The sequence below is a fragment of the Rhodopirellula europaea 6C genome (assembly GCF_000338295.1).
GTDB lineage: Bacteria > Planctomycetota > Planctomycetia > Pirellulales > Pirellulaceae > Rhodopirellula > Rhodopirellula europaea.
Map to the genome: position 1 here is coordinate 1 of NZ_ANMO01000246.1, position 113,301 is coordinate 113,301.

The window sequence follows — 113,301 nt, forward strand, 5'->3', positions numbered from 1 at the left end:
CACGCCAGAATCGTTCAGCGCACTCAGCGTTGTTTCAAAGGTTTGCGATGTCGCGTCGACACCGCTGTCGTTGAAGATGCCACCCCCAATCGGTGCGGAGTTGCCGCTCACAGAAGTCCCGTCGACTGTCAGACTGCCAGAAACGCTGTTCCAAAGTCCACCGCCTTCATTCGCGGCGACGTTGTTCGAAACCGTCCCGCCAGTGATCGTGACTACTCCGTCGCCTGAAATATGCAACGCACCACCATTACCAGGTGCTGCGGATCCACCAGGCCCGGCAACATTTTGGTCCATCGTTACGTCGGTCAACGTCGTCGTGGATGCCGCCGTCACTTCAATGGCACCACCAGCACGGTTGGCAGTGTTGTCAGAGATGTTCGTGTTACCACTGATGGTGAGCGTTCCTCCATCATTGAGAATCCCACCACCGCTGCCGCTGGCACCATCGGCAACGTTGAATCCGATGACTGCGTCGATCACGTTCAGTGTGCCGCCGTCATTGAACAGACCGCCGCCACCATTGCTGGCGTCATCGCCACTGGCGACGTTCGATGAAATCGCCCCGCCGTTGATTGTCATCGTGCCGGTCGAAGAGTTCCACAACCCTCCGCCTTCGCTGGCCGCCGTGTTGCTACCGAAAATGGCCAGGTTCGATGTGACATCGGCTGCTCCGGTCGAGTGCAAACCGCCACCGTTGATTCCGGCGAAGTTGTTCGAAACATCGGTTCCAAAGTTTAATGTCACCGTGCCATCGATGACTTCGATGCCACCGCCAGCACGATTGGCTGTGTTGCCTTCGGATGGAATCGCACCGCCGATCTGGCTCAAATTGACTGTCACCGCACCATCGGTGCTGAAGATTCCACCACCGCTGCCTAAAACACCATCAGCCGCATTGCCACTGATTGTTGAATTGCTGACCGTCAGCGTTCCGCCGTTGTTGAAGATCGCTCCGCCACCGTCATCGGCCGCGTCACCTGAGGCCGCGTTGCCGGTCAAGATGGTTCCATCGACCGTCATCGTTCCGGTGTTGTTCCAAAGACCGCCACCTTCTCGCGCCGCCAAGTTATCTCGAACCGTTCCGCCTGAGATGTCTGCGTTGCCATCACCAGAGATATGCAGCGCACCACCGTTGCCCGGCGCGGCAGATCCATCCGGTCCGGCTACGTTGAGTTCCATCAAGACATCGGTCAGCGTTGTGCTGCTGCCCGCGGTGGCTTCAATCCCGCCACCAGCACGGTTTGCTGTGTTGTCACTGATCTCGCCGCCGGAAACAGTCAATGTTCCCAGGTTCAGGATGCCACCGCCGCTGCCGGACACACCGTTTGCAATGTTGCCCGTGATTGTCGAATCGGTGATCGTCACGTTCCCGCCAACAACGGCCAAAGCACCGCCACCCATGTCCACGTCATCGCCAGTCGCAGTATTTCCTGTCAACGTGACGTCAGTTAGAGAGAGAGACTGGCCCGATCCGACGTAAATTGCACCACCCGATTCCGCCACGCCATCTTGTAGCGTCAAACCGGAAACGTCGACGCTCACCACATCACCGCCGGACGCATTGATCGCAAAAATTCGAGACGCGTTGTCGCCACTGATGATTTGGCCGGATGAATCACCCAAGGAAATTCGTAGCGATTCGGTGATCTCCAGTTCGCTGCCTAACAGAATCATGCTCAGGCCATCGGCGAAGCTAATGCTGTCGATTGCGGTGGCCGCCGGTTCGCCTGCCACAGTGTCTGAATTGACGGCCGTATTGCTGTTCGAAGCTTGGATCGCCTCGCGCAGACTGATCATGCCATCTTCGGCAACCACGTCCAAAGCAGTGTCAACAACGTAGGCCGCCAGAACACGACGTTCCTCGAGACGCTCGCCGATCAATCGATTCAGAGTTGCACGGCGTGATTTCGTTCGGCGCCCGGTTCTTTTTCGAAACTTCCCAAAGTCTTTGTGTTCGTGGGAATCGTTGGGGTGATCAACTGGTTGATTATCGAGCAAGCGGGCAGAGCGAAATCCGAACATACTGGTCTCCGGTGAGTCAAAAAATGGGGAAGATGGGGCGACGTCTGGCCACCCAAATCGCGCAATCCCCCGCGTTTGACCGAGTGAGACGCACTAAAAAAGCGACGGCCACCCGAGTTAGGGATGACCATCGCTGTACAAAGCAACAGATATGCCGATTATGCGATTGGGATCGGTTGTGACTCTGGGGCGTCCAGTCGGCTGCGAACCCCCGCTTCGAAATCTGGATGCACCTTGCCGAATTGAGCCAGCATTCTCTCGCGAATGTTTTCAGGGCTGTCGGCCATTGAGTTGGAGATCGCGGTGCACAATCGCTCGCGGGCTCCCTCGTCCAGCACCTTGTTCCAAAACATCTGAGGCTGACCGTAGTAGTCTTTGTCATCGCAGGCAAATTCGTCGTAACGATCGCCGTCACCGTGCACGGGCATCGGCGGTTCCATCGTTCGCCCAGTCTCTTTCGGCCCGTTCATTTTATTGGGCTCGTAATCGACGGTGCCCCCGCCGTTCCCATCCACTCGCATCGTTCCATCGCGGTGATAAGTCGCATACGGGCAACGCGGTTGATTGACGGGGATTTGGTGATAGTTCACACCCAATCGATACCGGTGAGCATCGGGATAGGAAAGCACTCGATTCTGCAACATGCGATCGGGTGAGATCCCAATGCCTTCGACCAGGTTGCCAGGTTCAAACGCGGCTTGCTCGACATCCTGAAAGTAATTGGATGGATTGCGATTGAGTTCGAACACGCCGACTTCGATCAACGGATAGTCATCGTGCGGCCATACCTTTGTCAGATCGAATGGGTGCCATTCGTAGTCAGCCGCATCGGACTCAGGCATGACCTGAATGTGCATTCGCCATCGGGGGTAGTCGCCTTTCTCAATCGCCTCAAACAAATCTCGCGTGGAGTAATCCGGTGCTTCGCCCGCCATCTTGATCGCTTCATCGGCGCTGAAGTTCTCTGAACCCTGTTCGGTTTTCAGATGAAACTTCACCCAGTGCCGGACACCGTCTTTGTTGTACATGCTGAACGTGTGGCTTCCGTAGCCGTTCATGAAGCGAGCACTCTTTGGCGTTCCCCGGTCGCTGTAAAGGAACATGACTTGGTGCAAGGCTTCGGGCACTTCGCCCCAAAAATCCCAACGACGCCAGTGAGGCTGCAAGTGATTCTGAGGCTCTCGCTTCTGAGTCCGAATGAAGTCGCTGAACTTGAGCGGATCACGAATGAAGAAGATGGGCGTGTTGTTGCCGACCAAATCCCAAACGCCTTGGTCGGTGTAGAACTTCAGCGAAAATCCGCGTGGGTCACGAGCCGTGTCGGCCGAGCCACTTTCTCCGCCGACCGTTGAAAATCGTGCGAATGTTTCCGTCTTCTTGCCGACTTCGGAAAACAGATCCGCCATGCAGTATTTGGTGATGTCGTTCGTCACGGTGAAGGTTCCGAAGGCACCGTAACCCTTCGCATGCACCACGCGTTCAGGAATTCGCTCCCGATTGAAGTGCGCCATCTTCTCGACCAGGTGAACGTCCTGCATCAAGACGGGACCACGCGGCCCAGCGGTTTGCGAATGTTGGTTGTCATCGACCGCCCGGCCGAATTGCTGAGTTTGAAACGGGCACTTGGATTCTTCGGACATAGAACTTCTTTGCTAGAAGAGGAATAGAAACGAGTTTGGATTGATACGATTGCAAAAAAGAATCTGACCAGCGATGCGAAGGGGTCACTCAGGTTGCGCGGCCTTTCCAACAGTGCCGTTCAACATGGCGTTCATGGAAGACGTGGCCTCCAACTTCTCCATCACCATCACGACCGCAATCAGGATCGGGACGGCCAAGAACACGCCCAGCATTCCCCACATCCATCCCCAAATTACGATGGAAATGAACACCAGCACGGAAGACAATTTCATCGATTTGCCCAACAAAGTCGGTGTGATGAACTGTCCTTCTAAAGTTGTCAGCGTCGCATAGGTTCCTGCGACTACGAAGGCGAATGATGCATGCTCAAAGCTGACCAACGCGACGAAAAACACCATCGCGATTCCGACCATCGCGCCCACGATGGGGATGAAGTTCAAAAACATGGCCGCGACTCCCCACAACAATGGCGAAGGCATTCCCAACAACCACATCGCAGTCCCAATGCAAGCACCCAGGCAAGCGTTGATGCAAGTAACCCAGGCCAGATAGCTACTCAAGGCATCTTGCACACCTTCCAACACCTCGATGAACCGTCGCTTGGATGAGAACGACGGCAATGAACTCACAACGGTAACTATTAGTGAGTCACCAGCCGCCATCAAGAAAAACAAAAGCGCCGCAGCGATGGAAACAAACGAAACCGCGTTTCCTGTTCCGGCAATCAAAGGCGACGAGGTTGTCCACGCGGGTTGTTTGATCTCAACGGGAACCGGCTTCTCGTCTGATGTAATGTTTTCCTCGTCAGCCGTGTCTGAGATGTCTTCGGTCGCTTGATTGACGGTCTCCAAATGGTCAAAGATGAAGCCCAGCTTTTCCTTGACTTCAGGCATGGATCCCGGCACCTGTTGCAACATGTCTTGCGCTGGCCCCGACAGCACATAACCGATCGTTCCAAAGACAGTCGCAATGGCCAGCATGATTGCGGTGGCAGCAAACCCAGACGGGATTCCGATCCGGCCCATCGCCCGAACCACAGGCCGCAAAGTCAGGTAGGCGAACCCGGCGACCAAGATTGGCATGAACAAATTGCGACCGATGTACAACGCATACAACGTCAGAAACCCGGCGCACAACCAAATGCCAAACGAGGCCCATCGAACGTTTTTCGACAACTGCTCAACAGCCACCAATTCATCCGACTTGTCACGCCGTCTTTCGGGACGCGCCCCAGTCAAAATGGTATGGAATTGGTGGATGTGCGACATCAATTGGCACTCTGCGAACGAGGCTCACCGACGTCAAAAAACGCCTCCACGCGGATGAGCGACGACAACTGCATGGTACCACCCAAGAAACATGTGGGGAACATCGACGCTTGCTCACTTTGATCCGCGCCCAAAACAGATTTGTATTCCTCACGCTTTCGCAAACCACGTGCCGATTCAGTCGTTACGAAACTCGCGTCGTTTCTCTGGTCTCGAACACCCGTTCCACCGCGGTCAAACTGGCTGGCAATCGAGCAATGAAGCTGAAGTCGCATGCTTCCGCAAAACAACTTCAACACGGCGATTGGCTAGCCAGCGATCGCAAGCCGACCGGACTGTTCATTCATCGATCAGATCGAGACAAACTGATGGCACCGGGTGCGAGTCCACGATGAGGTTCTTGGCCAACGGAAGTTGGTGCGAACGGCTTTCGAGGAAATGCATGAAGTAGCCGGCCGTGTTCGGGAACGCGATCAATTCTCCGCGTTGAACACCGTTTGGGAACTGCATCTTCCGAAGCGAAATCAATTCCGATTCCGTGCAATAGGCACCGACCAGGTAACCCGACATCGGTTTCCGCTCGTACGGGCGGTCAGTGGGCCTTTGTTTGGGAACCAAAATCGGATCCACCAGGAAATCATCACTGGAGGTCCGGCATTGCGTTCGGTTCATCGACAATCCGATCAACCAATCGCCCTCCGCATTCTGTTTGCGGAATTCAACGCGAGCGACGGTCAGACCGCAGCCGTCCAAGATGCTCCGGCCTGGTTCGCAACGTAACTGAACGTTGAGTTCCGCCAAGCGATCCGCGATCGATTTGCCATCCACCACCGAGTCCAAAACGCCAGCCAACCAATGGCTGCGAACCGGACGCTGGAAGAAGGGATACATGCTCGGCTTCCCGACCACGCGTCCGCCTTCAACCGAGAATCCCAACCCGTGGCCTCGATAGGTCAGTGTGTCTCTTTCGCCCAACAGTGCCCGACGATGTTCCTGCCAAAAAGTGTTCGATTGGCGAGGCTCGTCGAGGTAGCTCATTGGGAAACCGCCGCCCATGTCGATGAAATTCACGGGTTGGCCGACGGCCCTCAGACGCTGCGTCCAATCCATCGCCACGGAAAGAGCTGATACACGTTGCCCGGCGTCATAGCCGTCCAGGTGAAAATGGATGCCATGAACCATCACCGGCAACGACGTCAAACGCTGAGGGAGATCTCGGTCGCGATCCACATCGAAACCAAACCGAGTCGGAAGCTTCGTGCCCTCGTGCCGAAAACCGCCCAACCGCAACGCGATTCGGGCCATCCGGCCGAGCTCATTCGCTCGGTCAACAACAACCTGCAGTTCATCGTCGTTGTCCACGGCGATGCAGACTTGTTGTTGCAAACACAGATCGATCAACGATTCACTTTTGATTGCCGCCGTGCAGATCAAATCTTTCGCCGGAACGCACTGTCGCAAACACTGGCGCAGCTCATTCTCGCTGGCGGTGTCGACTCCGAAGTTTGACTCGATCGCCTCATCGACAAACCCCAAGCACTTGTTCGCCTTCCGAGCGAAGAACACTCGGAAATCGAGACCACGCTGGCGAGCGACCGCGTTCAATTCCTCGACGTTGCGACGCATCGTTCGCGGTCGCACGAGATTCAGTGGCGAACCATAGGTCTCCACCCAATTGAACAAGTCCTCGGAACGCAGACAACGTTTCATCCACGACTCGATGCGGGCATCCAGAGGCAGCACGCCTCTGCAACCGCTTCGCAGCGAACCCGTCTGATTCGCTCGCCCCTCGCCCAAGAAACTCTCATGCATTGGACCAGCCGAAGAGCGTTCAAAGATGGCGTCGAGTACCTTATCCATGCATTTCCACCGCGATCGTACCGGCCCAGTTCTGAATTTGCGAATGCAACGTACGTGAAAGAGTGTCGTTGCCAACAACCCAACCCTCGGTCGCACGACCAAACACGGCGAGTCCCTTGCGTCCACCCAGCACATCGCCTGAGTCGCTCACGCGGATCGCTTGAGTCAGTGGGTCCACCTCGACATCGCCACGCAGAATGAGTTGCGATAGCGGTCCTGTTTCATCGGCCTGGCTCGGAGAGGCAATCACAGCGTTCACGACCACCGCTCCTTCCGGTGCATCCGTTTGGTCACTCAGTTGTACCACGCCATCCCGCATCAGACGCAGCAATTTGGCGACGCTTTCTGCGGGCGGGCCAAACGCGATGCGTTCCATTTCCATCGCAACCTGTTGAAACGCCTTGTACTGACCTGCGGCCAAACCGCCAAAGCTGACCAGTTCAACGACCAGTGGGTACAAACGTCGCCAAGCGTCACCCAACGCAAATGGGATATCAATCGGTCGAACTCCTGTCGCAACACCGTAAGACTGCAACATCGCACGACGTGCTGCTGCCTCGTCCATTTTGTATCGCGACCAACCACGAAACCATTCTTCAACGTCGCGCGAAGTTGTGTCTGTGCCGGATTGTGACAAAGACGCCGCTGCCGCCTCGCAGATCACACACCAAATGTCTTTGTGGAACTTCAGCATGCCATGGTTAGGCTCGCACGCTCGCAGTGCCTCGCGGTACGGTTCCCAAAACACATCGGTGATTGGCTCCACCTTCGCGGTGGGTTTGGCCAGCATGGGCCGACCCGATCGGCAGTGAACCGTGATTTGCTTGGGCTCGTTTCCACTGCGGACATAATCGGGAAGAGCATCACCGCTCTCGAAACGGCCATCGCGTCCTTCCGTCAGCATCATGATGGCATCGATCGCGGTCAGCCCAAACCCGCGAACCCAAACGTCACTTCCGGCCGGAATGCGATCGGTCGAAAGATTGGTTTCCACCGGGAACACAAAGGCTTCGTCGTCCGATGAAGACACTCTGTCCGAGGCACGCAACCCTTCATGTCCGGTCGTCAAAACAACACGATCAAACGTGGTTTCGTCTTTGCCATCCCACAGCAACCATTCGCCGCTGGATGTTTGGTTGGCGACATATCGGATGGATTCCACTCGACCGCGAATGACCTGCAGCTTCGTCCAACGACGCAATCGTTTGCAGACCGATTCAAAGCAGTCGTGCAAGTATTCACCGACGACCGCACGCGGCACAAATTGGTCCGACGCGGCGTATTCGGGATAGTTCTGGTCCAGCCATCCGATCAACGAACCTGATCGTGGCGTCGGTTGATTGGAATCGACCTTCCAAAAATCAATGTGCTGCGTCGCGAAGTTCATCCGCAGCATCCGAGGTTGCTTCGGATCATAGATGCATCCCGCACCGGGAAACGGCGAGGGTTCAAAGACCGTGATCTCCATTCGCGACAATTCTTCGGTCGACAATTTTTGCGACAGTGCGTCGAGGCACTGCAAACCACGAGGCCCGCAACCGACGATGGCCAAACGCAAGGGCGTCTTGGATGGATTGTCATTGGTCACCAAATAATCGGCAACGCTACCGCCTGAAATCGCAACGCTCATGCGTTCACTCCTTCACACAAATCAAACGAGAAAGAACCGACCAGATAGTTGAGTTCCTCGCTGGTACATCCCAGCGAATCCGAAACCCACTCGTCGTTGAAAACTGTTTCGAGATATCGCGTGCCCGAATCGTGCAGCACCGCGACGCAGCGTTTGCCTGCGAATTGTTCTTGCATCTTTCCGACGCTCATCAGAACGCCACCCGCCGATCCTCCGATCAACATGGCTTCTCGCTGAGCCGCCCGGCGGCATCCGACGACACATTCCAGATCAGTCACGCGAACGAGATGATCGAATGATTGTCCCGCCGCCAACCGCGGTTCCTTCCCAGCTCCCAAGCCGGGGATCTTGCGAGGCCCGGATGACCCGCCGAACAAAACACTGCCAACGGAATCGACCGCCACGACCTGGACGTCGCGTCCTCTCGACTTCAGATAGTCGCGGCAACCTTGTGCGGTCCCCGTGCTACTGGTGGCCACGAACAAGACATCAAACTCGCCATCAAGTGTCTCATCGATCTCTCGGATGGTGCCTTCGAAGTGCGATCGAGGGTTGTCTGTGTTGGCGTACTGATTGGGCCAAAAACTGTTCGGTGTCGTCTCGATCAGCTCGCAAACTTTCGCGATGCGTGCGGCCAAGAAATCGCCGTTCAGTGGCTGAGAGACAAGCTCGATCGTGCCACCGAGAGCCTCGATGATCGCAAGGTTTTGCTTCTGGGCACGAGGATCAACGACGCAGATGAATTTCAATCCGTGGTACCGGCACGCTTGAGCCAACCCGATGCCCATGTTTCCTGATGTCGACTCGACGATCGTGGTGTCGGGGCCGATTTCGCCACGACTCAGTGCCTCGGAAAGCATCTTGGCGGCGGGACGATCCTTTGCACTTCCGCCCGGATTTGCCGCCTCCCATTTCACGATCAACTCAATATCAGGTCGGTCCAAAAATCGGTTGAGTCGAACCAAGGGTGTGCCGCCGATTGCATCGAGGACACCATTGCTAACTCGCGAAGAAGGTTGGTTCATGGATGGTTGGCTCAGGAGCAGTAATTTGATTTGCTCCGTCTAACGCAATCACTGTGCCAATGAGGTTGCCTCGATTGAGGGAATGCGACGCCGCGATGATCAGAGACAGTCTCGTTCGGTCGGTGATCGCGAGACAGCTGACTCGATCAACACGAAAACCGCGGGTTTGCCGTGAGTCAAAAGCCCACGATCAATTGATAATTCATTCACTCCATTCGAATGCCGTCGCCATGCCAAAGGACTCGCAGGTCTTCTTTCGACCACTGCTCCAGCCCAACCGATGGATCTCCGACAAGCATCCGTTGCCCGTCGCTTGTCAGTCCCAATGCGACCACACTGTGCCCCATGCCTGGAATCCATCCCCACTGATCGACATAGCGTCGGTCGTCGACTCCGTACGGCAACTTCACCGCCATCAACACTGGCCAATCATCGCGATTCCACATCTCATCCAACGTTTCGTTCAGCACATTGACCGAACGACCTTGTTCGTCCGCGACCAATTTGATGCCACGATACAAACCAAGCGTTGGTGTACCACTCGAGTCCGTTAAACACATGGGAATCAATTCGGATTCAGAAATGTCGATGCCTTCCGCACGTAGCAACGTCGCTTCCGCGGCGGGACTGCATGTCGCCCATGACGTTTGCATTGCGACACCGTTCTTCCACTCATCCCCACCTTCGGGCGCCGGACGGATGGCAATGGAAAGCAGCGGCCAAAGAATCGCGGCAGCAGACACCATCGCCAACAAAGCGGACAGAATTCCGCGACGCCAGGCGGGTGTCTTGGGGAGACGCAAGGCCCAACCCGCCGCAAGTGCCGCGAAGATGGACGCAAAGTTGGTGTAGACGATCGCCGCAGAGTTGGACACGTATTTCGCCCAAAAGAGCTGACCAGACGCGTAGAACAGAAAGTAAATCATCGCCAAAACCGATAGCGACAGACATAGCATCACGCGCTGGCCTTTGTCCGAATACCCGATCGCATACACAAACCAGCCCGCCGCTATCGATAAACCTGCCATTACCAACATCGCGATCATCAAATCAGTCGCTATCAACTGCTCTTCCTTCGGCTGAAGTCGTTCAAAACTGTGATCGGCGGCCTGCGAAACAAATCGCGGGGACGAGACACGCCAATCATCGTTGCGGCATCAACGCAAGTCTCACGCCGTAATGGGTTGAACCGTCCCACAAGCAGCTTCCCACCGACCGCAAACCGGTCAGCTCGCTCGGTAAACGTCCCATCGAGCGTGCAACAACCGCGAACCTGAACATTCTTGATCGTATCGGCGATCGAAGAAACCAAGTGGCATAGGCTTCCAGCCTGTGATCCGCGCAATCACAGGCCGGAAGCCTATGCCACCAATTCAACGCGTTTTGCTACTCCGATGGAAACCCCGAAAACTCATTGTGTTTCTATCAAGGCGTCAGCGCGGCACGCGATCTGCTTCCATTGTCCTTCGAAATTCAAAATCGCACAAAAAATGAGGACAAGAATATGAGTGACCAAACACTGAACAAGAAGCGTATCGCCTTTCTCGCAACGGACGGCTTCGAGCAAGTCGAATTGACCAAGCCATGGGACGCGATCAAATCCGCTGGCGCAGAAGTCGTCTTGGTTTCGCCGAAGGATGGAAAGATCCAAGGCATGAACCATGATGTAAATGCCGACCAGTTCACGGTCGACCAAAACGTCAGCAATGTTTCCGCGGAAGACTTCGACGGATTGGTGTTGCCAGGCGGTGTCGCCAACCCCGATTCACTTCGCACCTGCGAAACATCGGTCAGCTTCATTCGCGACTTTTTCAAGCAACACAAACCCGTTGCGGCCATTTGCCACGGACCGTGGACGTTGATCGAGGCGGACCTTGTCCGTGGGCGCCGAGTCACTTCTTGGCCAAGCCTGAAGACTGACTTGAAGAACGCGGGCGCTGAATGGGTCGACGAGGAATGCGTGTGCGACGAAGGCCTGGTGACAAGTCGCAACCCCGATGACTTGCCAGCCTTCTGCGACAAAGCGATCGAAGAATTCGCTGAAGGCAAGCACGCCGCCCAAACGGTCTGATCCGTTCATCGCTTCAACAGGCCAGTTCAATTGAGCTGGCCTGTTTCTTTTCAGGTCCGTCCCCACGATACTCGGAAACTCACCATGGCCTACGCACAACCACTCTCCATCAATGAAGCTCCCGACGAATCCAAACCGATTCTCGAAGCAATCGAAAAGAAGTTTGGTCAGTCGATGAACATCTTCAGCACGTTGGCTCACCAGCCTGACGTGTTGGGCGGCATGACTCAGATCAACGATGGCCTCGAGAATGATCTGCCAGCGAAGTATCGTGAACTCGCTTACTATAAAGCGTCCCAGTTGAATTCGTGCGACTACTGCTCGCACTACCATCGCCAAGCCGCAAAAAAGGCAGGATTGTCTGATGAACAACTCGATTCAATGAACGTCAGCAGCGGCGACTTGTTCGACGAAAAAGAACGAGCCGTTCTGAAATATGCCGAACAACTGACGGCCAAGGCCAACGTTGATTCCTCTGTGGTGAAGGAACTCAAGTTGTTCCTCAATGAAAAGCAACTCGTCACGCTCGCTGCAGCGGTCGCTCTCGCGAATTTCACGAATCGCATCAACCACGGATTGGACATTGAACTGCCATGAGCAGCGAACAATTCGACTTGGTGGTCCTGGGAACGGGGCCATCCGGCGGTACGGTCGCGACCAAAATCGCAAAATTAGGCAAGCGAGTCGCGTTGGTCGATTCTCGAACCTTCGGTGGCGTCTGCGCACTTCGTGGATGCAACCCTAAAAAGGTCTATGTCAACGCGGGGCAGTTGGTTGACCAAGTCCGACGGAGCGAAGGGAAACTGGTTTCAGATGCGTCGGTCAACATAGACTGGAAACAACTTCACGCTTTCAAAACCGAGTTCACGCAGCCTGTCGCTAACAAGTCGGAACAATCCTTTCAAGACAAGAGGATCAAGACGTTCCACGGTGTCGCTCGTTTCATTTCACCCGATACGATCGACGTCGTCGGAACGGAACTGACCGCTGACCGATTCTTGATCGCCACTGGTGGACGCCCTCGAGAACTCTCGTTCGATGGTGCAGAGCATGTCACTCGCAGCGATGAATTCCTTGAATTGGAATCCATGCCCAAACACGTCGTCTTCGTCGGCGGTGGATACATCTCCATGGAATTCGCGGGCGTGGTTGCCCGTGCGGGGTGCCGAGTGACCGTGATCGAACAGAACGATCAAGTGCTATCTGGATTCGACCCCGACCTCGTCAATCAATTGACCGATTCGCTCCGTGATCACGGAATTCAATTCCAGATGAATGCCGAGATCACTGGAATCGAAAAGTCTTCGGACGGTTGCTTGCACGTTCATCTCGCGAATGAAGATGCACCGATCAAGTGTGGTTTGGTGGTTCACGGTGCGGGTCGAGTCCCGAACATCGACGAACTAACCCTTTCGCGAGGCGAGATTGAGCACAGTGAGAAAGGAATCGCAGTCAACGAGTTCATGCAGAACCCAACCAACCCGCGAGTCTTCGCGACGGGCGACTGCGCCGACACCGGAATGCCTCGGTTGACCCCTGTTGCAAACGAAGACGCACGCACCGCGACGAAGAATCTGTTTTCGGACAACTTGGAGCAGACACCCGACTACGGGTATGTCCCCAAGGTCGCGTTCACCATCCCATGCATCGCTTCGGTCGGTTTGTCCGAAGAAGCTGCTCGCCAGAGCAACGACAACGTGAAGGTTCTCAGCGACGACACTTCGTCGTGGGGAAGCGTTCGCAAAACTGGATCGACGGTAGCCGGCTACAAAATTCTCGTCGATTCGGAAACCGATGAGATTCTTGGTGCCCACTTGCTCGGCCCTTCCGCGGAGGAAACCATCAACCTGTTTGCTCTCGCGATGAAGTTCAACCTGACGGCAACGAACATGAAGTCGACCCTGTTCGCCTTTCCGACCTTCGCGTCGGACGTGCGCTCCATGCTGTAGTCTTCGGCGGGCAATCCGAACCTGAAGTTCTGCTCCAGGGGCGTCGCCCGCTGGCTATATTGAAACAGGCCGTTGGCCATCCTACGAAAAAACGCAGATTCAAAACTCACGCGTCGAGTTGTGAACTTGCTCACATTAACAAGCCGCTAGGCGTTGGATCGGCTTGAAATCATAGACCACTGCCATCAGCGGTCAGAACGACTTTGCCTCGTTCCACGCCGTTCTCGACATGCTGGTGTGCTCGGCTCAATTGAGAAAAGGGATATATCGCGTCAATCGTGATTTGCAGTTGCCCCTTCTCTCGCATTTCAATCAGCGTCCGCAAATCGTCCGCATTGGGCTTTGCCAGCATCACTGTTCCCGATTTGGACATCGGCCAAGTCACCAGGGTCATCAACATGCCTTTCGCGTCGGGCTCCGTCGAGACATAGCGGCCGCCGTCGTTGAGCACCTTCTTAACATCCCAGAATCCAGACTTCCCTGCCGCATCAAAAATGAGATCCCAACGCTCTTCCGATTCGGTGAAGTCGGTCTTTTCGTAGTCATAAAAGTGGTCGGCACCCAATGACCGACAATATTCCTCGTTGTCGCCGCTGGCGACAGCATCCACATGGCAATTGAAAGCCTTGGCAATCTGAACAGCGAACATTCCAACTCCGCCGCTCGCTCCGTTGATCAAAACGCGTTTTCCCTCTGCGATGTTTCCGTGATCACGGAGTGATTGCAGGGCGGTTGTTCCGGCCAAGGGAATTGCTGCCGCCTCGTTGAAACTCAAGGAGTCGGGGATCGCTGCCGTCACGTCCACGGCAGCCACCGCGAAGTCGGCACTCGCGCCCCCTCGCATCGTGTCAAGAAACGCGATCACTCGGTCGCCCACCTTGAAGGGGCTATCGGCGGCACAATCCGCGATCATTCCAGACACGTCGTAGCCAGGAACGCGAGGAAATCCACCCGGCAGCAACCCTTTCATCTCGCCACTCCGAATTCGGTAGTCGATCGGATTAACGCTTGATGCCTGAACATCGATCATTACCTGCCCAGGAAGTCGGTCAGGCAAAGGAACGACCCCCGAATGCAAGACGTTCGCGTCGCCATAGTCGTCGTAAACAACCGCATTCATCGTGTCACGTTTGTTCTGGGTCGCTGACGCACTCATAGCAGCCTCTTTCTTCGGTGTTTTAGTGTATTGCCAATCTCGCGATTCGCGAGGTTTCAAAGCATTCGACGTCAACTCAAAGCAATTGATGTTCCAGACTCGCGAAGACCTGCCCCCAGCATAAAACAGCGGTGGTGAAATCGACTTGGACGCTTGGACCACCCTAACGAGCGAGTCACGCTCGAACGATTCGGAACATTGTTTGCATCCAGCAACCGCTGCATCGGCAATGTGATGCCTAGCCAAACCAGAATCCAACCGAAAACAGTGAAAAATGGAGATCCAGAATGTCCACCGCTACCGAAGAACGCGTTCAGTTGGTCGATCCGAGACAAGCGTATGCGAGGCCGCCATTTGAAGATCAAGAGGCGATGAAGATGCCGGGCAGCACCGAAAAAATGAATCCACGGCCTGATCACGGCGAGGAAAGCTACGAAGGCTCAGGCAAACTCAAGGGTCTGACAGCATTGATTACCGGCGCAGACAGCGGAATCGGCCGAGCGATTGCAATTTGTTACGCGCGAGAAGGTGCGAACATCGCGATCAATTATCTCTCCGAAGACGCGGACGCGAAACAAACGGCAGAAGTCGCTAAGCAAGCTGGCGTCGACGTGTCCGTGATTCGCGGCGATCTTCGCGAGGAATCGTTTTGCAATGACTTAGTCGAAAAGACTCGCCAAGAACACGGGGCAATCGACATTCTCGTAAACAACGCGGCTTATCAAGAGACAGCCGATGATGTCGACGAATTTTCGACTGATCTATTCGATCGCATTTTCAAAACCAACGTCTACGCTCCGTTCTGGCTCTCTCGTGCCGTAATGAAACATCTGCCACCGGGTGGAAGCATTATCAACACGGTATCAATCCAAGGCTATGATCCCTCGCCGTACTTGCTGCCATACGCGTCTACGAAATCAGCGATGTTGGGCATGACCAAGGGCTTGGCAAAATTGGCGATGGATCACGGAGTACGGGTCAACGCGGTGGCGCCCGGTCCCGTTTGGACTCCCTTGATTCCAGGATCGATGCCTGAGGATAAGTTTAAAGAGTTCGGAGCGAACAACCTATTCGGTCGTCCTGCCCAACCAATCGAATTGGCACCGCTCTACGTCTGGTTAGCCAGCCCCGATGCGAGCTACGTGACCGGTGAAGTCTTCGGATGCACCGGCGGTCGCACACCCGTCTGATCGCGTCAGCATGTAGTCACTCGGAGAAAAACGCCGAAAACAGATGTTCCATGGCAGGTTCACCCCATTGGCGAACCTGCCTTTTCTCTACTTCGAAGGATCATGGCCCCAATTCTTGAGGCTGTAGGACCAGTCCGTTCCAGAAACATCGCCGTCGGGTTCTTGTGCCACATGCCGCTTGATGTAGCCACAAACCTTTTGCATGTGATCCACTTGTTCGTCAGAAAGATCCGATTTGTTAGTGCGTTTGATCTCGATGATCTTGCGAGCCGACTGCCGACCGACGGATTCATCATCGCCTTCTTTGGTTTGACCAACTGATTTGGACTCGTCCGTTTCCAACCAATCCTCAATCTCCTTGGGCTGCATGTTCACGAGGTCATAGAACTCTTCGTAAATCTCTTCTTGCTTCTCCGATAGGCTGGTCGCCATGATCAAACCTTCCATTGCTGACTGTGTGGTGAAAGAACAATACGTCTTCCTCGCTGCAACCGAATGAAATCAGCGATGGGCCAGTTCATTTCTCCGGACGTTCGTCAGGCGTTTGCAGGGAAGCGTAAAAGGTTGCCAGATCAGACCGTTCCTGTTCGGACAACTTGTCTGCAATGGGATGCATCAAGCGTGCCGTTTGAGCCCCACCTCGGACTCGCTTCTGGAATAGTTCCAATTGTCGCTGCAGATACCACTTTGACTGCCCCGCCAAATTGGGATATTCATCGCGTCGGTTCTCCGCATCCGGTCCGTGACACTTTTGACAAGAAGGAATTTTTCGTCCGCGATCACCATTCATCGCAAGCTCACGGCCTCGTTCAATCGTAGCGTGATCCGCTACCTCTGCTTCAAGACTGGCAGGCAGATTGGTCGAAACCGTTTCGTGATAGTGTTTGGACAGAGCATCAATTTCTTGATCGGTCAGAGCATGACACACCGGCATCATCACACCACTGTTCCGTTCGGACGATCGGAACGCAAGCAACGACAGCCGGAGATAGCCTTCCGCTTGACCGGTCAGATGCGGAACTTGTTTGCCCGCACGGCTGACTCCGTCCACGCCATGACAATCAACGCAAGCTTGAAGGACAGGCAACTTCGCAAGTGCAGCCAAGTCGTTTTCTGATCGCTCCGCATCAAAGGCTTCGCGATTCTCTTCCAAAGCTTGTCGCAGGTACGCGACCACGGGCCAGATCTCATCACTTCGCGTTGGAACGGGCCAAGCGGGCATGCCAGCGAACTTGATTCCGTGCTGGATGATGTAGTGCAACTCCCTCGGTTCCTTCTCAAGCAGCGATCGGTCCAGCCTCGGTGGAGTCGGTGTCATCCCCTTGGCAACGGGCGGCTGTTCTTGCCCCGGCAAACCGTGACAGAAACGGCAGTTCGTTTTATAGATCTCGGCTCCCAATCTCGCGTCCATCAGGCCACTGTCTTCTGGTGGCTGAGTTCCACGAGAGTGAAAACTCACCGACCGGTCGCTTGCGAAGTTGAGAAACCAACGTGTGATCTGCCAGTGACCACTGCTGGCCTTGACCGGTACCACTCCGCTCACCAAGACAACGGTGCCGAGCATCCCAAAAACGCAACACGCGATCAAGGCTCGCTTCCAAGTCAACAACATGAGCCCGCACCATTGATTTGCGTTGAAAGATGAAATCCAGAATCACTCATGAGGTGCACTCCCGAAATGTCGCTGGAACGATGCAGGAGCAAGTCGCGACGAAAGCTTCTCGCCATCGCCGACCAAATCCTTCGTGAGCCAGAGGCCGCCGGCCAAGAATGCGATCCCGCCAACCACCAGCATCACCGCTCCGCCAAGGTGTTGGTCCGTGATTGGTTCCAGCCACACCGAATGATGGTGTGAATAGAGCAATCTCGGCGAAAGCGTCAGCAAGGCACCAAGCAACGTCATGTGCATGGAAGTCAGCAACAACCCAATCACCCCCGCACCGCTGCGAGATGGCGAACGCGGTGCCGAGCCTCCAAACGCCGAGATCCACACCCACACTCCAGCCGCCAGAAACATGGATTGCTCGATAACAAATCCCAACAAAGAGTGACGAGCAAAGTGATGCAGCCCCGGCGCGTGCCACGCCCATACGATCAACAGCTCACCCACCGAAGCTGGAATTGGCGAAAACAAACTCGGCACCTTCCGAACAGGATCCAATCGCGTCCCGGAGGCGGCGATCGCGAGCAACGGAGACGCAACGGCAACCACCGCCATGTGCAACATCATGTGAGCGGCAAAGGAGACTTGTGCGAGTTCAGGCAACGGCCCCAACCACGCAAGTCCGAGCACCAACCAGCCGAGATTCCACATCCAAAGTTTCATCAGTCGCAACTCCCCACCAAGACGAACACCAAAACGGTGAACAAAGTCGCCACGACGCTCAGTGATGACAGCAAGAACGCGGTGAAGCCAAAGAAGTGCGTTCGATCCGTGGGATCGTCAAAGTCATACGGCACGGGTGGATCGCCGCGTCGAAAGTTGCGATAGCTCGAGTAGCCAACCCAGATGATCACTGGCAAGGCGATCGCCGTGTAAATCCCGACGGATATCTGAAGAGGGCGAAGGTTTCCCTCCCCAATTTTTTCGCACCAGACCGCAGCGGTGATGTAGCACGCCAAGAAATGAATTGCCCACACCGATGGAGAGATCGCGATCCACCACAAACGCTTCTTCATCGGGCGGCGTTGCCCGTGTTCATGCAGTGGTACCGGTTGCTGATTCACGCTCTCACTCATCAGGCCACCCAAGGAAAGAGTGCCAGCACCGATCCCGTGATCGCGACGGTCAGCAAGAGAAAGTGCCACCCCAAGGTGACGTTGACGATGTCCGCATCATGCATTGCGTCCATCTTTCCAAACAAACGCCGGGCGATGCAGTAAACCAACATCGTGGCACCAAGAGCCAAGTGCACCACCGTCCACAACACCAACACGCCCGTTGTTGAGCTGTACACGTGCACGGTCGGATCCAGGCCGTTGGAATACGGGCCCCAAACAAGTGCCGCCCCCGAGGCGACGGTCGCTGCGACCGCCAATAGACTCGATGAGTAAAAGCCGACCGAATGATTGCCGCGATTCAGACGACGAGCCATCACGACCGCGCACCACGCGACGACGGCCAGCCCCACGGACACCAAGGGCCAAATCGTTCCGGCACCAACAACCGGTTCGCCGTTCCATTGTTCCGGCAGAAAGTCTTCGTGCACGGTCCAGTAGAAGAAGTAGCCAAACACCAGCGAAATGAACGCTGTCATGTCGCCCAGCATCGTGATGAACATCGCCCACCAACCCACCGCCGCAGGCCCTGAAACATACAATGGCAACGATTGGTCCAATCCAACCGGCTTGGTTTCCTTTTCAGGAATCTCCGCGGTCCCGGTCCACAACCACGTCACGATGGTCGCGAACGAGAGCGCGCTGCAACAACCGGCCGGGATCCACCAGTGATAAGTTGAAAAGATGAAGACTCCACCGGTGAACACCGCCGCCCAAAACGGCAAGAACGATGGTCCCGGAACACGCAAGCACTGCATCAACTCCGCATCCACCGCACTGGTCACCAACGTCTCTCGTCGTCCTTCCTCTGCATCGGGCAGGTAGAAGTTCCCAGCATCGATGTCGGCCCGCAGGTTCTCTTGCTCCCAAAGCGGGTATCGCGAATTGATGATCGGAATCGAGCGAATCCCCCAGGGCTGGTCCGGGACCTCGCCGCTCCACTCCAGCGTCCCCGCATTCCAAACGTTTCGCGGTACCAAGGGCTGCTTGCCTTTGGGGCGAAACACATCCCAGAGCAGAACCAGGAAACCGGCTCCCAAACCAAACGCACCAATCGACGAAATCAGGTTGGGCCATTCGAATCCCATTCCGCCTGGGAACGTGTAGACGCGGCGAGGCATCCCCATCAATCCCGCGATGTGCATCGGAAAGAAAGCCACATTGAATCCGATCAACATCAACCAAAACGTGATGTTGCCCAGCCGTTCTGAAAGTTGCTTGCCGGTTACAAACGGGTAGTAGTAATAGAACCCGGCGACGATCGGAAAGATCGTGCCACCGATCAACACGTAATGAAGATGTCCGACGATGAAGTATGTGTCGTGGGCTTGGTAATCAAACGGAGCGATCGCGACCATCACACCGGTCAGCCCGCCAATGATGAAAGTCGCCAACCCCGCCAGGATGAACTTCAGACAGACATTGCGCTGAACACGTCCAACCAACAGCGTCGCGATGAAGCAGAAAATCTGCACGCCGGTCGGAATCGCCACGGCCTCGGACGCAGCGGAGAAAATCCCGATCGAGATCCCCGGCAATCCGGTCGTGAACATGTGATGCACCCACAACCCGAAACTCAGGAACCCCGTCCCCACCGCGGCCAACACGATCCACCCGTAGCCAGCCATCGGCGTGCGAGCGAACGTGGGCACCATCATCGCAACCAATGCGATGGAAGGCAGAAAAACGATGTAAACCTCGGGGTGCCCAAAGATCCAAAACAAGTGCTGCCACAGCATGGGATCCCCACCCCGCTCGACATCGAAGAACGGCCAATCCATGGCCCGCTCCAGTTCCATCAGCAAATCGCCAGCGATCAATGGCGGGAACGCGAACAGGATCATCACCGCCACCACCAGGATGTACCAAGCGTAAAGCGGGATCAGATTCAAACGCATGCCAGGCGGACGGCACTTCAACACGCCGACGATCAATTCAACCGCCGCAGCAATCGATGCGATCTCGATGAAAGAAAGCCCCAACAACCAGATGTCAGGCCCGATGCCGTCTTGGTACTCCGTCGTCATTGGCGGATACATGAACCAACCACCGCGAGGTCCGACACCAAATAACAGCGAACCGCACACGAACACGCCGCCGATCAGAAAGCACCAATAGCCGTACGCCGACAACCTCGGAAACGGCAGGTCTCGCGCGCCCAGCATCTCGGGGAGCAACATGATCGAGATGGCTTCTAAGATTGGCACCGCAAACAAAAACATCATCACGCTGCCGTGCATGGTGAAGATTTGGTTGTACTGGTCGGGCGTGAGCCAATCGTTGTCTGGCAAGGCCAACTGAACTCGCATGATCAGCGCCAGCACACCGCCAAACAGGAAGAACGCAAACGCGGTGAGCGTGTACCACAGTCCGACTTCGCTGTTGTTGACTGCCGACCAATACCGCCATCCCTTGGGCGTTTCCCAGGCCTTCAACAATCGATCCGCTCTTGGGTCTTTCACTTCAATTCCCCCAAGTAACGAACCAAAGCTCGCAATTCATCTTCAGCAAGCGTCTCAAAAGCTGGCATCTCCACGCCTGACTTGACTCGATGAGTCTCCGCGATCCACCGAGTCAAGTTGTCCGCGTTGTTTGGCAGCACGGACGCACCAATGCTTCGGCGACTTCCGAAGTGAGTCAGGTCTGGCCCGACAACGCCATCGGCCGAAGTGCCGCGAATTGAGTGGCAGGCACCACAACCGGAGCCTGCGAAAATTTTCCGACCGGCCTCCGCTTCATCAGATATCGCCACCGCTAGTGATGCCTGTTGCCGGAGCCACTCGTCGTAGTCCTCACGCGACTCAACGATCACATCAAAAGCCATCTGAGTGTGAGCCTCGCCGCAATATTCGGCGCACACGCCGCGATAGACGCCGACTCGAGTCGGATGCAGCTTCAACCGATTTTCGCGACCGGGCATCATGTCGACCTTGCCGCCGAGCGAAGGAACCCAAAACGCATGAATCACGTCCTCGCTCTTGAGTTTGAATTCCACCGGTTCGTTCACAGGCAGATGAATTTCGTTGGCCGTTTCCACGCGATTCCCGTCAGGCATTCGGTAGTGAATTCGCCACCACCATCGCACTCCCGCGACCTCGATGACTTGGCTGCCCTCCGGTGCCGGGCGCTGAAGGTCCGGCAACATTGCCAATCCATACGTCAGCAACGCTGTCAAAACGATTGTCGGAAAGACCGCCCCGCCGCCGATCACCAACATTCGCGTTCTCTTCTGATCATGTTGACCGGGAACCACGATCGCGTAGACCGCCAACCCAACGACAATCAGCCAGATCAAACATCCGCCAATGAGCATCACCCAAAACAATCCCGCAATCGATTCGGCGCCGACACCGGCGTGATCAAGAGCGGACTGGGATGGAACGAAGTTCATACACGTGGTCGGTTAATGCTCAGTGGGATCGCAATTCGTCCGTTTGCCAACGTCAATCTTTCAGAGTGGACGATTAGCGGACTGCGGTCGTCAGCAGCAATCGGCATGCCGCGAGGACTTTCTCGACACGCCCGAGCAAATGAGGCGGCGATCGCGAGCCAGCGTCAGGCACACATTTTGCTTGACCATCGCCGCATGCTAGACAGCCTCGATATCACTCAACTGCAAACGATCGCCACCGCTGGCGGCCTGGGTGCACTCCTAGGAATCGAACGTGAGTTCGCTCGCAAGCCCGCGGGCGTCCGGACACACATCTTCGTGTGTGCTGGGGCGTCGATGATGATGCTGCTGGCCCAGGAAGCGGTGAACCACTTCCAAGCCTTGGAACCCGATTCGATGCTTAGTGCAGACCCCATCCGGGTGCTTCAGGCAATCGTGGTTGGCATCAGCTTTTTGGGTGCTGGCACGATTGTGCACCAGAAAGGAGAACAGGTTGAAGGTCTAACCACCGCGGCGAGCATCTTCTTGACCGCGGGAATTGGCGTCGCGACGGCTGTCGAGCGAACCGCTCTGGCAACCAGCGTCGCTATCGCAGCGGTTTTTGTACTTCTCGTGGTTGGTTGCGTTGAAAACCGTATCGCGTGGTGGGTGAGTCGACGCAAAAAGCCAAACCCGCCCATCAATCACCCCGACGATCCACACGATCGGTGCACACCAGACGTTTGAATAAGTTCTAGCGAAGATCACCGTGAGTGAGCAACGGAACGATCGCTTCTCTCACGATGCTGCTGAACCAGGCGGTAAACCCATATCGCAAGCATCACTGCAATGACACCCGAGCTCACCCAACTGAGTGGACCTGCCAAGTCACCGTAGTTTTTACCCAACCACAATCCGATCACGGCCAAGAGTGCTGTCCAAGCGATAGTCCCGATCGCAGTGTAAGCAGAGAATTTTGCCGCTGGCATGTTCGCGAAACCTGCCGGGACACTGATGAGTGTTCGAAGCCCAGGGATCAGACGACACAAAAGCACGGCCGCCGCACCCCAACGTTCGAACCAGCGATCAACTTGGTCGATGTCGTTCCGGGAAATGGTCAGCCAAGCACCATGTTTGTCCACCCACGTCGCGAGCCGCTCCTTTCCGATCCGGCGAGCTACCCAGTACCACGCATAGGCACCGACAAATGAGCCAGTGCTGCCCGCGATGACAACCGCGATAAAAGAGGATTGCCCTTGGCTGACTGAGTAACCAGCCCACGGCATCACCAATTCGGACGGAATAGGAGGAAACACGTTCTCCAGTAACATCAGCATTCCAACGCCGAATGCACCGAACTGTTCCAAAATACTTTCGATCCACTGATCCATGATTGAACAAGACCTAACGAGTGCGGGTCAAGTCAAAGACAAATTCTTCGACCATCCGAAAACCGCTCGTGCAACCAACGACTGGTCGCAATCATCTTCAGAGTGACACTCAACCGAGTGACGGAGATGGGTTTCGGAAGAAAATACACGCCGACATATCGTCGGGCTTTCCGGGCGATGGCTTTGCTTCCCAAGGTGCTCGTCACAATGACGGGCAACGTTGCAATTCGCTGGTCTTTCGACCGCCGCATCGCGTCGACCAAATCGAAACCGCTCCAATTGGGCATTTCGATATCAGTGATCACCGCGTTGACGCTCTGCTTGGACAGCAACTCGAACGCTTCACAACCATCCGCCGCCTGAACGCTCTCAACTTCCAGATTGCGAAGGACTCGCGAGATGATCGTTCGCATGACTGCGACATCATCCACGACAAGAACATTCTTCATACCGATCGTTGGCAGCGGCAATTCATGTGCGACCTGCACGTTCAGCTCAACCATCGTCAGAGTCCTTCTTGCGATGGTTGATCAAAAGAGCCGAGCAATCGTACTCCAGCACGCCACCGGTCAACTTGATCGGCGGTGACAACTGCTCTGCAAGCTCACTGGCCTTCAATCCCAATGTGCCGAAGTTGGCAGTTTCAATCGTTGATGCACACGCGCCATAGGCAACGTGTTCGATGCCGGCCAATCCAATCGCGGCTAGGCACATTGGGCACGGTTCACCAGTCGAAACAAGCCACAAACCGGAAAGATCTGGTCCACCTAGCTTCTTCGCTGCCTTTCCGATGGCCACCACTTCGGCGTGCGCAGTCGGATCGCAGGTCGATACCACTTGATTGTGAGCAACTGAAATTTGCTTCCCGCTTTCGGTGAAGACACCTGCGCCAAAAGGATGTTCACCCATGGCCACACCTTCAATCGTCTTCGTCACGACGGACTTCATCCACTGGCGAAGCGTTTCGCTGTTAACTGCCATGGATGAGGACATAGATCTGAACCGATGAAGGAATGAATTGACAAAATTAGATACATCGCAAGTACCGTGCCGCAACCTTCACCAAGTGCCGCACAGCCCGCGATTCACTTGATTTCTGAACAGCACTGGACCGGAGGTGACGACCGGCGCGGTTTTGGGTCGATCATCAGCACTGAGCGACCAGATATCGCAGATTTGGAGGCCTGAGCAACGATCTATGCTCAGCCTGAAACTCGATTGAGAGCATTGCTTGGTCTGCAATCGACCGTTTCGCGTCAAATCAACCCAATGCGTCTCAGGCTGCTGGATCGCTCAACTTCGGCATGCAACCCGGACCAGTTGGGGCTTTGCCATGGTCTGAGGTAGTCAAACCCAAGCCGACGCGCACAGGGTTCAACAAGCCGCCAAACCGTTACTTCCGAGGGTCGTTCGCGGGCAACTTCTCGTGCCTCGTCGGAGTGATTCCTCCCGGATGCTCAACATAGATTTTCTCGCCGCAGTTGGGACACGCGGGAACGCGGTCGTCCACCGGCTTGCCGCATCCGGGACAAGGAGTGTGGTTGAGAGGGGCGGTGTCTTGTTTGGGTTCGTTCATCGTGGTGTTCCGTTTGAAAGCGGTGGGATCAGGACAGCAGGTTTCGAGTAGAAATCAAAACAATGCCGGCGTTTGCGCCTCGAAAGGCAGTGTTTGCTTGAGAAGTCTTCCGTCAAAAGTCACCCGCAATCGGCGAGCCAATCATAACGGCGAGGGTTTTGGCCCGCCGTTTGCTTCAGGGCTTCATCACAACGCAGCAACACGTTCAGCGAAGCTTGATTCGCCCAACCAAACCTCACTCAAATTGACAGGACTTCCCGTGAGCCAAAAGTTTCAAATCAACCAATACGTTCAGTGGAACTACGGCGGTGGAACGGCCAAGGGACAGATCAAAGAGTCCTACAAAGAAAGGGTGACCAAAACCATCAAAGGCAACGACGTGACGCGGAACGCCAGCGATGACGAACCGGCTTACTACATCGAGCAAGAAGACGGTGATCACGTGCTGAAGAGCGAAAGCGAACTGCAGGACGCGTAAGGCGATTCGCTTCTGATGTGAGTTCGACAACCAAAAGCAAATTTCCGCTTCCAACAATTTCAAACAAACCCATGAATCGCAAAGCAATCATCACCGGCGGAAGCACAGGCATCGGCCGCGCAACCGCGGTCGCCCTCGCTCGATCCGGACACGATGTCGCAATCACCTACGCACATGGTGAAGACGACGCCAAACGCACCGCTGAAATGGTTCAAGCCGAAGGACGTGTGTGCGTGGTCAAACAGTTGGATCTGTCCAACCCTGACACTGCGAATCCAGTCGTCGATGAGATGGTTGACGAACTGGGCGGCCTCGATGTGTTTGTCAACAACGCTGGGATGATGGTCAATCAAACGATGCCTGATCTCGACGTCGAAACCGCTCAGCGAATATTCAACGTCAACACGATTGGTGCAACGCTTGCGATCCAGCGAGCCGTGCATCACATGTTGCCGGGCGGTTTGGAAGGCGACGCCAAATCAACTCCGGGTCGAATCATTGTCGTGACCAGTGTTCACGAAGCGATCGCCAGTCCGGTCGACACGCTCTACACGATGACCAAACACGCTTTGGGTGGTTTGGTGAAGTGTTTGGCGTTGGATCTGACTCCGCTGAACATCACGGTCAATTCCGTCGCCCCCGGCGAAATTGCCACTCCGATGAACGACATGGATCCCGATGACGCCGAGAGCTCACCACGGGAGGCGATTCCGGTCCGCCGGGTTGGTCACCCCGATGAAGTCGCGGCCGTCATCAATTTTCTTGCCGGCGAGCAAGCGGGATTTGTCACCGGGGCACGCTGGCCGATTGACGGTGGCTTTGAAGCCGCCGCACCACTCGCCGCCAGTGCTTTTCGAGAAGACTACTTGGCTCAGTAGCCCCACCATTCGAGCCCTTTCACTATCAACGGCAGTCACTGCCATCACAAACACCAACGAGTTCAAACGATGTCGACTACAACCCAAACTCAATTCAAACGCGATATTCTTCAAGACGAAACCACCGCGGAAGTCACTGCTTTGTTGCAAGACAACCTGACCAACCTGATCGATCTGGCTTTGCTGATGAAGCAAGCCCACTGGAACGTCGTGGGTCCTAATTTTCGAAGCATTCACTTGCAACTCGACGAGATCATTGATTCCGTTCGAGCGGGAAGCGATGAAGTCGCCGAACGGATCGTTACACTCGGCATTCCAGCTGACGGCCGCGTTTCCACGGTCGCTGCCGACAGCAATGTGGCAGGCTACCCTGACGGATTCGTGAAAGTCTCCGAAACAATTTCGCGAGTCGCGGACGCTTTGAAACAAGTCATCGAGTCGCTGCGTTCGGCGATTGAGAAACTCGGCGATCTCGACGCGATCAGCGAAGACATGCTGATCGCAATCTCGGGTGAACTCGAGAAGCATCTGTGGATGCTTCAGGCCCAAGAAGTCTGATCCCCGCGACGGACGCCATTGCCGGCAATTCGTCGGCCGTCCGCTGATCGCATGAATTGCGGACGCAACTACGAAGGACTTTTCCTCCACTCACACAAAGAGCTCACACATGTTGATTCCAATCATTGGCTGGATCATTTTCGGTTTGATCGTCGGCGCCCTCGCCCGGCTAATTTATCCCGGACGGCAAAACCTCGGCATCGTCAAAACAATCTTGCTCGGTGTTGTCGGTTCATTCGTCGGCGGCTTCCTCGCCTTCCTGTTGTTTGGCGGATCGGCCATGCAAGCGTCCGGATGGATCGGTTCCATCATCGGTGCCGTTGCGGTGCTCGCAATCGCGACTCGCTGGAATAGCAGTTCACAGCAATCGATCACCCATTGATTGGCTGACGAGCGACTGTCACACAAATTGGCGAGAGGTTTTTCCTCTCGCCTTTTTTCGTGTTGGCTGATTTTCGTTCGCATTGGCCTCCGATTTGCGACTCTTTGCAATCGTTTCCGAAATACTTCAACCGAAAGAAGCACGATGAATACTCACGAAAAGCTAATCGACCTGATCCAAGACTTTGATACCGCGATGCTGATCACGAAAGCAGATGACGGTGGTATGGACGCTCGCCCCATGGCGATCGCGGAAGCAACGGACGACGGCCAATTGTGGTTCGTTACCAATCGGAACTCTGGCAAGATCGCTGAGCTGATGTTGGACCGTGATGTCGCGGTAACGATGCAAGGTTCAAACAAATTTGTGACGCTGTCCGGCAAATGCCGAGTCACCGACGATCGGGCCAAGCTGGACGAACTGTGGAAGGAAGCCTGGAAGGTTTGGTTCCCAGAAGGCAAAAACGATCCCAACATCACATTGCTTCGCGTTGAGCCCGAACGCGGGGAATATTGGGACAACAGCGGCTTCACTGGCATCAACTATCTGCTGCGTGCAGGCAAGGCTTATGTTCAGGGCGAACGAGCCGAAACCGACAAAAACATCAACGCTACCGTTTCGCTTTGAAGCTAGCTTCAAACAATCACAACGAGAGTTCAGTCCAAAGAGCACGATGATGATTCATCGCGCTCTTTTTGTATAACACGTGTCCTCCAGATTCAGGAAGCGAAGCCAAACACAAACGCACCATAAAGATTCTTCCCACGGCACAGCCCCCAATGCTCCTTTCGAATACAGAGGTTGTGCAATTTCCTGTTGCCGCTTTTCGGCAGATTTGCACACGGTTTACCTCTCCCGAAACGAAGCTTGGCGGAGGTCGAGCGAAGCCGTTCAGGCGTACGCGAGGGAGGGGGCCGCGCATGGGAAACAACACGCACTCGCCTCCTCCGTAGTTCTCGCCGAACGCTCGCAATCCTCCAGCTGCTGCTGGTCGATTGAACCGACAATGAGGTTTCAACCCATGTAGGATGGGCACTCCTGCCCGTCCAAGTTTTGGATGTCTGTAGGATGGGCACTCTTGCCCGTCGAAGTTGCGGACGTCGGCCAAGAGCGGCCAACCGACAGCAAAATCGACTCGCCCTTTGCCAAAGCGCGAGGTTCGCGGGACGTCACGAGCACAGCACTTTAAAACTGCACGACCTCTACATAGACCAGTACCAGCATGAGCAGTGAATCCTTCTCCGATCGTTCGGTCCCATCCGACGAACACACGACCCGCCGTGGATTCATGAAGGGCACCGTTGCCGTGGGAGCGGCGGCGATGACGGAACCTCTGATTGCGGCACCGAGTCCCCAAGAAAAACCGATTCCCATCATTGATTGCCACATTCATCTCTTTGACGGATCGCGTCCACAGGGTGCACCCTACGTTGGCCCCGGAGGCGATTCTCCCACCACCGCCCTGCCGGCTGACTATCGCAAGCTTGCCGTTCCACTAGGAATCACCGGTGCAATCAAGGTCGAAGCCAGTCCGTGGGTGGAAGACAACCTGTGGGCACTGCAAGTCATGCAGCCCGACGACATGATGCTGGGACTGGTTGGGAATCTGCGGCCAGAGAAACCGGACTTTGGTGAACTTCTCGCTCGACATGCGAAGAACCCTCTGTTTCGAGGCATCCGCTACGGAACCCTGTGGGGCTACGACTTGACGAAGGTGATCGAGGACGACGTGTTCATGAAAGGGATGCGTTTGATGGTGGATCTCGATCTGTCGTTGGATGTTGCCAACCCATCCGTGCGATTGCTGGAAGCCGTCGTGAAGCTGAACGAACGTCTGCCAGACTTGCGCATCGTCATCGATCACCTGCCACGATTAGAACCAACCGCCGCCAACCAAGCGGCTTACGACAACGTGTTGAATGACCTGCATCATCGAACAAATGTGTTTGTCAAACTCTCGGGCTTGATTCATCGCATCTCAGGCAAGATCGTGAAAGATCTGGAGGTGCATCGTCCAGGCCTGGATCGACTGATCGAGGTGTTTGGAGACGACCGAATCCTCTTTGGCAGCGATTGGCCCAACAGCGACCGAGCGGCTCCTTTGGAAGAAGTCGTGGGCATCGCGAAAGAATACTTCGCTGACAAACCACGTGAGCTCCAGGAAAAGTACTTCTGGAAAAACGCCCTCGCAGCCTACAAGTGGAAGCCGCGAAAAGACCTTCGAAAAGGCGTCGTTGAATAACATGCTGGGGCGACTGCCGCCGCCTTCCCCGTTCTCTTTCCATCTTCCCTTTCAAACATTTTGCATGAAGACAACTGCCTGCCTGTTGCTGGCCCTTCTGACCATGTCGAATATCGCGTACAGCGATTGGGATCTCCATGTCGCCGCCGATGCAACTGCTGGTGGTGACGGAAGTAAGGCCCGCCCCTTTCGATTCCTGACCGAAGCCCGCGACGCGATCCGCAAACTCCGGATTGATCGACCAAGTGAATCCGCTCGTGTTCTCGTGGGAAATGGTCGTTATGAAATCGCGCAGCCGTTGACGTTTGAAGTCGGCGATGGAAATGTGACTTACGAAGCCGCACCGGGGACAACCCCGGTGATCTCAGGAGGTCGTCTGATATCGGCTCAGTGGTCCGAGGGCGAAGGAGGCACTTGGACGACGCAGCTTCCGCCGGAATGGCGTTTTGAACAGATGTGGGTCAACGGGCAACGGGCTGTCAGAGCACGCGAACCGGACAATTTTTTTCACTACATGGTTGGATGCCGAGAACAACCGATCGACGGCGGCAGGCGTGCTCGGCAAACAATCTCAGTACGTCCAGAAGACATTGCCAGCCTGGAAGGACTCACTCCGGAAGAGATTCGAGAAGTACAAATCCTGGCGTTTCACAAATGGGATACCACCCGCCGATTCCTGGACAGCGCCGATGCGAAGAACGGCCAGTTGGTCATCTCAGGGAGGAAGATGAAAAGTTGGAACCCGCTGACACGCAACACGGGTTACGTCCTTGAAAATTTTGCCGCGGCACTCGACGAACCGGGGGAGTTCTTCCTGGCACCGGGAGGAAAACTCAGCTACCAACCTCGTGCGGGTGAATCGATGGAGGATGCTGAGTTCATCGTTCCCGTCTGCAAAGAGCTGGTAGTGATCCAGGGCGACGCGGCGAACGATCAGTTCGTTGAAGGCCTGGAATTTCGCGGCATCGCGTTCCGACATTGCGGCATGCTCACGCCGCGGTCCGGCTTTGATCCATCCCAAGCGGCCTCTCCGATTGAGGCCGCGGTGCAAATCGACGGGACGAAAAACGTCGTGTTCGATCATTGCGAGATTGGTCACACCGGTGGGTATGGCATTTGGTTCCGCAAGGGCTGCACGGGAGGCCTCCTGAGGCAGTGCTTCGTGCACGACTTGGGCGCAGGTGGAGTGCGTGTTGGTGAAACAAGAATTGCATCGAACGAATCTGAATGGACTCACGACATCGTTGTCGACAACAACATCATCTACGATGCTGGGCATCTCTTTCCATGTGCGGTCGGCGTTTGGATTGGCAACAGTGCTGACAACGAAGTCACGCACAACGAAATTTCGAACATGTACTACACCGGCATCTCGGTCGGTTGGCGTTGGGGATACGATCGAAGTCTGGCATCGGGAAATCGAATCGAAAACAACCACATCCACCACCTCGGCAAAGGCTGGCTCAGTGACATGGGCGGCATCTACACGCTGGGGCCGTCGCAGGGCACTGTGCTGCGAGGCAATCGGATCCATGACATTGAGTCTTGGGGATACGGCGGGTGGGGGCTGTACAACGACGAAGGCAGCACCGGCATTTTGTTGGAAAACAACCTCGTCTATCGCACCAAATCCGGCGGGTATCACCAGCACTACGGCCGCGAGAATGTGATTCGCAACAACATCTTTGCGTTCGGTCGCGAATACCAGATCCGGCGAAGTCGAGTTGAAAAGCATCTTTCCTTCACCTACGAACGGAACATCGTTCTGTGGGATTCCGAGAAATTGTTTCATGGCAACTGGGGCGACGGTGGCGTTGAAATTGGTGGCAACCTGTATTGGCGAATGGGCAAGCCGGTTGAGCTTGGAAAGGCCGATACAAGCGACAGTTCAATCGTTGCGGATCCGCTGTTCGTCGATCCGTTGAACGATGATTTCCGTTTTGCAGACCCATCGGTCGCGAAAACGATTGGCTTTCAGCCATTCGATGCATCGCAAGCGGGCGTCTATGGTGACGAAGCATGGAAAGAACACGCCAAGTCGCTTTCGTTGCCGGAAATGCGTCAGGCACCTCCCCCTCCGCCGCTCACCTTTCGCGAAGACTTTGAATACGGCGATCGCCCGGTTGGCTCATCCGTTTCGGTCACGCCGGAACTCGGCGGAATCCAGGTGATCGAGTCACCGGTAGCAAGAAGCGGGACCAAGGTCTTGCAGTTCACCGACACGCCCGGTCAGAAGCACCGTTACTATCCGATGCTGACTCTCAGCCCGAAGCACAGTGAAGGCACGACGAGTTGCCAGTTCGCGATCCGACTGGGAAAGAACGCCGTTTTCCAGCATGAGTGGCGAAATTCCAGCCACCCTTACCAAAGCGGCCCCAGCCTGTGGTTCGAAAACAGCAAGCTACGTTCTTCGAATCGCATTCTGACAGAACTCCCAATCAACGAGTGGATCCTGATCGATGTCACGGCAAAGCTGGGTAAAAATGCGGGCCAATGGAGCGTCTCAGTGACGATCCCCAACCAACTGAAGAAAACGTTTGATCAGCTACCGCTCGTCAGCGATGAGTGGGAACAACTCGACTGGCTGGGATTTGTGAGTCAGGCGGACACTGATGCGGTGGTTCTGCTCGATGATCTTCAATTGACTCATTCAGAGTGAGCGGTGTGCCAGACGCGCGTTAGCATGCGATGCGTCTACCTGTCATCACTTTGCCCGATGTCGCAGAAACGTGCGTCACTTCCGCAAAGTCTCTTTTGCAGCGTCTTTCAAACGTCGGAAGCTACGACATCCTCGACGACTTCAACGCGTGCATGATCGTAAATGGGACAGAAGTCTGTCGGCGGATGAAGTCACGACGGATTGATGGGGCTGTAGCGGATGAGGCATGGGGCAAAAGGGATTCAGGCAAATTTTGAACACAACCATGTTGAGACTCTGAGACAAGCCTTGGAAAGGTGTCATGATTTCTTGAATTTTCGTCGTCATTCTTTTAACAACACTGGCTCGCCTTGCCCACGCTGCCATGACTCGTATCAACACCAACGTTTCGTCGTTGGTCGCCCAGAACCGCCTGGCGTCCAGCAACAATGACTTGCAGCAGTCGCTCACGCGTCTGTCAACGGGATTGCGAATCAACAAGGGTTCGGATGACCCGGCGGGTGTTTTGGCCAGCGGAAGTTTGCGGGCGGAAATCACTGGGCTGACCAAAGCGATCAGCAATACGACACGTGCCAGTCAGATCATCAGTACCGCCGACGCCGCGCTCGGCCAAGTCGGAAACTTGCTCAACGACATCCGCGGCTTGGTCGTGGAAGCGGCCAATACCGGCGGCCTGTCAAATGCTGAAATTGCAGCCAACCAATTGCAGATTGACTCGTCACTTGAGGCAATCAATCGAATCTCACAAACGACCACCTTTCAAGGTCGAAAGTTGCTCGACGGTTCGCAAGACTATGTCAGCACGCTTTCGACCACGCCCGGGATTGCCGACTACGCGATTGACCAAGCGAATCTCGGCACGGCGGGCAGCGTGGACGTGGAAGTCAACGTTGCGGCCGCTGCGACAAAAGCGGGCATTTCCATCAATGGGGACGCCTTTGACCCACCACTAGATGGTGATGCGGTTGCAACGAGCAAACTCGAAACCAACACGTACTATCACGCGGTGCTGAACGACAGTGGTATCCGTATCACTGGCGATTTCGACTCGGTTCAATTCATCGACGACGGTAACTTCAACAGCCTTCCGGCAGCATCGATCAATGATGGCGTTTTGACGCTTCGTTACGACTCGTATGATCAGCCGCACAGCATCGCTTTCAGTGCGTCAGCGATCAACAGTCTGCCCGGCATCGAGGCCAATTGGGAGGGAGGGCCGTTCGAGAATACACAGCAAACAGGAGTCGTCCGGCCGGTTCACGCTGGGATCGAAGTTGCGCGCAGTGACGGCGGCAACATCGCGATTGCATACACCGACTCGGATCAAGCCGCGACCACGGCGTCCTACGATGAACAGACCAACACCGTTAACATCGCTTTGGGTACCGACGAGACATCCAAAGGGTTCGTCGACATTGCTCAACTGGTCAACGACCTCCCGGCACTTTCCGATGGCACCGAACTGACCGCGACGGTGATCGACAGCGACGGAGAAGAAACAACCGGACCATCACAACGCCTGAACCTGACCGCGGATGATTTCAATCCAAATACCACCAATTTTGAGCCCAAGCTAAACGGAGATCTCATCTTCGAACTTAGAGGAAGCATGGGCAGCGAAACCTTCCAGTTCTCCGACGGTGCGACCGCTCTTCAAATTGCTGCCGCGGTCAACTTAGTGAGTGATTCAACCGGAGTGGTTGCCAGTACTGAAAACGGGCTGAACTTCACGAGCCAAAATTACGGCAGCGACGAGTCCGTCGAAATCGAGGTGATTGGCGAAGGTGAGGCAGGCACGTTCAAAAGTAGTCTGAGTGAAACCCGTGGTCTCGGAAGTGACGTCGAAGCAACCGTCAACGGTGTGACAGCAGGCGGAAGCGGAAACAAACTGTCGATCAACACATCCACCTTGGACCTTTCAATCACCGTTGAAGACGGCAGCAGCTCCAATTTCAGCTTCAGCGTCACCGGCGGAGGAGCAACGTTTCAGCTTGGACCGGATGCCACTAGTGCGCAACGCGCGTCGCTTGGCATCGGCAGCGTTTCAACAGGAAAGCTCGGCGGAGCAGCAGGGCGACTGTATGAACTTGGTAGCGGGCAATCCAAATCGCTGACCAACGATGTTCACGGTGCGGCCAAGGTCATCGACGAGGTCATGGAGAAAGTCTCGAACATGCGTGGGCGATTGGGATCGTTCCAAACCACAACCCTGCAAAGTAGCCTTGTCTCGCTGAGTGAAACGAAAGCGAACCTTCAAGAAGCAGTTTCATCTATAAGCGATGCCGACTTTGCTCAGGAATCCGCGAATCTGACGCGTGCGCAGATTCTTGTGCAATCCGGCACCAACGTTCTTTCGCTCGCCAATCAAAACCCACGAAACGTACTCTCGTTGCTGGGGTGATGGCTTCAACAACATCGTTTCGCCAAATCTCCATCCAATCAGCTTTCCAACCAATCCTCGACGTAAATCTGTTTGACCCACAGCATGCTGACCGCGAACATTGGCGTCGCGAAAACGATTCCCCAGAAACCAAAGACGAGTCCACCGATGATCTGGGCCAAAATGACCATTGCCGGTGGTAGCTCGACCTGATGCTGCTGAACCATCGGCGTGATGAGATAGCTTTCAATGGTTTGGATCACCAGGTACAGAACCAGAACGCTGACAAACGCTGTCGACCCTTCCTGTGACGCCAACAGTAACGCGGGCACAACGGCGGCGATGCCTCCGATGTTTGGAATGAACGTTACCAGCCCCGCAAACACGCCCAATTCCATCGGCATGGGAACACCGATTACAGCGAGACCGATCCCAAACACAATTCCCACCAATGCCATCGCAATCAAGCGACCGATCATCCAACGCCACAACGTTTTCGAAGATTCCGAGAGCAATTCGGATGTCTTCTCTCGCCAAGCGGTTGGAAGCAGTCGAATCGCCCCCACCCGGTACTTTTCAGGACTGATCGCGAAGTAGATTGAAAGAATGAGTAGGATCAAAAAATCCGCCACCCCACCAAACGCGGACGCGAAAAAGTTTTTTGCCAGCCCAAAGGACTTGGCTGAGGAAGGCAACATTGAACTGAGCTTCGCATCGTCTTTCAAATGATCTTCAACAAGCGGTTGTTGTTTAAATGATTTAAACGCTTCCTGAACCGAGCTTTCGATGCGATCATTGAATTGAGCCGCCTTTTGAGCAGCTGAGCTCGCAAACGAATAGATCGTCAGACTAGAAAGCACAGCGATTGTAGAGACCACCAAGCCAGCTCGGAAATTTCGCGAGAGGTCCCACGGAACCCATCGTCCCATAAGATCAGCCAGTTGGTTTAGAACAACTGCAATGAGCACCGACCCAAAGATCAGTGGCAACAAATTGCGCGCGACGTAAAGCAGCCCAGCACTTGCAACGACCAGCAGAACAATGCCGCTGGCTAGAAGCACGCGTTTTGCAAAAGCGGTGTGATCCATCAGGATTCGCTTTCTTCAGTTCGAGTGGAGCGGTTTTCATCTGAACGATCGGATTGACTGGCCGACGCCGGCGATTGGAAGCCAAGGTGTTCAGGGTTTTTGAATGTCAGCGTTCGATACGGGAACGGGATCTCGATCCCAGCGGCGTCCAAATCACGCTTGATCGCTGCGACAACTTCATCGCGGCTTCGGCGAATATCCAGCGGTTTCGATCCCGCCCACCAAGCGACCTCGAAGTTAACGCTAGAGTTGGCGAACTCCTTCGCAAAGACTTCGACGGTTCGCTTGCCTTGCACCGTCTCACACGACTGAACTGCGTGCTTGATCACATCGCGAGATTGATCGACGTCTTCGTCATAAGCAATCCCACATATGATGCGAACTCGACGTTGCGGTTGACTAGTCAATACATCGACGTTGTTTTTGAACAGCGAAGCGTTGGGGACAACCGCTAACTCACCATCCAGCTTTCGAATCAAAGTGTTGCGGATCGTGATCTGCTTGACTTCGCCGGTCAGATCTCCGCACGTAATGAAGTCGCCGCGGTCGAACGGATATCTCCACAGGATCAAAATACCTGCAAAAAAGTTCTCGAAGATGTCTTTGAAAGCGAAGCCAATAGCTACGGACCCCAACCCTAAAACGGTCAATGCCTTTGACGGAGTCATGCCTGGAAACGCAACGACCGTGGCAATCAACAGTCCCACAATCCAAATGGCGATCGAGGACAGTTGATTGACCAAGTCCTTCAGGCTGGTTCGCATCCCGCGATTGTCTAGCAACCGATGAATGACCCAACTCGCCAGTTTTGATAACAGCGTTGTCAGTAAAACAACGAACAATGCGGCAACCAACAATGGCGAACGAACCAGAAAATCGGTCCACAATGAATCCAAGGACTTGGTGACCACCTCGCGTGTCGAAGCCAGATCAACGGCGCTGTTGATTGACATCTCATTGATCACTGCGACAACATCCTCAGTTTTGCGAGCCACGTTTTCAGCCCATTGACGATGTTCCTCCGTATCAGCCTGACCCCGAATCGTCACAATACCGCTTTGCAATTCGACTTCCGCGTCGGACAGCCAACCTGCTTCCTTTGCAGACTCGAAGATCTTCGTCAGTCGATCGCGAATGGCTTCATCATCGCTTATATTTTGAACCGCGACGGTTTCAGCCGGCGCGTTGGCATCTTCCACGGACTCCGATTCAGCCGTCTCCTGAGCAGAAACGCGAATTGAACCATCTGCGATGCAAAGGGTAATCGCGACAAAGAACATGCATCGAATCATGCTGAATATTCCGCAACAACATGACTCATCGCTAGCTTTGGCGTCAGTTTTCATCTTCGAGGGCCTTTTCGAGATCGCGGATGGGTCCTTCAATCAGCTCGTTGAGTTTCTTACACCTAGAAATTTCAATCACCCGCTTTAACGATGCAATGAAGTAGAGCGATGCGTTCCGATCATTTCGTACATAAGGGACCAGTTGCCAAAGCATCGAATGAACGAAATCCGCTCGCGTCACGTCCGTCGTGATGATTCGCAGTTCGCCTTGCTCGTCCATCCGGTATCGGGTCGGAAGCTGTCGTTGCGACAACTGCACCAATCCATCCGACAACCAATCGATGCACTGCATCGCTGTGAACGGATCGTTTACACCTGGTGACAAGGCTCGCGTCGCGACTTCCACAAACTCATTCAAGATGAAGAACACATCCTGAGTTGGCGTTCGTGAATATCCGATGGTGAAACCGCGGCGAATCTTCTTTGCGTGCTCCTCGCTCCATTCGGGCATTCGCGTGACCTCAGCGATGATCTCACTACGAAATACAAAATCCCCTGGACGCTTGCTCAACCGCACAACCGCTTGGTTGGTCTTTGCAAATTGGATCAGCTCATCATCGTCGATCCCCTGCAAGTAACCGGTCACGTCCGATCGAACCGCGTGAAGAAAGTCGCTAGACAAACGCGGAACGTCTCTTTCTTCGGCCAACGCTTGTCCCACCGTCTCGGGATACAGCTCCTCGAACTTCTCGGACATATCGACCGACAATCGACGCAGAACCGTCGAAATATGGATGCTGTCCGGCACATGGTGAATGAAGTAGATCAGTTCGCCAACACTGGCAATCGTCAGCACGAGACTGACAAACAGCGAAAGTTGCGGAACAAAAGCTTCTACCGACAAGTCCCAACTTTCGGGCACCGCACCGCCGCGGACAACTCGCAAAACCAATAGGCAATACAAAAATGTCGCGACAAAGGTGCCGAGCGTGATTTGATTGCCACGATCTCGCATGAAGTTGTCCAGCAATCGCGGACCGAAGTGCGATGTTGCGTGTGAGACGGCCAAGATGGTCAGCGAGAACGTCACGCCGGCCACGGTGATCATGGATCCCGCAACGGTCGCAAGCAACGCACGTGCACCGTCGGGTTGGTTCATCGACGTGAACCAATATTCCTGTAACCAAGCGTTGCCGACGGTTCGATCGGTCCAAATCGTGATCTGCGACAGCACAATAGCGGATAGCACCATCAACGATGGAATGAACCAGTAACTGCCTTTAATTCGATACAATAGTTGTTGTAGATAGGCCTTCATGCGATTAGGTTCGCCTCGCCGTCAACTGTCTCATCGTGTTCCGTTGCACGCAAGACTTCCGTTTGCTCGGCTCCCAAGTCACCTTCACCAACGGACGTGGTGGGTTCATCAGCAGACTGAGACTTCTCGGGCAAAGTCGGCGGTGCCGTCGGCAATTGCTCCACCATTTGGACGGGCACGCCTTGAGGGAATACCAACTCACGAGCCTCATCGGGCATGGTGATTTCTGCGTCGGTCAGTTTTTGCTTCACCAGTCGGATGACACTGCTGCTGACCTTCAGCGGCGAATGAGTCGTTTGGTCGAACCAATAGTAAACTCGCAAATTCACGGTGGCAGATCCAAGAGATTCGACTATCGCGATCGGGGCTGGGTCGCTGACCACACCAATGTGATCGTCCAAGACCGACATGACGATCTCTTGAGCCTCCACGATCGAATCCTCAAAACCAATGCCGACGGTGAAATCACGTCGACTCAGGGGGGTTGCCGTGTAGTTGATGATCTTTCCTTTGTAGACAGTGCTGTTGGGCATCTGGATCTGGTTGCCTTCCAGTGTGTTAAGCACCGTTCCCCGTGTTGTGACTTTGCGGACAAACCCCTTCGCTCCTTCGACTTCGATCAAGTCACCTACTCGAAACGGGTGATTCAGCGATATCAAGATACTGGCCAAGTAGTTTTCCGCGATGTCGCGGAAAGCAAACCCGAGCGCTAGGCCAACCAACCCCGTACCACCCAACAACGTGACGGCCAACCTTGTAAGACCTGACACTCGCAACGCGACGTAGACTCCAATGATGAAGATCAACACACCGACAACATTCCCAACGACTTGCCGCAACAGGGCACTGTCGATTCGCGAACGGGTGAACCAGCGAGTCAATCCCGCGCCGGCACGAGCGAGAAAGTAAGACACGAACCCAACCGCCAATGCGACCAACACCAACGGCAGCACGCCGGTTGCTTCGCGGCCAAGTTGTTTGAGCGATGCGATCGCCGGAGCGAAATTCCAAAGCGGAAGCTCAGCAACCTTCAGTCGATTGACCACGGCGACCACGTCCGAAGTCTTGATCGCAGTCGCCTCCACCCATTCTCGGTGACTCTTGGTATCCGATATCCCGCTAAGGAAGGCAACACCACGATCAACCTTCACCTGTGGATCAGTGAACCAACCAGTGGCTTCCATGATCTCCTGCAGCCGAGTTTCGATTCGCTGATCACTATTGATCGGGTCAACCTGAACTTCGTCCGCGACCTGGACAGCGTTTTTGTCGCCTTCCTGACCATCGCCCGTCACCTCAGCGGCAATATCTTCAGCTGTGGGCGTGTCTTCTTGAGCGACCGTCTCTTGTGAGCTTGCGCAAACAAGCAATGCGAGACATAGCATCACCCCGCGTGATAGAAAGAGTGATCGAGGCATGAACAGATAATTGGTGCGGGAACAAAATTGAACGCGGTACAACTACCGAACGAGCTGTTGTGAAGAAAGCCCGCAGGAGAAACACCTGAGACGACAGATGCCCGAGACTCCGTCGGCCTCAGGCATCTTGTCAAGAAATAACGAATTCAATCGAACGATCAGAAGTCGACACGATTGTTTTTGCTGTCGAAGCGTGCTTCGTAGTCGATCTGCACCAGGTAGTCTTTCAGCGCAACCAGTTCACGGACATCCAATTCGTCTCTGATCGAATCGATCGCTTCTTCCATCCGTTTCACCATCCGGTGAACTTTGATGAAGTCAAATTCCCGGTATTCAGCATTGGGTTGATGGCGTTTCGCGAGCGTCTTTTCGATTGGACGTCGGTAGGGTTCTAGGACAGGACTGTCCAACGGTTCGGGCCAGTAGATCTCACCGGTGTCGCGTTTGATTTGATTCTCGTTCAAGCGATCCGGTTTTTGTTTGTTCGCGATTTTCATCCGATCCGATGCGGACATACGATCCTCCTTCAGCTGTTCCTCACGAAGCTGTTTGATGTCGTAGTACAGCTCGACCGATTCTTTTCGGTTCTCGAGTTGCTTGTCGATCGCTTCTTGGAACCGCTTCGCGGAAAGCGAACGCAGCACGGCACCTCGTCCCAATCCTTCCGCCAGATCGCCACGTGATTCCAGAATGTCTCCGGCCACAGTGGAAGCTCCATCGGTGTCGAATAGCCCGTCGTCTGCATTCGCAACAGTAATCGCGAACATCGCGGTCAGCACCGTGGCCACTATGGCCACAGCAGCATGTCGCGAGTTGGTTGAATGTGTCATCGTCGATCCCCGAGTTCAGTTTGATGGAAGAGTTGTTATGAGGGGATCTACGCAAACACCGTTCCAAATCGCTTTGGCCTGAAATTCGCGTCCTTTTTGGCACTCTCCTTCAACGACGCTGAACGCACGACTTGCTCGCAGCACCTTGCTTCGATTGCATTGTCCTGAAGCGAGACTCTGCGGAAACTGACAAGCTTCTATTCTAGGAAAGCGACACGATGGCCGACGATTCAACAAACCGTGACAAACGTGTTACTGCGGCGACGGATCGCATTGAAGCGATCGAGCCTTTCCAGCCGCATCCGCTTTGCCACGGCGGTTGGCTGCAAACAATTTCAGTGAAATGGTTGAACCCGCAGCTGTCCTTAGATACCCGGCCAGACTCGATTGGAATCTCTATTCCAGACGACCACACCCCGCCCGATGAGCTGAGCGGCTACTACTTTCCCGCCACTGACAAACAAGCCGACAAACCATTGGTCACCGTTTTTCACGGAATGGGCGGACATGCACTGAGTCGATATATGCGTTCGCTAGGCCAGCGACTGAACACCAATGGATACGACGTTTTGCTTTGGAATCATCGTGGTGCGGGACAATCGGCTTCGAAGTGCGCTCGCTTTCATCACCCGGGTTTGACCGCCGATGTTTGCCACCTCACCGAACACCTGAGAGCAGAACGACCAGAGTGGACGCGAAACGGCCTCGCGTGCGTGGCATTCTCGCTGGGTGCCAATCTATTGCTGAAGTATCTGGCGGAATCCGGTGCGGAATCCAACTTCGATGCGGCGGTCAGCGTCTCCGCGCCGCTCGACATGGAAATCACATCGAAGAACTTGCGAACGGGATCGAATCAGGCATTCGACCAGTATCTTTTGAACAAGCAACGCGATGAACTGCTGCGTAGTTCCGCAGAGCTAACCGATGACGAACGATCCACGCTGAACAGCGTCTCGTCTGTCTGGGAACTGGACGATCAATTCACCGCCCCGCGTTTTGGATACGAGGGAGCCAAAGACTACTACGCCGAAAATTCGGCGGTCGATTCCATGCAATCGATTCGCACACCCACATTGCTTCTGCATGCCAAGGACGATCCCGTTGTCGTCCCGGAAGTATTCGAAGGGATTGAATGGGAAAAGAACGAGGCTCTTTACCCGATCCTGTGCGAATCCGGTGGCCACACCGGGTTCTTTGACCAAAACCGACGACGATGGCACGAAGCGTCCACAATCGCATTCTTCGACGCGGTCCTATGATTGAGCGATCAACGATGACCAACACGCTGACATAAAAAGAGGCTGACCCGCTATGAACGGATTCAGCCACACGCGATCCAGCGATCATTCAACCGAGTGACAACCTTGATCAGGCTTCGTAACGCTCGACCGAAACCGGGTCGCACGTCTTCAGCGTTTGGGCGGCTGTGTTGAGCTTTGCCTTGTCACCTTCAATCACGATCAGCGATGACCCGGCGTTCAGGTTGGACTCGTAGTTGGCACTCGCCTTGTCGTCCAAACCCCACGTTTTGACCGACGCGAGCAAGCCGCCTCCCACCGCTCCCGCAGCCATTCCGGCGATCGGACCGGCAACGAGAAACGGCCCGATCATGGTGGGAGCGGCCAACAGGGCCCCGATAGCACCTCCGGCCAAAGTCGCTGCCCCCGTCGTCTTTTCCGCTGGTGGGGACGACGCCATGTCGCTCCCGGCATTGTCACTTGCAACTTCATGCGGATGCTCAGCCGCCGTGATGACACTGAAATCATCCGGCGTGTAACCATCCTTTTGAAGGGCCTCAACGGCGACCGCCAACTTTTCGCGATTGGAATACTCTGCAACTAGGCATTGCTGACTCATGACTTTCTCCTGGGAATTGATTTGCATCGGTTTGGGATTTCACTGGGAATCGTTTCGCTCAGATCAGTCTTCGCGTTCAGCCTCAAATAGCATCACCTTGCTGCCCTTTGGAGACTCGAACTTCTTCGGACGATCCGCACCGGGCAACGCGTAGCAGATTTCGAATTCATCGCCTTCTTCCATTTTGATGATTCCGAACGACTTCATCGGGGGCATCCCTTTCATCTCGGTTGTCATGTCGATGTGAACGGGCTTCTTTGTTTCATCGAGCGTGAACATGGCTCGATAAACTTCGCGTTGCTCACGGTCATAGGTGACGATCATGTTCTTTTCGAACTTCATGATCGTTCCTTCCAGTTCCTCTTCCGTGATCTCCTCGCCTTGGTTGACTCCCTCTTCAACTTCCCAAACTCCCGCCAGTTGCTTGAGCATGGAATCGGTGTGCTCATCGGCTTGGACCGGAACAACTGGGGCAAACAAGAGACAAGGCAAAACGGCGAGCATTGCGTAGCGTGGCATGGGACGGATCCTTCTTTAGATGTGATTGGATTGTTTTCATACTCGCCGAGGAAAGCGGAATGCCTTCGCATCGTCAGTCAACGACTACATCAACCGCACGCCTCGGGAAGTTGAACTTTCTTAACGTGCCAATCGAACGCAATCGCCATACCAGCTGGCAATTGCCGGACTCGATTTTTGCGCACGACCACACGAGCCAATCGCAATCGGTGCCGAAGACTGAATCAACGCGTCCCACTGAACGACGACCGACCAACGTGCTCTCGAAAGCACCGGCGAAGATCCGCAAACCCGTTTCAAACGACGTTGTTAAAGAAACGATGACTCGGCTCGAGGAATCCCCCAACAGCGTTTTCGCCAACGCCCGCTATAGCCAAACCACGAACTATCACGGCGATTTTGAAATGCGAAGACGTTTTGGCCCGCGAAATGCGTTTCTCTCCCTTCGCCATCTCAGACGAGATCGCAACCGAGACAACACACATTTAAAGGAGTTCAACTCATGGTTAATCGTCAAGAATTGCAGGGTCACTGGAACGAAGTCAAAGGCCGCTTGAAAGAGCATTGGGGCCAGCTGACCGAAGACGACCTGCAGCAAGCTCGTGGTTCGGCTGAGCAGCTGGTCGGAGTCGTTCAACAGAAGACTGGTGCGACGCAAAACGAGATCGAAAAGTTTCTCGACAGCGTGTTGAGCCGGAACTTCACCGATCAAGCATCTGAAACCGTTCAGCAATACAGCGACGCCGCCCAGGCCGCCGCCGCAGATGCCGCCGCCTACGCTCGGCAAAACTACCAACGCCTGGCATCGCAGTCCGGTGAGTACGGGGCCAAGTTGGCCGACACCGTCCGAACACGTCCCGGTGAATCGTTGGCGATCGCGTTCGGACTCGGTATCGCCGCTGGTGCAATCCTGTTCTTCGGTAACAAGAAATAGTCATGGCGACCACGCTTGCAACGAAAAAACAATCCGCTGCGATCAAACAGCGAATGGCTGAGATCCGAACGGAGCTTCCCTATGAAGTTGACGATGCTCGCGTCCGAGTTCGCCAACTGACGGATTGGAAGTATCACATGTCGCGGCACCCACTGCCGATTCTGGCAGGTGTCGCGGCACTCGGATTCCTGGTCGTTCCCCACAAGCGAACGCCGGAGCGAATCATTATCCGCGAAACACCAAGCGGTACTGAGTCGACTCCCGCACCAGCGAAGAAGGGTTTGGTAGCAGGCATCGCCGGAACTGTGATGACACTCGCGTTGAGGCAGGCCAGTTCCGTGGCGGCGCAACAAATCAACCGCATCTTGACCAACCGAACATCCACATGATCGCTCCCGCACATTCGCGACCGCCCAGACGCATTGAGTTTGACGAGGCTCTGCCCGAGTCTCGCCACACCAACGCGGATTGCGAGTCGCCTAGCAAATTGAAATTCATCAACCAATCCGTTGCCAAGTACCCAACCGCATCACTCGTTGCGGCTGGCGTCGTCGGCATCGCCCTTGGTTGGTTCGTAAAACGCCGACCCTCCTGATTGATATGCCCAACAACGCCAGCATCCAAAAAGTCTTGCGAGACGTTCTCGACCTGTGCGAACTGCAACTGCAATTGTTGTCAGTCGATGCACAAGCGGCGAAACGAAAGCTGACCAATGCCGCGATCTTCACCGCCGTCGCGGTTGCCTTGGCAGGCTCCGCACTGACCGTGTTGCTGGTCGGCTTCGGATTTTTGCTCGACGAGCTGACTGAACTTTCGACCGGCGGTGCTTTATTGACGCTCGCGGTCGCAACTTTCGTTGTTGTCGGCATTTTGATGTTCATCGCGGGCAAGGCGATTCAAGCCGCAACCGCAGCGATGTCTGAAACGAAATCCGAATTGGCGGAGAACGTTCGCTGGCTGAAGGCCACAATGATCTCACCATCGACATCCCCGCGAAATCAAATGCGTCGCGAATCGTTCCAGAGTTTTCGCGAGCCACCTCACTACTACACACCCGACCCAGTCTCTCCCCTTTCTGAAAGGTAATCGTCATGAACGAAGCATCCACTCAACACAGTCAACCCGGCACCACGTCGAATCCTTCGGACATGAATGGCATGTCCGACCAGGCTCGCGTGGTTGCCGACCGAGCCACCGCTGGTGCAGTCGAGTTCGGCAAAGACGCCGCTCAGCACTACGTCAAAGAACCAGCCCAGGACCTCTTTGGCTTGGCCAAGGAATACGCCAAGGACCATCCCGATGTCGCCGCATGCTGGGCATTCGGATTGGGCGTCATGGTCGGTTGGAAACTCAAACCGTAGTCACCAACGCGAACGCTCATAGCAACGTTTCATCAACGCGTTCCTTCGCGATCGCGTGACACAACACTCGCCAGAGCAATCCGAAACGGTTGCTCTTTTTTTAGGGAATTACTTCGATGCAAGAACAACTTGAACAGATCAAAGACCGCGCCGCGAACCTCTTCGACGATGAAGCGGATGGTCGCAACGCAGGTATCGGACAAGCCGAGAACATGATCGCATTTGCCGCCGCGATCGGATGCACGTTCATGGTTCGCCAAGGTTTGCAACTTGGTTGGAAAGCAGCCTTGAAACGCGATCCGCCCAAGAACCCAACTTCGCACGAAGTCGAGTGGCGTGAAGCGTTGCTTTGGGGCGCTGTTTCCGGTGCGATTGTGGGTGCCGCACGCATCGCATCTCGTCGTGCATCGTCATCGGCGTATCGGTCAATGCGGTCGGTATCATGATGACGACGGAAGACGTGCACGATCGGCTCGAGACCTTGTCGCGGAAACACGCGATCAAAATCCGAGAAGTTCGCCGCTACATCCACCGCTATCCTGAGCTCTCCGGTTACGAGTATCGAACGACCGAGTTCCTGGCAGAGATCATTTCCGACCTCGGACTCAAGCCAACCCTCGCGGAAGACAACCGAGGCTTGTTCGTCGACATCGGCGAACCCAGAGAACTCGGACGAACCGCAATCCGTGCGGACATCGATGCGTTGCCGATTCAGACGATGGTCCAACACCCGTACGCGAGTGGCACAGACCAAGTCATGCACGCATGTGGTCACGACGCGCATGCTGCGATGGCCTATGGCGCCGCTGCAATCCTGACCGAACTGGCCAGCGAAGGCATGGCGGTCAACAGCCGAATCATCTTCCAGCCGGCAGAAGAAACGAGCCGCGGTGGCCTACACATGATTCGATCCGGTGCGTTGCAAGGTGTCCATTCAGCAATCGCATTGCACGTGGACCCAACTCGCCCCGTTGGCACGATCGGAGTTCGCGAAGGAGCCTTTACCGCGGGTTGCGATCTATTCACTGTCGAAATGTCCGGCCAAGGTGGCCACGGCGCACGTCCGCATCTCACCGGCGATCTCGTCGGTGCCGCGGCGCAGTGGGTGGTCGATATTTATCGACGAGTCCCGCGTGCAATTGATGCTCGCGACGCAGTCGTCATTAACGTTGGCAGCCTTCACACCGGCAACGCGCCCAACGTGGTGCCTTCATCGGCTTCGATCAGCGGAACGCTGCGAACACTGTCCTCTGAGAGTGCCGAGAAAGCCAAGGAGATGATGGCCGAGATCTCACGATCAATCGCATCCATTCATTCTTGCCGCATCGATTTGGAATTTGGGCAACACACGCCTCCCGTGATCAACGACGCGGCAATCGCGCGACGGCTTCGCAATGCTGGCATCGAAATTCTTGGTGAGGCCAACGTCCGCGACATCGCACAGCCAAGCATGGGCGCCGAAGACTTTTCATTCATGGCCCAGCAAGTTCCCGCGGCAATGTTCCGGCTAGGTGTTGCCGGAATCGACGTCGGCAGCGAACCGCTCCACACACCCAAATTCGACATCGATGAATCCGCATTGCCAATCGGCGCCAGCGTTCTGGCGTTGGCAGCGATCCTCGATGATCCCAGTGTGGTTTCCGCCTAGAACGCTCATCTCTTTCGTCTCATCCACTTCGTTTCTGTCCGGTCTGGTTTCCAATCGGCGGATCCTACATTGATCGGAGAACAACCGTGTCTTTCAAAGTCCCCACCGTCGGTGTTGAAGAAGAGTATCAGCTTGTTGATCCACAAAGTGGAGCGTTGATACCGAACTGCAAAGAGGTCATGAGAACGATTCGTCGCAACGGTGGCTCCGAGGAAGCCCACTCAGAGATCCAACACGAATTGCATTTGAATCAAATCGAAATGGCGTCGGACGTTTGCAGCTCACTGGAAGAAGTCCGTGACGCTCTCACACAAACTCGACGAATGCTGATTGACGCGGCTCGCTCGAATGAATCGGAGCTGGCGTCCGCTGGCACAAACCCGTTGCCGATCCCTGCGGACGAAGCGTTGACTCCGAAGGATCGCTATCAAGCGATGACGGATCGGTACCAGCAAATTGCTCGAGATCTGTTCATCTTCGGCTGTCACGTTCACGTTGCGATGGAAGACCGCGAACTCGGCATCCAAGTCATGAATCGTTGCCGTCGTTGGCTTCCCATTTTGCAAGCGATCACTGCGAATTCACCTTTCTGGGATGGCGTCGACACTGGCTATGCGAGTTATCGACGCGAGCTTTGGGCACAGTGGCCAATGGCGGGCCCACCAGCCCACTTTGATTCGTTGGCCGATTATCAAAGCTGCGTGGATGACTTGGTTGCTTGCGGAGCGATCAAAGACGAGAGTTTTCTGTATTGGGACATTCGCCTGCCCACTCGTGTTCCCACGATCGAGTTTCGAGCCGCCGACGTGATGACTCGGGTTGAGGAAACGGTGGGTTACGTCGGAATGATCCGCGCAATCGTGATGCTTGCGGTCTCCGAAGAGGAACTGGGCAAACCGATCGCCCCGATTCGCCCCTCCGTTTTGTCCTACGCGATCTGGCACGCGGCCCGCTATGGGATGAACGATCAGCTCGTTGACCCTGAATCTTGCGAGATGGTTCCCGCGTCGGAACTACTCAATCGCCTGATGACCGCACTCGATCCTGCACTCAAAGCGACCGGCGAGGCCCGTCCGGTCGAAGCATTCGCAAACGAGTTGATCAAATCGGGAACGGGTGCTGATCGTCAGAGGCGAGGCGGAGAATTGAGCAGTGTGGTCGCTAGCGTAGTCTCCGAAACCGTCCCATCCGCCATCCTCGCTTAATCGTTGGCCCGAAAATTGCTCGGCCATCAACCAAACTGATCGACAAACGATTCTTCAAACGATAATCTTTCACACTGGGTGATCTCCTATGGCAGCAGGCACCGCTCTCCAAGCCCCTCACAATGAGACGGGGGCCCAATCCGCACCTCGCTCAAAGTGGTCCAAATCCATGCCCAACCTACTCGTCATTGACGACGATCGCACCATCTTAGCTCTCGCTGAGAAGGCGCTGGCTCCCATTGCCGACGTGTCGGTCGCCGCGAATGCCGCAGACGGTTTAGGACTGCTTCGCGAAGGCGAATTCGATGCGGTGCTTCTGGACATTCAGCTTCCCGATCAAAACGGATTGGCCGTCTATTGCGAAATTCGCGAGCATGATCGTCGCATTCCAGTGATCTTCATGACTGTCGAAGCGGCCAGCAACACCGCGATCGAAGCGATGCAGTTGGGAGCCTTCGACTACATCGCGAAACCATTGAACGTCGAGTCACTTCGCGACCTCGTTGAGAAAGCGATCGAGCAGCGACAGATCAGCAGCGTTCCAGTTGCTATCTCAGCTGACGACGAAGGTGGCGATCAATCGGCTGAGCTGTTCATCGGTCGATCACCAGTCATGCTGGATGTTTTCAAAGCAGTCGGGAAGGTTGCCAAGCAAGACGTGCCGATCCTGGTTCGTGGCGAAAGTGGGACGGGCAAGGAGCTCGTCGCACGAGCTCTTTTCCAATACAGCCATCGACGCGATGAGACGTTCTTGGCGGTGAACTGTGCCGCTCTACCAGATAACTTGCTCGAAAGCGAATTGTTTGGTCACGAGAAGGGTGCCTTCACCGGAGCTGAGTCACGCCGGATCGGTAAGTTCGAACAATGCAATGGCGGCACGCTGTTCTTGGACGAAATCGGAGACATGGCCCCCACCGTCCAAGCAAAAGTTCTTCGCGTTCTGCAGGAACAACGCTTCGAGCGTGTCGGTGGCAACAAAGAACTAACAACGAACGTGCGAATCATCGCCGCGACCAACCGACCACTCGAACAAATGGTGGAAGACGGCGATTATCGCGAAGATCTGCTGTATCGACTCAATGGTGTCACCATCGAGTTGCCGCCTCTTCGCGATCGATTGAGCGACGTGCCCGCGTTGATTCGGTTCTTCCTCGCACAGGCAAAAGTCGAGTTCAACAAACCAGATCTGGAAGGCTTGTCACCGGAAGCCGTCGATTTGCTGACGGTTTACGATTGGCCCGGAAACGTTCGACAATTGAGAGCTGTCATTCGTCGATGCGTTTTGGACACGGTGATGCCCGTCATCACTCCCGACACGTTGCCCGATGCAATTGCTGGTTCGCGACACAGCGGAGGCAAATCGGAATCCGACAAAACCGACAAGCTCGAAAATGAAGCTCCAGGCAGTCAACTGCCACAATTGGTCCAGCGTCTGCTGAAAGAGAAGTCGACCAATGTATATGGCGAATCAATGGAGTACATGGAACGCTTTGTGATCCTGCAGGTGCTTCAAGCCACCGACGGAAACCAAAGCCAAGCAGCTGAGATTCTCGGAATTACCCGCGGAAAACTTCGCGATCGAATCAACTCCTACAACATTGTGCTGAAAAGCGACGTTGCAGTTGAGTCTTGATTTGGCAATCGCGCGACGCCGCTTTGAAGGCGTCGCCCAGCGTTGCTAGTTCGCGAAAGAGTTCGTTGAATCGCGATACAAACGAACTTCCCACACCTTCCTTCCAGAGATCGGCATTCGCTCGATCGACTATCCCCACCCACTTTCCCATGACCGAAGCCCAACGCCAACGCTTCGCCGCGGCTCTTCAGCGAGTTGCCGGTGACGAAGACATGCTCGTGATGCTCGCTAGCATTGCAGCCGAAGATGGACCTCCGATGCTGAAGCAAGTGCACACGCACGTCGAGAGCCTTGAACTGAGTGAAGCCGCTCGAGTCGGACACGCACTCAAGGGGCTGCTGAGCACGTTTGAAAGCGGCCCACCCGTCGATGAACTGCAGCCGATGATTGATGCCGCACGAAAAGACGATGGCAACGCCACGCAGCTCGCCCATGCCTCGGTATCGCCGAAGTTAGAGCAGCTGCTAGGCGAGATTGAAGAACTCGCCGGAACCGGAAAATGACCGGCTAGCGACCAGGCAATTTTTGCTAAGACAGCCTTGATAGCGAGGCGGTCGCTCTCCGCACTGCAACGGAGCTTTTCCCGTTGCGTGGCAACTCGGCCAAGATCGAGTCGCACCTAGATTGAGGCCGATTGGATGCGGTGGCGTCTCAGTCTCACGGACCGTGGACGCCGCACGCATCGCGGCAAACCATTCGCCTAGTTGGCTGACCACATGATCAACGCCACGACGCCGGAGACGACGGCGAGCACCGCGAGGTAGCTCAGTGCGACGAAGATGAATGGTGTTCCGGGAGCTTGTTCGCCGAGCGGACGCTCGTTATCGGTCACAGCTTTTTTTGTTTCTTCAATGATGCCAGTGTCGTTGGCCATGATCAAATCCTTCGTTCGAGTGCGTCCCCGCAAACCGCCGGGACATTGAACAAACAACAGACGCAACGACCGTGCCATTCGGCGCTACAAATCTTGCTCCGCGGTGAAATCGGGGACCGCCACGCGTCAGCCATGCGGTCATTTCATGCCGTGATTCAACGGCCGATGATCGAGCAATTCCCACAAGGCGGGCGTCGGATGGTTGATCAGGAACCATCTGCTAGATTTCCAAAACGCACTCCCCAACAAAAACTCAGGTCTAAAACACTGGAGAATCTGCCCGTCGGACGCAAACCCAGCTCAACTTGAATCGAAATCGCGAATTTGCGGCATGTCGTTTGCTTACTGTCCCGAGCGAACAAACACTCCCTCGTTGCATGGAAGAAAACGATGTTGGTATTGAGTCGAAAAGCTGGCGAACAACTGGTCATTGGCGACAATGTGGTCATCACTGTGTCGAAGATCAGCGGCAACCGAGTCTCGATTGCGATTGACGCTCCCCGTGAAGTTTCGATTCAGCGAGGAGAGCTTGCCAGCGAACCAGTCGCAACGCGATCCGCTCAACAAGGCGGAACCGCCGCTGCCTCAGTTCATGTTGCCGCGCATCACGCGTGAGCCCGCTGAGCTGCGACAATCTTGAATATGCTTTCACCAGGGTATCGACGCCCTAGCTCGAAAGCGACCTTGTTCCATCTTTGGACGAGTTGCGCAAACGGTGCATTGATCCATCGTTGCAAGTTTTGAGAAACAGAATCGCCGGCTTCGCTTACCATCCGCACGGTTGCGACTTAGCCCGCCCTGCATCAGCTTCGCCAGGCAAGAAATCTCCTTGCATTGCCCGCCACTCTGGCTGTTGGCAATCCCTGACGTTGCAGGAAGACCGCACGCGCGGTGAACATCGCTTCAAATCCTTCCAAGATGTATCGATGCCGGTCATCCGCTCCTCTCGCCGGTTGCTCCCCACAAATCTCGTGGCCTTCCGATGTAAACCGCGAAAGAACATTGCTTGAGTTTGCTACAAGCTGAACGGTCGTGAGTCAAAAGCATCCTCGGTGATGCCGCTCAGCAGACCCTATCTGAGCACCAGCCTTCTCAATTCTGAAATGAAGCTCCTTGTTTGCTGTCCAGCGTTCGTGACGTTGCTTGACACATGCAGTCAGTGTTTCTCAAGCATGAAATAGAAAACCACCAGTGTCATGCGATGCCAGCCTGCTCGTGAAAACGTGGCGTTATCGAACCTTGGCACACCGTTTGCCTTTCTTGTTCATCCGCGGCAATGACGCGAAACACTTAACTCGATCGGGCGACAAGCCGCTTCCTCGATCCAATTCAAATTGAGAACCAAATGAACAAGACATTTTTGATGACGCTGCTTTCGCTTTCGCTGGGCTTTGCAACTGTTGGTTGTGATGTTGAGAAAACACGTGAGGGCGAGATGCCCGACGTGGACGTCGACGGTGGTCAACTGCCTGGCTACGACGTGGACGGCCCCGAAGTCGACGTGACGACCGAGGAAAGCAAGGTCAAGGTTCCCGACGTGGACGTGGACATGGAAGAAAAGACCATCACCACGCCTGACGTTGACATCGACCTTCCCGCGGACGAGTGATCAACGCATTGACCATCCGCGGCTTACCAAGCATGCGGAAGGTCCTGTGCTAACGAACTCTATCCCCATTCAAGGAGATTGACATGACGACTGCTGTAAAGAATGAAAACACCGTGCTGAAGGTGATTCTCGCGATCCTGCTCCCGCCACTTGCCGTTTACATGGACAAGGGGGTTGGAACTCAGTTCCTGCTGAACATCGTGCTGACACTGGTTGGTTTCTGGATCATCGGAATCATCCACGCGTTGTTGGTCGTGCTGTAGGCCGACACCTTCACGTAGAAGATGACAAAATCGAATTGGGCGACCCGGTGGTGTAACGAATCACTTAGTCGCCCTTTTCTATTTCCCTCCGCACCCACGCCACTCAACCAGGATGGACTCAGATGTTTGAAAAGTGGATTGACATCTCGTCAACCGAGATCGCCGGCATTTTGCTCACGGCAGTCTTCGCCTATGGAGCGGTGCTGGCGTACACACGTGTGACCGGACTGAGAAGTTTCTCCAAGATGTCCGCACCCGACTTCGCAATGACAATCGCGACCGGTTCGATACTCGGTGCGACCATCACGCAGCCGTCACCGACGCTGTTCATGGGAGCACTCTCGCTGCTTGCGTTGTTTACGATCCAGTGGACGATCGCCTTCTTGCGTCGCCGATCCAGCAAGTTCAGCGATTGCATCGATAATCAACCGGTCTTGCTGATGGCCGGCTCAACAATTCTTCATGAAAATCTCCGTCGGGCCAACCTAACGGAAAACGATTTAATGGGAAAACTAAGAGAAGCCAACGCGTGCAACTTCAACCAAGTCCTAGCGGTTGTCTTCGAAACGACCGGTGACATTTCCGTCCTTCACTCATCCACAGACACGCCCGTCGATCCGCGGATACTTCAAAACGTCTACGATGCAGAACGACTGAACTCGAATTGATTTCGAATTGGATCATCGATCCTGGTCAGGCTTTGACCAGCGTTCTCACACCAATTTCCTGAGTCCCGAAAGGTGACAAGATGTCGACCGCATTCAACGTCCTGATCTATTTGCTGTTCGGCGTGTTGGTTTTCGGCTCTCTCGCACCGCTGAGCTCTCATCCGCATTGGTTCATTCGAGGATGGGATTTTCCGCGTGTCCAAATTGTTTTGATCGCGATTGTGGCGGCAATCGCATTTGTTGCCGTCAACATGGTCAATTCGCGAGCTCCCGCGATCAGCTGCATCTCCATTTCCATCCTGGCAACTGCGATTGCCGGTTGGCATTTGTTCCGCATCATCCCCTACACAATTCTCTCCAAGACTCAGGCGACGACGTGGGACGTTGTCCAAGAAGACGAGGAATCCGCTAGCCAACGCCGCTTTCGATTGTTGGTGACCAACGTTGAAATGGAAAACGATCGTTTCGAACAATGGTCGAAAGTGGTCCGGGACACCGACGTCGACATGGTGATTGCAGCGGAAATCGATGATCGTTGGAAACCAACATTGGAAAAGCTTAAGTCGATCTTCCCGCATCAGATTATCTATCCACAGGACAATTGGTACGGCATGGCGATGCTATCGCGCCTGCCGATTCGCGAAAGCGAAATACGCTTCCGAATTCAGGACGACATTCCGTCGATCGATGCGATGGTCGAACTGCCCAGCGGCGACGAAATTCGGGTGATCGGAGTTCACCCACGACCGCCCGAACCCATCCGCGACAACGATGCGACGGCGCGAGATGCTGAATTGGTCATCTGGGGAAAAGAATTGGCGGAAGACGATCGTCCCATCGTGATCGGTGGCGACTTGAACGATGTTGCTTGGTCTCCCTCCACGCGATTATTTCTACGACTCAGCCAACTACTCGATCCCCGCCGTGGCCGTGGTTTCTTCAACTCATTCCACGCCGACCACGTTTGGATGCGTTTTCCATTGGACCATGTTTTCCACTCCACGCACTTTGGCGTCCGTGATCTGCAGCGTTTAGGTCACGTCGGATCCGATCACTTTCCGATTTTGATCGATCTGCAACTGCAACCAGTGCTGAAGCAGGAGCAAGAACCTTTGGAAGAGAAGGCCAGTGACGAAGAAGAAGCGGAAGAAAAGTTGCAGCGGGCCGTTGAATCGGAGGAAATCAGCATGTCGTTCTCACCATTGTCAACGCGTACGCCTGCGATCGGCTGAGTGATGCAAGGACCGAACAACCATCCGGGAACGACAGGACAGAAAGCAGCCGCGTACGGCGTGCATGTGCTGACCGCGTCCGGGATCCTTCCCGCCTCTCTGGCGATGCATGAAATCATCCAGCCCGACTGCGATCCGCGGCTCGTGTTTATTTGGTTGCTCTTAACCACATTCATTGACGCGATTGATGGGCCACTTGCTCGCCGGTTCAGAGTGAAGACTCTCGCCAAATCAATCGATGGACGGACGATCGATGACTTGTTGGACTACCTTACTTTCGCGTTCATCCCACTGATGTTGGTTTGGCGAATGGATTGGTTGCCAGATGGACTTGGGTTCACGGTCGCGATTGCCATGGGAGCCAGCCTATTCGGATTTGCACACTCGAACGCCAAGGATGAGCAAAATGGGTTCTTCCGCGGATTCCCATCGTACTGGAACGTTGCAGCGTTCTATGCTGGCTTGCTGCACCATTGGTGGGGCCCGTGGCCAGTCGCGGTGATGATATGGCTGTTGGCCGGATTGACCGTCATGCCGATTTGGTTGATCTATCCCAACCTCGCACCTGCAAAACATCGAACCTGGTTGCTGGCTGGAGCGGGCATCTGGGCGATATTACTTGTCGCTATGTTGCCAATGTATCCCCGGCCTCCAGCTTGGCTGGTTTTAGTCTCGCTCGGCTATCCCATCTTGTACTCTGCGACGTCGTACGCATTGTCTCGAAATCGGACGGATGAGACGGAAGAACCAAAGGTCACGCAAACTTCTGCGTGATAGCCACATTAACTTCTTGGAAACGCCCGCAGTCGCGGCCGCTAAAGCTTCCTGAACTTCGACGACGGGTCGGTTTGGCACGTTGTTCGCAACGGCTGTCGGAGGTTATCCCCACCCCAAAGAGTATTTATGCCAACCACACCGCCCCACGATCCTGACCATTCTCGAAGGTGCGTGATCGCGGACGACGTCCGTGTCATCCGAGAACAACTGGGTCAATGGATGCGAGAACTCGGGTATTCAGTTGTGCATGCATCCTGCGGTGCGACTGCCCTTGCTGAACTCCGCCGCCAATCGCCCGACATCTTGATCGCTGACATCGACATGCCACATCTCAGCGGCTTGCATTTGCTGCAAACGGTGCGATCCGACGCCGACCCGAATGTCGCGGCGATCCCCGTCGTTGTTTCTAGTAGCTTGGAAGATGGAGAAATCCAGCGAATGGTCGGAGCGCTCGGTGGAAGCGCCTATCTAAAGAAGCCAGTTTCGAAAGAGCAGCTGATTGCCTGCGTGAACTATCTAACTCAAGGCAACACGGCGATACCGCCAGAAGGGAACGTGTCGGCGTCGCATTCGGTGTCCGCACGATTCCGCCGGATCGCGTCCGAATTTCGCGAATTCTGATCTCGAGACCTCGCCGACCTCATTGCATGAGACTCGCAACTGAGAGTCGCTTGGCTGGAGAATGGCCATATTGATCGAATTCCATTCGCGGATAGATCTTGGGTGCATGATCGGGCAGCCGAGCGTCAAGCAACCTACGTCACGCGAATTGGATTATTCGGATTCGCCAGGATAGCTCGCGTTGAAATTCCTGCCTGATTTGCGGGGTTTGCTCTCTTTGATTGACAGCGAGGCCGGCTTTCGTAAACTGAAATGGCACTTATTTTGCAGAGGTCCATATTCGTCCGGACCGGTCGTTTTGCAGTCCATATCGACCGGGCAGTGACAATCCTGCGATTCGCTCATTGTTGATACCCAATTCGTTGGCTTCTCGCCCGGTGCACAACTCGCCATGAGTGAAGGGTGCCTGTAGACGGCAACCAGTTCTTTCACACCATCATCTATGGCTGACACCAAAGCTTTTCAGAACGTTTCGTTTGGGACGGATACCAAGCGCGAAATTGTTGCCTCGCCTCCACGCGGAACACACCAGCATGTTGTAGGCATCGGGGCTTCAGCCGGTGGCCTCGAAGCACTCGAACAGCTTTTCGGAAAGATGCCGGTCGCCACTGGGATGACTTTTGTCGTCGTCCAGCATCTATCACCGGACTTCAAGAGCCACATGGATGAATTGCTTCGGCGAGTCACGAACATCCCGGTCGAAGTCGTCGACAATGGTGTCGAGGTTCAACCTGACACGATCTATCTGATTCCTGCCAAGAAAGAGATGGTCATTAGCAATGGCAAGTTGTTGCTGACTGATCGAGGCAGCGAAAAGATATTGACCCACCCTATCGACCAGTTCTTACGGTCACTGGCTCAGGACCTTCAAGAACGATCGATCGGGATCATATTGTCCGGCACCGGCAGCGATGGCTCTCGCGGCATCGTAGAGATCAGCAACAACGGAGGCCTGGTGGTCATTCAAGACCCTTCGACGTGCAAGTTCGATTCAATGCCGGTCAACGCTCGCAACACCGGGCACGTCGACCTCGAATTGGCTCCCGCAAAAATGGGCGAGGCCTTGCAGCAGTACTTGTTCGATGGGCAAAGCCCCGAGGCAGATCGGACGATCCATATTGAGGAGATCAAGCGATCTGGTTTGGACCGTGTGTTTCAACTCCTCAAGAAAAATCATGGGATCAACTTCAATCACTACAAATCGGGCACCGTGCATCGCCGAATCCAACGACGAATGGATTTGTTGCATCTCGATAGCCTGACCGAATACGTCGATCACATCAACGAGAACGCCGATGAGGTGAACGAACTCTATCGCGATCTGCTGATTGGCGTGACAAAGTTTTTTCGTGACCGCGATGCTTTCGATGCTCTTGAACAACGCGTCATTCCCGAATTGATCGAAAAAGCCGATGACACGATCCGCATTTGGGTCTGTGGTTGCGCAACGGGCGAGGAAGCCTACACGATTTCCATGTTGTTGCGAGAGGGCATTGAGCGATCTGATCGAGAAATCGATTTCAAAATGTTCGCGACAGATCCCCACCGTGGTTCATTGCGAATCGCTGCGGCGGGAACCTATTCAGACGCTCAGATGAGCGAAGTTTCGATAGAACGCCGCGAACGCTTCTTCACAAAGCGAGAATCGGGCTATGTGGTCAAGGATGAACTTCGCCGAAGCGTCGTGTTTGCAGCGCAGAACGTGATCAATGATCCGCCGTTTACGCAAATGGACCTGGTGTCGTGCAGAAACATGCTGATCTACCTGCAACCACCTGCCCAACGCAAAACCCTTTCGCTTTTCCATTTTTCCTTGAAGGCCAATGGGATTTTGTTCCTAGGCCCCAGCGAAAGTGTTGGGGATATCGGCGACGAGTTTGATGCACTGAACACGCAATGGAAAATTTTTCGCAAACGACGGGATGTTCGCCTGCCAATCGAGCTGCGAATGCCTTTGACCAATCAGACGCCGTCACCAGTGTTGGCCCAAACGCCGTCGATGGTCGAGCCTCCACCACAACGACGCGGTGAAAACCTGCTGGAAATCTACAACATCTTGTTGGCAAACAAGATGCCTCCCAGCTTGGTAGTCGACACTGACTACCGCGTCATTCATGTGTTCCCGGGTGCCAATCGATACCTGACCGTTCCCAGCGGGACTCCGTCAGACAATGTCCTGCACATGGTTCCCAAAGAACTGCGTGCATCGATCGCGGCCGCGGTGACGCAAGCGATGAAGCAACAAAACGTAGTCCACTACAAAGGCATTCCATCCCCCGTCGACGGCCCCAATCATATTTTGGAATTGATCGTTGAACCATATCACGTCCCGAAATTGGCATCTTCCTGTGTGCTGATTCAATTCCAAGCGTCTGAAGTACGCACCGCACTGAGCGAAACATCAACAACCAACGAAGATGACAAACAATCCGAAGGCACGTCACTGGATTTTTCCACCGCCGCACACACTCGAATCGAGGACCTGGAGCAAGAACTCAGCTTCAATCGGCAAAACCTTCAGGCCACCATTGAGGAGCTAGAAACTTCCAATGAAGAGTTGCAAGCGACCAACGAAGAAATGGTGGCTAGCAATGAAGAGTTGCAAAGTACCAACGAGGAACTGCAGAGCGTCAACGAAGAGCTCTACTCGGTCAACGCCGAGCTTCAAGTTCGCGTAAACGAGGTGAACGAAGCAAATGCCGACATGGTCAATCTGTTGGCAACCACCCGTGTCGGCGTCGTCTTTTTGGATGATGATCTGCGAGTTCGCCGGGTCACACCAGAAATCTCGCGGTTGCTATCGATCGCGCCCAATGACTTAGGAAGCTCATTCGAGGCCTTCATTCATCCGATTCAAGACGACCAATTTCTCGACCGCGTTCGACAGGTTCGCGACGAACGTGTTGAATTGGAATGGGAGGTCATTTGCAGAGACTCGTCTTACTTGATCCGTGCCCTACCGTACCTGCGAAATTCCGAGATCAACGGAGTCGTGATCGCGTTCGTGGACGTCAATAGCCTTCGTCGAGCCGAACGTGACGTATTGAAGTTCAAGTCCATGGCGGACCAGAACATCGACGCGTTGGTTTTGCTAGATGAGAAAGGAAAAATCAGCTACGCCAACCACAAGATGTGCGAGCAGTTGGGTTATTCGAACAATGAACTCCTGGGGCAACCACTCACACGATTCAAATCAGAAACCGACCCAAAATCGTACGACGTTCGGCTCGACACATCTCGTGCGAAAGACGGAAATCTGTTTGAGTCTTGGCTCCGGAGACTTGACGGAACCGAATTCCCCGTCGAGGTGGCTTTGACGCCAGTGCTCTTGCAGGGCAAACAATTTTTGTTCGCGTCGATCCGTGACATCTCACTTCGCAAGTCGCATGAATCGCAGATGCGGCTGCTCAGTGAAGCAGTCCAGTCAGCAGCAAATGGAATCGTGATCACGGACTGTTCGCTGGACGACAATCCAATCACGTTTGCAAACAATGGTTTCATTGAGATGACTGGGTTCTCTGAGCAAGAGATCATCGGTCGCAATTGTCGATTCCTTCAGGGAGAACATACAGACGACGAAACAGTGCTCAGAATCCGACGTGCACTCAAACGTGGTGAGTCAGTTCGCGAATTGATCAAAAACTATCGCAAGAATGGCGAGCCATTTTGGAACGATCTTTACATCACCCCGGTTCATGATGAAGACAACACGCTGACGCACTTTGTTGGCATTCAAAACGACGTGACGGAACGCATCGAAGCCGCTCGGCGAACAGAGACAAACGAACGAACCATTCGACTATTGCTGGATTCCACCGCCGAAGGATTGTTTGGTTTAGACGTCAACGGCATGTGCACTTTCAGTAACGAAAAAGCGGCCCGAATGCTTGGCTACGAACACGGAAGTCAGATCGTCGGAAAGGAGCTCGTGGATCTTGCTCAACCATGCGGTCCCGATCGGCATCCTCTCAAGAAAGAGTCCTTGCAGATTCTTCACGCGGTCCGAAACGGGGAAGCGATCAATCGATACGATGAACGGTTCTGTCGCAAAGACGGCGAAAGCTTCCCTGTCGAATATTGGTGCCACCCAATTCACGAAGACGGCAAAACTGTCGGCGCTGTGGTGACCTTCGTCGATATTCAAGAGCGACTGCAGGTTGAAAACGAACTGCGGGAAGCAAAGCTTGCCGCTGATGCGGCCAACGAAGCGAAGAGTCACTTCCTGGCCAACATGAGTCACGAACTTCGCACGCCACTGTCAGCGATCCTCGGATTCACAAAGATTTTGCAGGAAGATCCTGATGAAGGCACGATCCAAGAATATCTCTCAACGATCCAGCGCAACGGAGACTACTTGCTTCGTTTGCTCGGCGACGTCCTGGACTTGTCTCGCATCGAAGCGAACAAATTCACCACCGCGACCAGCAGCGTCGCATTGGGTGAACTGCTGGCTGATATCTATGAAACGATGAAAATGCGAACCCAGGACTATCAAAACACGCTTCATTTCGACGTCAGCGAACCACTGCCGAGAACGATCACGACGGACTCAGCTCGCCTGCGTCAAATTTTAATCAATTTGATCGCCAACGCGATTAAGTTCACGCCAAAGGGACGAGTCGAAGTTGTGGTGCGATTCGAAAGGATCGACGACCAATCGTTCCTACTTTTAAAGGTCATCGACGACGGAATCGGAATCGCAGACGAGAAATTGCGAACGTTGTTCGAGCCATTTGTCCAAGCGGACGCGACCATTTCGAATCGCTTTGGCGGAACCGGACTCGGACTCAGCATCACCAAACGCCTCACCAATGCGTTGGGCGGGACGATCCAAGTCAGCAGCACCGAAGGCGAAGGCAGTGAGTTCACGATCCGATTGCCAGTCGATCCCGTCGGCAACATGGACCAACTGACCATCGAATTGACCGAGGAAAAAGACACCGACAATTCCAAGACCTCTCTCGATCAAAACATCCAGCTCAACGCTCGAGTCCTGATCGCGGATGACATGCGAGATGTTCGCTTCGTGGCCCAACACTTCTTGAAGAAAGCTGGTTGTGAAGTGGAGGTTGCTGAGAATGGACGCCAAGCCGTCGACATGGTCGTGGCGGCGGCCAAAGACGGCAAGCCGTTCGAGCTTTGTCTGATGGACATGCAAATGCCCGAACTGGATGGTTTGGGGGCCGTGAGAGAATTGCGTGAGCGCGGGATCGAATTGCCAGTGATTGCGTTGACGGCGGATGCGATGAAGGGCACCCGTCGCCGCTTGATCAGCGAAGGCTTTGACGAATACCTCAGCAAACCGCTGAAGGTCAACCGTTTGCTACGAATCGCGAAAGGTTTGCTGGACGCCTGAGAACGGCCTCAGATTTGCTTTGGATGTGAGTTTTCAACGTTCCCGATCACAACAAAGCATTCATGTCTGAACCGAAACCGGAATCCTTCCAAGCGGACCTGCGTAGCTGGCTCACTCGAACCGCATCTTCCGCCGATGATGTCGCCGACATGGCGATCCGGCGAATCCGAAAGCGTTGGGGTCGCAGCGGCGTTCCCCAAATTCAATCCTACACCGGATTCGCGACGGCTGACACGATTCATCTTCGAGGACGGGTTCTCAGCAACCCACCTTTGGATCCAGACTTCCACAACGATCGCTGGTGGCAAAACCTGACGCACACTTGGCGTCGTTTCGCCAGTGATGAGGTTCCCGGAGTCACGATCGAGGGATCATTCGCTGGCGTGACTGGCCAAACCGTCAGCGACAGCGAAGGGTATTTCGAACTCGACATCCCACGCACTGCCGACAACAGCGAGTTTGCGTTCTGGATGCCGGCACAACTCGCAATCGTGGACGACGATCGAGTCTCACCTTTGGAGTCGTTTTCCGTTTGCGACGTCATGCACGTTTCATCCGAAGCGAAGTATGCCGTCGTCAGCGACGTCGACGACACGATCCTTCGAACGGGAGCCACCGACATCGGCACGATGGCGAAGCTGACCTTCTTTGGCAATGCGAGAACGAGGGCGCCGCTCGAAGGAGTCGCATCGCTGTACGAATGGATGCAACACGATGGCAAACGCTTTGGATCTCCCGTTAACCCGATCTTTTACGTTTCCTCTTCGCCGTGGAACCTCTACGACTTGCTGGAAGATTTCCTCGAACTCAACGCCATTGCAAAAGGCCCACTGTTCTTACGCGATCTTGGAATTGACGACGACAAATTCATCAAGCAAGGACACGATCGCAAGCTCGAACAAACTCGCAGACTGATGAACGCGTTCCCCGATTTGCCGTTCGTCTTGGTCGGCGACTCGGGACAAGAAGACGCTCGTCTGTACGCAACGGCCGCGGAAGAATTTGGCCCGCGTATCCCAGCGATCTTCATCCGGGACATTGATCCAGAGACGATGAGTGACCATGACGAAAAGGTTGGCCGTTACGCCAAACAAACCGCCGCGGCGGGTGTCCCAATGCATTTGGTCAAGGACAGCATCGAGGTCAGCGTGATCGCCGAGCGACTCGGGCTGTTGTCGAAGGACGTTCTACCAGCCATCGAAGAAGCAACCCGCCGCGACCATGATCGTAAAAGCGGGTTGATTTAGTCAGCAGAGTTCGCCTGGCGTTTCAGCCCGCGAACAGATTGGATTCACTACGCCGTGGTCGCTTTGGTATCTCGTTTGATTTCTTCGACCACGCGAACGGCTTTGGGTTCGGGGCGAATTCCATCGCCGTAGCGAACCGCATAGACCTGCGTCGCTTCCGCACCGAGCAGAACGATCATCGCGGTGTAGTAGACCCACACCAACAGCACGGCCAACGAAGCGGCCGCCGCACCGAGCTGTGCTCCAGGTTCACTCATCGAGAAATACAACTGCATCGCGTAGCGGCCGACCAGAAACAAAATCGTCGTGACCGCGGCTCCAACGGCCACATCACGCCACTTGGTAATCGCGTCGGGCATGAACTTGAAGATTGACGCGAAGATGACGAAGACAACCAAAGCCTGAACGGCGAAGTTGGCTAGGTGAGCAACCGTTTCTGACATTCCAATCCAACTGCCCACTTGATCACCCAGTGCGGTCAAGATCGAAGAGACGACCAGAGAGACCAGCAGTAAAAAACCAAGTCCCAAGATCATCCCAAAAGACAAGAATCGTTTCGCAATCATGTCTTTGATACCGCTGGTTTCAGGGTCGGGCTTGACCTCCCAAACTTGATTCAGTGCCGCTTGCAATGCGGAGACCACACCCGTCGCACCAACCAAAATCCCAGCGAAACTCAGAAGCGTTTTCCACCACTTCCCCGAGGTTTGCTCGTGGTTCTCCATGATGGTCTCGATTTGGTCGACCGCCGCAGGGTTGCCGATCATCTGAGATGCCTGCGTTTGCAAAATTCCCTGAGCCTTCTCGGTGGCCTGCTCGCTGTCGTACATCACCGACAAGCTGAATGTCAGCACGGTCATCATCAAATACAGCAGCGGGGGCAGTGCGAACGCGGTGTAATACGCCAACGCAGCCGCCAGCGTGCTGCATCGATCCTTCGAGAACTCCGAAAATGTCTGCTTGAGAAAACCCACGACTCCACCACTCGATTGAAAGGAAAACGACCACGTCGTTGTCTTTCAACAGCAATCGATGTGCCGATTGGCCCGCGAGCGGATTCGGCAGACGAATCAGTCGGTTTCTCGGAGTTCTGGGAACACGTCCAGATCGAGTTCACGCCGTTTGATGACCGCCGAAATTCGAGTCAGAAAATCGCTCTTCAAATTCGCGACTTGCTGCTGAGTCAGGTTCAGCTGCTCGGCCACCTCGCGATTGCCACGGCCCATCACAAAAAGCAGCTCGATCGCTTTCAACTTCACAAAGTTGCCACGCGATTGCCAATTCTCGATCTGTTCGAGGACGACTTCGACGACCAAGTCTTGTTCCAACTCTCGACGTTCTGCACTGCGACAGATTGAACTTGGCAACCGAATCCCATCGGCTTCGACTTTGTCGCCGCTACCTGAGCCCGATGAACTGCCGCGTCCCAGCAACGGCAATTCGGGACGACGCCCACACTGCCGCAAGTGATCGGTCAGCTTGTAACTGCAGATCGAGAACAGATAGCTCTCGAGCTTTCGTCGCGAATCGTAATTCGGAAGCGAAACGAGGAAACCGACGAAGGTTTCTTGCACGATGTCTTCACTCGTTGCCAGATCACCAATCCGCCGACGAGCGTATGCCAACAAACGACCTTCGAATTGATCGATCAATTGTTGCCAAGCCTGCGAATCGCCCTCGCGAATCGAACCGATCAAACGAATCTCATTTTCGCGATCAGGATCGTTGGCGGCGGACGGCGAGGGAACGGAAGCATTCATGGGCACCAGATTACATGCAAATCGCAAATGCGTCGATCAACCTCGATTTTCACCTACGAATTCAATTCCCACAGCTGTAAAATCAATGCATGAATGAATCCAAAACATCAACGGACTGGTCCAGCCGCCACTGCGTTCCCTGCGAAGGCGGTATCGATCGCATCGCCGCCGAAACCGCGAAGCAGTATTTGAGCGAGCTTCCCAATTGGTCGCTCGACGAGGAGGGCAAACAAATTTCACGCAAGTTGAACACGGGCGACTTCCAAACCGCGGTTCGGCACCTCAACGCGATCACTGAACTGGCAGAGGTGGAGCAACATCATCCCGATCTGCACTTGACCGGCTACCGGCATCTCCGCATTGTCCTGACCACGCACGCGATCGGTGGATTGAGCGAAAACGATTTTGTGATAGCTGCCCGCATCGACCAGGTTGTCTCGTGAGCGTTTCCTACGACCGAGCCCTGGCGCTACTGGACGAATGCAATGGCGACGATCTTTGGAGCGTTGACCACTGTCAACTTCGGCGGGTCCCTCAAGAATGGATCGACGAGCTGGCCGATGCCTTTGAAACCAGCTATCGATTTCGCGACCAAACCATTTCGGTCCCTGACCCCGCGGGCCGTCGCGTGGTCAACCAGTATCACGGTGTCCGAGACGTCGATTTGGCGGTCAAAATCGGCCGGCAATTGGGAGTCAACATCGATTCGATTCAGTCGATTTCGCTCACCCGTCAATCGCTCGTGCGAAACATCAAGGACGCGGTTTTCGAAGGCTAATTCGCTCGCGGAAACGGCACTTGAAGCAAAAGACGCAATTCTTTCGGACTTGTTGCCAAAGTCATCGATGCGGTATAGGCGTGTTCGCAAGCGGTCCAACGTACTGCTAACGACCAATGCCCGTCTTTTCAAACGCGACCCGCCATGGCTCAAGCAAACCTTCCGGGAAGTCTCCCTTTCTTTTTCCGCTCGCGAATCGTTCGCGGACTCGCATCCGCCTGCCTCTTCGCTGCCGGCACCGCCGCAACGAGCGATCATGTGCACGCCCAGGGTGGATTCGCCCTGCCGTCCAATTCGGTCGCTCGAGGACCGTCCACGGCTGAAACACAATCCGCTCCGCAAGGCTTCACGCCACGAGCCGCCGGCCCGACCGCAGCAAACACGCCGCCCAGCCTGCAAACACCGCCGCAAACCACCGCAAACCGAAATGCCTTGCCCGCTGGCGGCGCCGCTCCAACCGGCCAGCTTTCCAACGGAGGCCAACTGCCTCGCGAAGCCGGCCAAGAGCATCGCGTTTACAACATCAGCCCCTACACTGGCTACTTGACCAAACACGACCGTCCTCACCAAGCCATCGTCGACTGGATCGTTCGCGAAACGGGAACCGACGTCTGGCACACCGAACCATTCGGGTTCATGAGTGCCGATCGAGACGAACTGAAGGTCTACCACACCAACGAAATGCACCACGTCATCGGCGGGATTGTCGAACGCTTCGTTGCCGGAGACAAAGAACCCCAAGTCATGAACCTCCGGTTGATGACCGTCGGCAATCCAAATTGGCGCAGCAACGCTCACATGTTGATGCAGCACGTCAACGTTCAATCGCCCGGCCTGCAAGCTTGGTTGCTGACAAAGGAAAACGCCGCCCTGGTCATGAACATGCTTCGTTCACGAACCGACGTTCGCGAAGTGCAAGCGGTCGACTTGATCACCAACAATGGTCAAACAGAAAAGCTCGCCAGCACCCGCGGTCGCAACTACGTCCTCAATGTCAAACCTTCGCCGGCCAACTGGCCTCCTTACGAACCCGAAACCGGTGAGATCCAAGAAGGCTTCCAGATCGAAGTCAGCCCGCTTCTCAGCGTCGACGGTCGCACGCTCGATTGCGTCATCAACGCCAACATCGACCAAGTCGACAAATTTGTGCCCGTCGAACTGGACCTACCGCTTCCGAACAACCAAGTCCACCGCACCAAGATCGAAGTGCCCCAGCTCGTGAGCTGGCGTTTGCACGAACGATTCCGTTGGCCGTCGGACATGGTGCTGCTGCTCTCCTGCGGTGTTGTTGCCAGCCCCGAGCGTCCACAATCCAGTTTGCCACTGTTCAACCTCAGTTCCATCACCGGCACCACCGCTGGCCGAGCCGACGCGTTGATGTTTGTTGAATTCCGAGGCCGTGCCTCTGACAACTTGACCACCACCCCATTGGTGCCACAAATCGGATCTCGCGTGTCGGCCCCCAATCGCGGCCGCTATTGATTTGCCCACCGGCTCTCGATTGAAGCCGCAGCTCACGTTTTGCCCACTCTTACCCGCGTTTACGCCGGTCCGCAGTGGGTTCCGGCGTTCACGTGCACTGTCCCGCTCCCGCTTCGCGGACGGATTTGCTATCTTCGCCGGCCCGCAAAGTCCTCCATTCCTGCTTCGATTCCATTCGGTCTGATCTGACCGGGTACGAACCAATCCAGATTGTCATTCATGCCAGCTACCTCCGCCCAACGCGTCGTGATCACCGGCATCGGCGTGATCAGTCCGCTCGGTAACACTCCCGAAGAACTCCTCAGCGGATTGCGGGAAGGCAAAAGCGGCATCGCTCCGTTCACGCAAATCCCGACCGACGTTCTGCCCATCAGCAACGGCGCAGAAGCGAGTGCGTTCACCGGCCACATCAGCGACTACGGCCCGCTCGAAAAATCGTTGCAACGTACGATTCGCAAAGGCAGCAAAGTCATGTGCCGCGAAATCGAAATGGGAGTCGCGGCGGCTCAGTTAGCACTGCACAACGGCGGTCACAACTCGGACGACTTCGATCGCGATCGCACGGGAGTCGTTTACGGATGCGACTACATCATGTCGCTTCCCGAAGAATACGCCGAAGGAATTGCCGCCTGCACAACCGATGGCGAGTTCGACTTCACCAAGTGGGGCGACCTGGGACTTCCAAAAGTCAACCCGCTGTGGTTGCTGAAGTACTTGCCCAACATGCCCGCTTCCCACATCGCGATCTACAACGATCTTCGCGGCCCCAACAACTCCATCACCCTTCGCGAAGCATCCGCCGGTGCGGCGATCTCCGAAGCGGTCTCAACGATTTCCCGTGGCCATGCCGACGCATTGGTCGTTGGCTCCACCGGTTCGCGAGTTCACACGTTGCGAACATTGCATGCTTCCATGCAAGAGAAATTGGCGTCGGACACGGAAGACCCCGGCCGCATGTCGCGTCCATTTGACGCCAGCCGTGATGGCAGTGTCGTGGGCGAAGGAGCCGGCGCGTTCTTGTTTGAATCATTGGAACACGCCGAAAAACGAGGCGCGACGATCTATGGTGAAATCGTCGCCTGCAGTTCCAGTGCAGTTGGCCCGGCCGCCGGTGAACAACCCATGCGAAAGGGTTTCGCCAACGTCCTGCGAGGCGTGATCAACGCCGGTCGTGAAAATGGCTTTGCTCCCGCCGAAGGAAAGATCAACGTCGGTCACATCCATGCTCACGGACTGTCCGACGTAGACACGGATGCATGCGAAGCCGGCGCGATCGCCGACGTGTTTGGATTTGCAGACGGCCAACCACCTGTCACGACCGCCAAGGGTCACCTCGGCAACATCGGTGCCGGCAGCGGCATGGTCGAAATGATCGCCAGCCTACAAAGCCTGGGCAACGAACTGTTCCCGATCCGTAACCTGGAACAACTGGACGAAAATTGCCCCATCGCGGCCGTGACGTCGGGCGACCAATCCGCCGGTGATAACTTCATCAATCTCAACATCACGCCGCAGGGTCAAACCACGGCCGTTTGGATCACCAAACCTCGCTAGGCACGTTGTCGCTCGCACTGGACGACTGAAAAAAGAGCGGCTCCCGGTCGCTCGAGGGCTAGTCGAATCGCGGACCGGGAGCCTCGCCGGTTTCGGAACACCCTCCACCGACTCAAGCTTCTATCTCTCGAACCGATTGCAAACGCGTTGCACCCGTTTTCGAGAAACTCACTTTGCAAACGCCTGCCGCGTTTTGCGATCAATCGTGATCGTGTCCCTCATGGTCATGATCGTGCGAAATCTTTCCGGTGTAGGACTTGCCATCGATCTGCAATGTCACAGCTCCCTCGGCACCTTCTTTCATCCATCCAGCCATCTCGGCATCGGAGATCGTGAATGACGAAGCTTTGCCGTCCGTTGGGTTCGATGCGGGCAGAGCAAACGTCCTCACTTCGTCGTCGTGTTTCAAGCTCACCGACAACTCGGCTGCATCGATCGCCACCGTCTCTGATGCGGCTCCATCCAAGACGTTCAGCGTCACCGACTGATCGTCGTGAAGCATTTCCAAATGGAAAGCTTCTTTGCCCAATTCAATCAATTCACCGCCGTTGGGCCCGTGTTCCGGATGGGCGTGCGAGTCCGGTGGCGCTCCTTCCATCACCACCGTGTCGGGATCGGCTCCAGAATCTTCAGCAGGCTTCGCACCGCAACCCACTGAAAACAAACAAGCCAGGGCCGTCAAACTCCATGCAAACTTCATCTCTATTCCAGGGACAAAAGGAAGGGACATCAACATCTCAACATTTGGCTTGGATCGACTCAGTTAGACCTGAATCGCCGCAAACCAAAGTCACTCGCGTCTGTTTCAATTCTCGAAGGGCTCGCTGAGTTCGCCAGCCGTCTCGGCCACCATTTGCTGCCCGGCCGTTCGACCGATCGCCCAGAACAAAGCGGGCCGAACGAAGAATTCCGCCAGCGTGCTGCTGAGCAACCCTCCAACGATCACGGTCGCGATTGGATACAGAATCTCTTTGCCGGGCTCGCCCGCGGCCAACGCCAACGGCAGCAATCCAATGCCAGACGTCAGCGCCGTCATCAGCACCGGGGCCATGCGTTCTTGCCCCGCTCGCACAACCATCTGGTGCGTCCATGATTCGCCTTCGTGGCGAACCAAGTGCATATAGTGATTGAGCAACAGGATTCCGTTTCGACTGGCGATCCCGCACAACGATATGAACCCGACCATCGCGGCAACAGTTAGGTTCTGGTCAGTGAGCACCAAAGCCGCGACGGCACCGACAAACGCGGTGGGCAAAGCGACCAAGACCTGCATGGCAAAGTTGACGTTGCCAAAGAGCGTGTAGAGGACCAGGAACATTCCCACCAAAGCGACACCCGACAAGATCATCAATCGACGAGTCGCGGATTGTTGGCTCTCAAACTGACCGCCATATTCCAAGTAGTATCCCGGCGGCAGTTCCAAATCCTCCAACCTCAATTGGATGTCGTTGACCACGTCCACCACACCGCGATCGGACACATTGGCCTGCAACACGATTCGGCGACGTACCTTTTCTCGCTTAATCATGTTGGGCCCGTCACTTCGATAAACATCGGCCAATTCGTCCAGCGGTAGCGTTCCGCCATTTGGCAATGGAACTGGCAATCGCATCAGCTTGTCGATGTTTTCGCGATACGGTTCATCCATCCGAAGCATCAAATCAAACGTTCGTTGCCCCATCACCACTTGGCTGACGACTTGCCCGTTCATCGCGGTCTCGACCAACTCCATCACATTCGCGGGACGCAATCCGTTTTGAGTCAGTGCAAGCTGATCCACATCGATACGTAGTTGCGGGATGTTTGTTTGTTGCTCGATCATCACGTCGGCCAAGCCGGGGACATCGGCAATCCGTCGCTTCATTTCCTCGGCTTTGTTTCGCAACAAGTCCAAGTCATCGCCGTAAAGCTTGATCCCGATTTGAGCCTTCACTCCCGAAATCATGTGGCTGATTAAGTGAGCAAGTGGTTGCTCGGTACTCGACACCACACCGGGAAAGTCCTCCATCGTTTCGCGAACCGTCTCGATGGTCTTTTCGCGATTGGCACCATCGTCAATTTCCAGAAACATCTCGGTGACGTTGACTCCTTCGGCGTGTTCATCCAGCTCCGCCCGACCGGTCCGGCGAGCGACCGACTTCACTGAGTCGATCTTCATCAGCTCCTCTTGAATCGCAACACCAATTTGATTGCTCGTCGCCAGCGACGTCCCCGGGGCCAACAACGCGTTGACCTGGACCGCACCTTCATTGAATGGCGGTAGGAAGTCACGCTCCAACCGTGAAAGTGCGATTGCGGCGAAGACAACCAAAACCGCGGTGGCCGCGAGAACAGGAACAGCCAATCTCGTGCTGAACTGAATCGCCAATCCAGCGATTCCCTTCAATCCCTCGAGCAAACGCCCTTCTTCGGCGTCTTCACCACCCAGCATCCATTCCGAGACTTGGATCAAAATCCAAAACACGGGCGTCAACAAAAGCGTCCAAGCAAGTTGGCTTCCCGGTAGCTTCCAACCTTCGATGAACCAATGCGACAACCGAGGCAAGACCCAAGTGACGGTCAATCCAGAGATCCCAAATGCCAACACGGGAACGACAATTTGCCAATTTCGCTTTCCGACCATCAGTAATGACGCTAGGACTGGTGTCACGGTCAGCGACACGCCCAAGGACGCGATCAGAGATACGACATAACCCATCGCCAAAGGAACGAAGAGCTTGCCTTCCATTCCCTCCAACGCAAACAATGGAATGAACACTAACACCACGATCGCTGTGCCATAAACCACACTGCTTCGCACTTCGACACTGGCGTCGTAAACCACTCGCAACACCGGACGAGGACTGTCCGATTGCCGGTTCTCTTTCAATCGACGAAAGATGTTTTCCACGTCCACAATCGCATCGTCGACCAACTCGCCAATCGCTACCGCCAATCCACCCAGCGTCATTGTGTTGATCGACAAGCCAAAGATCGCAAAGACGCAGGCCGTCGAAATGATCGACAGCGGAATCGCGGTGAGGGTGATGAACGTGGTTCGAAAATTCAGAAGGAACAAAAACAGAATCACCAACACCAAGACGCCGCCGTCGGCCAATGCCTCGACCACGTTCTCAATTGCACGATCGATGAACGAGCGTTGCGAATAGACGTTGGCAATCCGAATGTCGTCCGGAAGCGATACTCGAAGCTCTTCGAGTGCCTCCACAATCGCCTGATCGACTTTTCGCGTGTCGCTGCGGGGTTGCTTGTTGATCGTCAACACCACGGCGGGACCGCCCTCGACATTGCCCACTTCGTCTCGCAGAAATGCCGACGAGTCACCACGTTTGACTTGAGCTCCCTCGACCACTCGTGCAACATCGGCCAACGTCACCGGCCGGCCCGCGCGCATCGTGATCGCGATCTGCTTGAGTTCATCCAGACTGGTGATGCGTCCGAGCCCTCGCACCAACAACTCATTGGCACCTTGGTCGTCCAAGTAGCCGCCCGTCGCGTTCATGTTGGATTCGTCCACCGCCGTATGAACGTCTTCGATGGTCAGTCCAAACTGAATTAACTTGTCCGGATCGATCAGAACCTGATACTGCTTTCGACCGCCGCCCATCGTGAAGACTTGCGACACACCGGGCACCGTCAGCAATCGCTGACGTACGACCCAATCGGCCAGCGTCCGAACCTCCATCGGCTCAGTTTCGCCTCCTTCACTCCACATCCCGTACATCAGGATTTGGCCCATGATCGACGAAATCGGTGCCAGGGTTGGCTTCACACCATCGGGCAATTGCTCTGACGCGAGTTGCAGTCGTTCATTGACGATTTGCCGGTCGTTGTAGATGTCGGTGTTCCACCCGAACTCGACATAGATGACCGACAAACCGATCCCGCTGCTGCTGCGAACCGCCTCCACACCACTGGCCCCGTTGAACGCGGTCTCCAACGGAAATGTGATTAGCGTTTCGACCTCTTCCGGAGCCATCCCGTGGGCTTCGGTGATCACAACCACTCGCGGTCGGTTTAAATTCGGGAACACATCAATCGGAAGCCGACTGGCTTGCCAAGTCCCCACGCCGAGCATGATCGCGGCGGCCACCAGGATCAGCAGGCGGTTCCTCAGCGAGAATTGAATGATCTTGTCTAACATCGTGAATCTTCAGTGGAATGGTTTAACGCAGTGACGTGACGCGGCGTGCAAGGTCTGCCGCATGGATCCGCCCCGGAGAGAATCTCAACGCGAGTCGGTGTGGAACGTTGTCAGTGGTTGTGTCCGGCGTGCGGATCGATCGCTCCGCCACCACGGTTCTTCATTTCCATTTGCAACTGATGAGCGCCGCGAACCGCGATTCTCTGACCAGGCCAAACTTGCCCATCGTTCTTCAGTGCGACGTGAACACTGTCGCGAGCCATCACTTCCACCGGAACACGATCGAAGTGATCACCGTTTTCGATGAAGACGAATCGATTCAATCCTTCCTCGGCCACCGCATCCTTCGGAACGACGATCGCGTTTTCCATTCGCGAGACTGGCAAACGTAGCGTTAATCGTTGCCCCGGTTTGAAACGCCAACTGACGTACCGCTTTTCGCTCCGCGTTTCATCCCTTTCGATTTCATTCTCAAGTCCCACATAGAACGCGAGCGAACGAGATTCGGCCTCCACTTTGTTGCCGATGTAAACCACGTTCAATCCATCCAACATCTCGACTTCGCCGTCCGCACCGCTCATGGTCGCCTGCACTTCCGCATGCGTGTCGGCCGCCTGACGAAGCAATTTCGCGTCGCGCTGGTACGCTTGTCCTTCAATCAACAACTGGGAGAAATCAGATATTTGCGAAATCTGCTGGCCTGCCGTTACCGACTCGCCACGTCGCACGTCCAGCTCCGAAACCACGAATTCAGCATCAATGTGCGTGTGCCCATGGTCGTCCAGTGGAGGAGGCTGCATCGAAGCGATTCGCGCGTCTGGATTGCCCGCCATCCGGTTATTGGCCCGGCTGAGCGACTCGTGGTGCAACGAGTTGTCTTCCTCCACCCAAGGGGCCCGAACGACTAATTCGCGAATCAAAGTTCGATCACGCTCGATCGACTCGATTTGCTGTTCGGTCAAACCATGCAACAACATGGACTGCTTCGCCGCACGGATCCCCGCCAGCAATTTCTCTCGCTCATACTCGCGAGCCAACCGCGTTTTGCCGGACACAGCCCCCGAACTGGTGATCGCAGACAATCGCTGAATTTCCCGGTCCTCCACATCCAATTGCCCCAACTGCAGCAAGAAGTTCTCTTGCGTCTCGACCAAATCCTGGTGCGTGAGCCGCAGCCGAAACATCGGGGCACCGCTTTGAATCAGCTCGCCACGCGAGACGTGAATCGCGTTGATCACCCCGGTCAGCGGCGACGTGATGGAGATGTGCGTCTTTCCCGGCCACGCGGTCACCATGCCGGGAACCTCGACATATTTGGTGTACGGACCGACGGTGACTGGCTCGGTGCGAAGACGCAAATTGGCTCGCGCCTGCTCACTCAGCTCAAGCGAATTCGCTTCGTCATGGGCCTCGTGATCGTGACCTTCATGACCGCCACTTGAATGATCGTGGCCGGCATGGTCATCCGACTCGACCACTGCCTTCGATTCGGCGGTCGAACGACGTCCGAAATCGGTGAAGAAATAGAGACCGGCCACTACCGCGATCACGACAGCTAACAACGAAAGAATCGAAGTGCGAAGCGACGCGAGCCACTGATTGGATGAAGTCATGACACTGCACAGAATCTGAGTGAACGATCGGATGACTATCAGGTCCAGCGGCAAAGCCGAACGTCATGCCAAGCATCTCAGTTCGCGTCGGAAAAGAATGGACTTGCGAGGCTGATACATCGAGCCAACGCAAAACGTCCTTCAGTGCCAATCACGAACGATTGCTCGTTCCGATCTAGAAAATGGTTTGGGGATGAAAGCAGAACGATGTTTGAATCGTTGGTGTGGCATGACCACACTCACGAACAAACCATCGCGAAGCTTCCCAAACTCAAATCACCCAAGTGCACAGCAACGCACAGTGGTACCGGGATCCCATCGCAGTCCAGCCGACATCGTCAGCGACCGCCCCCGCTTTGATCGCCGAACTCTGAGGTTCGTCGCCATTCAAATGCGTATCGAGATAGGCGAGCATTGGCATTTCGATGACGAACTGCACGTCATTCGAATTCACAAAACTGCACCCCGCCCCGCCGTGACACCCGGGATGGTCATCGTCACAGGGATCCGATTGACAATCGCACCCAACACCACAGACCGAACCGTCAGCGATGGGTGAATCCTCTTTCAACCGCTCGGTGTCACAACCTTTGTTGTGATGATCACACGTCCCATGCAGTGCCGAATCGTGATCATGCCCAGCGTGGACACTTGGCGATTCGTCGGCCGCATTCACGTGATGACAACCGTCGTGCACATGCCCCTCACACGCAATTGCATGATGCATCGAACACCCGAAAAACAGGTGCAGCAACAATGCTACGGCGGTGGTAAGACGAAAAAATGCGGACACGGTTTCTCTGAATGTGAAAGGTTGCCTGTATTATCGGTTGTTCCGACGGCGAAGGCCAGATCGAAGAAATCGTCGCGATTGGTTTTCCACTAAAAACTTGAAACGTTGCGGAAATATGGAATTCAGCGGTGCCGGTCACTCATATCAACCGTCCAAGGTCACCAGCAATCCTTCGATTTCGGCAGCGGCTTGTCGAGCTTCCGCGGCAGCTTCCAAGACGCTCAAACGCGTGTTGAACAAGGTTCGTTGAATGGTAAGCAGCTGGATGTAGTCCGTCTCACCGGCCTCAAACGCTCGCTGAGAAAGCTGATACGTCTCTTCTGAGGTCGGTAAAACGCTGTCATTCAAACGGCGGTACCGCTCGAGCGCGACTTGATAACGACCAGCCGCACTGGCCAGTCGCCCTTCCAAACTGAGTCTCGTTCGATCAATCGCAGCTGACGCCTCAGCGATACTGGCACGAGCACTTCGAATGTTGCCTTGGTTGCGATTCCACAACGGAAGTGGCACGCTCACGCCGACGCTTGCGAACGTATCGTCCGTCGACGCATCGACGCCGACACCAATTTGACCGGTAATATTGGGCGTGACTTGGGCGCAAGCCAAACGCAATGACCAGCGTGCACGTTCCAGCGCCGATCCAGCCGCCGTGATCTCAGGACTGGTCGCGGTGATTTCGGCGAGCAACGACTCCCAGGGTGTTTCGATCAAGCCTTCGCCGACCTCACCCACCAACGCATCCGCCGGCAAAGTTTGCAGTCCCGCTGCTGCGGCGAGCACACCACGGTTGGCCCGCAATTGCGTTGCCGCATTCTCTGCGGTGATTCGAGCTTGCTCGGCTTCGACGCGTGCTTGCAACCAAACCACGCGTGAAACTTCTTGAGCATTCAACAAGTCCTGGACACTGCTCAATGACCTTTCCGCCAAATCAACAATCTGGTTGGCGATCTGAGCCCGACGTTGAGCAACGATCGCCGCGGCGAATGCGGACCGAACGTTCGTCAACACACGCAACTCCGCCATTCGCAACTCAGAACGCCGGCGTTCGGCTTCGTGAGCCTGAACCTGCTGAGCGATCTCCAGTTTGTTTGCGGTCACAAATTGCTGCGACAACTGGACGGTGTGCAATCCAGACGAGGATTCGTTGCCAATCTCATCCGACTGATACTGCAGCACAGGATTGAATGGCAAACCAGCCTGGATGGCTTGTCCAGTTGAAAATGCAACCCGCGCTCGCGCTTCCGCGATCGCCGGGTGCGTCCCCAACGCCATCGCCTCCACCGACGACAGCGTCAATCCACTTTGTTGAACAGGACCAGCAGACGGTGAGTCCTCAGACAGTGACCCAGCAGCCAAAGACGAAGAAACTTGCTCCTGCGATGGCTCGACCTCGTTCATCGTAGCTTCCAACGCCATCGCATCTCGCAATGTTTGGGGCTCGATGACCAACGTGAAGTCCTGGTCATCAGCCGCATTCATTTCCGGTGGCGCTGTTACCGCGATCGGATCCGGCTCTGTTTCACGGGCTAACGACCACTCGTCAAAGCCGACTTGCTGAACTCCTACCTGCGGATTCGAGCCCGCCAAAACCTTCGACTCCGCGACCGTTTTCGAAACGGGCTCCGAAGCCGCGATCGATCGATCCGAGCGAGTTTCGCCAATGGTCTGACAACCACCGCTCATCCCCAATGCAGCCAGCAACAGCAAGCGTTTCGCAATTCGCTTCCGCCCATCGACATCTGAATGCTTTTGCACAACGACACCTTCCATGAAAATCACAACTAGCCCGATCATTCCATCGGTCCAACACGATGGCTGTATCAGCCATCATTGCGACAACCCAAACGATTCATCTCATCGGAACGTCCGTCTGTACCGGTTATTCCGGTCAGCGCCCCCCGTCGCCCCTCCTACTCCACTTTGCCATTCATTGTCAGCCGGCGAGCCGCATTCCTTTCCGAGCCGAATCCGCTCCATCAACGACTCGATCCACTCGCCCCGAACAACCGATCATTCATCCGTCAGTTTGATCGGAACGACATCAACCGCGTCGGGCAATTTTGAAACGACAATCGCGTGCGTCGGGTACGTCATTGCCATACCAACCGGCCCGGTCCCGCTCGGCGAACTTTCTCGCAGGTACACATTCAGAACATCTTTCCGCAAAGCGATGCCGACGATCCGGATCGAATAGCCCGTCGTGTTGCGCTCACCAAGGGCGGCGATCACGACGGTCTCCCTCGAAAAATCGACCGACTGAAAAGCCTGTGAGACTGACTCAGACGGCTGCCCCGTCAATTGAACAAAGTCATCGACTGACTGGATCAAGTGAACGCCAGGCGACATCACTCGGCCGACGTTGATTGTTTGCCGAACCGGGACTTGCTCCCCATCGACGATCGGAAGCTCGTCGATCTTTGATGGGGCACATCCGGTGGTGAAACAAACGAGAACGGCAAGAATTGGGCAGGCAATGAAGTTGGTCATGAGAATTCATCTCGTCTGAGTAGTCGTGAAAAGCTTCGGGGTTTGGTCTTCGCCGATTTCATTCACCGCATACAAGTATCGGCGATTGGATCATCGCGAGCGACACGGACGGCCGTGCCGCTCGAACATTGACGCAAGGACTAATTCAAGCCTTGTTCACGAAGCCACTTTGCAACTTCGGCTCGGCCGTTCTTCACCTCGTCCAGCGGGTTACTTTCTTTGTCGGAGTTCCCAAACGGTAGTCGCTTGCCGTAGTACGCATGCTTTGAGACACCATGCTTCGACGGTCGTGGGTCGGCAGTCGCATACTCCAATGCGTTCTTGCCATCCATGCCTCCGTAGAAATCTTGCAGCACATCCGCAACGAATGAGCCGCGGACGCTTTCGTAAACACGTCCTTTCGACAAATAATGGTTTGCACTTGTCACTCGTGTGGAACCATCCCACCGAACTTCAAATCGTGAATGCTTTCCACCTTGGGCGATCTCATCTTCGTCGCATCCCAACGTTGACACCGCTTGCAAGTCCGCTCCCATTTCAACCAAGCGTTTCACGAGCTTCAGATCACCCGCTGCGGCGGCGAAGTGCAAAAGCGTCTTGCCTCCGCAACGGCTCTCGACCTGCACCTCGCCTTTTTCCAACGCCTCCAACAGAGCCGACGAATCACCCAGGATCAGTGATTCAATTTCGGATGGATACTGGATGGTTTGGCTGCTAAATCGAAACTGATAATGGGGCTGGATCAAGGCGAGCTCTTCGATACGAAGCCCCGACGCCAATTGCCACTCCTTCAGTCCATCGGTTGTGATGACTCCGAGTTCGTCCAATTGGTGCTCCTGGTTGATCCGTCGTGCCAGTCCGGGGTGCCCTGACGTCGCGATCAGATGACCAACCGCGCAGTGAGTCCCCCATGGGTCGATGAACACCGGTCGGCGTCCAGGCACAAAGATGTTTTGAGGGAACACACCACCAGCCGCGTATTCGCGAAGCCGCTGGATATTCGCCAGCCGCTGCTTCACTTGCGATGCGTTCAAGTCATCGACCTTCGCATTGCCGAGTCGCTCGACCACCAATTCAAAGTGTTTCTGAAGCAATTTGACTTCGCCAACCACGTCTTCGCTAGCGAGGTCAAAGGCCCCTGAACCCAAGATAGCGGCCCAATTCGGATTCACTTCACAAAGCTGTTCGTGCAACTTCGTTGGCGGATCCACTTGACCCGATTGGATCGTCGCTGATTCCGATTTCGCCGATACGGGAGCGGAATGGGCGAACGTAGGTTGCAGCATCGCGGCCGCCAACGCCATTGGGAGAACAACCGGGATGACTGTTTGGAGAAATGTTTTCTTGAAAAGCATTGGTTTGGTTCCGTCGCAAAAGAGAAGAAATCAGCGGTGCAGCCCCGCCTCATACTCACCTGCGATTTCCAGCCAATTTCCCCTCAACCAAAAATGAAACTTTTCAAACTTCGCCAATGCCCCACTTACAAAACAGGACAAAGAACAACCACACAAACTCCGCCCCGTCGATCATGGGTCAAAGCTTCCCAATGAAGTCTCGTCGCAACAACGTCGTTAGAAAGGTGGCATGAGCCAAGTAGAGAAACACGGCCGCGGTGAGCCATGCCAAAACGCGTTCACGGCGAGAACGATAGATCCAACCAACGACGAGCAACGAAAGACCAATTGCAAGTCCATTGCCGATGAAAACGTAGGCCGGCCAACTGACATCTGGAACTTCAACATTTCCAGTCGAGCGACGTGGCACGAAAAACATGGTGCACGCCAGAGAAACAATCGCCGAGACGATCGTCACGACAGGAGAGACAAACAGTGCACAGACAAGCAAGCGTTCATTCTCGTATTTCATCAATGGATCAACCACTGGATTGCGACCTCTAACATGCAAAAAGTTTCCACAAACCATCTGGATCGAATCCCAGAATCACAGTCGCAAACACATCCACCAAGGCCAGCCCACATCACCAAACAAACAACGAAGACAGGTGCGCCGAGGGCCTGGCGCAAAAAGCCTGTTGGGTGTCCGTCAATTGCGGGGCGGTCCAATTTTGGCAGTCAGCATTTGGCGGAGACGCAAGTCATCGTCTGCGGACAGCGTGCGTCTCGGAATGACCGAGAGATCACGTTTGCCGTGGTACATGATGTAGAAATCGTTGTCGAATAGCCACGACTGATAGATGGACCATTGAAGGGTGGAGTCGATGCTTCTGGTTTTAAAACCGATTCCGTCCTCCGCAAACCGAAGCGAGTACTCATCCTTCAATTTCGGTTGCGAACGATAGAGGATGGAGGGCAACACGAAGAGGGCATACGCGACCATCGAGAGCAATACGACGCCAGCCACCAACAGTGCCCACGCGGTCCATCCACCTGATGAGCGCATCATCAAGAAGATGCCGCCCGCCACTGCAAACAGTCCAGCAACCACATCCCGCCCAACGTTCAACGCCGAGCGGTAATGCCGCTTCATTGCGAGAACGTACTCGTCGCGAGTGAAGGTAAACGTTGTGGTTACAGGTGAATTCATAGCAAGTCGAGGTCGCACAACGAGGAACTGGACAACAACATGCCGTCCAGTCGTGTGGTGAATTCCCAAATTCTACCGGACATGGATTGCTGGATGGCGGTTGTGCTCATCAGTGACTTGCCGTTCTCGTTGCCCGCCCGTTGACTTCCTTGCCGCTGGTCGGATGAGTGCCGCCATACCAAGGTACGTTGCACTGATCGCCAAGATGATTTGGTGGGTGCGGCGATTCGCGTGGCCGACGCTCCATGTTTCTTCCCGGCGACGTCCCCATCAGATCCTGTCTGCCATCGATGTCACCTACTGCCAGCCCGAAATTACTCTTCAAGTGAACTGACCTGATGGCACGACTCGAACCAACTCGTCGAACCAGTTCGCGTTTCAACTAGAGCTGTCGATGCATCTCCTTCGGCTGGACGACGCGTTCGGTCGGAAGAACGGAAACTTAGCCCCCCGCCTCATCCTTGCGCTAGGCAACCTCGCGTTCTTTTTGAGCATCCCTGCGGGTTTTCTGATCAACGTTTTTCGTCCGAAATCAACAGACTTCGCACGTGGCAAACGAAGAACTTTGGACAGTTCAGCAATTCGCTAAATATAGACTTTGCCGTCGCAGTAACGCAGTGAATCCAGTCCGCTGTAATCAAACCTTAGGCGAGACTGATCCCCGCAGGCATTCCATGTTGTCTATGGACCACGAACAAACCCGCCGGGTCGATCTGAACGGTCCGCCCGTTGCTTAACGGAGCGTCCCAAGACCGCGTTTTGCTTCGAGACCACCAAATGAACTGGTTCGGTCCGAAGCGATCATCCGCGATGGCGTGCCCGTCATCCAATCAACGAAACAAACAACCTCTTGCCGTTTTGTTGTGGTCGCGCATTCAACTTGTTCTTCTTCCATGCCTACTGAAAGGGAAATCTGGTGAGCATCAATCGAAACTCGAATTCACAAACTCGCGCCGCATTCACACTTGTCGAACTGCTCGTGGTCATCGCCATCATTGGAGTCCTCGTCGGGCTTCTTCTACCAGCGGTTCAGTCCGCCCGGGAAGCCGCTCGTCGGATGCAATGCAGCAACAACATGCGGCAGTTGGCGCTCGCCTGCCACAACTACGAAAGCAGCTACAAACAATTTCCCGCATCAGCCGATAACCGCGACTTCGTCGGTGTCGGTCGGACTTGGATTCGAGGCATCTTGCCATACGTCGAGCAGTCCGCTTTGGATACCGATGACTTGATGCTTCACGGTCCAAGCTTCGACGCGGATGCCATCCTTACCGAGGTGCCAATGCTGAACTGCCCCAGCGACCCGTTGTCGCAAACGCCAGTCAATGTCGGCTTTGGCAGCACCGTGATCGCCACCAGCGCCGGAACCAACTACTTTGGAAATGCTGGCCACTATGGTCGCTCGTCCAATCAGTATCACGGAACAGACGCCTCCGGTTTTCGCGGGTTTCCGGCCGCGTTTCAGTTTTCAGCTGACGGAATGTTCCATAGCCAGGGATCAGCATTCGGGCGTGTTCGATTCGCGTCGGTGATCGACGGAACAAGCAACACGTTGCTGATTGGTGAACGCGGACTCTTCCCTGCCAAAGCCGGGTCGGTGCAAACCGGGGGATGGTTGACGACCTACACCGGCGCACCATTTGGAATGGGACATTCGGTCCTTTGCTATGACTCGCCCGATGAAGCAGGCGGTGGATTTGTGCCCTACTATGGCTTCCCCGTCAATTCGGACGGCGTTGGCGGCATCTTGGATGACGAAGATTTGACTGGCGGCTTGGGAAATCTTCCCGACAACGACGAGCACTTCTTTTTCAGCTACCACCCCGGCGGTTCACACTTCGTGATGGCCGATGGCTCGACCAAGTTCGTCACGTACTCGATCGCCCAAGATGTGCTGACAGCATTCCTGACCAAAGCAGGTCACGAGGTCAACACTTATCAGGAATAGCCCGAACGCACGGATCGTTCGCTATCGAATCCCCGTTATCCGGGTGTCGATCTAGCGAAACGCAAACTTCCTGGCGTCTCTTTTTGAGCGCCAGTCTTTCCCTTACTTCGAACACGCTTCTCGGCTACCACACCAAATCCATGTTACGTATGACTTCCGTCCCAAATTGCCTTCGTGCTGTGTTGCTTCTCGGTTGTTTGAGCACCTTCGTCGCCTGCGGGCCATCGGGCATCTCTCTTTCAGGTACCGCGACGATTGACGGATCGCCAATCGAGAAAGGAAAAATCAGCTTGGTTCCCAAGGCAAACGTTGACTCACCAACAGCCATGGCACCCATCATCGATGGCAACTTCACCATCCCGCCTGAGTCGCAACTGCGTGAAGGCGAATTCGATCTGCGTGTCAGCGTTACCGCCGACCGAACGACCAAGGCTCAATTGACGTTCTTGAAAGGTGGCAACAAAGCGGCCGTGGGCACTGCCATCAACCAAGCTCTGAAAGATGCCCCGCCATCCGAAGAAAGTTTCACATCCGATTTCGAGGTGACCGGATCAAACGATGAAATCAAGCTCCAGTTCAATCGCGAAACGGTTCCAGCAAAGCGGCGATAAAAGCCTCGCCATTCAACGCCTGACCTTCCGTCAGGATAGGCCACGCCATTGCGAGTTCGCTCGGCTCAGTGTCGAGCGAAACGAGTGCAGCATGAACGCCCAAAGTATAAATTGGGCGTTCGCCAAGCCACCAACAGCTGAACTGGAAGGTCGCTTCGCTTCAAAAGTCTTCTTCGATGGCAAGCTCGCTCTGTCTGATGTTGATGGAGACAAATTTTCATTAGCCTCAGGCACGCTCGCATCGTTGTTTCGCGAAGCAAGTCGAACCTCGAGCCCATACCGTTCGACACGATCCCACTTTTGAATTCGCACCATTGATCCCGCATCCAAAGTTCCATCGATTGCCCATGCTCGTTCGTTGCCTTCTCGCGTACCTCACCCTCGCCTCCACCACTTTCATCGCCGCGGCGGAGTTATCCGTCGTTCCTTTGCCGACCAAGGTTGAGTCACCCGGCGGCGCCGCTCTGATTCTGCCAAACGTAATCACCGCAAAGTCACCGGCAATTCCGGGCTGGAGCGATCATCTAGAGATTTTTGGCGAGCATCTCGGACGCATGACTGCCGGGAAACATCAGCTGCAAACTTCAGACGAAAACGATTCGGTGCTGCTGGTATCGCACGCACCAAAGCTTTCGCCGGAGGCCTACACGCTCTCAATCAATCAAACGCAAATTCAAATCGAAGCATCATCAATCAAAGGTCTCGCACACGCCACGGCGACACTATTGCAACTGATCGGCGGGAACGACACGGAGTCGATTCCTGCGATGCGTATCGAAGACGCCCCGGAGCTGTCGTATCGCAATTTCATGATCGACATGGGACGCAATCCTCACAGCGTCGCATTGTTGAAAGAGACGATCGATCTGCTGTGGTTTTACAAGATCGATTCCGTGCAACTGCACCTCACCGATGACCAAAGAATCGCATTTCCGTCGACCGCCTTTCCAAAACTATGGGACGGTAAAGTCACACGGTCGGAATTTAAAGAACTTGAACGCTATGCGGTCCAGCGAGGCGTGACGATCATCCCCGAGCTAGAAGTCCCCGGCCACTCGGAATTGCTACGACGAAACTATCCCGAGGTCTTTGACAAAACGGGAACTGACCTCACGAAGTCACCCAAGGCAATCGAAGGTATCAAAACGCTATTGGACGAGATGATCGCCCTCTTCCCCTCCTCGCCTTTCATTCATATCGGTGGCGACGAGGCGTTTGGTGTTCCTGAAGACTTGCAGCGTGATCTGATCAACGAATTGCACGCGTACCTGAAGACTCGCGGCAAAGAAACATTGGTCTGGGAAGGCCCCGCTGCCGGCTCAGGCGATAACCGAGTGCATCCGGATGTGATCCATCTGAACTGGCGAACGATCAACTATCCCGCCGATCAAATGGTCAACAATGGACACCGAGTCATCAACGCTTCGTGGGACCCGTTGTACTTGGTCGACCACTACCCTCGAACCAATTTCACGATGACGTCGCCCCAGCACATCTATGAAACGATGTCGCTGACGACGTTTAAACATGTGAATCCCCAAATTCAAACCTTTGCGAAACCGATTGAGGTTGATCCGACCGACAAACTGATTGGTTTCTGCATGCCATGGTGGGAAGGTCGTGAAGAGAATTTTGTCCAGCAAACCTTTCCACGATTGATCCCGTTTGCTGAAGTCGCGTGGAATCCGGAAATCGAACGCGACTACCAGGATTTCCAAGAGCGCACGTCGCACACCGAACTTGCTCGTATGGCCGGGTTCTATCCGGTATCCGTTGAATCAACACGAATGCTCTTGGATCAAGATGGCGTATTCGAACAATCGACTCAGGTGTCACTTCGAATGCGAACCAGCAACAGTGACTCAGCGCAAACTGAAGCAGAAATCCGCTACACAACCGATGGGTCGGAACCAACGAAGGATTCGACTCTGTACCAAGAGCCATTCACGCTCACAGACGATGCAACCATTCGCGCGACCGCATTCATCGCTGGTGCACCAATTGGCCATGGAAGCCGACGAAACCTGACAATGGTGAACGGCCATCCCAACCTTGCGTTGCACAAACCGGTCACCTCGAGCACAACCTCGGGACCACCATTTTCAGTTCAGAGAATCACCGATGGTGGCACAAACAACCTCGGTTTTTACTTGGGTTACCCCGCCGACCCTGACCCGATCCTTTTGACGATCGATTTGGAAGCCGTTCAGACGGTCGAGCGCGTCAAAGTGTTCGCCTACAGCGTTTCGGGCTCGTTTGAAATGTACAGCATCGAAACGTCGACCAACGGAGTCGACTTTGAAGAGGTCGCGTCACGGCTGGAGAAGCCCGAAGACCCAACTTCTCTGGTCGAGCATCGTTTTTCGCCACGGCAAGTTCGCTATGTTCGTATCCGAACGCAAGGCAACAAAGGCTACGTCTTCGATTCGTTCTCAAAAATCGTCGAAGTGCAAGTCTTCTAAGACCGTTGCACCCATTTGCGAGCCGCTGCTTCCATCGCCGTTCGCACTCCAATCATCAACCTGTGCAGGGACATGGCACTTTCATACGTCGACTACGCGATCATCATCGCGTTCTTTGTCATCACAACCTCGATCGGACTTTTCGCGAGCCGACGGGCGGGCAAGAGCTTTGCCGAATACTTCCTCGCTGGCGGTCAAATGAGTTGGTGGATGCTCGGCATCTCCATGGTCGCAACCACCTTCGCCGCCGACACACCCAACTTGGTCACCGGCATCGTTCGACGCGATGGGGTCAGCGGCAACTGGGTGTGGTGGGCCTTTCTGCTGACAGGTTTGCTGACCGTGTTCGTCTATGCCCGGCTATGGAAACGCAGCGGTGTATCGACGGACCTTGAATTTTACGAACTTCGATACAGTGGCAAGACAGCCGGATTCCTTCGCGGATTTCGTGCGATCTATTTGGGAGTCATCTTCAACTGTTTGGTCATGGCCAACGTCATTTTGGCCGGCATCAAACTGGGTGGCGTCCTGGTCGGAGCGACACCCATCCAAGTTGTACTGATCACCGGTATCGTCACCGTTGTCTACACGTTGCTGGGAGGATTGCGGGGCGTGATCTTAACGGACTGCTTTCAGTTCGTTGTCGCCATGTTCGGCGCGATCGCGGCGGCGTACGTGGTATGCAACTTGCCCGAAGTCGGCGGTTTTTCCAACCTGCTTCAACACGAAGAAGTCCGTTCCAAGACCGCTTTACTGCCCGACTTCAGCGACATGGACGCGTTAATACCGCTGATCATCATTCCGTTGGCCGTCCAATGGTGGAGCGGATGGTACCCGGGGTCGGAACCTGGCGGAGGCGGCTATGTCGCCCAGCGAATGCTGGGTGCACGCAGCGAAAAAGATGCGACATTGGCAACACTTCTGTTTCAAGGTGCCCACTACGCCTTGCGACCATGGCCATGGATCATCGTGGCGCTCGCATCGATCGTTGTGTTCCCAACCTTGGAAAGCATTCAGGTCGCTTTCCCCGACATCGATCCACAGATTGTCCAAGATGATCTCGCCTATCCAGCGATGCTGACCTTCTTGCCAAGTGGTTTGCTAGGAATCGTGATCGCCAGTTTGATTGCTGCGTTCATGTCGACGCTTTCAACGCATTTGAACTGGGGTGCGTCATACATTGCACACGATTTCTATCGACGATTCGTGAATCTGGACGCGACCGAACAACGCTTGGTTGCAACAGGACGCTGGGCAACAGTCGGATTGATGATCGTCGCCGGCGCGGTTGCGTTGACACTCGAAAGTGCGATGGAAAGCTTTGGCATCATCCTTCAAGTCGGTGCGGGCACCGGGCTGATCTACATCCTGCGATGGTTTTGGTGGCGGATCAACGCGTTCACAGAAATCACCGGCATGGCGGTCTCATTGGCGATCGCAATGTTCTTCAAATTTGGATATTCGCACACGGGACTGCCCGAACTGAACTCATGGCAACAGCTTTTGACTGGCGTCGTCATCACGACCACGTCGTGGATGTTAGTCACATTCCTTTCGCCGCCGACCGACCGAGAAACGCTCAAACGATTCGTCTTAAAGATCCGTCCGGGCGGCGTGGGATGGAAGTCAATCCGCGAAGAGTTGGCAGAAAGCGGAACTCCTGTCGAAACAGGCGATTCAATCACAGCGGGATTGAAAGCCATGATGGCATCGACGTTCCTGGTCTATTCCGCATTGTTCAGCACGGGGTACTTGCTATACCAATCGTGGGTCTGCCTAGCGATCAGCCTCAGCGTGTGCGTCGTATCGGCGATCGCGTTGTGGAAGACTTGGCCGTCGCTGAACATCGGCGGGCCAGCAAATGCATCTGACCAGTCGTGATGAACTACGGTGCAAAATGGCCGATCGCGACACAGGCAATTGTCACTGCTTCGCTTTCGATAGAACGTCCGCCAACTCGTTCAAGTCTTTGACGATCACGTCGGGCTTTTGAACGTTGGAATACAAAGTCGCACTAGGCCGTTTCACAAAAGCGGTCTGCAATCCAACGTTCTTTGCACCAGCCAAATCCCATGCGTGTGCGGCTACCATCAGCACCTCGCCGGGTTGAACACCCAAGTCATCCAGAACCATCTGGTACGTGTCTGGGTGAGGCTTGTACTTCTTGATTTGGTCGATGCTGTATCGTTTTTCAAACAACTCGGTGAGCCCAGCGTTGCTCAATTGCGTCTCCACGCCAGCCTTCGAAGAGTTCGTCAAACTCACCAATCGAAAGCCTTGATCTGAAAGCCGTTCCAATCCTTCGCGAACGTCTGGGTGAGCGGGCAACGATCGCAAGGAATTGACGATCGCAGCCTTCGCAGATCCCTGATCAAGTTCAATCCCTTCTCGCTCGGCCACCATCATCAACGCGGCCGTTCCGATTTCACCGAAGTCGTGGTACTCGCCCGAAAGAGTTTCCACCAGCGAGTAGTGCAACATATTCGAAAACCAAAGCGGCAGAAGGTCTTCTCGACCATTCAAAGCCTCGCCAACCGACTTCTTCAGCCCCGCGAGATCAAGCAACGTTTCATTCACATCAAACACGATCACTTTGGGAGTTGGCATCATCGAGTCCTTCTCAGTTTGGATCACGGCGGACGATTGCTTGCCGTCTTCAGCAGTAGTTGGAATTTCTTGCGCATGAGAAACATTCGCGAATCCAGCCACCATCAAAGTGGGCAAGATAAAAAGAGATGTTCGAATGAACATGAAAGCACCAACAGGAAATCGATAGAAGAGAATACGCGCAACGCTTATGTGGTTGCTCGCTGACTTCTGAAATGAGTTTCGCTTTGAGAGAACCGCCGGATTCGCTTCCAACGCACATGTCGCGCCGTGTGATTCGTTGTCGTTCAAGAAAGCATTCTTTCGGCCTGATCCGCGACCTGTTTCAACGAGGTTTCTGCAAAGACACCTCGCCCAAGAACTCGGATACCAACCAGCATCGCAACCAACGCGTTCGCGGTCGATGCAGGTTCGACGGTTGCGGGAATGGCTTCCAATTCTTGTCCACGGCGGATCGATGCTTCGAAGAAGTCCACGATCTCCTCGAAAGCGGCCGACACCATTTCTTGGACCTTTGATTCGTGTCGGGAATAGTCCAAAGCGGTGTTCACCAAGAAGCATCCCCGTTTGCATGGATCCTCACACGAATCCTTCACCACACCATCAAAGAACAGCAGGATCGCCTGTTTTGGATCGCCGACATCTTGCAAACGCGCCAAGATTGTTTGTCGTGTGGCTCGGTCGTATCGCAACAACGACTCGACAAACAATTCATCCTTGCCATCGAATGCGTTGTACAGACTGCCGCGTTGAATTCCGGTTGCGCGAGTGATGTCCGAGATTGACGTGGCGGCATATCCCTTCTCCCAAAACAAATGCATCGTCCGCTCAATCACGTTGGACTTTTCGAATGACTTTTCCCAGGGCATCGCTGTTCCTCGTGCGGTGGACTCAATTCGTGTTGCCCAGCTTGATGGCGAGCATTGACTGTTAATCGCCAACTTGCAGTCATCAAACCACTCGTTTGACGGGCCGATTCAAAGCGTTCAAAAATGCGTTGACAGCGAAAGACTCGTAGATAGAATCGCCGACGTCCGAGGTGACCGACTTGGTTTCTGCCAAGTCGGTGAACAGGGAACTCCGGTGAAATTCCGGGACGGTCCGGCCGCTGTGTGCCGCCAGAGATCTTCCAAGCGAAGTCTCATTGTTTGCTTTTCTACTTAGCCATTGCTCGTGCTTTCGCGTTTCGACGTGATCGTGAGTGAGAAGGCCATGAGCAAACGAAAGGGTGGTGAGTCAGAAGACCTACCTCGTACAAGACGTTTCGGTGCCTTCTTGGATTGAGGCGAACGTTGCAACGTGAATCGGCAATGATGCAGAGTTCTTGTTTGAGCTCGCAATGGTCGACACGTTGGATTTCCGTCACCAACTTCTGAATCCTATTCCCGACAAACGCGTTTTCCCACGCTAATCGTCTCGCGTTCGTGTTGCAATTTTAGCAGCGGATGTGGAGTCTTCGAGGAAAATATGCGCCGTCGGAATTCGATTCAAAGTGGATCCCATTTCGAATTTCACTCATGTTCCTGCTTCCCTCAATTCTTCGTTTCCGCTCGCGAAACCTAATCAAAGCCCCCCAGTCCAAATGCAGCACACGCGATCGCTTCCTGGTCGCTTTCACACTTCTATCGCTCTCGCAGATTGCGGCATCGCCCGCGCAAGCTGATGTGGTCGTTGGTTTTGAGAGCCAGGACCTAGGGAGTTCGGGTGTCTACAACGGACCTGTTCCAAACGCCAACGTGGTTCCAGGTGCCTATGGAGGAAATGATCACATCGGTGTTTTCTCCGCCGACGGTGTCGACTTTTCAAACAGCCACAATGACCTCTACGGAAGCTGGAGCGGTTTCGCGGTTTCCAATCACACCGATACTTCGACGCCGGGATACTCCAACCAATTCAGTGCTTATGCGGGTTCTGGTTCGGGCGGATCCGACAACTACGCGGTCGCATTTGGCTACGCCAATTCCACGCCGACCAACATCAACACGTTGACTGCCTTGCCAAGCATTTATCTGCCGGACGGGGAACTAGCCAGCAGTGCAGACATAACCAACGCCACCTACGCTGGTTTGTCGATGCGCGATGGAGACTCGTTTGCCAAACAATTTGGTGGCGTTACGGGATCAGACCCTGACTTTTTCAAACTTTCGATCTTTGGGATCGATGCGAACAACCAAATTCTCGACACAACGATCGATGTGTTTTTGGCTGACTTTCGATTCACCGATTCTCTTCAGGACTACATCTTGGATGACTGGGTGACGATCGATCTCAGTTCGATGTCCGATGCAAGAAGTTTGCACTTCAATCTTTCATCCAGCGACGTTGGACCGTACGGAATGAATACGCCTGGCTACTTCGCGTTGGACAACTTCGCCACCGTGACCGCGGTCCCCGAACCGAGTTCCCTCGCGATGATTGGAAGCGTGTTGCTGGGGACGGTCATCCGGCGACGTCGGCGTTTCAAACGCGTGCAAGATTCCACCGGGAAGGCACTCGAATGACAGATGTCACTCCTCCGCACGCTGCTTCAACGAACCATTCTCGGCGGCCACGATCGCATTGAATTGGGAAATGAGTTTTTCATCGCCGAGCCGACGCAGATTTTCTGCCAACGCAACATTGTCGGCGATGCGAACAAAACGCTCGTACTTGACCTTCGTCTTCGCTTGGTCCGTCTCCGATTCATCAAGTAATTCGCGATACCTCGGGTAGTCCGGGTGATCTTCAATCGCTTCGACAAACTCGTCCTGGCGACTGGTCAATAACTCGATAGATACCGGGTTCAGCACGTTCGCAAGCTCGGGCCATTTCCGTTCCAAGTCGCGTGTGATCCGCCGACGCAAACCTTCTTCGGGTGGCGAACGTCGGCGGCGTCGACTCGAACCTCGGTTTCGATCGGATTGCGTCGTCTTCCAAGCGTCGGTGATTCTTTGATCTCCGGTTAACTCCAGTTGCTCGGACAAACCTTCCAAGATTGCTCGTTGTGAACGAGTCGCCAAGCTCAGAATCAACGCATATGACTCATCGTTCCTCAACAAATTGGGATCGTCTTCATCGAAGAAGCTATGAACACTCAAAAATTCGCCCGAACTCATCACGGGCAAATCGATCGTGTCGGCGGTGATCACCGTGTACGCATGTGCTTCATCAAATGAAACAACACCATCGCCGTTGTAGTCCGGACGTTCGATCAAGCGTCCGGAACGGTTTCGACCTGATAGTGCCGCCCAAAAGTAGGTGCTGTATTCGACGTAGGTCGCCTCATCGACTTCGGGCGTGCATCCAGATGCGGGACGATCGTGAACCGTTGCGAAGAAGCCGATGCGATTTTGGTCGGACAAGCCTTTGTCGGGATCCCCTTCCTCGAAAATGAACCTCGCAAAACCGCCCGCATGGCACTGGACCATGATCGCAACGACATCGACACCTTTGGGCAATCCATCCAACATCTCGACAAACTCAGTCATGCGAATCGCACTGTTGTTCCAGGTCGCGATGGTCGTGTCATAGGGCGATTGGCGATCACTGCTTCGACTGCCGTGAGCAGTGACATACACGTAGAGCCGGTCGCCCGATTTCATGGTCTGTCCCACACCACGAAACCATTTGCGGATGTTGTCCGGTTCGGTGCTGCCCTTCACATTGGGAATGTTGTGGTTCCGGTAAGACAGCCCCAAGTCGTTGCTGCTACCGAAGAACTCCGCCATCAACCGATTGGCCTTGGGAACCGAACTCGGATCCATCACCTGAAGGTCTTTCCCGACCGCATCACCATCGGAAAAGAAGATGTCGTTGTGTTCGCCCAAAACGCCTTGTTCACCGAGAGCACGCTGCGCAAACAACACGTTGTTCTCGAGCGATGCTTGGTTGCCGGACGGAGAGTAGCCGCCACCAATTGTTAGAAAGAAATCTTCCGCACCGACAACGGAGCAACATCCCAAAAGTAGAGCTGGCACCAACCAGCAAGAAGATCGACTCATCTGAGGTAACAACCATGGTCGCGGGAGCACGATGCCAACCGGAGTTCAGTCGACAAAGCACGCAGTTTACCAGGCAGACCATCCTCGGTTTGTATCTTCTTTACAGCTGCCGCAACCACGTCTCCAGCACCAGCAGATTCCACAACCGGTAGCCGTGATTTTGCTCGCCGGTTTCGTGACTGCGGACCAGATCCGCGATCGCTTCCGGACGGAAATACGCGTTGATCCGAGCATCCGATGCCAACATCGTGTCGTGGACCAACGGTTTGAAATCTTCACGAAACCATTGCCCGATTGGGATACCGAAACCCATCTTGGGTCGCGTGAAGATCGATGAAGGTATCCGGTCGCCAAACGCATCTTGCAGAATCAGTTTACCACGACGACCTCGGAATTTGTGTTCGACGGGCATCGATGCCGCCAACTCAACAAATCGGTGGTCCAACATCGGTTGGCGGACTTCTAATCCGTGAGCCATCGATGCGATGTCAACTTTGGTGCACAGGTCACACGGCAGATACGATTGGATGTCTGAGGTTGATGCTCGCGTGACAACATCGCGTCCTTCACTGCGAGCCCAGACGGATTCCAAGAAATCGACCGGATCGTGGCCCGGCAACGTCTGAACGAACTCGTCGTTGTACATCGACGCTCGCATTGACTCCGGAAAAATCTGAAGCCAATTCATGTACCGCCGAACGACGGGTTGGTCGATCGCTTCTAAGAACCGCTTGGCACGACGAATGACGGAACGACGACGATTGGAATCAGGCAATCGCTGAACCAGTCCAATGCCGGGGAACTTGTTCAGCGGGAACAGACGAGCAATTTTTTGGCTCATCCACAACGCCCGGTAACGTTCGTATCCGGCAAACAACTCATCACCACCATCGCCAGACAAAGCCACCGTCACACTTTCGCGAGTTAGCTTGGACAGGTACCAAGTCGGAACGGCTGATGAATCGCCGTAGGGTTCGTCATAGTGCCAAACCAGCTTCTCAAGAATATCAATGCCGCTGGGTTGAACCTCAAACCGAGTGTGGTCGGTCTGCAGGTGCTCCGCGACTTGGGCCGCGTAACGAGTCTCATCAAAATCTGCGACGGGGAAACCAATGCTGAACGTTCGCAGTGCCGTGTCGGTGTGATCGCCCGCCAAAGCTGTGATCAACGACGAATCAATGCCGCCGGACAAGAAAGATCCCAGTGGAACGTCGCTTCGCATTCGCAGACGAACGGAATCGGTCAACAGATCACGAACTTTCTCGATCGCTTCCTCTCGACCGAGCGGACGTTCGATCGATGGATCGAAGTTCCAATATCGTTCCACCCGCAACCCACGCTCATCCAACACCGCGAAGTGCCCCGGCGGCAGCTTATGCACGCCTTTAAAAATCGTGCCGGGATGCGGGATGTATTGATAGGTCAAAAACTCGTCGATCGCGTTGGGATCCACCTCTTCGCAGACACCGGGCACCAACCTCAACGCCTTTAACTCACTGGCGAAAACCAAACGCCCGTTCTTGTAGGAATAATACAGAGGCTTCTGACCAATCCGGTCGCGAGCCAGCACGATTCGATTGCGTCTGGCATCCCAAATCGCGATCGCGAACATACCGTTGAGCGACGAAAAACACTCGGTGCCGACGTCTTCGTAAAGGTGAACGATTGATTCACCGTCGCCCTGAGTTGCGAATTGGTGGCCGGCACCCTGCAAGCGTTTGCGAAGCGTTTCGTAGTTGTAAATCTCGCCATTGAAGACCATTCGGACCCGGCCGTCTTCGTTCGAAAGCGGTTGGCGTGCGCCTTCCACGTCGATGATTGAAAGCCGTCGGAATCCTAAACCAACGCCGATCGGACGCCCCGTCGCGTCGCGATGTTCCGCGTCCATCCAGGTCTGCGAATCATCCGGACCACGATGAGCGATTTCGTTGGTCATCCTGGACAACAGATCGGCACTGATCGCTTGGTCGTCGCGTTGCCAGAGTCCACCGGTGAAACCGCACATAGAAAACGAGAGGGCTAAAGTCAGGAAGGAATTTCAAATGACGGGGTGCTACTTGGACCGCCTGATCGCGACCTAGCCGACACGTTGGCTTTCACCGTTGGTTCGACGGATTCGCATGTTTTCGATCTTTCGATTGGTCGCGTGCAACACTTCGACTTCCCAATGACCGACGTTGAGTAAATGCCCGGCGGTTGGAATCATTCCGGTGTGATGCAGCACCCAACCGGCAACGGTTTCGTAGTCATCGCTCTCGGGCAAATCCCAGTGAACCAAATCGTTGACATCGTCGATCATGACACGTCCGTCGACATCGATGGTGTCATCGTCGATCACGCGAATTTCGAATTCTTCTTCTTCGTCTGATTCGTCGACGATCTCGCCGACGATCTCTTCCAAAGCATCTTCGATCGTGACCACACCCGCGGTTTGTTGAAATTCGTCGAGCACGATCGCCATGTGCGATCGGCTGTGCAAAAACTCTCGCAGCAACAAGTCCACGCTGCGGTCCTTTGGAACCGACCATGGCCGGCGGCACAGGTCGAGCAACGGCTTGTTCGGCAAACCCTCACCAGCCAAGTACGGCAGCAAGTCTTTCACGAACAAAACACCAACCACGTTGTCGATGGTGTCTTCGTAAACCGGATAACGAGTCCGCCCGGTCTCAATGATTGACTCGATGGCTTCTTCCCAAGTCGCGGTGACCGCAATCGCGTTGACGTCGACTCGCGGTGTCATGATGTGACCGACCGTGTCCTCGTGCAGTTCCATCACGCCTTGGATCATTTCGCGAACCCCGGGGGCAAAGAAACCTTCTCGCGTTCCCGCCGCCACGATGGTTCGGATCTCGTCTTCAAGTTGTTCTTCGTCCTCATCCTCGGTCTCTTCAACACCAGCCAACCGGCGTGAAATGATTTCAAGCAACTCACCAGGCGCATGCAGCGGACGCATCACGAATGACATCGTTCGCCAGAACGGCCACGTGTGATAAAGCAACGGAGCCGAGGCAAACCGCGTCACCGCATTGGGCAACCACGTGTGAGTCAACATCGTTAAACCGGCCGCCGCGATTCCCCAAGCGAGCAGCGTGTTCAGATCCACATCGACGCGGTTGACGACAACGATCGTCCCAAACAACACGAACATCACCGAGCCAATGACGTGCAAGTACGCACCCGCTCGAATCACCGTGTCTTGGTGATCCAGAACCGATCCAAACCGGTCTCGGTTCTTCTTGACGCGGCAATAGATCTCCAACGAACGCCCCGCGAACCGATCCAGCAGTTCGCTTCCGAGCCCGCCGATGCTGCCAAGAACAAAGCCCACCGCAGCGAGAGGCATTGCGTTCAAATCCGCTAGTTCGCTCATGACACACCTCCACTCATGATCCCACCGGAGGAATCACTCGCGTCGTCATCAAACGAGTCGTCTGGTTCGGATGCTGAGTCCTCGTCGTTGCTCAGCGGCAAATCGATCCCCAACAATTTCATCGCGGCAATTTCTGCTCGACGCATCGCGGCACGAGGTGCGGGCGACTGATCATCGTGACCGACAATGTGCAACGTTCCATGAACAACGTAGAGCAACAACTCTTGGCGAGGCGACAACGGGTTGCTGGGTTCGCTGGCGTTTTCGATCGCCGTTTCAAAACTGGCGACGAGCTCGCCTTCGACCATCGGAGGATCCAACTCATACGGGAAGCTGATCACGTCGGTCGGATAATCATGTTGCAGAAACTCGCGATTGATGGGATGGATCGTCGCATCATCGCAAATCCGGACTCCGATGGAACCACGATCACATCCTTCCACCGATGCGGCAGCGATCGCCGCGTGGGCAAGTTCCGTGCGAGCGGTTTCAAGGCTACCAAACCAGATCGATAAGTCGGGCTCCGCTTCCTCATCAATGAGGACATCCGCGGTCAAGTTCGTTGGAGACTGTTCCATCACGCCGATTGCTGTCCAGGATACTTCACGCGTGCGTGGTAAATCGCCGTCAGCGACTTCACCAAACTTTGTCGAACACGATGCAACTGAGCGAAGGTGATGCCACAGTCATCGAACTGACCGTCGGCAACCTTCTTTTGAGCGATCGCATCAACCAACCCTTGAATCCGAGCCGGCGTCGGATCGACCAACGTTCGCGACGCACTTTCGACCGTGTCGGCGAGCATCAGCACGGCGGCTTCGAGAGTTTGCGGCTTTGGTCCCGGATAGCGGAAGTCTTTGTCACTGACCGCTTCACGATTGGGATCTTCTTCGCTGCGTTTCGCGGCTTCGCGGTAAAAGTATTCGACCAGCGTCGTGCCGTGATGTTGCAGGATGAAATCGATAATCGGCTCAGGCAAATGGTGATTGCGAGCCAGATCGGCTCCGTCTTTCACATGAGCGATGATGACCAATGTGCTCATCGCGGGCTGCAACGAGTCGTGCTGGTTGATTCCCGCCGATTGGTTTTCGATGAAGTATTCCGGTTTGAACATTTTGCCGATGTCGTGGAAGTACGCTCCCACGCGAACCAGCAAACCGTTCGCACCGATCGCATCCGCCGCGGCTTCTGCAATTGACGCGACATTGATCGAGTGGTTGTAAGTCCCCGGTGCACGTTGTGCCAAACGTCGCAATAACGGGTGCGATGCGTCGCCGAGTTCCAACAAACTGAGGTCGGTTTGCACGCCGAACGCTTTCTCGACCAAAGGCAACAAACCGGTCATCGCCAAGGACGAGAACAAAATGCAAACGCCCGCCCAACCGGCTTCGGCAACCAAACCGTTGACGACGTGATTGAGCGAACCGCCGCTGAGCATTCCTTCCAAGTTTCCGCCCGGTGCACCAGACGAAAGCGTTTGTCCCGTCACGATTCCAACGCCCACAACCGTGAACATGGTGATTGTGGCGGAGATCAAACCAACCGTGACCAAGTGAGTTCGCGAACGAATGCGGCCGGTCAACAAGGTGCATGTGGTGCAGGCCGCCGTCACGACGACTAAGTTGGGAATGTCAGCTCCCAACAAAAGAATGACGGACAAACAGACTGACGCCAGCAGCAAGATTGCGAGTTCGCGACCGTAGACGACCGCGGCGGTGATCGATGCCAAAACGAGCGGCACCAGTTCGGCTCGCCAAGCATCTCGTGATGCGTGATAAGCCAACACAATGGTGACCACCATCAATGCGAGCAGCTTGACCAGTTTGTTGCGATCCAACAGCAACGATCGATCATCGACAAACCAGATGTACGAACCGCATAGCAAATACAGCGCGGCGATCATTCCAGCGTAGGCCGCGACACGAGCGACTCGGTCGCCCCAGCGCATCGATTCGACCAACTTGGACCACTCACTTCGAAGCAGCCCCAATTCGCGACCGGTCAACGGCTGGCCCGCGTCAGCCAATTTTGTTTGGCCGGCGTAGAACGTCATCATCACGTCTTCAACGGCAGCGGCCGCTTGATCGCGAACCTTTTGACTGGCTTCGTCGTCGTATTTCAAAGTCTCGAATTCAGGCAACCGTGTTCGCAACCAGTCACCAATCATGTCCGCCGCAATCAAACCTTCGTCGCCGGGAAATCGCGAACGGAACTGGTCACGAAGCTCTTTGACCAATTGGTTGCCAGCTTCGGCAATGATGACTTTCGACAGTTCCACCGGCACGGCTTCATCAGTTTGGTCACCGGTGAAGACACGAATCATCCGCTGCGAACCCTTTTCGGGTGGGTGCTGCGGGGCTTGCAGAATGCCGTTTTTATAGAGCTTCAGCATCGCGGAATCGACCGCGGCTTCCAACGTCGCCAGGTCCTTGTCTTTGCTGAAGACTCGCTTGAGCAACGCGAATCTTTCGGCGGGTGACTCGCCATCGGGCGCGGTCTCGCTGCCCTCATAGAATTCCGTCAGAGCGGATCGTTCTTCTTTGCCAAGTTGCTCGTAGTTGGCCGCACCGAGGACCAAGAACAGGCGGTTTTTCAATGCCGCTCGCAACTGCTCCAAACGCTGGGGCGAGTTTCGATACAGCGTCATCACTTCACGGCGGCGACGTTCTTTCAAATCACCGGTGGCGATCGCATCGGCGACCTGGAAGTCCACTCGCGAAATCAAATCTCGCGCGGGAATCGCACCACTTCGGTAACTGAACGCTGGTTTCCACGTGAAGCACAGAACCAAAATCGTGCACGCGGCGATCAATGTCATTCCGACGCGAAGCGACCATTCAGCTTTGTCTTTGCGGTCCCACCAAGTCGCCCATTTGGACTTCGGGATCCCTAGCGACTCAATGCGTTCTTTGCCCGCACGTTGTTTGCCTTTGGTCGTCCCGCTTTTGCTCGCACCGCTCATTCGCTCGGTTGAGTCTCCGAATCAGAGTTCGTGATCGGCTCGGATGTCGAGCTCGACGCCGCCGAATCGCCGGAGGGTCGCTTCTGCGATTTTGTAAGCGTCTCTGAATCACCTGATTGAACTTCGGTCAAACCTTCGTCTGATCGTTCCGTCGCAGAGCCGTCCGAGTCGGCTTTCTCCGAGTCGGCTTCGTACGCTGCAACGATCTGCTGCACCAAACGGTGACGCACAATGTCCGCGGCTCCCAAACGGATCTGCGCGATTCCCTTGATGCTGCTCAGTCGGTACACCGCGTCGTGAAGTCCACTGCGAACGCCACGCGGCAAATCGAGCTGCGTCGCGTCACCGCTGACCACCATCTTGCTCCGTTCACCCATCCGGGTCAGGAACATCTTCATTTGGGCAACAGTCGTGTTTTGAGCTTCGTCCAAAATGATGAACGCGTCGTTGAGCGTCCGACCTCGCATGTACGCCAAGGGAACGATTTCGATGACATCTTGTTCCATCAATGCACGAGCTTGGTCGTAGTCAACCATTTCGCCGAGCGCATCGAGCAGCGGTCGCAAGTAAGGGTTCAGCTTCGCTCGCAGGTCGCCTGGCAGAAAACCGAGGCTTTCGCCGGCTTCGACCGCGGGACGAACCAACACAATTTTCTTGATCGATTCGTTTCGCAAAGCCTCGACCGCGGTGGCCACGGCCAAATAAGTCTTGCCACAGCCGGCCGGTCCCGTTGCAATCGTCAGATCGTTTTGCCGGATGGCTTCGACATAGCGAGCTTGCCCGGGAGTTCGCGGCGCGATCTTGCGACCCGCGTTTTGCAAGTTGATCGCCTCGCCGCTCGGCGTTGGTGGTCGACCGTTTTCGATCTTGGCACCTTCTTCCGCCGCAGCGGTCTCGATGTCGCCGATGCTGAGCGAGCCTTTTTTGCGGCACAGCAAACGCAATTTTTCCAGCGTGCGCATCGCGGCACCGACGCCAGTCTCTTCTCCGGCGACGCGGATTTTCCCAGCTCGATGCGTGATATCGACGCCAAACAGCCGTCGCAGCTTGCGCACGTGTTGATCGCGAGGACCGAACAACGTCAGGACTTCATTGGGACCCGCTGTCGACAGCGTGGCTTCGTTCATTGCAGATTGGACCGACATGCGTCAGAGCGTTTCATAAGGAGTGACTAATTCTAACCGTCCCACACGTGGTCCGACCATCGTGCGACATTGGATTGAGCAGAATTCACGGGAGGCCGAGGGGCCGTCATGCCGCGGCCGCTAAACACAGAAAAGACGGCAAAGTCGCAGCAATCAACGAATCCGTCACATCCCAGACTCCCCCCAAACCGGGAAGCCAATTTCCGGAATCTTTTGCCCCACAGTCTCGTTTGAACATCGATTCCGCCAAATCACCAACGATTCCGGTGATGGCAAGGGCCGGACCAAGTATCAACGCCCAACCGATGGAAGGCAGCGAACTCAACGGAATCGCATCGGAAACCAACGCTGGGAACAACCACCGCAAACAGGCCATCGCCACCAAAGTTGACATCACGACACCACCAACCGCTCCCTCCCAGGTCTTGCCTGGACTCAGTCGCGGAATCAGCTTGTGACGACCGAGAGCTTTGCCAGCGAAGTACGCCCCCGCATCGGCCGACTTCGTCGTCGCGATCATTGTTAGCAACGCAGCCAATCCCCAGGACGTGCTGACATCGCTTCCCAAACCGCGAATCGCGAAAAGCAGACTCATTGGCAACCCGACGTACAATGAGACAAACGCCGCCCGCATGGTTCGGTCAATACTGCTGGATGCCGGCAAAACAACCGCATCGACCTTCGCCGTCGATGCGTCCAACTGCTCAGGAACAACCGCTCCGTAAGTTCGCATTTCGCGAATCAGAAGTGCAAACAGGGACGCGATTGCCATCGCGATTACCCACCCCAATTGTCCGATGGGGCAATCCTTCGGGTAGGTACCAATCGCACCTCCGCTAAGCTGCGACGCCGCGTTGACCAAGGCCGGAATCGCGGGACCAAGACTGATCGCACCCACGGCGATCATGCACCCGGCTCGCCAAACATCTCGACCAGACGACATCAACAATGATGTGACATCCCAGGTCGTTCCCAACGCGAAGAACAGCAACAACGGGACGAGAAGCAAACCTTCCGTTCCAGGTGTGCTGAATTTCGCGTCAACGAACAAGCATCCCAATGCGATCGCAATCAACACCGCTGCGCTGCGAAGCCGGTCGATCAACAATGAATGGGATCCTTGCGAAAAGTCAGATTCAAAATTGTCCGTGTGAGCCCCAAACGGCGAGCGTCATTCCAACGAACGATCACCGTGCGGCTCAAACAACTGCGACTCAAACATCAACGCCCAATACGCCAACGGCCAGGGCGTTGGTTCAATCAGCCAACCAAATCTTTAAGAGCCTGCAGGGCACCTTCGTAGTTTGGTTCTTCGGTGACTTCGGACACAACTTGCTTGTAAACCACTTTGCCTTCGGCATCCAAAACGATGACGGCGCGGCTCAGCAACTTCAGCTCTTCGATTTCGACTCCGTAGTCTTCACCGAATGCGTGCGTTTGGTAATCGCTGGCGGTTCGCATTTGAACGTTTTCCGCACCGCAGAAACGCGCTTGAGCGAATGGCAAATCGCGGCTGACCGTCACGGCATTGATCTTGTCGCCCAATTCGCCCAACTGCTCGTTGAACTTCTTGGTTTGAGTCGCGCAAGTTGGCGTGTCCAAGCTGGGGACGATGCTGATCATCGAAGGTTTGCCCTTCAGATCAGCCAACTTCAATTCTTTCAAACCTTCGTGGGCGTAGTGCAGGCTGAAATCCGGAGCTGCCTGACCGATGGCCAATTCGCTGCCAGCGAGAGTCATCGGATTGCCTTTGAACGTGATCACACCACTTTGACTCATCGAAATTCACTTTGATTGAGAGAACAGGTCGGACGGGAAGTCGGCAGTATGCGCATCGCCGATCCGGTCGTGAACCCCGGGCGATGCTCCTGCTCGAAACACTCCACTCTGCCGTCAATTTGATGCTTCCAGCGACCGTGTCCATTAACGGCCAAAAAGATTAGCTGAATTCTTTGTGAATTTGGAGCAGTATCTGATGCAATGCACATGGATTCAGGTTGCAAAGTGCTCTCAGGAATGCGCAAATGGGACAATTCGGCTAGACGCAGGTTTCCCTAAACCCACAACGAGCTAGACTACGCAAAGTGGTGGTGGGATACGCCTAACCACCACGATGCCCCAACCAACTATGGTGTTTGCATCGTGTGTTCGAATGGAACACACTGGTCGTGGCGACAAGTTCGTTGCGGTGATTTGCGTCCGGACGGGGTGCGCAGGAGTAATGGGATTTGCATGTAACGGCTGCGTATTTCAAGGTTCCTCGCACTCCCTCCGGGCGCAACTCGCTTCTACAATGTCGCAACGCTTTCTCTGACCGCAATTTCGGTCCAGCGCGGCAATCAACTCACTCGCGAATTCTCTTCGCGATGAGTCGCTGAATCGACGCTCAAATCTGGGTTGGATCCCTCTCCGTTGCCACTATGACCAATCAATCCACCACGGCGATTGTCCTGCGAACGGTGGACTTCAGCGAAACCAGCCTGATTGTGACGTTGCTGACCAAGGATCTGGGCCGAATCTCGGCGCTGGCAAAGGGTGCACGCAGACTCAAAGGACCGTTTGAGGGATCACTCGATCTGCTTTCCGTTTGCGCCATCACGCTGATTGATAAACCAGGCGATACGCTGGACTTACTGACCGAATCCAAACTTCGCCGACGTTTTCGCGGCGCCCAACGATCCTTGGAACGTCTGCATGCCGGTTACTACATCGCGGAAATGCTTCGGCTGCTGGTCGACGACGATGACCCGCACCGCGAATTGTTCGACATGACGCTGTCGGCAATGGGGATGATCGATGGCGAAGGCGATGTCGCAAAAACATTGCTAGCGTTTGATGCACAATGCCTGCGGTTGCTGGGACATGCACCCGCGACGCGGCGCTGCACCGTATGCGGACGCGATGCTGAACGGAGCCGCCGGCGAGCTTCGTTTTCGTTGGTCGGTGGCGGTGTCGTGTGTGAAAACTGCCGGCCATCGCAAAGTCACTTGATGACGGCCAGCTGGGATGCTCTGGACGCGCTGCGTGAACTCGCTAGCGCCCCCGAAATGCAGCCCTCCGTCACGGACGAGAACGCGGACAATTCCAGCCAACCGCCGCCAACCTCATTCCCGATCGGACGTCTGTTTCCCACGATGACTCCTGCGATCTACCGAGACCTTCGGGGACTGCTCAATCGCACCCTGGAATCGCTGGTCGGCCAGAAGCCCCGAATGCAACCCTTCCTGCCTGACAAGCTCGATTCGCTCTAGCGTTGTGAAGTCCAGGTAGAGTATCCCCAACGAGTCATTTCGAACTTGACCGAAGGAAGTTGCTCGTGACGTCTTGCCGTTCGCTTTTACTTGCTGCTGCTATCATTGCCTGCCCAGTGCTGGTGACTGATTCCCTGTATGCCCAATCGGGATTTTGGGATTCCACCAAAGACACCACCGACCGTGCCATGCGGTTCCTCACCATGCGTGAGCAACCCAATGCGGAACGAGCCCGCGATTTGTATCAAGAAGCCGACCAGCTATTTCGCGCCGCCGCGTCTCGATTCAACCAAACCGAACGTGATGGCGAGGCCGAGGGTTCAGAAAAGAAAGACTTTGCTCGCGCCGCGAAATTGTTTGCTCGAGCCGCCGACGCACAACCCGGCACCGCGCTCGCTCAAGACGCGATGTTCATGCAAGCGGAAAGCCTGTTTTTCTCCGATCAATTGCCCGACGCAGCCGACGCCTACGAACGCCTGAACAAAGAATTCCCGAACAATCGCCATGTCGACCAAGCTGCGGCTCGCGCCTTTGCGATCTCCCAGTACTGGATCGACGCAGAAGTCGCGACCCAAGACGACTGGTTCAAGTTCAATGTCTTCGATGCCAGCCGACCACGACTGGACGCCGAAGGCCACGCCGTTCGCGTGCTGGACCAAATTCGCTACGACAACCCGACGGGCCGGCTGGCCGACGATGCGACCATGGCCGCTGCGGTGGAGTACATGCGACAAGGCGATTTTGAAACCGCCGATGAATTTCTCACCGACCTCCGCGAAACGTTTCCCGAGAGCGATCACTTCTTCAACGCTCACCTGATGGGCATCCGCTGCAAACTCGAAGTTTTCGCCGGCCCCAAATACAGCGGCTTGATGCTGGAAGAAGCCGACAAACTCGTCCGCCAAACTCGCGAACGTTTTCCCGATCGCTTGCAAGATCCTGAGACATCCGAAATGGTCGCCCGAGCGGCCGCCGAAGTCGCCTTCCGCCGAGCTGAAAAGCTGAACGACCGAGCGATCTATCGCGAGAAACGAGCCGAATACCGAGCCGCTCGGTTGCACTACCAAAAGATTCTGCGTGACTACCCCAGCACCCCGTTTGCTGAACGTGCACGCGAACGATTGGAAGCCATCACGAGCTATCCGGATGTGCCCGCTGAACGCGTCTCGGCAACTCTGTTGAAACGAATCTTCCCAGACAGCCGGCGCACGACGCCTTTGGAAACCAAGTTCAACTCACCGACAGGCGAACGCAGCGAGTCGATTTACCGATGAGTCCTCGACCGCGACGCGGAAACACGACCGCCTTGCTCAGTCTCTTCGCGATCATTTTCGCGGGATGCCTGGTCGGATGCGCGCCATATCAACTCGGCAGCGCATCGTTGTTCCCGCAGAACATCCGCACGGTACACGTACCCATCATTCGCAACGCAACGTTCTGCGAAGACCTGGGCGTTCGCCTGACCGAGGCACTCACCAAAGAAATCGAACTGCGAACACCGTACAAGGTCACTGCTGATCCGCTTGCTGACACCGTGCTGCGTTGCGAAGTCATCGACGAAACCAAACGTGTGCTCACCGAGAACGACGCCGATTACGTGCGAGCCCTTGATGCGGCGGTCCAGGTCCGAGCCTCCTGGTCAGACCGACACGGTCGACTGCTGATGAAGAACTCGATCGTGCCGACTGATGACCTAACAATTTTGTTCAGCCAAGACGAACGCTTCGTCCCCGAAGCCGGCCAGTCGATCGACACCGCAACTCAAAAGGCCCTCGAGGACTTGGCGGACCGCATTGTCAGCCAGATGGAAGCTCGCTGGTAAAGCGAGCTTGCGGATCAAACCGCCAACCACCACGCTCCGATGGCCATCCACACCGGGATCAACACGATCCCGAGCAACGAGGTCGACAGGACAACCCGTAGAGCCGTCGCCGTGTCGCCCTCATAGAGCCTTGTCAAAACAATTGGGAACACCGCCGATGGCATCGCGGCTTCCAACAAAAGCACCTGCTTCAAATCCGTCGCGGTGACCGTCACCGATGCGATCCCGAGCATCACGATCGGCATGAACAGCTGGCGGAAACCAACCGCCAACCCGATCACGGGTGCGGAACCGGTCCAGTCCGCTGCTCGCAAGAAATCGACCAGAATCGCACCGCTGAGCAACAACCCAAGTGGGATCGAACTGGACGCCAACAACCCGACCGATCGCATCACCGAAGTCGGAATCAACGTTTCCGCTCCCGTTGCTCGAATCGACAGAGCGACGATCACCGCAATCAAGGGTGCACTGGTGGCAACCGGGCTGACTCGCTCCCAGTTTCGACGCCAAGCACTCTGCTGTTCCTTCGGCCGCTTCTTCCCATTGCTGCCGGTGACGATCGCCACACCGACGCTCCAAAGCGAAATGTCGACGCCGACGTTGTGCAGAATCATCTCGACTTCCGCGTTCGGATAAGTGATCTGTGCCAACGGCAATGGGATGTACCCGTAATTGCAGATACCGGCACAAAGAGCGAACGCACGTTGCTGGGCATCCGTTTTCAAACCCACGAACGGCCCAATCGTTTTCGCGGCATACCAAGCGGCCAGAAAACCAAACGTGGTGATTGTGAACCCGAGCACCGGCGGTAGCCACGCGGACGCGAGGGAATCCAATGTCGAATCACCCAGAATCCGATCCAGAAACAAACAAGGCAGCAGCACTTTCGCGGTCAGCTTGGCCAGCGAAACGTCGGCCTGGTGCGTCAGCCAATGCTGGATCCGGCACAACGCACCGACGCCCATGACGAGAAAAACGCCCAGCACGCTGCTGATAATGACAGCGAAAGCTTCCGGGTCCATCAACATGCCCGAGCTCCCTCGCATCGGCCGTCGAGAGCCACCGTTTTCGCGTTTCGACTTGCCACGCCGGTGCCGGGTTTCGTATCTGTGATGCGATGGAAACCGTGTCGATCCAAGCGAAACATTATTGGACGTGCCTGTGGCCGGGTATGTCGGAATTGTGGTGGCGCGGACGATTGTCAGCCCTGCCCACCGCCGTCGCGTTTGCCGCGGTCGTCAACGCATTGCTGATCGCCAAATTCATCTATCCCGGCTGGTTGTCCGGGGCACTGGTCGCGCTGGCCTGCTGGATCGCCGTCGCCGCCTGGGTCGTGCTGACGGTTCGTTCGTTCCGCGAATTGCCATTGCTGCTGGCGCCACGACAAGTCAGCGATCAACCAGACCGCTTCGCCGAGGCTCAGCTCGCCTATTTAACGGGCAACTACGCGTTGGCAGAAGAGGCGTTGACAGCAGGATTGTCAATCGAACCGCGTGATCCGCCCGCATTGCTGCTTCTGGCCGCCGTGCTGAGACACACCGGGCGACTGAACGCCGCTGATGCCTTGCTGACTGAAATTCCAAAATTAGAAGCCGCCGCCGCTTGGAACCTGGAATGGGAAAGCGAGCGAGCCCGACTAGAACGCGACCTCGATTCCCGAGGCGAATTGCAGAACGACGCCGAATCTGAACACGAACCGCCTGAGAACGCTGAAGAAACCAACGCCAGCCCATCGCCCGCCGCCTCAGCCGAAGAACCAGAAACCGAAACCACTGAACCAAACCCCACCGCTATCGCCGAAGATTCCGACAACGCCGAAGCGAACACGGACGACGCCGAAGAATCCGAACCGGCGACGCTCTCGATCGACACGGCACTGCGATCGTTCTCATCCGGCGAGGAAAACGACCTCGATAACGAGCGGCCAAATTCTGGCTATTCAGAAGCGGCCTGATCTCGATTCAGCGTTCTTCGCGGAGACGCGTTCGCTCGATAAAATCAGAGCATGAATGCATCCTCCGCTCGCCGATATCTTCCATCTCGCAAAACACCTCACGCCAAAGGTCACTTCAAACGGCCGCGACACACGGGTGTGTCTTTGGTGGAAGTCATCGTGGTGGTGTTCATCCTCGTCATCCTGTTGGCTCTGTCTGTTCCGTTTGTTCGTAACATGCGCGAGCTGACACGACGCAGCAATTGCGACCAGAATTTGATCCGCCTGGGTCTAGCGATGCAGGCCTACTCGACCGATCACGCCCACCTGCCATCGGGAACCGCATCGTACAACGCGACCTTCCGGTTTTGGCCCGAGGTCCCCTCACCAGCCGAACCCGACGCCGATGCTTCGCCGGTCGATCTTGCCATTGTCAGTGAGCCCGAAGGCTATCACCACAACTGGGCATTGGCATCGCTCCCGTACGTTGACCAAGTCGGCCTGTCCCAATCGATCGACACGACATCCAGCATCTACTCCGAATCCAATCGCCTGATTCGCGAAACGATGATCCCGGTTTTTCGTTGCCCATCGGATGATTCGGTGCCGACAAACGCGAGCTATGCTGGACTGCATCATTCCGCGGCCAGCCCAATCAGCGCATCCAACAACGGACTGATGTTCCTCAACGGTTGGGTTCGCCCAGAAGAAGTCCCTGACGGAATGTCCTCGACGATCTTGTTTGGCGAAAAGCTTTCCTTCGCCGGAGAACTTGGATGGTGCAGCGGCACGCGGGCAACGCTTCGCAACGCCGGGCATGCGATCAACGCAATCCCGCAATCGGATCAACTGGAGAACCCGAGTTTCGTGGGCGGTTTAGGAAGCCGACATTTTGGTGGAGCCAGCGTTATCAAGGGCGATGGAGCGGTAACGTTTATCTCGGAAACGATCGACCAAAAGCTGTTTCAATCGATGGTCAATCGCAACGACCAACTGGTACTCGCTTCCGATGCAGTGATCTCCGAGTGAACGCAAACAAGCCAGCTCAATCGCTCTGCAAGCCAACCGCTTGTCGACCGCCAAACCTTAACCGAGGTCTTTTTCCCACTGACGACCTTGCTCGTCTTCGGCGAACTTCAGCGTTGCAAACTGCCCCTTCAGCTTCACCGCGTTGGAATCAATCGTCGTTTCGACCGTGAAGATCTGGCGATTCGCGAGTGACTGCACGATTGACGAAACCAAAAACTGCTCATGCGTCGACAATTCGCGTTCGGCCATCGATGTCACAAACCCCTTCTTGGGCTGCGGTGCGGGAAAACCATTCAGCTCAACCGGATGCATCAAACGCAGCGACAGAATCGATCGAGCCCCGTCCATGACTTGGCCCTCCGGATCACCCACCCAAAGATCGATCGCGGCAAGTTGCTCGTTGGTTTGGTGATCGACCAAAACATTGCGTTCCATGTCGAAGTGACTCATCGCGACCGCCGTGCGATGGTTCAGTGGCAACATCGGCAAACGATCAATCCGCGTCGAGCGACGTAACTGCAAAAACTCACGATTGACCGGCGGGCGATAAGTCGATGTGTTCACAATCAAACGCTGCAGACTCCGTGCAACACGGAATCCATGCCGGGACAACAACGACGCCACACGTGCGTCCGTCACGGGAACTCCCAATCCATGACCGATCGGCGGCAATCCGCCATAACCATTCCGAGCATCGCGAACGGGTCCGACACAGATTCGTTTTACCCCCGCGTCCGCGGCACGTTGCATGGTTTCGATCAACAACGAATCGCACATCGACAACCCGGCTTCACCGGCAAAGCAAATTGCGGCGACCAACGAAGTCGGCACCGCATCCACTTCGGGTACTTCCGCGATGGCTGCGGGTGAATCGCTTTCCAACAACTCAGGCGACGGCGATTGCCAATCATCGGAAAATTGATGGCACCACGCCACCACTTCACCATCCGCTTCGGCAACCAAGAGACTGGCCGGATCAAAAAACGTCCGCGAAAGAACAGCTCGTTCCAGGATCGAAACGCTGACCGGCGGGATCTGACCGGCGGTCTCCCAGTGACGCATCCAAACGTCAAACAGGCCGGGAAGATCAGAGTTGCGAAACGGACGGATGTTCGCCATGAGGGTAAAACACGGTGCAATGAAAACGAAATAGGTCGGCGGTTCATCCTACCGCGAAATCGCTTTCATGTGTCCCACACACCAGCCTCATCGCGCCCGATTGCGGGCACTACTTTTCGAGTTGTTCCATCACCCGGCGAGCGATCACCTGAATCGCTTCCAAAGGCAACTCTGACGAACCAGTCATCTTGGCTTGTGTGGAGCGAACCATCGCATCGATCTCTCGTTCCGCGGTCAAGATCAACGCTTTTTGCTTATCCGACAACGGAACGCGGCCTCGACCAAGGTCCCAGCCACGGGCTCGCGCGCCCGCACGGAATCCTTCCGGGAATTCCCCAAGGCCGATCATGGCGTCGAACAGCGGCAGCAACATGTACTGTAGCTCCATCGCCAATTTGTGATCACCATCGGCACAAGCCCGATGGATCGCTCGAGTCAGCTCAGGCAAAACGCCGCTCGTCGCGTTCGTTCCACCATCCGCTCCCGCGATCAGCATCGGAGCCAGCGCCGCATCCCACCCGGTCAGGAACGAGAAATCATCTCGCATCGGCCGGATCGCGGCCATCATTCGCATCAAGTTCGGCAGATCACCGGAGCTGTCCTTCAGCCCAATGATTCGCGGATACTCTTCCGCCAATCGGATCACCACATCGACTTCGATTGGCGACGCAAACATCGGAATGTTGTACAGAGTCACGTCGACGCGCACGTCGCGAGCGATGTGGGCGTAATAGGCGTGAACGCCTTCGCTGCTGATCGGATAGTAAAACGGTGCGACGATCGCGACCGCTCGAACCCCCATGTCACCATAGGCATTGCAGGCTTCGATCGTTTCTTCGACGTTCGCCTCCGCCGCGCCCGCCAGCACGGGAACCCGGCCGGCGGCTTGGTCGACAACGATCCGAACGATTCGGCGGCGTTCCTCCGCCGTGAAGCGAACGAACTCACCCGTGCTGCCGTTGGGATACAAACCATCCACGCCATGGTCGATCAACCAATCGACGTACCCACGCAGCTTGTCTTCATCAACGCGTCCCCGGTCATCCACCGGCGTGATGTTGGGAGTCAAAATGCCGGAGATGCGTCGATTCATGCTGAGTGTCAGTTCGGAGAGGAAGGAGCCAACCCCAACAGTTCATGGAGTCGGTCAGGAGGCTGATAGCCTACTCGGTGAGCGATCACTTTGCCGCGCGGAACGGCCAACAATGTCGTCGGATAAGTGGTCACCGGAATCCGAGCCAGAATATTCGGATTGGTATCGGGTCGCAGAATGATCGGCACAAAACCATTGGCGAGTCGAGACCGAATGCTCGCGTCGCACAACGTGTTTTGTTTCATCGCGTCGCAGAACCGGCAATCTTCCGAGGTGATGAAGATCAGCATCGGTCGTCCGGAACGCCGAGCGGCCGCCCATCCGGATTCGAAATCGTTGTGCCACATTGGCGTGTCGGCCGAAACGAGTTCGGTGGCACTCGATCGAGTTGCCTTCGCCGCCGACAAACTCGAGACCACCTTGCCGATGATTGGAACCTCGGCATCTGCGGTGGAGCTGAAGAGCCCGATGAATGCGGCCAACGCCGCTGCCCGCCATCCAAAGCTGGACTGAAAAAGAAAAGAATTGCATCGACCGTTGCAAGGCAGAACCGATTGGCGATCATCGCCGGTTCCACGAAACAGGTTGCTTCCCGCAACCACTGACTGAGCCATGAGATTTCCCCTCGTAAGGCAAAGACACAACCCTCACAGCGAAAAGACGGAAGCCATGAGGACCTAGAACGGTCGAAACCTATGCGTCTGAAAATGGCCCCACAAGAGTCAAAAAGTAGCGATCGGGCAATTTGCGTAGTTTTTATGACGACAGTCTAGAAAACGCTCGATCGTCGCCCCTCCATGGGAAACGGCCCCACCCTCAAGCGATGAATCCACCCGCAAACGGATAGACAAACGACCACCGATGACCGCCCGTCGAAGATCCGGCGACTCCGATCGACACTTGGATCCGCGGCGTATGTCGATGAACGACTCACGCCGTTCTCGGCGCCTACTTGGACCGCTGATAGATCGCGGTGAGCAGCGACTCGGTGTCTTTGAATTTCTTGCCCGTCGCCAACGTTTCGTCGATCAACTTGCGAGCATCCGACTCCGAGTGCCCCAGCGTGACCAATGCGTCGTAGGTGTCTGAAACAATCGGCGATTCGACTTCCATTGAATCGGCAACTTCTTCGCCAGCCACCATCAACGCGAACCGAGGCATCTTGCGACGCAGTTTCGCGATGACTTTTTCACTGGTAGCTGGCCCGATACCAGGAAGCGCCGACAACGTTTTCGCGTCTTGCTCTTCGATCAAAACGGCCAACTCTTTCACCGGTCGAACCATCGCCCGGAGAGCCTTCTTCACGCCAACACCGTCGACGCTGCAGAACAGGTCGAAGAACTGTCGCTCGGGAAGCGTCGAGAACCCGATCAATCGCGGTGTGAGGCGTCCGCCTTGTGCGTTGCCCTCGATGTAGTCCAGCGTGTGCAGCCGAACTTCGTTGCCGATTTGGTTTTGCAACTGCCGGCGAGTGTAATCGCCCACGTAGACTTCATAGTCAAACGGGGCCGCCTGGATGATGACACTGATCTCGCCCACTTGGACCAGTTTGCCAGCAATCGAAACGATCATGAGGAGACAGATTCAGGATTGGAGTGATACTTGAACAACCGATCCAAAACACCGTTGATGAACCGTGGGCTGTTTTCGCCGCCGTAGCGTTTCGCCAAGGTCAACGCCTCGGAAATCGCAACTTGGCCGGGCGTTCCACTGTAAAGAATCTCGTAGGCACCCAATCGCAACACGTTGCGATCCGTCACCGGCATGCGGTGCAGGGCCCAGTTGGTGGAAAGCTTGGTGAGCTTCGCGTCGATGTCATCTCGACGCGCCATCGTGCCATCCAAGAGCTCAGCCGCAAAATCCGTGAGGACCTTTCGACCTTGCAAACGGGAGCGGATGAATTTGCGTGACGTGGCTGCATCACGCCAATCATTCAGATCGGCTTCGTAGAGAAGCTGCAGGACTATTTCGCGGGCGCGTCGACGTGTGGACATGCGAGCGATCATCCCGCAGGCACCTCAGAAGTGTCAACTAGGCCACAACAAAAATTGGCCATGACAAAAAGCCGGCACGCTTCGATCAAGCGAGCCGGCTTTTGATGATTCGTCTGAGTAATCGAGCGAGTTCGATTACGTTTGGAACGAGCTTCCGCAACCGCAGCTTTTGACCGCGTTCGGGTTGTTGAACGTGAAGCCCTGTTTTTCGAGGCTGTCGTACCAATCGACTTCAGTGCCGTCGAGGTACAACGAGCTCTTCTTGTCGACCACGACGCTGACACCGTGGCAGTCGTACTTCGAATCAGCCTTCATGTCGAAGCTGTCGTCGAAGTTCAGCGTGTAGTTGAATCCGCTGCAGCCACCGCCGGCGACACCAATCCGCAATAGCATCGAATCGTCGAAGTTGTGTTCCTTGCGAAAACGCATGACTTCTTCGGCCGCGCGCTCAGTCAATTTGATTGCCATCGTTCGGATGATCCTCGTGAATGGATGGACAGTTGTTTGAAGTTAGGTCCGAGTCGGAACTGCACAGAACGAGTTGTTCGAACCTGTTCCATTGACATACCAGTCAATGACCATGTTCGTTCACCGCCCGCAGCCATGCAAATCGTTTCAACAATGCAAACGGCTTGCCAATGCCAAAACCAGTCAACTTGGCAGTTTTTGCACCAATCGGCCCACTACTTAGTGATTGACGATTGTACCCGCAGCCCGGCCAAATCAACAACCTCTTTTCGCAGCGAAGGAGTGTCCGGTTCATTTTGCTTCCGAAAGTACCGACTCGGAATGCAACCACCCAGCACCGGGTTGCTAGCATTCACCACAGTGTTTCCCGCCATTTTTGACATTGCCGCACATCCCGGGAATCGTTGGCAAACGTTTCGGCCGGGTGAAATCTGCCCGTCAAGAATTGAAATTTTGGCCCGCAACCTGCTCGCCCGGTAAAATGCTCCACGGCAGGCGGAGATTCGCTGAGATCGATCACAGCGAGTCTTTTCGCGTGTCCTTTTCTCTTCTATCGCACCGTCAGGTGATCTCTATGTCCGATTCTCTCGCCAGCCGCACTGGTCGCGGCGCAGCGGCCACGCGCCGCTCTTTTTTGAAACGCTCATCGCTCGCCGCAGCATCCGTGATGGTGGTCTCACCGCACGTGTTGGGTGGTCCTGGAAAAACGCCACCGAGCGACCAATTTCGATTCGCTCAGATTGGCGTCGGCGGCCAGGGAGCTCGCGACGTCCGCCGGATGATCCACGCCGGAGGAACCCCCGTCGCCCTGTGTGATGTCGACGTCCAACGGGCGGGCAAAACATTCTGCCAGCATCCCGATGTCGAACGGTTCACCGACTACCGAGTCATGCTGGATGAATTTGACAAGGAATTTGACGCGGTCGTCATCAGCACGCCCGACCACACCCACGCCACAGTCGGCTTGGCCGCGATCCATCACGGCAAACATGTTTACATGCAGTGCCCGATGGCTCGCACCTTTGACGAAGTCAAACGTTTGAAAGCGGCGGCAGAACAATCCGGATTGGCGATTCAAATGGGCAACCAGGGTCACTCCAGCCTGCACATGCGAGCCTTCCAGGATTTCATCGAGCGGGGTGAGATTGGCGAAATCGAATCCGTGCACTGCTGGACGGATCGCCCCGAGTGGCCACAAGGCATGACGTCGGTACCAACATCGACAACCGCTCCGATCTCCCTCGACTGGGACCTGTGGCTCGGCCCCGTCGCGGACCGCCCGTTCTGCAAAGGCTACCTGCCCGTTGCTTGGCGAGGATGGTGGGACTTCGGCACCGGTGCACTTGGTGACATGGGTTGCCACCTGCTCGATCCAGCTTTCACGACCATGGGTTTGCAACTGCCTCGCCGAATCACAGCGGACTGCGAAACCGCCACGTCGATCGCCTATCCGGTTTGGTCTCAAATCGAAATGGAATTTGACGGGACTGATGTATGCCCCGATGGGTTGAAGCTGACTTGGTACGACGGCGGCAAACAACCCGAGACGCCGACCATCATCGCCGATGAAAGTGTTGGCGAACCTGGCTACTCGGCTGGTGGAAGCGGATGCATGATCGTTGGTAAGAAGATGACGTTGGTCGGTTCGACGCTTGCTGGCGAACCAGACCAAATGCCACAAATCGTCGCCGTTGCCAGCGAAGACGACAACGAACTCGCCGAAGCACGCCAAGCCGGACGCAAACGCGTGGAACAACTTTCCGCGGAAAACAAAGAGACCTCGAAGTCGCACTACGAAGGTTGGATTCAAGCTGCCCGAGAAGGCAAGTCGGATTCATTGACCAGCGATTTGCAGATCGCCGGAACGATGACGCAGTCAGCACTTCTCGGCTGCATCGCAACTCGCTACCCCGGTCAAACATTGACCTGGGACAACGAGAAGCACCAGTTCGCTGGCTCCAACGAAGCCAATTCGTTCCTAAGCTTCGAACCACGCGAAGGCTATCTCTACGAAGCCTGACATCGACTTAGACTTAATTCGAACAACCTGTGGCACGGTGGTACCCACCGTGAAATCGCACTCGTCTCGGTGGGGGACCACCGA

Annotated in this window: 102 protein-coding genes and 1 riboswitch; of the genes, 48 read left to right on the plus strand and 54 right to left on the minus strand. The window is 55.2% G+C overall.

Going from position 1 to position 113,301, the window contains the following annotated elements:
- The 7 genes from RE6C_RS25680 to RE6C_RS25715 form a co-directional block, all read right to left on the minus strand.
- Nucleotides 1–2,022, minus strand: a 2,022-nt coding sequence (locus RE6C_RS25680; RefSeq protein WP_039963457.1) for a beta strand repeat-containing protein, incomplete at its 3' end; no start/stop codon positions are given.
- A gap of 158 nt (nucleotides 2,023–2,180) precedes the next feature.
- A complete protein-coding gene (locus RE6C_RS25685) occupies nucleotides 2,181–3,662 on the minus strand; it encodes a catalase (RefSeq protein ID WP_008661361.1) in 1,482 nt (493 codons plus the stop codon).
- Between the two features lie 84 nt (nucleotides 3,663–3,746).
- On the minus strand, nucleotides 3,747–4,931 hold the full coding sequence (locus tag RE6C_RS25690; RefSeq protein ID WP_008661362.1) for an AI-2E family transporter: 1,185 nt from the start codon (nucleotides 4,929–4,931) through the stop codon (nucleotides 3,747–3,749).
- 339 nt (nucleotides 4,932–5,270) lie between these two features.
- Complete coding sequence (locus tag RE6C_RS25700) at nucleotides 5,271–6,641, minus strand: Y4yA family PLP-dependent enzyme (RefSeq protein ID WP_039963491.1); 1,371 nt, start codon at nucleotides 6,639–6,641, stop codon at nucleotides 5,271–5,273.
- Nucleotides 6,642–6,783: 142 nt separating this feature from the next.
- Complete coding sequence (locus tag RE6C_RS25705) at nucleotides 6,784–8,421, minus strand: FAD/NAD(P)-binding protein (RefSeq protein ID WP_008661365.1); 1,638 nt, start codon at nucleotides 8,419–8,421, stop codon at nucleotides 6,784–6,786.
- A complete protein-coding gene (gene sbnA / locus RE6C_RS25710; protein WP_008661366.1) occupies nucleotides 8,418–9,446 on the minus strand; it encodes a 2,3-diaminopropionate biosynthesis protein SbnA in 1,029 nt (342 codons plus the stop codon). The genes RE6C_RS25705 and sbnA overlap by 4 nt, the downstream gene beginning before the upstream one ends.
- A 206-nt stretch (nucleotides 9,447–9,652) precedes the next feature.
- Nucleotides 9,653–10,492 (minus strand): membrane protein, encoded by an 840-nt coding sequence (locus RE6C_RS25715; protein ID WP_008661370.1) that lies wholly within the window; start codon nucleotides 10,490–10,492, stop codon nucleotides 9,653–9,655.
- 458 nt (nucleotides 10,493–10,950) lie between these two features.
- Between RE6C_RS25715 and RE6C_RS25725 the strand changes: the two genes are divergently transcribed.
- From RE6C_RS25725 to RE6C_RS25735, 3 genes are all read left to right on the plus strand, one after another.
- On the plus strand, nucleotides 10,951–11,517 hold the full coding sequence (locus RE6C_RS25725; RefSeq protein ID WP_039963492.1) for a type 1 glutamine amidotransferase domain-containing protein: 567 nt from the start codon (nucleotides 10,951–10,953) through the stop codon (nucleotides 11,515–11,517).
- An 84-nt stretch (nucleotides 11,518–11,601) separates the two neighbouring features.
- Nucleotides 11,602–12,114, plus strand: coding sequence for a carboxymuconolactone decarboxylase family protein (locus RE6C_RS25730; RefSeq protein ID WP_008661375.1), 513 nt, complete (start codon nucleotides 11,602–11,604; stop codon nucleotides 12,112–12,114).
- The gene (locus tag RE6C_RS25735; protein WP_008661376.1) at nucleotides 12,111–13,466 is read left to right on the plus strand and encodes a dihydrolipoyl dehydrogenase family protein; all 1,356 of its coding nucleotides are present in this window, start codon (nucleotides 12,111–12,113) and stop codon (nucleotides 13,464–13,466) included. Before RE6C_RS25730 ends, RE6C_RS25735 begins: the two co-directional genes overlap by 4 nt.
- Nucleotides 13,467–13,635: 169 nt before the next feature.
- Here the strand turns inward: RE6C_RS25735 and RE6C_RS25740 are convergent, their stop codons facing one another.
- Complete coding sequence (locus tag RE6C_RS25740; protein ID WP_039963493.1) at nucleotides 13,636–14,622, minus strand: NAD(P)-dependent alcohol dehydrogenase; 987 nt, start codon at nucleotides 14,620–14,622, stop codon at nucleotides 13,636–13,638.
- A 287-nt stretch (nucleotides 14,623–14,909) separates the two neighbouring features.
- On the opposite strand from RE6C_RS25740, the gene RE6C_RS25745 reads away from it, so the two are divergent.
- Nucleotides 14,910–15,812 carry an SDR family oxidoreductase gene (locus tag RE6C_RS25745; RefSeq protein WP_008661379.1) on the plus strand — a complete coding sequence of 301 codons (903 nt, stop codon included), beginning with the start codon at nucleotides 14,910–14,912 and terminating at the stop codon, nucleotides 15,810–15,812.
- A gap of 87 nt (nucleotides 15,813–15,899) precedes the next feature.
- On the opposite strand, the gene RE6C_RS25750 is transcribed toward RE6C_RS25745, so the two are convergent.
- The 6 genes from RE6C_RS25750 to coxB form a co-directional block, all read right to left on the minus strand.
- Entirely contained in the window at nucleotides 15,900–16,244 is a 345-nt protein-coding gene (locus RE6C_RS25750; RefSeq protein ID WP_236618531.1) for a DUF3140 domain-containing protein, read from the minus strand.
- Between the two features lie 85 nt (nucleotides 16,245–16,329).
- Nucleotides 16,330–17,424, minus strand: coding sequence for a c-type cytochrome (locus RE6C_RS25755; RefSeq protein ID WP_008661382.1), 1,095 nt, complete (start codon nucleotides 17,422–17,424; stop codon nucleotides 16,330–16,332).
- Between the two features lie 42 nt (nucleotides 17,425–17,466).
- On the minus strand, nucleotides 17,467–18,138 hold the full coding sequence (locus tag RE6C_RS25760; protein WP_008661384.1) for a cytochrome c oxidase assembly protein: 672 nt from the start codon (nucleotides 18,136–18,138) through the stop codon (nucleotides 17,467–17,469).
- Entirely contained in the window at nucleotides 18,138–18,551 is a 414-nt protein-coding gene (locus tag RE6C_RS25765) for a transmembrane prediction (protein ID WP_173401833.1), read from the minus strand. The genes RE6C_RS25760 and RE6C_RS25765 overlap by 1 nt, the downstream gene beginning before the upstream one ends.
- Nucleotides 18,551–21,052, minus strand: coding sequence for a cytochrome c oxidase subunit I (ctaD, locus tag RE6C_RS25770; protein WP_008661386.1), 2,502 nt, complete (start codon nucleotides 21,050–21,052; stop codon nucleotides 18,551–18,553). The genes RE6C_RS25765 and ctaD overlap by 1 nt, the downstream gene beginning before the upstream one ends.
- Nucleotides 21,049–21,981 carry a cytochrome c oxidase subunit II gene (coxB, locus tag RE6C_RS25775; RefSeq protein ID WP_008661387.1) on the minus strand — a complete coding sequence of 311 codons (933 nt, stop codon included), beginning with the start codon at nucleotides 21,979–21,981 and terminating at the stop codon, nucleotides 21,049–21,051. The genes ctaD and coxB overlap by 4 nt, the downstream gene beginning before the upstream one ends.
- A 195-nt stretch (nucleotides 21,982–22,176) precedes the next feature.
- Here coxB and RE6C_RS25780 point away from each other — a divergent pair, with 195 nt between their 5' ends.
- Entirely contained in the window at nucleotides 22,177–22,707 is a 531-nt protein-coding gene (locus RE6C_RS25780; protein ID WP_052035042.1) for an MgtC/SapB family protein, read from the plus strand.
- Nucleotides 22,708–22,724: 17 nt separating this feature from the next.
- Here the strand turns inward: RE6C_RS25780 and RE6C_RS25785 are convergent, their stop codons facing one another.
- The 4 genes from RE6C_RS25785 to RE6C_RS25800 all read right to left on the minus strand — a co-directional run bounded on the left by RE6C_RS25785 (nucleotide 22,725) and on the right by RE6C_RS25800 (nucleotide 24,927).
- Nucleotides 22,725–23,351 (minus strand): DedA family protein, encoded by a 627-nt coding sequence (locus tag RE6C_RS25785; protein ID WP_008661391.1) that lies wholly within the window; start codon nucleotides 23,349–23,351, stop codon nucleotides 22,725–22,727.
- A gap of 32 nt (nucleotides 23,352–23,383) precedes the next feature.
- Nucleotides 23,384–23,854 (minus strand): response regulator, encoded by a 471-nt coding sequence (locus RE6C_RS25790; RefSeq protein WP_008661392.1) that lies wholly within the window; start codon nucleotides 23,852–23,854, stop codon nucleotides 23,384–23,386.
- Nucleotides 23,847–24,332, minus strand: a complete 486-nt coding sequence (locus RE6C_RS25795; protein ID WP_008661393.1) for a nucleoside deaminase — start codon at nucleotides 24,330–24,332, stop codon at nucleotides 23,847–23,849. The genes RE6C_RS25790 and RE6C_RS25795 overlap by 8 nt, the downstream gene beginning before the upstream one ends.
- A gap of 412 nt (nucleotides 24,333–24,744) precedes the next feature.
- Nucleotides 24,745–24,927, minus strand: a complete 183-nt coding sequence (locus tag RE6C_RS25800) for a zinc ribbon domain-containing protein (RefSeq protein ID WP_008661394.1) — start codon at nucleotides 24,925–24,927, stop codon at nucleotides 24,745–24,747.
- Nucleotides 24,928–25,186: 259 nt separating this feature from the next.
- Here RE6C_RS25800 and RE6C_RS25805 point away from each other — a divergent pair, with 259 nt between their 5' ends.
- The 8 genes from RE6C_RS25805 to RE6C_RS25845 all read left to right on the plus strand — a co-directional run bounded on the left by RE6C_RS25805 (nucleotide 25,187) and on the right by RE6C_RS25845 (nucleotide 34,525).
- Nucleotides 25,187–25,405, plus strand: coding sequence for a hypervirulence associated TUDOR domain-containing protein (locus RE6C_RS25805; RefSeq protein ID WP_008661395.1), 219 nt, complete (start codon nucleotides 25,187–25,189; stop codon nucleotides 25,403–25,405).
- A gap of 71 nt (nucleotides 25,406–25,476) precedes the next feature.
- Entirely contained in the window at nucleotides 25,477–26,283 is an 807-nt protein-coding gene (locus RE6C_RS25810; RefSeq protein ID WP_039963496.1) for an SDR family oxidoreductase, read from the plus strand.
- 69 nt (nucleotides 26,284–26,352) lie between these two features.
- Nucleotides 26,353–26,841 carry a DNA starvation/stationary phase protection protein Dps gene (dps, locus tag RE6C_RS25815; RefSeq protein ID WP_008661397.1) on the plus strand — a complete coding sequence of 163 codons (489 nt, stop codon included), beginning with the start codon at nucleotides 26,353–26,355 and terminating at the stop codon, nucleotides 26,839–26,841.
- Nucleotides 26,842–26,950: 109 nt separating this feature from the next.
- Nucleotides 26,951–27,223: a GlsB/YeaQ/YmgE family stress response membrane protein gene (locus tag RE6C_RS25820; protein WP_008661398.1), complete on the plus strand. Its 273-nt coding sequence runs from the start codon at nucleotides 26,951–26,953 to the stop codon at nucleotides 27,221–27,223.
- Nucleotides 27,224–27,367: 144 nt separating this feature from the next.
- Entirely contained in the window at nucleotides 27,368–27,850 is a 483-nt protein-coding gene (locus RE6C_RS25825) for a pyridoxamine 5'-phosphate oxidase family protein (RefSeq protein WP_008661400.1), read from the plus strand.
- Between the two features lie 595 nt (nucleotides 27,851–28,445).
- On the plus strand, nucleotides 28,446–29,465 hold the full coding sequence (locus RE6C_RS25830) for an amidohydrolase family protein (RefSeq protein ID WP_008661402.1): 1,020 nt from the start codon (nucleotides 28,446–28,448) through the stop codon (nucleotides 29,463–29,465).
- A gap of 103 nt (nucleotides 29,466–29,568) precedes the next feature.
- Nucleotides 29,569–32,124, plus strand: a complete 2,556-nt coding sequence (locus RE6C_RS25835) for a right-handed parallel beta-helix repeat-containing protein (protein ID WP_008661403.1) — start codon at nucleotides 29,569–29,571, stop codon at nucleotides 32,122–32,124.
- Between the two features lie 364 nt (nucleotides 32,125–32,488).
- Nucleotides 32,489–34,525 carry a flagellin family protein gene (locus tag RE6C_RS25845; protein WP_008661404.1) on the plus strand — a complete coding sequence of 679 codons (2,037 nt, stop codon included), beginning with the start codon at nucleotides 32,489–32,491 and terminating at the stop codon, nucleotides 34,523–34,525.
- A gap of 38 nt (nucleotides 34,526–34,563) precedes the next feature.
- Here the strand turns inward: RE6C_RS25845 and RE6C_RS25850 are convergent, their stop codons facing one another.
- The 5 genes from RE6C_RS25850 to RE6C_RS25870 form a co-directional block, all read right to left on the minus strand.
- Nucleotides 34,564–35,592: an AI-2E family transporter gene (locus tag RE6C_RS25850; RefSeq protein ID WP_008661405.1), complete on the minus strand. Its 1,029-nt coding sequence runs from the start codon at nucleotides 35,590–35,592 to the stop codon at nucleotides 34,564–34,566.
- On the minus strand, nucleotides 35,592–36,884 hold the full coding sequence (locus tag RE6C_RS25855; RefSeq protein ID WP_008661408.1) for a mechanosensitive ion channel family protein: 1,293 nt from the start codon (nucleotides 36,882–36,884) through the stop codon (nucleotides 35,592–35,594). Before RE6C_RS25855 ends, RE6C_RS25850 begins: the two co-directional genes overlap by 1 nt.
- Nucleotides 36,885–36,927: 43 nt before the next feature.
- Nucleotides 36,928–38,196, minus strand: a complete 1,269-nt coding sequence (locus tag RE6C_RS25860) for a DUF2254 domain-containing protein (protein ID WP_039963467.1) — start codon at nucleotides 38,194–38,196, stop codon at nucleotides 36,928–36,930.
- Complete coding sequence (locus tag RE6C_RS25865) at nucleotides 38,193–39,614, minus strand: mechanosensitive ion channel family protein (protein ID WP_039963469.1); 1,422 nt, start codon at nucleotides 39,612–39,614, stop codon at nucleotides 38,193–38,195. Before RE6C_RS25865 ends, RE6C_RS25860 begins: the two co-directional genes overlap by 4 nt.
- A gap of 158 nt (nucleotides 39,615–39,772) precedes the next feature.
- Nucleotides 39,773–40,444: a hypothetical protein gene (locus RE6C_RS25870; RefSeq protein WP_039963471.1), complete on the minus strand. Its 672-nt coding sequence runs from the start codon at nucleotides 40,442–40,444 to the stop codon at nucleotides 39,773–39,775.
- A 218-nt stretch (nucleotides 40,445–40,662) separates the two neighbouring features.
- Between RE6C_RS25870 and RE6C_RS25875 the strand changes: the two genes are divergently transcribed.
- Nucleotides 40,663–41,703, plus strand: coding sequence for a YheT family hydrolase (locus RE6C_RS25875; RefSeq protein ID WP_008661414.1), 1,041 nt, complete (start codon nucleotides 40,663–40,665; stop codon nucleotides 41,701–41,703).
- 109 nt (nucleotides 41,704–41,812) lie between these two features.
- On the opposite strand, the gene RE6C_RS25880 is transcribed toward RE6C_RS25875, so the two are convergent.
- Nucleotides 41,813–42,301, minus strand: a complete 489-nt coding sequence (locus RE6C_RS25880) for a DUF1269 domain-containing protein (RefSeq protein WP_039963497.1) — start codon at nucleotides 42,299–42,301, stop codon at nucleotides 41,813–41,815.
- 63 nt (nucleotides 42,302–42,364) lie between these two features.
- Nucleotides 42,365–42,820: a TIGR03067 domain-containing protein gene (locus tag RE6C_RS25885; protein ID WP_008661417.1), complete on the minus strand. Its 456-nt coding sequence runs from the start codon at nucleotides 42,818–42,820 to the stop codon at nucleotides 42,365–42,367.
- 502 nt (nucleotides 42,821–43,322) lie between these two features.
- Here RE6C_RS25885 and RE6C_RS25895 point away from each other — a divergent pair.
- The 10 genes from RE6C_RS25895 to RE6C_RS25940 all read left to right on the plus strand — a co-directional run bounded on the left by RE6C_RS25895 (nucleotide 43,323) and on the right by RE6C_RS25940 (nucleotide 50,104).
- Nucleotides 43,323–43,754 carry a CsbD family protein gene (locus RE6C_RS25895; RefSeq protein ID WP_008661420.1) on the plus strand — a complete coding sequence of 144 codons (432 nt, stop codon included), beginning with the start codon at nucleotides 43,323–43,325 and terminating at the stop codon, nucleotides 43,752–43,754.
- A 2-nt stretch (nucleotides 43,755–43,756) separates the two neighbouring features.
- Nucleotides 43,757–44,143, plus strand: a complete 387-nt coding sequence (locus RE6C_RS25900) for a hypothetical protein (protein ID WP_008661422.1) — start codon at nucleotides 43,757–43,759, stop codon at nucleotides 44,141–44,143.
- On the plus strand, nucleotides 44,140–44,349 hold the full coding sequence (locus RE6C_RS25905; protein ID WP_008661423.1) for a hypothetical protein: 210 nt from the start codon (nucleotides 44,140–44,142) through the stop codon (nucleotides 44,347–44,349). Before RE6C_RS25900 ends, RE6C_RS25905 begins: the two co-directional genes overlap by 4 nt.
- A 5-nt stretch (nucleotides 44,350–44,354) precedes the next feature.
- Nucleotides 44,355–44,840 carry a phage holin family protein gene (locus tag RE6C_RS25910; RefSeq protein ID WP_008661424.1) on the plus strand — a complete coding sequence of 162 codons (486 nt, stop codon included), beginning with the start codon at nucleotides 44,355–44,357 and terminating at the stop codon, nucleotides 44,838–44,840.
- Between the two features lie 5 nt (nucleotides 44,841–44,845).
- Entirely contained in the window at nucleotides 44,846–45,115 is a 270-nt protein-coding gene (locus RE6C_RS25915; protein ID WP_008661426.1) for a hypothetical protein, read from the plus strand.
- Nucleotides 45,116–45,231: 116 nt separating this feature from the next.
- Nucleotides 45,232–45,561: a DUF4235 domain-containing protein gene (locus RE6C_RS25920; protein ID WP_008661428.1), complete on the plus strand. Its 330-nt coding sequence runs from the start codon at nucleotides 45,232–45,234 to the stop codon at nucleotides 45,559–45,561.
- Nucleotides 45,558–46,763, plus strand: a complete 1,206-nt coding sequence (locus RE6C_RS25925; protein ID WP_008661430.1) for an amidohydrolase — start codon at nucleotides 45,558–45,560, stop codon at nucleotides 46,761–46,763. Before RE6C_RS25920 ends, RE6C_RS25925 begins: the two co-directional genes overlap by 4 nt.
- Nucleotides 46,764–46,849: 86 nt before the next feature.
- A complete protein-coding gene (locus RE6C_RS25930) occupies nucleotides 46,850–47,968 on the plus strand; it encodes a glutamate--cysteine ligase 2 (RefSeq protein WP_008661432.1) in 1,119 nt (372 codons plus the stop codon).
- 169 nt (nucleotides 47,969–48,137) lie between these two features.
- The gene (locus RE6C_RS25935) at nucleotides 48,138–49,601 is read left to right on the plus strand and encodes a sigma-54-dependent transcriptional regulator (RefSeq protein WP_008661434.1); all 1,464 of its coding nucleotides are present in this window, start codon (nucleotides 48,138–48,140) and stop codon (nucleotides 49,599–49,601) included.
- Between the two features lie 149 nt (nucleotides 49,602–49,750).
- Nucleotides 49,751–50,104 (plus strand): hypothetical protein, encoded by a 354-nt coding sequence (locus tag RE6C_RS25940; RefSeq protein WP_008661436.1) that lies wholly within the window; start codon nucleotides 49,751–49,753, stop codon nucleotides 50,102–50,104.
- 197 nt (nucleotides 50,105–50,301) lie between these two features.
- On the opposite strand, the gene RE6C_RS25945 is transcribed toward RE6C_RS25940, so the two are convergent.
- Nucleotides 50,302–50,475 carry a hypothetical protein gene (locus RE6C_RS25945; protein WP_236615721.1) on the minus strand — a complete coding sequence of 58 codons (174 nt, stop codon included), beginning with the start codon at nucleotides 50,473–50,475 and terminating at the stop codon, nucleotides 50,302–50,304.
- A 390-nt stretch (nucleotides 50,476–50,865) separates the two neighbouring features.
- Here RE6C_RS25945 and RE6C_RS25950 point away from each other — a divergent pair, with 390 nt between their 5' ends.
- The 9 genes from RE6C_RS25950 to RE6C_RS25995 all read left to right on the plus strand — a co-directional run bounded on the left by RE6C_RS25950 (nucleotide 50,866) and on the right by RE6C_RS25995 (nucleotide 62,248).
- Nucleotides 50,866–51,090 (plus strand): carbon storage regulator, encoded by a 225-nt coding sequence (locus tag RE6C_RS25950; protein ID WP_008661439.1) that lies wholly within the window; start codon nucleotides 50,866–50,868, stop codon nucleotides 51,088–51,090.
- 730 nt (nucleotides 51,091–51,820) lie between these two features.
- On the plus strand, nucleotides 51,821–52,084 hold the full coding sequence (locus RE6C_RS25955; RefSeq protein ID WP_008661442.1) for a hypothetical protein: 264 nt from the start codon (nucleotides 51,821–51,823) through the stop codon (nucleotides 52,082–52,084).
- An 83-nt stretch (nucleotides 52,085–52,167) separates the two neighbouring features.
- The gene (locus tag RE6C_RS25960; protein WP_008661443.1) at nucleotides 52,168–52,347 is read left to right on the plus strand and encodes a YqaE/Pmp3 family membrane protein; all 180 of its coding nucleotides are present in this window, start codon (nucleotides 52,168–52,170) and stop codon (nucleotides 52,345–52,347) included.
- Between the two features lie 122 nt (nucleotides 52,348–52,469).
- Nucleotides 52,470–53,015, plus strand: a complete 546-nt coding sequence (locus RE6C_RS25965) for a DUF421 domain-containing protein (protein ID WP_008661444.1) — start codon at nucleotides 52,470–52,472, stop codon at nucleotides 53,013–53,015.
- An 80-nt stretch (nucleotides 53,016–53,095) separates the two neighbouring features.
- Nucleotides 53,096–54,247, plus strand: a complete 1,152-nt coding sequence (locus RE6C_RS25970) for an endonuclease/exonuclease/phosphatase family protein (RefSeq protein WP_008661445.1) — start codon at nucleotides 53,096–53,098, stop codon at nucleotides 54,245–54,247.
- A 3-nt stretch (nucleotides 54,248–54,250) separates the two neighbouring features.
- On the plus strand, nucleotides 54,251–55,021 hold the full coding sequence (locus tag RE6C_RS25975; RefSeq protein WP_008661446.1) for a CDP-alcohol phosphatidyltransferase family protein: 771 nt from the start codon (nucleotides 54,251–54,253) through the stop codon (nucleotides 55,019–55,021).
- Between the two features lie 174 nt (nucleotides 55,022–55,195).
- A complete protein-coding gene (locus RE6C_RS25980) occupies nucleotides 55,196–55,645 on the plus strand; it encodes a response regulator (protein ID WP_008661447.1) in 450 nt (149 codons plus the stop codon).
- Between the two features lie 442 nt (nucleotides 55,646–56,087).
- Nucleotides 56,088–61,001, plus strand: a complete 4,914-nt coding sequence (locus tag RE6C_RS25990; RefSeq protein WP_008661450.1) for a PAS domain S-box protein — start codon at nucleotides 56,088–56,090, stop codon at nucleotides 60,999–61,001.
- Between the two features lie 62 nt (nucleotides 61,002–61,063).
- The gene (locus tag RE6C_RS25995; protein WP_008661452.1) at nucleotides 61,064–62,248 is read left to right on the plus strand and encodes an App1 family protein phosphatidate phosphatase; all 1,185 of its coding nucleotides are present in this window, start codon (nucleotides 61,064–61,066) and stop codon (nucleotides 62,246–62,248) included.
- Nucleotides 62,249–62,295: 47 nt separating this feature from the next.
- Here RE6C_RS25995 and RE6C_RS26000 read toward each other — a convergent pair whose 3' ends face one another.
- A complete protein-coding gene (locus RE6C_RS26000) occupies nucleotides 62,296–63,222 on the minus strand; it encodes a YihY/virulence factor BrkB family protein (protein WP_008661454.1) in 927 nt (308 codons plus the stop codon).
- Nucleotides 63,223–63,318: 96 nt separating this feature from the next.
- Complete coding sequence (locus tag RE6C_RS26005; protein WP_008661457.1) at nucleotides 63,319–64,008, minus strand: RNA polymerase sigma factor; 690 nt, start codon at nucleotides 64,006–64,008, stop codon at nucleotides 63,319–63,321.
- 89 nt (nucleotides 64,009–64,097) lie between these two features.
- Between RE6C_RS26005 and RE6C_RS26010 the strand changes: the two genes are divergently transcribed.
- The 4 genes from RE6C_RS26010 (at nucleotide 64,098) to RE6C_RS26025 (ending at nucleotide 67,822) form a co-directional block, all read left to right on the plus strand.
- Nucleotides 64,098–64,451 (plus strand): 4a-hydroxytetrahydrobiopterin dehydratase, encoded by a 354-nt coding sequence (locus tag RE6C_RS26010; protein WP_008661458.1) that lies wholly within the window; start codon nucleotides 64,098–64,100, stop codon nucleotides 64,449–64,451.
- Nucleotides 64,448–64,786, plus strand: a complete 339-nt coding sequence (locus RE6C_RS26015) for a hypothetical protein (RefSeq protein WP_008661459.1) — start codon at nucleotides 64,448–64,450, stop codon at nucleotides 64,784–64,786. The genes RE6C_RS26010 and RE6C_RS26015 overlap by 4 nt, the downstream gene beginning before the upstream one ends.
- A gap of 144 nt (nucleotides 64,787–64,930) precedes the next feature.
- On the plus strand, nucleotides 64,931–66,268 hold the full coding sequence (locus RE6C_RS26020; RefSeq protein WP_008661461.1) for a hypothetical protein: 1,338 nt from the start codon (nucleotides 64,931–64,933) through the stop codon (nucleotides 66,266–66,268).
- 219 nt (nucleotides 66,269–66,487) lie between these two features.
- Entirely contained in the window at nucleotides 66,488–67,822 is a 1,335-nt protein-coding gene (locus RE6C_RS26025) for a beta-ketoacyl-[acyl-carrier-protein] synthase family protein (RefSeq protein ID WP_008661463.1), read from the plus strand.
- A 199-nt stretch (nucleotides 67,823–68,021) separates the two neighbouring features.
- Here the strand turns inward: RE6C_RS26025 and RE6C_RS26030 are convergent, their stop codons facing one another.
- The 9 genes from RE6C_RS26030 to RE6C_RS26070 form a co-directional block, all read right to left on the minus strand.
- Nucleotides 68,022–68,522 (minus strand): hypothetical protein, encoded by a 501-nt coding sequence (locus RE6C_RS26030; protein ID WP_039963480.1) that lies wholly within the window; start codon nucleotides 68,520–68,522, stop codon nucleotides 68,022–68,024.
- Nucleotides 68,523–68,627: 105 nt separating this feature from the next.
- Nucleotides 68,628–71,966 carry an efflux RND transporter permease subunit gene (locus RE6C_RS26035; RefSeq protein ID WP_008661467.1) on the minus strand — a complete coding sequence of 1,113 codons (3,339 nt, stop codon included), beginning with the start codon at nucleotides 71,964–71,966 and terminating at the stop codon, nucleotides 68,628–68,630.
- A gap of 110 nt (nucleotides 71,967–72,076) precedes the next feature.
- A complete protein-coding gene (locus RE6C_RS26040) occupies nucleotides 72,077–73,579 on the minus strand; it encodes an efflux RND transporter periplasmic adaptor subunit (protein ID WP_039963482.1) in 1,503 nt (500 codons plus the stop codon).
- Nucleotides 73,580–73,850: 271 nt separating this feature from the next.
- Entirely contained in the window at nucleotides 73,851–74,306 is a 456-nt protein-coding gene (locus RE6C_RS33150) for a hypothetical protein (protein ID WP_236618534.1), read from the minus strand.
- 210 nt (nucleotides 74,307–74,516) lie between these two features.
- Nucleotides 74,517–76,166 (minus strand): TolC family protein, encoded by a 1,650-nt coding sequence (locus RE6C_RS26050; protein ID WP_008661473.1) that lies wholly within the window; start codon nucleotides 76,164–76,166, stop codon nucleotides 74,517–74,519.
- A gap of 216 nt (nucleotides 76,167–76,382) precedes the next feature.
- Nucleotides 76,383–76,859, minus strand: coding sequence for a protease complex subunit PrcB family protein (locus tag RE6C_RS26055; protein ID WP_008661475.1), 477 nt, complete (start codon nucleotides 76,857–76,859; stop codon nucleotides 76,383–76,385).
- Nucleotides 76,860–76,999: 140 nt separating this feature from the next.
- Entirely contained in the window at nucleotides 77,000–78,214 is a 1,215-nt protein-coding gene (locus RE6C_RS26060; protein WP_039963484.1) for an ankyrin repeat domain-containing protein, read from the minus strand.
- Between the two features lie 178 nt (nucleotides 78,215–78,392).
- Nucleotides 78,393–78,725, minus strand: a complete 333-nt coding sequence (locus RE6C_RS26065; protein ID WP_144054879.1) for a hypothetical protein — start codon at nucleotides 78,723–78,725, stop codon at nucleotides 78,393–78,395.
- A 177-nt stretch (nucleotides 78,726–78,902) separates the two neighbouring features.
- The gene (locus RE6C_RS26070; protein WP_008661480.1) at nucleotides 78,903–79,403 is read right to left on the minus strand and encodes a YcxB family protein; all 501 of its coding nucleotides are present in this window, start codon (nucleotides 79,401–79,403) and stop codon (nucleotides 78,903–78,905) included.
- Nucleotides 79,404–80,319: 916 nt separating this feature from the next.
- Here RE6C_RS26070 and RE6C_RS26085 point away from each other — a divergent pair.
- From RE6C_RS26085 to RE6C_RS26105, 4 genes are all read left to right on the plus strand, one after another.
- Complete coding sequence (locus RE6C_RS26085) at nucleotides 80,320–81,351, plus strand: DUF1559 domain-containing protein (RefSeq protein ID WP_008661486.1); 1,032 nt, start codon at nucleotides 80,320–80,322, stop codon at nucleotides 81,349–81,351.
- Nucleotides 81,352–81,491: 140 nt separating this feature from the next.
- Nucleotides 81,492–81,962, plus strand: coding sequence for a hypothetical protein (locus tag RE6C_RS26090; RefSeq protein WP_173401834.1), 471 nt, complete (start codon nucleotides 81,492–81,494; stop codon nucleotides 81,960–81,962).
- A 347-nt stretch (nucleotides 81,963–82,309) separates the two neighbouring features.
- Nucleotides 82,310–84,424: a family 20 glycosylhydrolase gene (locus RE6C_RS26100; protein ID WP_039963500.1), complete on the plus strand. Its 2,115-nt coding sequence runs from the start codon at nucleotides 82,310–82,312 to the stop codon at nucleotides 84,422–84,424.
- 72 nt (nucleotides 84,425–84,496) lie between these two features.
- On the plus strand, nucleotides 84,497–86,305 hold the full coding sequence (locus RE6C_RS26105; RefSeq protein ID WP_039963501.1) for a sodium:solute symporter family protein: 1,809 nt from the start codon (nucleotides 84,497–84,499) through the stop codon (nucleotides 86,303–86,305).
- Between the two features lie 42 nt (nucleotides 86,306–86,347).
- Here the strand turns inward: RE6C_RS26105 and RE6C_RS26110 are convergent, their stop codons facing one another.
- Nucleotides 86,348–87,175: a haloacid dehalogenase type II gene (locus RE6C_RS26110; protein WP_008661493.1), complete on the minus strand. Its 828-nt coding sequence runs from the start codon at nucleotides 87,173–87,175 to the stop codon at nucleotides 86,348–86,350.
- Between the two features lie 143 nt (nucleotides 87,176–87,318).
- A complete protein-coding gene (locus tag RE6C_RS26115; protein ID WP_008661494.1) occupies nucleotides 87,319–87,900 on the minus strand; it encodes a TetR/AcrR family transcriptional regulator in 582 nt (193 codons plus the stop codon).
- Between the two features lie 151 nt (nucleotides 87,901–88,051).
- A riboswitch (cobalamin riboswitch) is annotated at nucleotides 88,052–88,298 on the plus strand.
- A gap of 250 nt (nucleotides 88,299–88,548) precedes the next feature.
- Here RE6C_RS26115 and RE6C_RS26120 point away from each other — a divergent pair.
- Nucleotides 88,549–89,532: a DUF4465 domain-containing protein gene (locus RE6C_RS26120; protein ID WP_008661496.1), complete on the plus strand. Its 984-nt coding sequence runs from the start codon at nucleotides 88,549–88,551 to the stop codon at nucleotides 89,530–89,532.
- Nucleotides 89,533–89,538: 6 nt separating this feature from the next.
- Here the strand turns inward: RE6C_RS26120 and RE6C_RS26125 are convergent, their stop codons facing one another.
- The 8 genes from RE6C_RS26125 to tpx form a co-directional block, all read right to left on the minus strand.
- A complete protein-coding gene (locus RE6C_RS26125) occupies nucleotides 89,539–91,011 on the minus strand; it encodes a putative secreted protein (protein ID WP_008661498.1) in 1,473 nt (490 codons plus the stop codon).
- A 100-nt stretch (nucleotides 91,012–91,111) separates the two neighbouring features.
- A complete protein-coding gene (asnB, locus tag RE6C_RS26130; protein WP_008661500.1) occupies nucleotides 91,112–93,016 on the minus strand; it encodes an asparagine synthase (glutamine-hydrolyzing) in 1,905 nt (634 codons plus the stop codon).
- A gap of 72 nt (nucleotides 93,017–93,088) precedes the next feature.
- Entirely contained in the window at nucleotides 93,089–94,381 is a 1,293-nt protein-coding gene (locus RE6C_RS26135) for a hemolysin family protein (protein WP_007330942.1), read from the minus strand.
- Nucleotides 94,378–94,959, minus strand: a complete 582-nt coding sequence (gene ybeY, locus RE6C_RS26140; protein WP_008661501.1) for an rRNA maturation RNase YbeY — start codon at nucleotides 94,957–94,959, stop codon at nucleotides 94,378–94,380. Before ybeY ends, RE6C_RS26135 begins: the two co-directional genes overlap by 4 nt.
- The gene (locus tag RE6C_RS26145) at nucleotides 94,959–97,343 is read right to left on the minus strand and encodes an HD family phosphohydrolase (protein ID WP_008661502.1); all 2,385 of its coding nucleotides are present in this window, start codon (nucleotides 97,341–97,343) and stop codon (nucleotides 94,959–94,961) included. Before RE6C_RS26145 ends, ybeY begins: the two co-directional genes overlap by 1 nt.
- The gene (locus RE6C_RS26150) at nucleotides 97,340–98,488 is read right to left on the minus strand and encodes a PhoH family protein (RefSeq protein ID WP_008661503.1); all 1,149 of its coding nucleotides are present in this window, start codon (nucleotides 98,486–98,488) and stop codon (nucleotides 97,340–97,342) included. Before RE6C_RS26150 ends, RE6C_RS26145 begins: the two co-directional genes overlap by 4 nt.
- 106 nt (nucleotides 98,489–98,594) lie before the next feature.
- Entirely contained in the window at nucleotides 98,595–99,596 is a 1,002-nt protein-coding gene (locus RE6C_RS26155) for a phosphatidate cytidylyltransferase (RefSeq protein ID WP_008661505.1), read from the minus strand.
- Between the two features lie 152 nt (nucleotides 99,597–99,748).
- The gene (gene tpx / locus RE6C_RS26160) at nucleotides 99,749–100,267 is read right to left on the minus strand and encodes a thiol peroxidase (protein ID WP_008661507.1); all 519 of its coding nucleotides are present in this window, start codon (nucleotides 100,265–100,267) and stop codon (nucleotides 99,749–99,751) included.
- 641 nt (nucleotides 100,268–100,908) lie between these two features.
- On the opposite strand from tpx, the gene recO reads away from it, so the two are divergent.
- From recO to lptE, 3 genes are all read left to right on the plus strand, one after another.
- Nucleotides 100,909–101,739: a DNA repair protein RecO gene (recO, locus tag RE6C_RS26165; RefSeq protein WP_008661508.1), complete on the plus strand. Its 831-nt coding sequence runs from the start codon at nucleotides 100,909–100,911 to the stop codon at nucleotides 101,737–101,739.
- Between the two features lie 116 nt (nucleotides 101,740–101,855).
- A complete protein-coding gene (locus RE6C_RS26170; protein WP_008661509.1) occupies nucleotides 101,856–103,013 on the plus strand; it encodes a tetratricopeptide repeat protein in 1,158 nt (385 codons plus the stop codon).
- Nucleotides 103,010–103,561 (plus strand): LPS assembly lipoprotein LptE, encoded by a 552-nt coding sequence (gene lptE / locus RE6C_RS26175; RefSeq protein WP_008661511.1) that lies wholly within the window; start codon nucleotides 103,010–103,012, stop codon nucleotides 103,559–103,561. The genes RE6C_RS26170 and lptE overlap by 4 nt, the downstream gene beginning before the upstream one ends.
- 14 nt (nucleotides 103,562–103,575) lie before the next feature.
- On the opposite strand, the gene RE6C_RS26180 is transcribed toward lptE, so the two are convergent.
- Complete coding sequence (locus RE6C_RS26180) at nucleotides 103,576–104,589, minus strand: AEC family transporter (RefSeq protein WP_008661512.1); 1,014 nt, start codon at nucleotides 104,587–104,589, stop codon at nucleotides 103,576–103,578.
- Between the two features lie 89 nt (nucleotides 104,590–104,678).
- Here RE6C_RS26180 and RE6C_RS26185 point away from each other — a divergent pair, with 89 nt between their 5' ends.
- Both RE6C_RS26185 and RE6C_RS26190 read left to right on the plus strand, forming a co-directional pair.
- A complete protein-coding gene (locus tag RE6C_RS26185; RefSeq protein ID WP_008661514.1) occupies nucleotides 104,679–105,515 on the plus strand; it encodes a tetratricopeptide repeat protein in 837 nt (278 codons plus the stop codon).
- Between the two features lie 51 nt (nucleotides 105,516–105,566).
- Nucleotides 105,567–106,523, plus strand: coding sequence for a DUF1559 family PulG-like putative transporter (locus RE6C_RS26190; RefSeq protein WP_008661516.1), 957 nt, complete (start codon nucleotides 105,567–105,569; stop codon nucleotides 106,521–106,523).
- A 57-nt stretch (nucleotides 106,524–106,580) separates the two neighbouring features.
- Here RE6C_RS26190 and RE6C_RS26195 read toward each other — a convergent pair whose 3' ends face one another.
- The 6 genes from RE6C_RS26195 to RE6C_RS26220 all read right to left on the minus strand — a co-directional run bounded on the left by RE6C_RS26195 (nucleotide 106,581) and on the right by RE6C_RS26220 (nucleotide 111,197).
- The gene (locus tag RE6C_RS26195) at nucleotides 106,581–107,642 is read right to left on the minus strand and encodes a GNAT family N-acetyltransferase (RefSeq protein WP_008661517.1); all 1,062 of its coding nucleotides are present in this window, start codon (nucleotides 107,640–107,642) and stop codon (nucleotides 106,581–106,583) included.
- Between the two features lie 109 nt (nucleotides 107,643–107,751).
- Entirely contained in the window at nucleotides 107,752–108,735 is a 984-nt protein-coding gene (locus tag RE6C_RS26200; protein ID WP_008661520.1) for a dihydrodipicolinate synthase family protein, read from the minus strand.
- 8 nt (nucleotides 108,736–108,743) lie between these two features.
- On the minus strand, nucleotides 108,744–109,349 hold the full coding sequence (locus tag RE6C_RS26205) for a thioredoxin family protein (protein WP_008661522.1): 606 nt from the start codon (nucleotides 109,347–109,349) through the stop codon (nucleotides 108,744–108,746).
- 334 nt (nucleotides 109,350–109,683) lie between these two features.
- Nucleotides 109,684–110,307, minus strand: coding sequence for a Holliday junction branch migration protein RuvA (ruvA, locus tag RE6C_RS26210; protein WP_008661524.1), 624 nt, complete (start codon nucleotides 110,305–110,307; stop codon nucleotides 109,684–109,686).
- Entirely contained in the window at nucleotides 110,304–110,741 is a 438-nt protein-coding gene (gene nusB / locus RE6C_RS26215; RefSeq protein ID WP_007326965.1) for a transcription antitermination factor NusB, read from the minus strand. The genes ruvA and nusB overlap by 4 nt, the downstream gene beginning before the upstream one ends.
- Nucleotides 110,742–110,864: 123 nt before the next feature.
- Complete coding sequence (locus RE6C_RS26220) at nucleotides 110,865–111,197, minus strand: HesB/IscA family protein (RefSeq protein WP_008661527.1); 333 nt, start codon at nucleotides 111,195–111,197, stop codon at nucleotides 110,865–110,867.
- Nucleotides 111,198–111,771: 574 nt separating this feature from the next.
- Here RE6C_RS26220 and RE6C_RS26230 point away from each other — a divergent pair.
- Entirely contained in the window at nucleotides 111,772–113,217 is a 1,446-nt protein-coding gene (locus tag RE6C_RS26230; RefSeq protein WP_008661532.1) for a Gfo/Idh/MocA family oxidoreductase, read from the plus strand.
- Nucleotides 113,218–113,301 lie beyond the last annotated feature (84 nt).

Coding starts and splice junctions, on each gene's coding strand:
- RE6C_RS25785 (WP_008661391.1), bottom strand. CDS start 23,351: ATGGATCAGTGGATCGAAAGTATTTTGGAACAGTTCGGTGCATTCGGC.
- RE6C_RS25825 (WP_008661400.1), top strand. CDS start 27,368: ATGAATACTCACGAAAAGCTAATCGACCTGATCCAAGACTTTGATACC.
- RE6C_RS26180 (WP_008661512.1), bottom strand. CDS start 104,589: ATGTTGATGGACCCGGAAGCTTTCGCTGTCATTATCAGCAGCGTGCTG.
- RE6C_RS25940 (WP_008661436.1), top strand. CDS start 49,751: ATGACCGAAGCCCAACGCCAACGCTTCGCCGCGGCTCTTCAGCGAGTT.
- RE6C_RS25870 (WP_039963471.1), bottom strand. CDS start 40,444: ATGACACATTCAACCAACTCGCGACATGCTGCTGTGGCCATAGTGGCC.
- RE6C_RS26205 (WP_008661522.1), bottom strand. CDS start 109,349: ATGGCTCAGTCAGTGGTTGCGGGAAGCAACCTGTTTCGTGGAACCGGC.
- RE6C_RS25795 (WP_008661393.1), bottom strand. CDS start 24,332: ATGGCAGTTAACAGCGAAACGCTTCGCCAGTGGATGAAGTCCGTCGTG.
- RE6C_RS25800 (WP_008661394.1), bottom strand. CDS start 24,927: ATGAACGAACCCAAACAAGACACCGCCCCTCTCAACCACACTCCTTGT.
- RE6C_RS25760 (WP_008661384.1), bottom strand. CDS start 18,138: ATGAAACTTTGGATGTGGAATCTCGGCTGGTTGGTGCTCGGACTTGCG.
- recO (WP_008661508.1), top strand. CDS start 100,909: ATGACCAATCAATCCACCACGGCGATTGTCCTGCGAACGGTGGACTTC.
- RE6C_RS26050 (WP_008661473.1), bottom strand. CDS start 76,166: ATGATCGGGCTAGTTGTGATTTTCATGGAAGGTGTCGTTGTGCAAAAG.
- RE6C_RS25725 (WP_039963492.1), top strand. CDS start 10,951: ATGAGTGACCAAACACTGAACAAGAAGCGTATCGCCTTTCTCGCAACG.
- dps (WP_008661397.1), top strand. CDS start 26,353: ATGTCGACTACAACCCAAACTCAATTCAAACGCGATATTCTTCAAGAC.
- RE6C_RS25765 (WP_173401833.1), bottom strand. CDS start 18,551: ATGAGTGAGAGCGTGAATCAGCAACCGGTACCACTGCATGAACACGGG.
- ruvA (WP_008661524.1), bottom strand. CDS start 110,307: ATGATCGTTTCGATTGCTGGCAAACTGGTCCAAGTGGGCGAGATCAGT.
- RE6C_RS25875 (WP_008661414.1), top strand. CDS start 40,663: ATGGCCGACGATTCAACAAACCGTGACAAACGTGTTACTGCGGCGACG.
- RE6C_RS26025 (WP_008661463.1), top strand. CDS start 66,488: ATGCCAGCTACCTCCGCCCAACGCGTCGTGATCACCGGCATCGGCGTG.
- RE6C_RS25810 (WP_039963496.1), top strand. CDS start 25,477: ATGAATCGCAAAGCAATCATCACCGGCGGAAGCACAGGCATCGGCCGC.
- RE6C_RS26150 (WP_008661503.1), bottom strand. CDS start 98,488: ATGTCGGTCCAATCTGCAATGAACGAAGCCACGCTGTCGACAGCGGGT.
- RE6C_RS25935 (WP_008661434.1), top strand. CDS start 48,138: ATGCCCAACCTACTCGTCATTGACGACGATCGCACCATCTTAGCTCTC.
- nusB (WP_007326965.1), bottom strand. CDS start 110,741: ATGATCGCTCGCATGTCCACACGTCGACGCGCCCGCGAAATAGTCCTG.
- coxB (WP_008661387.1), bottom strand. CDS start 21,981: ATGAACTTCGTTCCATCCCAGTCCGCTCTTGATCACGCCGGTGTCGGC.
- RE6C_RS25920 (WP_008661428.1), top strand. CDS start 45,232: ATGCAAGAACAACTTGAACAGATCAAAGACCGCGCCGCGAACCTCTTC.
- sbnA (WP_008661366.1), bottom strand. CDS start 9,446: ATGAACCAACCTTCTTCGCGAGTTAGCAATGGTGTCCTCGATGCAATC.
- RE6C_RS25790 (WP_008661392.1), bottom strand. CDS start 23,854: ATGGTTGAGCTGAACGTGCAGGTCGCACATGAATTGCCGCTGCCAACG.
- RE6C_RS25970 (WP_008661445.1), top strand. CDS start 53,096: ATGTCGACCGCATTCAACGTCCTGATCTATTTGCTGTTCGGCGTGTTG.
- lptE (WP_008661511.1), top strand. CDS start 103,010: ATGAGTCCTCGACCGCGACGCGGAAACACGACCGCCTTGCTCAGTCTC.
- RE6C_RS26230 (WP_008661532.1), top strand. CDS start 111,772: ATGTCCGATTCTCTCGCCAGCCGCACTGGTCGCGGCGCAGCGGCCACG.
- RE6C_RS25950 (WP_008661439.1), top strand. CDS start 50,866: ATGTTGGTATTGAGTCGAAAAGCTGGCGAACAACTGGTCATTGGCGAC.
- RE6C_RS26195 (WP_008661517.1), bottom strand. CDS start 107,642: ATGGCGAACATCCGTCCGTTTCGCAACTCTGATCTTCCCGGCCTGTTT.
- RE6C_RS25905 (WP_008661423.1), top strand. CDS start 44,140: ATGATCGCTCCCGCACATTCGCGACCGCCCAGACGCATTGAGTTTGAC.
- RE6C_RS26115 (WP_008661494.1), bottom strand. CDS start 87,900: ATGCCCTGGGAAAAGTCATTCGAAAAGTCCAACGTGATTGAGCGGACG.
- RE6C_RS25945 (WP_236615721.1), bottom strand. CDS start 50,475: ATGGCCAACGACACTGGCATCATTGAAGAAACAAAAAAAGCTGTGACC.
- RE6C_RS26105 (WP_039963501.1), top strand. CDS start 84,497: ATGGCACTTTCATACGTCGACTACGCGATCATCATCGCGTTCTTTGTC.
- RE6C_RS25900 (WP_008661422.1), top strand. CDS start 43,757: ATGGCGACCACGCTTGCAACGAAAAAACAATCCGCTGCGATCAAACAG.
- RE6C_RS25715 (WP_008661370.1), bottom strand. CDS start 10,492: ATGATCGCGATGTTGGTAATGGCAGGTTTATCGATAGCGGCGGGCTGG.
- asnB (WP_008661500.1), bottom strand. CDS start 93,016: ATGTGCGGTTTCACCGGTGGACTCTGGCAACGCGACGACCAAGCGATC.
- RE6C_RS25960 (WP_008661443.1), top strand. CDS start 52,168: ATGACGACTGCTGTAAAGAATGAAAACACCGTGCTGAAGGTGATTCTC.
- RE6C_RS26100 (WP_039963500.1), top strand. CDS start 82,310: ATGCTCGTTCGTTGCCTTCTCGCGTACCTCACCCTCGCCTCCACCACT.
- RE6C_RS26090 (WP_173401834.1), top strand. CDS start 81,492: ATGTTACGTATGACTTCCGTCCCAAATTGCCTTCGTGCTGTGTTGCTT.
- RE6C_RS25755 (WP_008661382.1), bottom strand. CDS start 17,424: ATGTTGTTGACTTGGAAGCGAGCCTTGATCGCGTGTTGCGTTTTTGGG.
- RE6C_RS26035 (WP_008661467.1), bottom strand. CDS start 71,966: ATGTTAGACAAGATCATTCAATTCTCGCTGAGGAACCGCCTGCTGATC.
- RE6C_RS25705 (WP_008661365.1), bottom strand. CDS start 8,421: ATGAGCGTTGCGATTTCAGGCGGTAGCGTTGCCGATTATTTGGTGACC.
- RE6C_RS25845 (WP_008661404.1), top strand. CDS start 32,489: ATGACTCGTATCAACACCAACGTTTCGTCGTTGGTCGCCCAGAACCGC.
- RE6C_RS25895 (WP_008661420.1), top strand. CDS start 43,323: ATGGTTAATCGTCAAGAATTGCAGGGTCACTGGAACGAAGTCAAAGGC.
- RE6C_RS25700 (WP_039963491.1), bottom strand. CDS start 6,641: ATGAAACGTTGTCTGCGTTCCGAGGACTTGTTCAATTGGGTGGAGACC.
- RE6C_RS26010 (WP_008661458.1), top strand. CDS start 64,098: ATGAATGAATCCAAAACATCAACGGACTGGTCCAGCCGCCACTGCGTT.
- RE6C_RS25975 (WP_008661446.1), top strand. CDS start 54,251: ATGCAAGGACCGAACAACCATCCGGGAACGACAGGACAGAAAGCAGCC.
- RE6C_RS25835 (WP_008661403.1), top strand. CDS start 29,569: ATGTCGAATATCGCGTACAGCGATTGGGATCTCCATGTCGCCGCCGAT.
- RE6C_RS25860 (WP_039963467.1), bottom strand. CDS start 38,196: ATGAAGGCCTATCTACAACAACTATTGTATCGAATTAAAGGCAGTTAC.
- RE6C_RS26020 (WP_008661461.1), top strand. CDS start 64,931: ATGGCTCAAGCAAACCTTCCGGGAAGTCTCCCTTTCTTTTTCCGCTCG.
- RE6C_RS33150 (WP_236618534.1), bottom strand. CDS start 74,306: ATGCATCATGCAATTGCGTGTGAGGGGCATGTGCACGACGGTTGTCAT.
- RE6C_RS25880 (WP_039963497.1), bottom strand. CDS start 42,301: ATGAGTCAGCAATGCCTAGTTGCAGAGTATTCCAATCGCGAAAAGTTG.
- RE6C_RS25990 (WP_008661450.1), top strand. CDS start 56,088: ATGGCTGACACCAAAGCTTTTCAGAACGTTTCGTTTGGGACGGATACC.
- RE6C_RS25685 (WP_008661361.1), bottom strand. CDS start 3,662: ATGTCCGAAGAATCCAAGTGCCCGTTTCAAACTCAGCAATTCGGCCGG.
- RE6C_RS25865 (WP_039963469.1), bottom strand. CDS start 39,614: ATGCCTCGATCACTCTTTCTATCACGCGGGGTGATGCTATGTCTCGCA.
- RE6C_RS26120 (WP_008661496.1), top strand. CDS start 88,549: ATGTTCCTGCTTCCCTCAATTCTTCGTTTCCGCTCGCGAAACCTAATC.
- ybeY (WP_008661501.1), bottom strand. CDS start 94,959: ATGGAACAGTCTCCAACGAACTTGACCGCGGATGTCCTCATTGATGAG.
- RE6C_RS25735 (WP_008661376.1), top strand. CDS start 12,111: ATGAGCAGCGAACAATTCGACTTGGTGGTCCTGGGAACGGGGCCATCC.
- RE6C_RS26005 (WP_008661457.1), bottom strand. CDS start 64,008: ATGAATGCTTCCGTTCCCTCGCCGTCCGCCGCCAACGATCCTGATCGC.
- RE6C_RS25730 (WP_008661375.1), top strand. CDS start 11,602: ATGGCCTACGCACAACCACTCTCCATCAATGAAGCTCCCGACGAATCC.
- RE6C_RS25820 (WP_008661398.1), top strand. CDS start 26,951: ATGTTGATTCCAATCATTGGCTGGATCATTTTCGGTTTGATCGTCGGC.
- RE6C_RS25955 (WP_008661442.1), top strand. CDS start 51,821: ATGAACAAGACATTTTTGATGACGCTGCTTTCGCTTTCGCTGGGCTTT.
- RE6C_RS26135 (WP_007330942.1), bottom strand. CDS start 94,381: ATGAGCGAACTAGCGGATTTGAACGCAATGCCTCTCGCTGCGGTGGGC.
- RE6C_RS26060 (WP_039963484.1), bottom strand. CDS start 78,214: ATGCTTTTCAAGAAAACATTTCTCCAAACAGTCATCCCGGTTGTTCTC.
- RE6C_RS25745 (WP_008661379.1), top strand. CDS start 14,910: ATGTCCACCGCTACCGAAGAACGCGTTCAGTTGGTCGATCCGAGACAA.
- RE6C_RS25750 (WP_236618531.1), bottom strand. CDS start 16,244: ATGGCGACCAGCCTATCGGAGAAGCAAGAAGAGATTTACGAAGAGTTC.
- RE6C_RS25850 (WP_008661405.1), bottom strand. CDS start 35,592: ATGGATCACACCGCTTTTGCAAAACGCGTGCTTCTAGCCAGCGGCATT.
- RE6C_RS25830 (WP_008661402.1), top strand. CDS start 28,446: ATGAGCAGTGAATCCTTCTCCGATCGTTCGGTCCCATCCGACGAACAC.
- RE6C_RS25780 (WP_052035042.1), top strand. CDS start 22,177: ATGCTAGACAGCCTCGATATCACTCAACTGCAAACGATCGCCACCGCT.
- RE6C_RS26070 (WP_008661480.1), bottom strand. CDS start 79,403: ATGAATTCACCTGTAACCACAACGTTTACCTTCACTCGCGACGAGTAC.
- RE6C_RS25915 (WP_008661426.1), top strand. CDS start 44,846: ATGAACGAAGCATCCACTCAACACAGTCAACCCGGCACCACGTCGAAT.
- RE6C_RS25995 (WP_008661452.1), top strand. CDS start 61,064: ATGTCTGAACCGAAACCGGAATCCTTCCAAGCGGACCTGCGTAGCTGG.
- tpx (WP_008661507.1), bottom strand. CDS start 100,267: ATGAGTCAAAGTGGTGTGATCACGTTCAAAGGCAATCCGATGACTCTC.
- RE6C_RS26190 (WP_008661516.1), top strand. CDS start 105,567: ATGAATGCATCCTCCGCTCGCCGATATCTTCCATCTCGCAAAACACCT.
- RE6C_RS26185 (WP_008661514.1), top strand. CDS start 104,679: ATGGAAACCGTGTCGATCCAAGCGAAACATTATTGGACGTGCCTGTGG.
- RE6C_RS25855 (WP_008661408.1), bottom strand. CDS start 36,884: ATGATTCGATGCATGTTCTTTGTCGCGATTACCCTTTGCATCGCAGAT.
- RE6C_RS25965 (WP_008661444.1), top strand. CDS start 52,470: ATGTTTGAAAAGTGGATTGACATCTCGTCAACCGAGATCGCCGGCATT.
- RE6C_RS26065 (WP_144054879.1), bottom strand. CDS start 78,725: ATGAAATACGAGAATGAACGCTTGCTTGTCTGTGCACTGTTTGTCTCT.
- RE6C_RS26110 (WP_008661493.1), bottom strand. CDS start 87,175: ATGTTCATTCGAACATCTCTTTTTATCTTGCCCACTTTGATGGTGGCT.
- RE6C_RS26200 (WP_008661520.1), bottom strand. CDS start 108,735: ATGAATCGACGCATCTCCGGCATTTTGACTCCCAACATCACGCCGGTG.
- RE6C_RS26040 (WP_039963482.1), bottom strand. CDS start 73,579: ATGACTTCATCCAATCAGTGGCTCGCGTCGCTTCGCACTTCGATTCTT.
- RE6C_RS25690 (WP_008661362.1), bottom strand. CDS start 4,931: ATGTCGCACATCCACCAATTCCATACCATTTTGACTGGGGCGCGTCCC.
- RE6C_RS26030 (WP_039963480.1), bottom strand. CDS start 68,522: ATGAAGTTTGCATGGAGTTTGACGGCCCTGGCTTGTTTGTTTTCAGTG.
- RE6C_RS25910 (WP_008661424.1), top strand. CDS start 44,355: ATGCCCAACAACGCCAGCATCCAAAAAGTCTTGCGAGACGTTCTCGAC.
- RE6C_RS25885 (WP_008661417.1), bottom strand. CDS start 42,820: ATGCCACGCTACGCAATGCTCGCCGTTTTGCCTTGTCTCTTGTTTGCC.
- RE6C_RS26220 (WP_008661527.1), bottom strand. CDS start 111,197: ATGGCAATCAAATTGACTGAGCGCGCGGCCGAAGAAGTCATGCGTTTT.
- RE6C_RS25925 (WP_008661430.1), top strand. CDS start 45,558: ATGATGACGACGGAAGACGTGCACGATCGGCTCGAGACCTTGTCGCGG.
- RE6C_RS26125 (WP_008661498.1), bottom strand. CDS start 91,011: ATGAGTCGATCTTCTTGCTGGTTGGTGCCAGCTCTACTTTTGGGATGT.
- RE6C_RS26055 (WP_008661475.1), bottom strand. CDS start 76,859: ATGACCAACTTCATTGCCTGCCCAATTCTTGCCGTTCTCGTTTGTTTC.
- RE6C_RS25740 (WP_039963493.1), bottom strand. CDS start 14,622: ATGAGTGCGTCAGCGACCCAGAACAAACGTGACACGATGAATGCGGTT.
- RE6C_RS26145 (WP_008661502.1), bottom strand. CDS start 97,343: ATGAGCGGTGCGAGCAAAAGCGGGACGACCAAAGGCAAACAACGTGCG.